107 protein-coding genes, 3 tRNA genes, 1 pseudogene and 1 riboswitch (2 of these 112 running past the window's edge) are annotated in these 115343 nt (G+C 57.3%); of the genes and pseudogenes, 62 read left to right on the top strand and 49 right to left on the bottom strand.

Annotated elements, in window-relative coordinates:
* Positions 1-337 carry the 3' end of a DUF3095 domain-containing protein gene (locus tag GOV89_RS07640; RefSeq protein ID WP_171237909.1) on the top strand. 806 nt of this gene lie to the left of the window's left edge, so only the last 337 of its 1143 coding nucleotides appear in the window; its start codon lies off the left edge, out of view; its stop codon occupies positions 335-337.
* Positions 338-341: 4 nt separating this feature from the next.
* Here GOV89_RS07640 and GOV89_RS07645 read toward each other — a convergent pair whose 3' ends face one another.
* Positions 342-1112, bottom strand: coding sequence for an HpcH/HpaI aldolase/citrate lyase family protein (locus tag GOV89_RS07645; protein WP_171178499.1), 771 nt, complete (start codon positions 1110-1112; stop codon positions 342-344).
* A gap of 222 nt (positions 1113-1334) precedes the next feature.
* On the opposite strand from GOV89_RS07645, the gene hpaR reads away from it, so the two are divergent.
* Both hpaR and GOV89_RS07655 read left to right on the top strand, forming a co-directional pair.
* Entirely contained in the window at positions 1335-1769 is a 435-nt protein-coding gene (gene hpaR / locus GOV89_RS07650) for a homoprotocatechuate degradation operon regulator HpaR (RefSeq protein ID WP_171178497.1), read from the top strand.
* A gap of 589 nt (positions 1770-2358) precedes the next feature.
* Positions 2359-3057 (top strand): fumarylacetoacetate hydrolase family protein, encoded by a 699-nt coding sequence (locus GOV89_RS07655; protein ID WP_171237910.1) that lies wholly within the window; start codon positions 2359-2361, stop codon positions 3055-3057.
* A gap of 3 nt (positions 3058-3060) precedes the next feature.
* Here GOV89_RS07655 and GOV89_RS07660 read toward each other — a convergent pair whose 3' ends face one another.
* A complete protein-coding gene (locus tag GOV89_RS07660; RefSeq protein ID WP_171237911.1) occupies positions 3061-4281 on the bottom strand; it encodes a winged helix-turn-helix domain-containing protein in 1221 nt (406 codons plus the stop codon).
* On the bottom strand, positions 4278-5303 hold the full coding sequence (locus GOV89_RS07665) for a LacI family DNA-binding transcriptional regulator (protein ID WP_171092978.1): 1026 nt from the start codon (positions 5301-5303) through the stop codon (positions 4278-4280). The genes GOV89_RS07660 and GOV89_RS07665 overlap by 4 nt, the downstream gene beginning before the upstream one ends.
* Positions 5304-5418: 115 nt before the next feature.
* On the opposite strand from GOV89_RS07665, the gene GOV89_RS07670 reads away from it, so the two are divergent.
* From GOV89_RS07670 to GOV89_RS07685, 4 genes are all read left to right on the top strand, one after another.
* Positions 5419-5495, top strand: a tRNA-Arg gene (locus GOV89_RS07670).
* A 216-nt stretch (positions 5496-5711) separates the two neighbouring features.
* Positions 5712-6515: an AraC family transcriptional regulator gene (locus GOV89_RS07675; protein WP_245222878.1), complete on the top strand. Its 804-nt coding sequence runs from the start codon at positions 5712-5714 to the stop codon at positions 6513-6515.
* A 113-nt stretch (positions 6516-6628) separates the two neighbouring features.
* Positions 6629-7582 carry an alpha/beta hydrolase gene (locus GOV89_RS07680; protein WP_171237912.1) on the top strand — a complete coding sequence of 318 codons (954 nt, stop codon included), beginning with the start codon at positions 6629-6631 and terminating at the stop codon, positions 7580-7582.
* Positions 7583-7641: 59 nt separating this feature from the next.
* The gene (locus tag GOV89_RS07685) at positions 7642-8151 is read left to right on the top strand and encodes a nuclear transport factor 2 family protein (protein WP_171178487.1); all 510 of its coding nucleotides are present in this window, start codon (positions 7642-7644) and stop codon (positions 8149-8151) included.
* A gap of 28 nt (positions 8152-8179) precedes the next feature.
* On the opposite strand, the gene arsB is transcribed toward GOV89_RS07685, so the two are convergent.
* The 4 genes from arsB to GOV89_RS07705 are packed head-to-tail and all read right to left on the bottom strand — an operon-like array spanning position 8180 to position 12289.
* Entirely contained in the window at positions 8180-9202 is a 1023-nt protein-coding gene (gene arsB / locus GOV89_RS07690) for an ACR3 family arsenite efflux transporter (RefSeq protein WP_171178485.1), read from the bottom strand.
* Entirely contained in the window at positions 9199-10464 is a 1266-nt protein-coding gene (arsJ, locus tag GOV89_RS07695) for an organoarsenical effux MFS transporter ArsJ (protein WP_171178483.1), read from the bottom strand. The genes arsB and arsJ overlap by 4 nt, the downstream gene beginning before the upstream one ends.
* Positions 10461-11459: an ArsJ-associated glyceraldehyde-3-phosphate dehydrogenase gene (locus tag GOV89_RS07700; protein ID WP_171178481.1), complete on the bottom strand. Its 999-nt coding sequence runs from the start codon at positions 11457-11459 to the stop codon at positions 10461-10463. The genes arsJ and GOV89_RS07700 overlap by 4 nt, the downstream gene beginning before the upstream one ends.
* Positions 11456-12289 carry a MarR family transcriptional regulator gene (locus GOV89_RS07705; protein ID WP_171178479.1) on the bottom strand — a complete coding sequence of 278 codons (834 nt, stop codon included), beginning with the start codon at positions 12287-12289 and terminating at the stop codon, positions 11456-11458. The genes GOV89_RS07700 and GOV89_RS07705 overlap by 4 nt, the downstream gene beginning before the upstream one ends.
* A 226-nt stretch (positions 12290-12515) precedes the next feature.
* Between GOV89_RS07705 and GOV89_RS07710 the strand changes: the two genes are divergently transcribed.
* The 4 genes from GOV89_RS07710 (at position 12516) to GOV89_RS07725 (ending at position 16537) form a co-directional block, all read left to right on the top strand.
* Positions 12516-12591, top strand: a tRNA-Thr gene (locus tag GOV89_RS07710).
* Between the two features lie 1090 nt (positions 12592-13681).
* The gene (locus tag GOV89_RS07715; protein WP_171237913.1) at positions 13682-14605 is read left to right on the top strand and encodes an N-acyl homoserine lactonase family protein; all 924 of its coding nucleotides are present in this window, start codon (positions 13682-13684) and stop codon (positions 14603-14605) included.
* Positions 14602-14997, top strand: a complete 396-nt coding sequence (locus tag GOV89_RS07720) for a nuclear transport factor 2 family protein (protein ID WP_171237914.1) — start codon at positions 14602-14604, stop codon at positions 14995-14997. Before GOV89_RS07715 ends, GOV89_RS07720 begins: the two co-directional genes overlap by 4 nt.
* Positions 14984-16537: an NAD(P)/FAD-dependent oxidoreductase gene (locus GOV89_RS07725; protein WP_171237915.1), complete on the top strand. Its 1554-nt coding sequence runs from the start codon at positions 14984-14986 to the stop codon at positions 16535-16537. The genes GOV89_RS07720 and GOV89_RS07725 overlap by 14 nt, the downstream gene beginning before the upstream one ends.
* Before the next feature lie 256 nt (positions 16538-16793).
* Here the strand turns inward: GOV89_RS07725 and GOV89_RS07730 are convergent, their stop codons facing one another.
* Genes GOV89_RS07730 through GOV89_RS07750 form a run of 5 tightly spaced genes read right to left on the bottom strand, consistent with a single transcriptional unit; the run spans position 16794 to position 21587 of the window.
* The gene (locus tag GOV89_RS07730; RefSeq protein WP_171236888.1) at positions 16794-17552 is read right to left on the bottom strand and encodes an SDR family NAD(P)-dependent oxidoreductase; all 759 of its coding nucleotides are present in this window, start codon (positions 17550-17552) and stop codon (positions 16794-16796) included.
* 18 nt (positions 17553-17570) lie between these two features.
* Entirely contained in the window at positions 17571-18392 is an 822-nt protein-coding gene (locus tag GOV89_RS07735; RefSeq protein WP_171236887.1) for an ABC transporter permease, read from the bottom strand.
* A gap of 7 nt (positions 18393-18399) precedes the next feature.
* The gene (locus GOV89_RS07740; RefSeq protein WP_171236886.1) at positions 18400-19251 is read right to left on the bottom strand and encodes an ABC transporter permease; all 852 of its coding nucleotides are present in this window, start codon (positions 19249-19251) and stop codon (positions 18400-18402) included.
* 37 nt (positions 19252-19288) lie between these two features.
* Positions 19289-20452: a PotD/PotF family extracellular solute-binding protein gene (locus tag GOV89_RS07745; RefSeq protein WP_171176818.1), complete on the bottom strand. Its 1164-nt coding sequence runs from the start codon at positions 20450-20452 to the stop codon at positions 19289-19291.
* Positions 20453-20486: 34 nt separating this feature from the next.
* The gene (locus GOV89_RS07750; RefSeq protein ID WP_253284522.1) at positions 20487-21587 is read right to left on the bottom strand and encodes an ABC transporter ATP-binding protein; all 1101 of its coding nucleotides are present in this window, start codon (positions 21585-21587) and stop codon (positions 20487-20489) included.
* A gap of 153 nt (positions 21588-21740) precedes the next feature.
* On the opposite strand from GOV89_RS07750, the gene GOV89_RS07755 reads away from it, so the two are divergent.
* Entirely contained in the window at positions 21741-22508 is a 768-nt protein-coding gene (locus tag GOV89_RS07755; protein ID WP_348540160.1) for a helix-turn-helix transcriptional regulator, read from the top strand.
* 663 nt (positions 22509-23171) lie between these two features.
* On the opposite strand, the pseudogene GOV89_RS07760 reads toward GOV89_RS07755, so the two are convergent.
* Positions 23172-23547, bottom strand: a pseudogene (locus GOV89_RS07760) (transposase); the annotation flags it as partial.
* A gap of 327 nt (positions 23548-23874) precedes the next feature.
* Between GOV89_RS07760 and GOV89_RS07765 the strand changes: the two are divergent.
* The 12 genes from GOV89_RS07765 (at position 23875) to GOV89_RS07820 (ending at position 35472) form a co-directional block, all read left to right on the top strand.
* Positions 23875-24048, top strand: a complete 174-nt coding sequence (locus GOV89_RS07765) for a Flp family type IVb pilin (RefSeq protein WP_171180515.1) — start codon at positions 23875-23877, stop codon at positions 24046-24048.
* Positions 24049-24182: 134 nt separating this feature from the next.
* Positions 24183-24998, top strand: a complete 816-nt coding sequence (gene cpaB / locus GOV89_RS07770) for a Flp pilus assembly protein CpaB (RefSeq protein ID WP_171180513.1) — start codon at positions 24183-24185, stop codon at positions 24996-24998.
* A gap of 23 nt (positions 24999-25021) precedes the next feature.
* Positions 25022-26590 (top strand): Tad domain-containing protein, encoded by a 1569-nt coding sequence (locus GOV89_RS07775; RefSeq protein WP_171180511.1) that lies wholly within the window; start codon positions 25022-25024, stop codon positions 26588-26590.
* 5 nt (positions 26591-26595) lie between these two features.
* Positions 26596-27102: a TadE/TadG family type IV pilus assembly protein gene (locus GOV89_RS07780; RefSeq protein ID WP_171180509.1), complete on the top strand. Its 507-nt coding sequence runs from the start codon at positions 26596-26598 to the stop codon at positions 27100-27102.
* Positions 27103-27131: 29 nt separating this feature from the next.
* On the top strand, positions 27132-27794 hold the full coding sequence (locus tag GOV89_RS07785) for a TadE/TadG family type IV pilus assembly protein (RefSeq protein WP_171180507.1): 663 nt from the start codon (positions 27132-27134) through the stop codon (positions 27792-27794).
* A 24-nt stretch (positions 27795-27818) separates the two neighbouring features.
* Positions 27819-29027, top strand: a complete 1209-nt coding sequence (locus tag GOV89_RS07790) for an AAA family ATPase (protein ID WP_171180505.1) — start codon at positions 27819-27821, stop codon at positions 29025-29027.
* A 14-nt stretch (positions 29028-29041) separates the two neighbouring features.
* On the top strand, positions 29042-30430 hold the full coding sequence (locus GOV89_RS07795) for a CpaF family protein (protein ID WP_171180503.1): 1389 nt from the start codon (positions 29042-29044) through the stop codon (positions 30428-30430).
* Positions 30431-30433: 3 nt separating this feature from the next.
* Complete coding sequence (locus tag GOV89_RS07800) at positions 30434-31405, top strand: type II secretion system F family protein (protein ID WP_171180501.1); 972 nt, start codon at positions 30434-30436, stop codon at positions 31403-31405.
* Between the two features lie 10 nt (positions 31406-31415).
* Positions 31416-32417, top strand: a complete 1002-nt coding sequence (locus GOV89_RS07805; RefSeq protein ID WP_171180493.1) for a type II secretion system F family protein — start codon at positions 31416-31418, stop codon at positions 32415-32417.
* A 225-nt stretch (positions 32418-32642) separates the two neighbouring features.
* A complete protein-coding gene (locus GOV89_RS07810; protein ID WP_171180491.1) occupies positions 32643-33497 on the top strand; it encodes a LuxR family transcriptional regulator in 855 nt (284 codons plus the stop codon).
* Positions 33487-33972: a prepilin peptidase gene (locus GOV89_RS07815; RefSeq protein WP_171180488.1), complete on the top strand. Its 486-nt coding sequence runs from the start codon at positions 33487-33489 to the stop codon at positions 33970-33972. The genes GOV89_RS07810 and GOV89_RS07815 overlap by 11 nt, the downstream gene beginning before the upstream one ends.
* Before the next feature lie 681 nt (positions 33973-34653).
* Complete coding sequence (locus GOV89_RS07820; protein WP_171237917.1) at positions 34654-35472, top strand: DUF2189 domain-containing protein; 819 nt, start codon at positions 34654-34656, stop codon at positions 35470-35472.
* Positions 35473-35729: 257 nt separating this feature from the next.
* On the opposite strand, the gene dxs is transcribed toward GOV89_RS07820, so the two are convergent.
* From dxs to GOV89_RS07850, 6 genes are all read right to left on the bottom strand, one after another.
* The gene (dxs, locus tag GOV89_RS07825; RefSeq protein WP_171237918.1) at positions 35730-37658 is read right to left on the bottom strand and encodes a 1-deoxy-D-xylulose-5-phosphate synthase; all 1929 of its coding nucleotides are present in this window, start codon (positions 37656-37658) and stop codon (positions 35730-35732) included.
* Between the two features lie 13 nt (positions 37659-37671).
* On the bottom strand, positions 37672-38538 hold the full coding sequence (locus GOV89_RS07830) for a polyprenyl synthetase family protein (RefSeq protein WP_171178472.1): 867 nt from the start codon (positions 38536-38538) through the stop codon (positions 37672-37674).
* Complete coding sequence (locus GOV89_RS07835; RefSeq protein WP_171178469.1) at positions 38539-38781, bottom strand: exodeoxyribonuclease VII small subunit; 243 nt, start codon at positions 38779-38781, stop codon at positions 38539-38541.
* Positions 38778-39704, bottom strand: a complete 927-nt coding sequence (locus GOV89_RS07840) for a histone deacetylase family protein (protein WP_171237919.1) — start codon at positions 39702-39704, stop codon at positions 38778-38780. Before GOV89_RS07840 ends, GOV89_RS07835 begins: the two co-directional genes overlap by 4 nt.
* A 69-nt stretch (positions 39705-39773) precedes the next feature.
* Positions 39774-40475 (bottom strand): response regulator, encoded by a 702-nt coding sequence (locus tag GOV89_RS07845; protein ID WP_171178465.1) that lies wholly within the window; start codon positions 40473-40475, stop codon positions 39774-39776.
* Complete coding sequence (locus GOV89_RS07850) at positions 40472-40984, bottom strand: MarR family winged helix-turn-helix transcriptional regulator (RefSeq protein ID WP_171178463.1); 513 nt, start codon at positions 40982-40984, stop codon at positions 40472-40474. Before GOV89_RS07850 ends, GOV89_RS07845 begins: the two co-directional genes overlap by 4 nt.
* A 158-nt stretch (positions 40985-41142) precedes the next feature.
* On the opposite strand from GOV89_RS07850, the gene GOV89_RS07855 reads away from it, so the two are divergent.
* The 5 genes from GOV89_RS07855 to GOV89_RS07875 all read left to right on the top strand — a co-directional run bounded on the left by GOV89_RS07855 (position 41143) and on the right by GOV89_RS07875 (position 45678).
* Positions 41143-42009, top strand: a complete 867-nt coding sequence (locus GOV89_RS07855; RefSeq protein WP_171178461.1) for a branched-chain amino acid aminotransferase — start codon at positions 41143-41145, stop codon at positions 42007-42009.
* 108 nt (positions 42010-42117) lie between these two features.
* Positions 42118-43068 carry an AraC family transcriptional regulator gene (locus GOV89_RS07860; protein WP_171178460.1) on the top strand — a complete coding sequence of 317 codons (951 nt, stop codon included), beginning with the start codon at positions 42118-42120 and terminating at the stop codon, positions 43066-43068.
* 111 nt (positions 43069-43179) lie between these two features.
* The gene (locus GOV89_RS07865; protein ID WP_171237920.1) at positions 43180-43545 is read left to right on the top strand and encodes a hypothetical protein; all 366 of its coding nucleotides are present in this window, start codon (positions 43180-43182) and stop codon (positions 43543-43545) included.
* Between the two features lie 137 nt (positions 43546-43682).
* On the top strand, positions 43683-45251 hold the full coding sequence (locus GOV89_RS07870; protein WP_171237921.1) for an alkaline phosphatase: 1569 nt from the start codon (positions 43683-43685) through the stop codon (positions 45249-45251).
* 208 nt (positions 45252-45459) lie between these two features.
* Positions 45460-45678, top strand: a complete 219-nt coding sequence (locus tag GOV89_RS07875) for a hypothetical protein (protein ID WP_171178454.1) — start codon at positions 45460-45462, stop codon at positions 45676-45678.
* A 35-nt stretch (positions 45679-45713) separates the two neighbouring features.
* Here GOV89_RS07875 and cobO read toward each other — a convergent pair whose 3' ends face one another.
* The 5 genes from cobO to GOV89_RS07900 form a co-directional block, all read right to left on the bottom strand.
* Positions 45714-46313, bottom strand: a complete 600-nt coding sequence (gene cobO / locus GOV89_RS07880; RefSeq protein WP_171178452.1) for a cob(I)yrinic acid a,c-diamide adenosyltransferase — start codon at positions 46311-46313, stop codon at positions 45714-45716.
* 56 nt (positions 46314-46369) lie between these two features.
* The gene (locus GOV89_RS07885; protein ID WP_171178450.1) at positions 46370-47305 is read right to left on the bottom strand and encodes a DMT family transporter; all 936 of its coding nucleotides are present in this window, start codon (positions 47303-47305) and stop codon (positions 46370-46372) included.
* Positions 47306-47350: 45 nt separating this feature from the next.
* Complete coding sequence (locus tag GOV89_RS07890; protein ID WP_171178448.1) at positions 47351-48013, bottom strand: HD domain-containing protein; 663 nt, start codon at positions 48011-48013, stop codon at positions 47351-47353.
* Positions 47997-49097, bottom strand: a complete 1101-nt coding sequence (gene aroC / locus GOV89_RS07895) for a chorismate synthase (RefSeq protein ID WP_171178446.1) — start codon at positions 49095-49097, stop codon at positions 47997-47999. The genes GOV89_RS07890 and aroC overlap by 17 nt, the downstream gene beginning before the upstream one ends.
* A 148-nt stretch (positions 49098-49245) precedes the next feature.
* Positions 49246-49686: a 6,7-dimethyl-8-ribityllumazine synthase gene (locus GOV89_RS07900; RefSeq protein WP_171178444.1), complete on the bottom strand. Its 441-nt coding sequence runs from the start codon at positions 49684-49686 to the stop codon at positions 49246-49248.
* A gap of 71 nt (positions 49687-49757) precedes the next feature.
* A riboswitch (FMN riboswitch) is annotated at positions 49758-49958 on the bottom strand.
* A 54-nt stretch (positions 49959-50012) separates the two neighbouring features.
* On the opposite strand from GOV89_RS07900, the gene GOV89_RS07905 reads away from it, so the two are divergent.
* Positions 50013-50624 (top strand): FMN-binding negative transcriptional regulator, encoded by a 612-nt coding sequence (locus tag GOV89_RS07905; protein ID WP_171237922.1) that lies wholly within the window; start codon positions 50013-50015, stop codon positions 50622-50624.
* A gap of 70 nt (positions 50625-50694) precedes the next feature.
* On the top strand, positions 50695-51303 hold the full coding sequence (locus GOV89_RS07910) for a glutathione S-transferase (protein WP_171178441.1): 609 nt from the start codon (positions 50695-50697) through the stop codon (positions 51301-51303).
* A 22-nt stretch (positions 51304-51325) separates the two neighbouring features.
* Here the strand turns inward: GOV89_RS07910 and GOV89_RS07915 are convergent, their stop codons facing one another.
* Positions 51326-51769 carry a cytochrome c family protein gene (locus tag GOV89_RS07915; RefSeq protein WP_171178439.1) on the bottom strand — a complete coding sequence of 148 codons (444 nt, stop codon included), beginning with the start codon at positions 51767-51769 and terminating at the stop codon, positions 51326-51328.
* 464 nt (positions 51770-52233) lie between these two features.
* On the opposite strand from GOV89_RS07915, the gene petA reads away from it, so the two are divergent.
* From petA to GOV89_RS07930, 3 genes are read left to right on the top strand one after another with little or no spacing between them, the layout of a single operon-like run.
* Positions 52234-52818, top strand: a complete 585-nt coding sequence (gene petA / locus GOV89_RS07920; protein WP_171178437.1) for a ubiquinol-cytochrome c reductase iron-sulfur subunit — start codon at positions 52234-52236, stop codon at positions 52816-52818.
* Between the two features lie 14 nt (positions 52819-52832).
* Positions 52833-54164, top strand: a complete 1332-nt coding sequence (gene petB, locus GOV89_RS07925) for a cytochrome b (RefSeq protein ID WP_171093028.1) — start codon at positions 52833-52835, stop codon at positions 54162-54164.
* A gap of 18 nt (positions 54165-54182) precedes the next feature.
* Entirely contained in the window at positions 54183-54974 is a 792-nt protein-coding gene (locus GOV89_RS07930; RefSeq protein WP_171178435.1) for a cytochrome c1, read from the top strand.
* Positions 54975-55118: 144 nt separating this feature from the next.
* Here the strand turns inward: GOV89_RS07930 and mtaB are convergent, their stop codons facing one another.
* Both mtaB and dapF read right to left on the bottom strand, forming a co-directional pair.
* Positions 55119-56375, bottom strand: coding sequence for a tRNA (N(6)-L-threonylcarbamoyladenosine(37)-C(2))-methylthiotransferase MtaB (mtaB, locus tag GOV89_RS07935; protein WP_171178433.1), 1257 nt, complete (start codon positions 56373-56375; stop codon positions 55119-55121).
* The gene (gene dapF / locus GOV89_RS07940) at positions 56372-57205 is read right to left on the bottom strand and encodes a diaminopimelate epimerase (protein ID WP_171178431.1); all 834 of its coding nucleotides are present in this window, start codon (positions 57203-57205) and stop codon (positions 56372-56374) included. Before dapF ends, mtaB begins: the two co-directional genes overlap by 4 nt.
* Positions 57206-57425: 220 nt before the next feature.
* On the opposite strand from dapF, the gene GOV89_RS07945 reads away from it, so the two are divergent.
* Positions 57426-57501, top strand: a tRNA-Lys gene (locus GOV89_RS07945).
* Between the two features lie 672 nt (positions 57502-58173).
* On the opposite strand, the gene GOV89_RS07950 is transcribed toward GOV89_RS07945, so the two are convergent.
* Genes GOV89_RS07950 through GOV89_RS07970 form a run of 5 tightly spaced genes read right to left on the bottom strand, consistent with a single transcriptional unit; the run spans position 58174 to position 62380 of the window.
* Positions 58174-58716, bottom strand: a complete 543-nt coding sequence (locus GOV89_RS07950; protein ID WP_171178419.1) for a DUF3833 family protein — start codon at positions 58714-58716, stop codon at positions 58174-58176.
* The gene (locus GOV89_RS07955) at positions 58713-59330 is read right to left on the bottom strand and encodes a DUF3833 domain-containing protein (protein WP_171178416.1); all 618 of its coding nucleotides are present in this window, start codon (positions 59328-59330) and stop codon (positions 58713-58715) included. Before GOV89_RS07955 ends, GOV89_RS07950 begins: the two co-directional genes overlap by 4 nt.
* The gene (locus GOV89_RS07960; RefSeq protein WP_171237923.1) at positions 59327-60550 is read right to left on the bottom strand and encodes an MFS transporter; all 1224 of its coding nucleotides are present in this window, start codon (positions 60548-60550) and stop codon (positions 59327-59329) included. Before GOV89_RS07960 ends, GOV89_RS07955 begins: the two co-directional genes overlap by 4 nt.
* The gene (locus GOV89_RS07965) at positions 60550-61095 is read right to left on the bottom strand and encodes a hypothetical protein (protein ID WP_171178412.1); all 546 of its coding nucleotides are present in this window, start codon (positions 61093-61095) and stop codon (positions 60550-60552) included. The genes GOV89_RS07960 and GOV89_RS07965 overlap by 1 nt, the downstream gene beginning before the upstream one ends.
* Positions 61049-62380 carry an NAD(P)/FAD-dependent oxidoreductase gene (locus tag GOV89_RS07970; protein WP_171237924.1) on the bottom strand — a complete coding sequence of 444 codons (1332 nt, stop codon included), beginning with the start codon at positions 62378-62380 and terminating at the stop codon, positions 61049-61051. The genes GOV89_RS07965 and GOV89_RS07970 overlap by 47 nt, the downstream gene beginning before the upstream one ends.
* A gap of 192 nt (positions 62381-62572) precedes the next feature.
* Between GOV89_RS07970 and GOV89_RS07975 the strand changes: the two genes are divergently transcribed.
* Positions 62573-63298 carry an SDR family oxidoreductase gene (locus GOV89_RS07975; protein WP_171178408.1) on the top strand — a complete coding sequence of 242 codons (726 nt, stop codon included), beginning with the start codon at positions 62573-62575 and terminating at the stop codon, positions 63296-63298.
* A gap of 3 nt (positions 63299-63301) precedes the next feature.
* Here GOV89_RS07975 and GOV89_RS07980 read toward each other — a convergent pair whose 3' ends face one another.
* Together GOV89_RS07980 and GOV89_RS07985 are read right to left on the bottom strand one after the other, a co-directional pair.
* The gene (locus tag GOV89_RS07980; protein WP_171178405.1) at positions 63302-64954 is read right to left on the bottom strand and encodes a DUF6504 family protein; all 1653 of its coding nucleotides are present in this window, start codon (positions 64952-64954) and stop codon (positions 63302-63304) included.
* 61 nt (positions 64955-65015) lie between these two features.
* Positions 65016-65303, bottom strand: a complete 288-nt coding sequence (locus GOV89_RS07985) for an I78 family peptidase inhibitor (RefSeq protein WP_171178403.1) — start codon at positions 65301-65303, stop codon at positions 65016-65018.
* 129 nt (positions 65304-65432) lie between these two features.
* Here GOV89_RS07985 and GOV89_RS07990 point away from each other — a divergent pair, with 129 nt between their 5' ends.
* Positions 65433-66545, top strand: a complete 1113-nt coding sequence (locus GOV89_RS07990; protein WP_171178401.1) for an S-(hydroxymethyl)glutathione dehydrogenase/class III alcohol dehydrogenase — start codon at positions 65433-65435, stop codon at positions 66543-66545.
* A gap of 109 nt (positions 66546-66654) precedes the next feature.
* Positions 66655-67368 (top strand): NYN domain-containing protein, encoded by a 714-nt coding sequence (locus GOV89_RS07995; RefSeq protein ID WP_171178853.1) that lies wholly within the window; start codon positions 66655-66657, stop codon positions 67366-67368.
* A 9-nt stretch (positions 67369-67377) separates the two neighbouring features.
* On the opposite strand, the gene GOV89_RS08000 is transcribed toward GOV89_RS07995, so the two are convergent.
* From GOV89_RS08000 to GOV89_RS08010, 3 genes are all read right to left on the bottom strand, one after another.
* A complete protein-coding gene (locus GOV89_RS08000; RefSeq protein ID WP_171178398.1) occupies positions 67378-68316 on the bottom strand; it encodes a DMT family transporter in 939 nt (312 codons plus the stop codon).
* Between the two features lie 144 nt (positions 68317-68460).
* Positions 68461-68874 (bottom strand): group III truncated hemoglobin, encoded by a 414-nt coding sequence (locus tag GOV89_RS08005; RefSeq protein WP_171178396.1) that lies wholly within the window; start codon positions 68872-68874, stop codon positions 68461-68463.
* Positions 68875-68922: 48 nt separating this feature from the next.
* Positions 68923-71841, bottom strand: coding sequence for an error-prone DNA polymerase (locus tag GOV89_RS08010; RefSeq protein WP_171178394.1), 2919 nt, complete (start codon positions 71839-71841; stop codon positions 68923-68925).
* Positions 71842-71951: 110 nt separating this feature from the next.
* Between GOV89_RS08010 and GOV89_RS08015 the strand changes: the two genes are divergently transcribed.
* Positions 71952-72416 (top strand): DUF1203 domain-containing protein, encoded by a 465-nt coding sequence (locus tag GOV89_RS08015; protein WP_171237925.1) that lies wholly within the window; start codon positions 71952-71954, stop codon positions 72414-72416.
* Here GOV89_RS08015 and GOV89_RS08020 read toward each other — a convergent pair.
* Positions 72413-73402, bottom strand: a complete 990-nt coding sequence (locus tag GOV89_RS08020) for an ABC transporter ATP-binding protein (RefSeq protein WP_171178852.1) — start codon at positions 73400-73402, stop codon at positions 72413-72415. The genes GOV89_RS08015 and GOV89_RS08020 overlap by 4 nt on opposite strands.
* A gap of 87 nt (positions 73403-73489) precedes the next feature.
* Here GOV89_RS08020 and GOV89_RS08025 point away from each other — a divergent pair, with 87 nt between their 5' ends.
* The 3 genes from GOV89_RS08025 to polA all read left to right on the top strand — a co-directional run bounded on the left by GOV89_RS08025 (position 73490) and on the right by polA (position 77088).
* Positions 73490-73666, top strand: a complete 177-nt coding sequence (locus tag GOV89_RS08025; protein WP_170533977.1) for a zinc-finger domain-containing protein — start codon at positions 73490-73492, stop codon at positions 73664-73666.
* Positions 73667-73748: 82 nt separating this feature from the next.
* Positions 73749-74219 carry a hypothetical protein gene (locus GOV89_RS08030; protein WP_171178392.1) on the top strand — a complete coding sequence of 157 codons (471 nt, stop codon included), beginning with the start codon at positions 73749-73751 and terminating at the stop codon, positions 74217-74219.
* A gap of 70 nt (positions 74220-74289) precedes the next feature.
* Entirely contained in the window at positions 74290-77088 is a 2799-nt protein-coding gene (gene polA / locus GOV89_RS08035) for a DNA polymerase I (RefSeq protein WP_171178390.1), read from the top strand.
* Positions 77089-77130: 42 nt separating this feature from the next.
* On the opposite strand, the gene GOV89_RS08040 is transcribed toward polA, so the two are convergent.
* Positions 77131-77361 carry a DUF2798 domain-containing protein gene (locus tag GOV89_RS08040; RefSeq protein WP_171237926.1) on the bottom strand — a complete coding sequence of 77 codons (231 nt, stop codon included), beginning with the start codon at positions 77359-77361 and terminating at the stop codon, positions 77131-77133.
* A gap of 62 nt (positions 77362-77423) precedes the next feature.
* Positions 77424-78179 carry a hydroxypyruvate isomerase family protein gene (locus tag GOV89_RS08045; RefSeq protein WP_171178388.1) on the bottom strand — a complete coding sequence of 252 codons (756 nt, stop codon included), beginning with the start codon at positions 78177-78179 and terminating at the stop codon, positions 77424-77426.
* A gap of 172 nt (positions 78180-78351) precedes the next feature.
* Between GOV89_RS08045 and GOV89_RS08050 the strand changes: the two genes are divergently transcribed.
* Positions 78352-79314 carry an EamA family transporter gene (locus GOV89_RS08050; protein ID WP_171237927.1) on the top strand — a complete coding sequence of 321 codons (963 nt, stop codon included), beginning with the start codon at positions 78352-78354 and terminating at the stop codon, positions 79312-79314.
* On the opposite strand, the gene GOV89_RS08055 is transcribed toward GOV89_RS08050, so the two are convergent.
* Complete coding sequence (locus GOV89_RS08055) at positions 79297-79872, bottom strand: DUF1285 domain-containing protein (protein ID WP_254451504.1); 576 nt, start codon at positions 79870-79872, stop codon at positions 79297-79299. The two genes, GOV89_RS08050 and GOV89_RS08055, sit on opposite strands and share 18 nt — an antisense overlap.
* A gap of 64 nt (positions 79873-79936) precedes the next feature.
* Between GOV89_RS08055 and GOV89_RS08060 the strand changes: the two genes are divergently transcribed.
* Genes GOV89_RS08060 through GOV89_RS08075 form a run of 4 tightly spaced genes read left to right on the top strand, consistent with a single transcriptional unit; the run spans position 79937 to position 86614 of the window.
* Entirely contained in the window at positions 79937-80944 is a 1008-nt protein-coding gene (locus GOV89_RS08060) for a MoxR family ATPase (protein WP_171237929.1), read from the top strand.
* Entirely contained in the window at positions 80941-81816 is an 876-nt protein-coding gene (locus GOV89_RS08065; RefSeq protein ID WP_171178380.1) for a DUF58 domain-containing protein, read from the top strand. The genes GOV89_RS08060 and GOV89_RS08065 overlap by 4 nt, the downstream gene beginning before the upstream one ends.
* Complete coding sequence (locus tag GOV89_RS08070; protein ID WP_171178378.1) at positions 81813-84575, top strand: DUF4159 domain-containing protein; 2763 nt, start codon at positions 81813-81815, stop codon at positions 84573-84575. Before GOV89_RS08065 ends, GOV89_RS08070 begins: the two co-directional genes overlap by 4 nt.
* Positions 84572-86614, top strand: coding sequence for a hypothetical protein (locus tag GOV89_RS08075; protein WP_171178375.1), 2043 nt, complete (start codon positions 84572-84574; stop codon positions 86612-86614). Before GOV89_RS08070 ends, GOV89_RS08075 begins: the two co-directional genes overlap by 4 nt.
* Here GOV89_RS08075 and pbpC read toward each other — a convergent pair.
* Together pbpC and GOV89_RS08085 are read right to left on the bottom strand one after the other, a co-directional pair.
* Positions 86611-88647: a penicillin-binding protein 1C gene (gene pbpC / locus GOV89_RS08080; protein ID WP_371810616.1), complete on the bottom strand. Its 2037-nt coding sequence runs from the start codon at positions 88645-88647 to the stop codon at positions 86611-86613. The genes GOV89_RS08075 and pbpC overlap by 4 nt on opposite strands.
* A 36-nt stretch (positions 88648-88683) precedes the next feature.
* Positions 88684-94110 (bottom strand): alpha-2-macroglobulin family protein, encoded by a 5427-nt coding sequence (locus GOV89_RS08085; RefSeq protein ID WP_171237930.1) that lies wholly within the window; start codon positions 94108-94110, stop codon positions 88684-88686.
* 116 nt (positions 94111-94226) lie between these two features.
* Here GOV89_RS08085 and GOV89_RS08090 point away from each other — a divergent pair, with 116 nt between their 5' ends.
* The gene (locus GOV89_RS08090; protein WP_171237931.1) at positions 94227-96485 is read left to right on the top strand and encodes a response regulator; all 2259 of its coding nucleotides are present in this window, start codon (positions 94227-94229) and stop codon (positions 96483-96485) included.
* 79 nt (positions 96486-96564) lie between these two features.
* On the opposite strand, the gene yaaA is transcribed toward GOV89_RS08090, so the two are convergent.
* From yaaA to GOV89_RS08105, 3 genes are all read right to left on the bottom strand, one after another.
* A complete protein-coding gene (gene yaaA, locus GOV89_RS08095; protein WP_171178369.1) occupies positions 96565-97335 on the bottom strand; it encodes a peroxide stress protein YaaA in 771 nt (256 codons plus the stop codon).
* 133 nt (positions 97336-97468) lie between these two features.
* Entirely contained in the window at positions 97469-99508 is a 2040-nt protein-coding gene (recQ, locus tag GOV89_RS08100; protein ID WP_171178367.1) for a DNA helicase RecQ, read from the bottom strand.
* Between the two features lie 78 nt (positions 99509-99586).
* Complete coding sequence (locus tag GOV89_RS08105) at positions 99587-99874, bottom strand: YggT family protein (protein WP_171178365.1); 288 nt, start codon at positions 99872-99874, stop codon at positions 99587-99589.
* A 127-nt stretch (positions 99875-100001) separates the two neighbouring features.
* Between GOV89_RS08105 and GOV89_RS08110 the strand changes: the two genes are divergently transcribed.
* From GOV89_RS08110 to smpB, 10 genes are all read left to right on the top strand, one after another.
* Positions 100002-101369 carry an MFS transporter gene (locus GOV89_RS08110; protein WP_171178363.1) on the top strand — a complete coding sequence of 456 codons (1368 nt, stop codon included), beginning with the start codon at positions 100002-100004 and terminating at the stop codon, positions 101367-101369.
* On the top strand, positions 101366-102229 hold the full coding sequence (gene mepA, locus GOV89_RS08115) for a penicillin-insensitive murein endopeptidase (RefSeq protein ID WP_171178361.1): 864 nt from the start codon (positions 101366-101368) through the stop codon (positions 102227-102229). The genes GOV89_RS08110 and mepA overlap by 4 nt, the downstream gene beginning before the upstream one ends.
* Positions 102202-103086, top strand: coding sequence for an esterase-like activity of phytase family protein (locus tag GOV89_RS08120; protein ID WP_171178359.1), 885 nt, complete (start codon positions 102202-102204; stop codon positions 103084-103086). The genes mepA and GOV89_RS08120 overlap by 28 nt, the downstream gene beginning before the upstream one ends.
* Before the next feature lie 91 nt (positions 103087-103177).
* The gene (locus tag GOV89_RS08125; protein WP_171178357.1) at positions 103178-103825 is read left to right on the top strand and encodes a queuosine precursor transporter; all 648 of its coding nucleotides are present in this window, start codon (positions 103178-103180) and stop codon (positions 103823-103825) included.
* A gap of 263 nt (positions 103826-104088) precedes the next feature.
* Entirely contained in the window at positions 104089-104508 is a 420-nt protein-coding gene (gene arfB / locus GOV89_RS08130) for an alternative ribosome rescue aminoacyl-tRNA hydrolase ArfB (protein WP_171178355.1), read from the top strand.
* A 57-nt stretch (positions 104509-104565) separates the two neighbouring features.
* On the top strand, positions 104566-105312 hold the full coding sequence (locus GOV89_RS08135) for an SDR family oxidoreductase (RefSeq protein ID WP_171178353.1): 747 nt from the start codon (positions 104566-104568) through the stop codon (positions 105310-105312).
* An 81-nt stretch (positions 105313-105393) separates the two neighbouring features.
* Complete coding sequence (locus GOV89_RS08140; protein WP_171237932.1) at positions 105394-106410, top strand: P1 family peptidase; 1017 nt, start codon at positions 105394-105396, stop codon at positions 106408-106410.
* Between the two features lie 113 nt (positions 106411-106523).
* Positions 106524-106937: a cytochrome c family protein gene (locus GOV89_RS08145; protein WP_171093120.1), complete on the top strand. Its 414-nt coding sequence runs from the start codon at positions 106524-106526 to the stop codon at positions 106935-106937.
* A 198-nt stretch (positions 106938-107135) separates the two neighbouring features.
* The gene (idi, locus tag GOV89_RS08150; RefSeq protein WP_171234754.1) at positions 107136-107678 is read left to right on the top strand and encodes an isopentenyl-diphosphate Delta-isomerase; all 543 of its coding nucleotides are present in this window, start codon (positions 107136-107138) and stop codon (positions 107676-107678) included.
* Between the two features lie 58 nt (positions 107679-107736).
* The gene (gene smpB, locus GOV89_RS08155) at positions 107737-108213 is read left to right on the top strand and encodes an SsrA-binding protein SmpB (protein ID WP_171178347.1); all 477 of its coding nucleotides are present in this window, start codon (positions 107737-107739) and stop codon (positions 108211-108213) included.
* Here the strand turns inward: smpB and glpK are convergent.
* The 3 genes from glpK to panB all read right to left on the bottom strand — a co-directional run bounded on the left by glpK (position 108210) and on the right by panB (position 111445).
* Positions 108210-109688, bottom strand: coding sequence for a glycerol kinase GlpK (glpK, locus tag GOV89_RS08160; protein ID WP_171178345.1), 1479 nt, complete (start codon positions 109686-109688; stop codon positions 108210-108212). The genes smpB and glpK overlap by 4 nt on opposite strands.
* Positions 109689-109757: 69 nt before the next feature.
* On the bottom strand, positions 109758-110609 hold the full coding sequence (gene panC, locus GOV89_RS08165; protein ID WP_171178343.1) for a pantoate--beta-alanine ligase: 852 nt from the start codon (positions 110607-110609) through the stop codon (positions 109758-109760).
* Positions 110606-111445 carry a 3-methyl-2-oxobutanoate hydroxymethyltransferase gene (gene panB, locus GOV89_RS08170; RefSeq protein WP_171237933.1) on the bottom strand — a complete coding sequence of 280 codons (840 nt, stop codon included), beginning with the start codon at positions 111443-111445 and terminating at the stop codon, positions 110606-110608. The genes panC and panB overlap by 4 nt, the downstream gene beginning before the upstream one ends.
* Before the next feature lie 170 nt (positions 111446-111615).
* On the opposite strand from panB, the gene GOV89_RS08175 reads away from it, so the two are divergent.
* The 4 genes from GOV89_RS08175 to GOV89_RS08190 form a co-directional block, all read left to right on the top strand.
* Positions 111616-113103: an ABC transporter substrate-binding protein gene (locus tag GOV89_RS08175; protein ID WP_171178340.1), complete on the top strand. Its 1488-nt coding sequence runs from the start codon at positions 111616-111618 to the stop codon at positions 113101-113103.
* A gap of 62 nt (positions 113104-113165) precedes the next feature.
* On the top strand, positions 113166-114236 hold the full coding sequence (locus GOV89_RS08180) for a hypothetical protein (protein WP_171093137.1): 1071 nt from the start codon (positions 113166-113168) through the stop codon (positions 114234-114236).
* A 40-nt stretch (positions 114237-114276) separates the two neighbouring features.
* Positions 114277-115224, top strand: a complete 948-nt coding sequence (locus GOV89_RS08185) for an ABC transporter permease (protein ID WP_171237934.1) — start codon at positions 114277-114279, stop codon at positions 115222-115224.
* Positions 115221-115343: the 5' portion of an ABC transporter permease gene (locus GOV89_RS08190; RefSeq protein WP_171178336.1), read on the top strand. The gene runs 693 nt beyond the window's last position; 123 of the gene's 816 nt are visible here — the first part of the coding sequence; its start codon is at positions 115221-115223; the stop codon falls past the right edge of the window. Before GOV89_RS08185 ends, GOV89_RS08190 begins: the two co-directional genes overlap by 4 nt.

Raw genomic sequence — 115343 nt, forward strand, 5'->3', positions numbered from 1 at the left:
CCAGAATCTGTTGATCGCAGCCCTGTTTAAACTGGGCAAACGCCTGGGTCAGTTCGAGCCGGACCACTACAAGAAGATGGTCAGCGGCAACGCGGACTTTCGCAAGTTTGATGACGGTTTGAAGATGACGCTTGATTGTGATGCGTCCACGTTGAAACGGATCGAACACATGCTGGAGCAAGCGCGGTCGCGTGGAAAGATACGCTATGGTTTGCACGCACAAAACGAAGCGATGATGACATGCATTGTCCCGTCGGCCACCCGGGATGATCATGTGCATTTTGTTGATGGCGCGTCGGGCGGGTATGCTCAGGCCGCTGCGGCCATGCGCGCGTGAAAGGTCAAGACACCTTCCACTGCTCCGAAAGCGAACGGGCCGTCTGCGCCAATAGCATCACGTCGATACCTACGGCCAAAAACTGCGCGCCCATGTCTTTATAGGCTTGCCGGGCCTCGTCATTGGTCGCAAGGATGCCCGGCGCTTTGCCAGACGCCTTGATCCGCGCCAGCGCGTCTGCGATCACCTCGCGCATCTCAGGGGCGGCGCTGTTGCCCTGATAGCCCATGTCGGTCGACAGGTCGGCGGGGCCGATGAAAACTCCATCAACGCCCTCGACCTGTAAAATATCATCCAGGGCATCCAATCCAGCGCGGGTTTCAACTTGCAGCAACAGGCAGATTTCCTGATCCGCTGTTTGAATATACGCGTCGACAGCCCCATACATAGTCGCCCGTGCCGCCATAGCACCCACGCCGCGCGCTCCGGTCGGAGGATAGCGACACGCACGAACCAGTTCGCGCGCTTGCTCGGCGCTTTCGACGATTGGGACCAGCACGGTCTGCGCCCCTGCATCCAGAACCATTTTGATCAACCAGGTTTCGCCAATTGGAACGCGCACCACCGGATGCGATGGGCTGGCGGCCAAAGCCATGAGTTGATCCCGGATCGAACGGATGTCATTTGGGGCGTGTTCCCCGTCAATTACCAACCAATCGAAACCCGCTGTGCCCATGACCTCGGCGGTGACAGATTCAGCAAAGCTCATCCAGCACCCAATCTGGGTTTTTCCCTCATTTAGAGCCTTTTTGAAGGGGTTTTCCGGGGCAGCCATCAGATCTCTCTTGCTTTTGCAAACCATGATTATCAAAGACCCGGTGCCGGGTCCTTTCTGCATCTTCTCTTATGACAGTGAATTGTCCAGTCTGAATGCAGCCTTTCTGACGGGGCATAATCGACGCTGGCGGCGCCTTGCCTCCGCATGATGATAACTAGCGCCTTGCCAGAACTGGGAGGATTGCTTGCGAAAAAGCTGAAATTCGGTGATAATTTTCCTATGACTGACGACCTGCCTCTGACGTCGCGATCTTTGCCCATAGCGCTGTTGCGGGCGCGGGAAAAGGTTATGGGACCCATCCGTGCAATGCTGGCTGACGCTGGTGTCACCGAACAGCAGTGGCGGGTTTTGCGGGTTTTGAACGAAGAAGGCCCACAGGAACCGACACACATCGCTGATCGCGCCTGCCTGTTGTTGCCCAGCCTGACGCGGATTTTGCAGAAGCTGGAACAAAGCGGTTTGATCTCGCGGCGCTCTCATCCGGCAGATCGCCGTCGCCAGATCATTGAGATCACCACAAACGGTACCCAGATCATTCGCGCCAATTTGCCCGTAAGTATCGCCCAAGCAGAACGCATTCGGTCTCAGCTGGGGCAGGAAAAGCACGAGTTGTTGCTGGATCTTCTCAATGACCTGAAAAATCTCGAAGCCTGACAAGTGGCTAAAGCGAAGACGCTTCTTAGAAACCCCGCCGGAGAGTTTAGGGGGTATTCTCCAGCGGGGCGGCCAGACTCGTACTGGATCATTGCCTGGCCCGAGGCCGGTTGCGTCATGTGTAGTCTGACGGTCCGACCTGCAATTCGGAGTGTGCGCCGAGTCAAAACAGACTCTAATTAAAGCGTTGCTCCCGGGGACGGGCACATGCCTTTGCTCTCCGAAATAGATGTTGGTAACTGCCAACCGATGGATTGTCTTGCAAATGGGACCTCTGAAGTCGCATCGGCTAGGTAATTTGCCAAGTGTGTGCATCTGGCTTCAGTTCGGCCATATTGTCGGCTGCAACATCTGTAATTGAGGACATAACTCAACTTAAGCCCGAGCCAAGTCACGTTTGTTCTTCTTTTGACAAGGTCATAAAGGCGGAAGTGACATTGCTGTGAAACGGTCATTGCACTGCATACCGGAATTGGGCGGGTTTGCGCTGAAACACCAACAAAGCTTTGGCGAAATTCGGCGTGTTTTCTTGTATTGCTGATCGGACTGGCGGTCGTAAGATGAACCAGCACAATAGTCCGAGAGCACCATGTCAAATAGTCTGTTTTCCCTTCCCGACCCGGTTACTATCCCTGTTGTTGGGGCCTCAGCAGAGTATCCTGTGGGGCGTATTTTCTGCGTCGGTCGGAATTACGCGGCCCATGCGGCCGAAATGGGGAATGAGGTCGATCGCGAAGCACCGTTCTATTTCACCAAATCTGCAGCCAACGCGGTTCTGTCCGGGGCTATGGTTCCGTACCCGGCAGGGACCGAGAATTATCATCATGAAATGGAGTTGGTGCTGGCGATCGGAAAACCTGTATTCCGTGCCACCTCTGCGCAGGCTTGGGATGCAGTTTATGCTTATGGCTGCGCCCTCGACATGACCCGTCGCGACCTGCAGATTCGCGAACGAAACAAGCAACGGCCCTGGGATCTGGGCAAGGATGTCGAAAACGGTGCGGTATTTGCCCCGCTGACACCGGCAGGCAAATGGTCGCCGGACGCAGACAAGCATATCCGTCTGCGCGTCAATGATGAACTGCGACAAGACGCGACGCTTGAGGAGCTGATCTGGAAAATCGACGAAATCATCTGCCACTTGTCCGGCTTCTATCACCTGCGTCCCGGGGATCTGATTCTGACCGGCACACCAGCGGGTGTTGGACCGGTTGTGGCAGGTGATGTTCTGAGCGGTGAGATAGACGGGCTCGCGCCGATTGAATTGACCCTGACGGATGCAAAGTAGACCCTATTTAGGGTCTTTTAGCCAATCGTTGGCAAATTCGATTTGTGTGACTCCCGCCAGTCGTCGCACGCGATCCAGCTCGGCGTTCAGGCGTCGGGTGCGGGCGTCAGACCAGCGCACTCCGCGCTCGGGCCAAAGGGCTTTGACGCGTAACATGTCGCGGTCGCGATGCGCTTTCATGTCAATCCGGCCAACTAAACGGTTACCTTCCAGCAGTGGAAACACGTAGTAACCATAATTGCGCTTGGGTTCCGGCACGAAGACCTCGATCCGATAGTGAAAGCCGAACAACCGTTCTGCGCGATTGCGGTCACGCAGCATTGGATCAAACGGGCTGAGCACGCGGATGCGCCCGGGTGGCTGGGGCAGGTCCAAACTCTGGTCCGCCAGGTTTGAGCGGGCAAAGACCTTGCGGTGCCGCCCATCAGCGCAGGTGATCTCGATCTCTTCTATATCGCCTTTGGCCAGCGCCCTTGCGCACCAGCTTTTGGCTTCTGCTGCGCTGACCGTGTCCCAGAACGCAGCCAATTCGCCCGATGTTGCAAATCCAAGTCGGTCCAGTGCTGCGTTGCACAGCCAATCCACAGTCGCTTCTGCATCGCAATGCATGTTTCCCGGACAAAGTTGGGTTTCAATAACTCGCTCTGTCAGGTCATAGCGTTTCTGAAACCCCTCGCGGCCAACAACTGTAAGCGCGCCAGACCGCCACAAAAACTCCAAGGCGGTTTTTGACGGGTGCCAATCCCACCATCCGCCCGAGCCTTTCTTTTCGTCCTTGCCCACGTCCGAGGACGACACCGGCCCATGGTCACGGATGTGCTTCAACACCGTTTCAAACTGTTGTTCGAACCCATCCCGTCGCCAGTTCTTCCACCGCGCTTTCAGCAAATCAGCGTCGCGCTGAAAGCGCAGATGCCAGTGGGGGTAGAACTCCATCGGGATCACGGCCGCATCATGCGTCCAATGTTCGAACAGCTCTTTTTCCCTTTCATAGAGCCTTTTCAGGTGCGCGCCGCGATAACTGGGCCTGCGCGAAAACAGGATTAAGTCATGGGCGCGTGCAACTGTGTTGATACTGTCGAGCTGCACAAACCCCAACCGCTGGATCAGATTCAGAAGCGCACCGCCCTTGGCCTCACCCGATGGCAGTTCCGCCAGCGCGTGGCGATCGATGAAAACGGCCCGCGCTGTTTGGTTGTCGAGCCGTTTGAGGGGTGCCGTCATCGCCGCTTCAGGGTGTCGCCAAAGCTGATCTTGGGAGTCAGTGTCGCGCGCGTTTCAATCTCGGAGTCGGGATCTTTCAAACGCTCGGCGATGATTTGGGCGGCATGACGACCAATCTCAAGCCGACAGGCATCCATCGTCGCAAGTTTGCGCGGCAGACCCTGCAACAGTTCGACATTGTTGAAGCCGGCCAACCCGATTTGCCCTGGAATGTCGATGCCTTGCTCCAGCAGGTACAACAAGCCACCCGCACCGATCATGTCATTGGAGTAATACAGAAAATCCAGATCGGGAGAACGTTCCAGCATCGCCTGCGTCATCTCGCGCCCCTTCGCAAGGGCCGAGCCGCCGGAATAAAACTCGCGGTCTTCGATTTCGATCCCGTGCTTGCCCAATACCTCGGTGAAGCCTTCGAAACGCTTCCGGGCGCGGTGATCCAGAGGCATCTTGGTGCCCATGAAGCCAATATGCTGATACCCGGCCTTCAGGATCGCCTGCGCCATCTCGCGCCCGGCGCGGCGGTGCGAGATGCCGACCATCGCATCCACAGGCTTGCCGTCGGTATCCATGATCTCGACCACAGGAATGCCCGCTGAATCCAGCATGGCGCGTGCGGCTTCAGTATGTTCCAGCCCTGCAATGATCACGCCTGAAGGCCGCCACGAGAGCATCTCGTACAGCACCTTTTCTTCTTTTTCGGGCAGGTAGTCGGTCACGCCCACAACTGGCTGCAATTCCGTGTCTTCCAGCACCTGATTGATACCTGTCAGAACCTCAGGAAAAACCATGTTCGATAGCGACGGGATAATGACCGCGACCAGATTGACCCGGCTGGACGCCAGAGCGCCCGCGATCTTGTTGGGCACATAGCCAAGCTCTTTTGCGGCGGCCAGAACGCGGGTGCGGGTGGCGTCTGACACGTCCCCCCGGTTCCGCAAAACCCGGCTTACCGTCATCTCGGATACTCCAGAAGCCTCGGACACATCGCGAAGGGTAAGCGGGCGTTTGGATTCACTGTTCACGGGAGGCACCTGTGTTGTTGTTTTGCCCGATGGTAGCGTGAACAAGTCTGCGTGTACAACAATTGTGCAAAGCCGATGACAACCCGGAAAATCCCGGTTACAGAAGGCCACACACGGCCCCGTGGCTCAACTGGATAGAGCAGCCCCCTCCTAAGGGGCAGGTTGCAGGTTCGAATCCTGCCGGGGTCGCCAATTTCTCATGGTCTTCCGTCAATCGACGCGCGCTGAAACGCGGCAAGATTGGTCCCTGAATGCGCATCAAATACGTTGTTCGATCCACATTTACCTGCAAAAATTGGGCAAACTTTCCATGGGACCATCCGAGTGCCGCTCAGATACGCAGACATTTACCCCTCTGAACCACTGCTCAACAGCGACTCGATGGAGCGTCCTTCGGCAGCGGCACTGATGTCTGTACGATATTTTCAGGCGGAACCGGACGAAATGCCCGAGGACGTGTTCGCGGAACACCACGTATTGCTAAATTTGCAGGACAGTCCGCATCGCGTTCAAAATTGGCGTGACGGCACATTGCGGGATTTCACCTTCTGCAAGGACGAGGTCATTGTAACGCCCGCTGGCGTGCGGTCAGGTTGGCGGTGGTTCGCGCCGTCTGACGTGATCGTCATTACCCTAGAACCGCACAAGGTGGACCGTTTCGCGCAGTCTGAGCTTGGGATGTTACTCGATCCCCAACAATTTAAGGACTTGCCGCAGTTTTCCGACCCTGACCTTTGCGCGGCCGGTGTCATCTTGCGGGATGCGCTGGAGACTGAAGACATGTCCTCGGCCGTTATGTTCGAGGCCATGAGTCGGGTTTTTCTGGTCAAGCTGCTGCAGAAATACGGAAAGCGGCGCGCCGAAGATGCTGAATTGTCATCGCGGTTCACCTCTCGCCATTACCAACGTGTCCTGGCCTATGTACAAAAGCGCCTGGATCGCACGATCACCGTTGACCAACTGGCGTCCGAGGCTGGAATGAGCGCGTCGCATTTTGCCCGTGTCTTCAAGGAAACGCTTGGTTCAACGCCTATGCAATATGTCATGTCGTTTCGGATCGAGCAGGCGATGAAGATGATCGAAGATCCAAGGCGGCCCTTAGGGGACATTGCTTTGGCTTGCGGGTTTTCCGATCAGGCGCATTTCACCCGCAGCTTCAAGCAAGTGACCGGTCAGACCCCACGTGCTTTTCGCGTTGCGCTGAACGGTTGAAGCAGAATCTTTCAAAAACCGGGCAGCATGGTGCAATTTTCACAGGCGCTGACGTCGTATCTTTCATGTCATCGGGCCTGTGCCCAACCTGACAGATTTTGGGAGATACCTCCATGAAAACCCTCGCTTTGAACACCGCCGCTGCGCTAATGGCATCGACTGCCGCGATAGCTCAGGTCGAAACCCGCACCGTGACCTTTGAAAATGAAGGCACCATCATGTCCGGCACGCTGTATTTGCCGGAAAAACGCGGTGACGCGCCTTTGCCCACGGTTGTTGTCACCGGTGCCTGGACCTCGGTGCAGGAACAGATGCCCGCTAACTATGCACATGAAATGGCGGCACGCGGATTTGCTGCATTCACCTTCGATTTTCGCGGTTGGGGCAAGTCGGGCGATTTGCCTGACAATGTACGTTTTGTCGAAAGCCCAAAGGCCAAGACGTCGGACATCAAAGCCGCGTTCGAATATGTCGCAACCCTGCCTGAAGTGGATGCCGACCACATCAACGGGCTGGGTATCTGCGCTTCGGCCGGTTACATGGTCGACGCTGTTTCCGGAAATCCGCTGGTGCAACGTGTTGGGCTTGTCGCCCCCTGGCTTCAAAATGAAGAGATCGTCGAGGCCGTTTATGGCGGCAAGGATGGCGTTGCCGGGCTGATCGAAGTGTCCCATGCTGCCGAAGCCGTGGGTGGGCAAATCATCCCTGCGGCAGGGCCGGAAGGTGCCGAAGGCGTTCTGATGCCGATCGGTGGGTACTATTACGAGGCCGACCGTGGCGCGATCCCCGAGTATGACGACAAGTGGAACAATGCGGGCTGGGAAGGCTGGCTGACCTATCACCCTGCGGACAACCCGCAGCGTTTGGACAAGCCGCTCGCCATTGTTCACTCGGAAAGCGCGGCCATACCTCAGGGTGTGCAGGCCTTTCTCGCAGGGTTTGCAGGCGAAGCGACAGCCCAATGGCTGGAAGATGTCACGCAGTTCGATTTCTACGACAATCCCGAAGACGTGACCCGAGCAGCGGATACCGTGGCCGACCATTTCAGTGCTGGCCTAGACAGCTGAATTCTCGATCAGGCGTCGAAGTTGTCTTCAGCGCCTGCCCCTTACCCTGGAGTAAACCGATGCCCAAGAACCTTACCGCCACACTTGCAGCTGTCACAATGATTGGCAGCGCGGCGTTTGCCGAGCAACACACCAATATCTCGACAGCAATCACCGATATCGCAGCGGGAGCTGACCGCCATGACTGGACTCGTGTGCGCGGCGCTTTTGCCGATACGGTGACAACCGATTACACCAGCCTTTGGGGCGGTGACCCAGTCACGCAACCGGCTGACGACCTTATAGCAGGTTGGTCCGCATTCCTGCCTGGGTTTGAAAGCACACATCACATGGTCACCAACCATACCGTCAGATCGCTGTCCGAAACCCAGGCCACAGCGCAGGCTGATTTCACTGCTACCCACCGTATCGCGGATGGCTTGTGGGTGCTGGGCGGCCGATATGACTATATCCTTGAGAAATCCGAGGATAGTTGGGTTGTAACATCACTGACCATGACAGCGCTTTGGGAAACCGGTGATCGTGGTCTTGTGGCAATCGCGGCCGAGCGCGCGCAACAGTCCAATTGAACCAAGTGGTGAGCCGAGGTCGCCAAGTCTACCTTGTTCCTGGTTCTGGAAAACGCGTGCGTGTGCGGTTGGCGAAAGCAACAAGGGACAGCATCACTGGGACTTCGACCAGAACGCCTACAACGGTCGCCAACGCCGCGCCGGAGTTCAGACCAAACAAGCTGATAGCAACGGCCACAGCCAGTTCGAAGAAGTTTGATGTTCCGATCATGGCACACGGGGCTGCGATCCGATGGGGTACTTTCAGTGCATAGGCAGCGCCATACGCTATAGCAAAAATTCCGTAGCTTTGGATGAGGATAGGCACCGCGATCAGCACGATAACCATTGGCTTGGACAAAATGGTCTGACCCTGCAGTCCGAACAGAATAACCACAGTTGAAATCAACCCCATAACCGACCAAGGTTTTACGCGGGTAGAAAACGCCTCAACTGCCTGTTTAGAGCCTAGTTTGTTACGGGTGATCAACCCGGCAATCAGCGGCAACACCACGTAAAGAACCGTGGCCAGAACCAGCGTCTGCCAGGGCACTTCAATATCGGTGACACCCAGCAAAAAGGCGACGATCGGGGCAAATGCCACGACCATGATCAGATCGTTGACCGAGACTTGAACTAGCGTATAGGTCGCGTCGCCTTTGGTGAGTTGCGACCACACAAACACCATGGCGGTGCAGGGGGCTGCCCCCAACAAAATTAGCCCAGCTGTGTATTGGGCAGCGTCTTCGGGTGCAATCCAGGGTGCAAAGATATAGTCAAAGAATAATACGGCGAGCAGCGCCATGGTGAAGGGCTTGATCAACCAATTCACCACCAGCGTCACGATCAGACCGCGTGGCTGGCGGGCAACCCCGGCGACTGCGCGGAAATCGACGTTGACCATCATCGGATAGACCATCGCCCAGATCAGTACGGCTACAACCAGATTGACGCTGGCGATTTCGGCCCCTGCAACCAGTTGAACCAGTCCTGGCGCGGCTTGTCCGATCAGAACACCGCCAATCATGGCGAGCGCGATCCAAATTGTGAGATATCGTTCGAAAATGCTCATGAAAGCGCCTCGGAAGTCTGATCTGTGAGTTTACCAGAGGTCAGTGCGGCGAGGGCAACCATAGCGGACGCGGTACCGAGGACCATCGGCAATCCCCCGACCTGATAGGTGAGGCCAGACAAAACGGTGCCGACCAGCCGACCTGCTGCATTCGCCATGTAGTAAAACCCGACATCCATCGTCACACGCTCGGACTTGGTGAAGGCCAGGATAAGATAGGAATGCAGTGCCGAATTGACGGCAAAGACCGCTCCAAAGACCAGCAAGCCAGCAACGAGTGTCGTGGTCAGCCAGGTCTCAGGCTCGTTTGACAGCCAAGTGGCCAATGTTAGAGCCGCAGGAATGCAGAAAAGGATCACTGCCCAGCTGCGCGCAGCACGGATCAGATCACCTTCGGTTCGATCCGAGGCGCGAAGTATCCTTGGCGCGTTGGCTTGCACCACACCATAGAGGATGATCCACACCGCCATGAAAGTTCCTATCATGAAGAACGCAGATCGGTTGCCCGCCTCGGTACCGTCTGAGAGCACGGCGTAGAAATAGATTGGGATGCCGACCACAAACCAGACATCACGGGCGCCGAACAGAAAGACACGCGCTGCTGACAGCCAGTTTACATTGGCGGACTTCGAAAAAACTTCGGAGAACTTCGCCCCTTTGCGTCCCTTCGGCAAGCCTGCTGGCATGAACAGGATAACTGCAAACAGGATCACCGCCAGTACGGCTGCCATGACCAGAATTGCTGTCATAAAGCCCATTGTGGCCAGCATGGTCGCGCCCAGCAAAAAGCCCAGACCTTTGACTGCGTTTTTCGACCCCGTTAGCAGGGCCACCCAACGAAACAACCCGCCGCCCTCGGCAGGGGCCAGAAGTTTGACCGACGATTTCGAAGACATTTTGGCCAGATCCTTGGCCACTCCGCTGGCGCCTTGCACCATCATCACGAATGTGACCGACGCTGCGACGGTCCAGTTCGGGTCAAGCTGCGTCATGGCAAGCAACGCAATAACTTGCAGCCCCAGCCCTGCATAAAGGGTCGAGGTCAATCCGAACCGCGCTGCGATCCAGCCTGCGGTCAGGTTGGTGACAATCCCGGCGATCTCATAGAGCACAAAAAGATAAGCTAACTGAACCGGCGAGAAGCCCATGGTGTGAAAGTGCAACAGCACCAACATCCTGAGCGCCCCGTCGGTCAGCATGAAGGCCCAATAGGCCGCCGTAACCGCGATATAGGCCGACAATCCTTCGGGCCGTTGGGTCACAGCGACGATCCGACCATCAAAGCCACATCCACCAACCGATGCGCATAGCCCATCTCGTTATCATACCAGGCATAGATTTTAACCTGCGTCCCGTTCACCACCATGGTCGACGGCGCATCGACAATCGAAGAGCGTTCGTCATTGGTGTAATCGGTCGAAACCAGCGGGCGCGTCTCATAGCCAAGAATGCCCTTCAACTCACCCTCGGCAGCAGCTTTGAAAAAGCCGTTGACCTCTTCGGCGGAGGTTTCGCGCTGAACCTCGAATACGCAGTCAGTCAGCGATGCGTTCAGCAGAGGCACCCGCACCGCATGACCATTCAGACGTCCCTTAAGTTCGGGATAGATCAAAGTGATCGCCGTAGCCGAGCCAGTGGTGGTCGGGATCAAGGAATTCAGGGCCGAACGCGCGCGGCGCAGATCCTTGGCGGGGCGGTCCACGATGGTCTGGGTGTTGGTCACATCATGGATTGTGGTCATCGACCCGTGGCGAATGCCCAGATTTTCGTGAATGACTTTGACAACCGGTGCCAGACAGTTGGTGGTGCAGGAGGCCGCTGTCACGATGTTATGGGTCGCAGGGTCATAAGTATCATCGTTCACACCCACAACAATGTTGGCTGTCGGGCCGTCTTTGACGGGGGCGGAGACAACAACCTTTTTCACGCCTGCATCGAAATAGGGTGCCAGCTTGGCTTCGGTCTTGAAGACGCCAGTACAGTCGATCACTACATCGACACCGTCCAACGGCAGAGCTGAAAGGTCTTTTGTCCCAACAAAGGGGAGGCGCGTGCCACTCACAGTGATGCTGTCGGCATCGTGGCTGAACTTTGCATCCCAACGTCCGTGCACTGTGTCAAATTCCAGCAGATGCGCGTGCATTTCGGGATTACCAACAGCGTCGTTGATCCATGCAATTTTTGCGCCCCGTTCCAGCAAGGGTTTCAGCGCAAGTTTTCCCATCCGGCCAAGGCCGTTCAGAGCGTAGGTCGTCATTTCGTGTCCTCAAAAGATGCTCGCCCGATGTCATCGACAGCGGATTGCAGTGCGATCCGGTCAAGACTTTCGACCGGCAGCGACGTAAAGGCTTGGATCCGACGCTTCAGCGCGCCGTAAGCGTTTTGAAACGCAAGGCTTTTTTCTGCGTCGGTGCCTTCTGTCTTGACCGGGTCAACCATACCCCAGTGACCACTGATCGGTTGACCTTCCCAGGCCGGGCATTCTTCGTTCGCAGCCTGGTTGCAGACCGTAAAAACAAAATCCAGGTCAGGCGCATCCGGCCCCGAAAACTCGGACACATTCTTTGACCGCAGGACTGACGTGTCATGGCCCTTGTCTTGCAAAACCTGCATCGCAAACGGGTTCAGTTCGGAAAACGGCCATGTTCCTGCCGAATAGACATTGAACCGATCGCCGCCTATCTCGCGCAGCAGAGATTCAGCAAAGATCGAGCGGGCGGAATTGCCCACGCAAATGAACAACACATTGAACTTCCGGTCAGTCATGGTGTCACTTCCTTTGGTTGAAGGCATACAAAGATCAGGTCGGCCACGGCAGCAGTCCACAATAAGGAAATCGAGCATTTGCTGCACGTTTTTCATTTCAATCGAATAGAGAAGAGACGTCCCGGATCGCTCCTGCTTGACCAGCCCTGACCGCTGCAACGCATTCAGATAGTTCGACATTGTGCTGGGTTTGATACCTAACTCTGCCGCCAGCTCGCCTGCGGGAACAGTGTCAGGAAACCGTCGCATTAACATGCGAAACACGGTGATGCGTTGCGGGTGACCCAGAATGGCCAGCTGGTCGATTACTTCTTCTATCATATTTCATGAAATATTGAATTAATGACCGGGAGTCAATTTCAACCCGTTGGCGTTACAAAAAATTCACATACGGAAGCTGCCGCAGGCAGAGTCGGTTGCCGGCTCAAAAGAAGACCCCATTCAGGCAGGTCGGCCGCAAAAAGCTCAACTGGGCTTGCAGGCAACAGACCGACAGTTTAAACGATCCATCGCACCCAGATAGAACCAGTTCTGGCTGCCATAAGTTGCCTCAATAGCTCAGCTGGTAGAGCAGGTCCTTCGTAAGGACAAGGTCGGGGGTTCGAGTCCCTCTTGAGGCACCAATAAAAATCAAAAACATCAATTTTATCAGCGTGATGAAGTATATTTTGTTTTTCTATACACCCCAATGTCAACCCTTTAGTAGTTGATTGGTGCCTCTTGAAGTCGTAGGCACAAAGATCGCTGTTGCATTGGAAAGCATGGATGATGGTGGCGCACCGATGGTCCATAGGCTGATTGCGTGACCCGGTGGTTAAAAGGAAATCACGCATACGTGGTCGATACACCCGATATTCGCGCCAAGATCGAAGAAGCTGCGCAGCCATGGCGCGTTGTACTTTAGTGTACGTTGCATACGGTGTGAAATTTACTGTTCAACCTACCTTTGGCTCGACCGATAGCCCGCGTCCGCGTACCCCATTTAAGAGGCTTGCCTCCGTTCGGTGCGCCGTTCAGATTTGTACTGTCGATCAAAGTAGTTTCGTCGTCCGCTCCGGGCGGAGCCAATTCTCTGAAGGTGTGCACAAAGACGCCGAGGCGGGACCATTTTAAGAACCGATTGTATAGGGTCTCGTGCGGTCTATAAACAGACGGCGTATCCCGCCAGCGCAGGCCATCGCTGCTTAACGTGGATAACACCACTGAGAACCGTACGGTCGTCTAGCCTCAAGAGCCCACGTGGCTTCGGGAACAGGTGCTTGATGTGGCCGAGGAGCTCTTAGCCGCGTCAGAACCATGCAACGTGGGCAATCCTTCTGCCGCTTTTGAATCACTGAGCAGATACAAATGGAGTCCGTAATAGCAATGTCCGCTAATCAGGTAGAACGCGTCATCCGACAAAAACTGTAAGCTGACGGCTTCGAGCCCATATCGGCTTTTTGTTGCGTATCGCACCAATGTCGGCTTCTAAGTTTCCCTCGTCGGAAAAACACAGATCTGACGATCCCGGCATCGCGAAACCGACCACGAGGTGACAGAATGCTCGTTACCCAGGCGGGTCAATGACGTAGTGGATTTGCGTGAGCTTTGAGAGAGATCAATTCTGCCAATCCCTAAATGTGCCAAAGTCGTCCCTGATATCGGATCTCCACACTCATTTAGCTTTCGAACACATCGAGATGTGTCCGCGCGATCCAATGAAGGGAGCAAGCTATGGAAACCACACAAACGGATAAAGAACGAACCGATCACAGCTCTGACGCACTCATCAGGTCCGTGCAGGTTCTCGATTGCGGGCGCGCGGAACAGCACTGGGAACACCGGCACGGCAGTCCCCTCCCCAAACTCTGGTGGGTGTTCTTTGGAAGGCGTTGGGTCGACCTTCCGTTACAGGCTTTTCTGATTACCCATCGTGATGGGCTGGTCCTTTTCGACACGGGCATCGACCCTGCTGTCCAACTTGACCAGGGCTACATCAAACAGGCTATAGGGCGCTTCTTGCTGCCGCGCATCTTTCGGCTGCACCTTACTGCGGAGGACCGGATCGATCGCGTCCTCCATAAATCCGACGTCGCGCCCGAGGAGATTAGGACCGCGGTCATCTCGCATCTGCATTTTGACCACGTCGGCGGAATTCGTCACATCCCGCAGGCTGACTTGCTGGTGAGCGCGGTGGAATGGTCGATCCTGTCGGAGCCACACCCAGAGCAGGATTGGATCCTGCGTGAGCATATCGAAATCCCGTCCGCAAAGTGGCAGCAGATTTCGTTTGTGCCCACGGATGACCCACTGTTCGAGGGTTTTGAAGGCATCCATGACGTTGCCGGTGACGGCTCCATGATTTTGATCCCGACGCCCGGTCATACAAGGGGCTCGATGTCTATGTTGATCCGGCAGGAGGGTTGGGATCCGATCCTGCTTGTTGCTGACCTCACTTACGAAGCATCGTTGATTGAGAAAGATGTGGTCCCCGGTGTTGGCGACGGTCCAACACTGCTGGCGTCCTATGCCAAGGTTCGGAAGCTACAAGAGCGCCTGCCTAATCTCGCGATCGTTCCTTCGCATGATTTCGGCGCGTCAGAGTTCATTGATCAAACGACAGGTGTTGCACACGAACCTGAAAGTCTGCAGACATGACTGAAGATCATCCCGCTTTGGCTGTTCTGCAGCAGCTTGATACCAGAAACATAGCATCCTCTGCGCATCTCTTCGCCGAAGATGCCGTCTGGCACTACTCCAACCCCAATCTGCCGGACTTGAACGGCGACTATGTGGGACCGGCAGGCATAAGCACCTTTTTTGCCAATCTCGCAGAGAAATCCCAAGGGACTTTCCAGATAGAGCCCGTATCGGCCACGCCCGTGGGGCCGGAACTGGTCGTTGTCCAGTCTCGCAACACGCTGACCCTCGAAGCTCAGATCATCACCGTGGACGTCGTTGTCGTCTGGCGCGTTGTCGAGGGGCGAATTCAAGAGGTCTGGGACATCGTTCCTAGTCAACCAACGGAGATTAAGCATGTCGGAGACTGAGAACACTGATTGGGACGCGATCGTCATAGGCTCGGGAATGGGTGGAATGGCAGCGGCAGCGGCCCTAAGCCAGGTCGGTCACAAGGTCTTGATGCTGGAGAAGCACTGGACGCTCGGAGGGCTCACACACAGCTTCTCTCGCAATGGGTTCACATGGGATGTCGGCGTTCATTACCTGAGTGAAATGGCGCCGGGTGACCGCGCCCGGGCACTTCTGGACTGGCTGTCCGACACCCCCATCGAATTTGCTCCCATGGGATCAATCTACGATACCCTCCATATCGGGTCGGCGGAACCTTTGTCCCTCTCGCGTCCCTACGAAGCGCAAGAGCGGGATCTCAAGGACCGGTACCCGGACGAAACTGAAGCCATTGAGGCTTGGACCCACGCAATGCGGTCGGGCTACAATGCGATGTACAAGATCTTTCCGACCCGGGCGATGCCGGAGCTCGCAGGTGACATGCTTGATTGGTGGAACAGGGCCACAATCTCGAAGTGGATTGCTCGTACGACGCAAGAGGTCATAGATGACCTGACCAGCAACAAAGAGCTAGCGGCCGTCATGTCAGCCCAATGGGGAGACCACGGCGGACGCCCCAGCAAAGCAAGCTTTGCCATGCATGCCCTGATTGCCGGCGCGTACCTGCCCAGCGGGGCATGGTATCCCGTGGGTGGGGCCAAGGCCTATGCCGAACACATCCTTCCAACCATCAAAAAGCGCGGCGGCGAAGCACGCGGAGGTGTCCCCGTCACAGAGTTGCTGTTTGACGGCGACACCGTGGTTGGGGTGCGGGCAGATGACGGCACGGAGTTTCGCGCAAAGGTCGTGATTTCGGATATCGGCGCACGTGAGACCATCGACAGACTCTTGCCCGAGAATTGCGGCCATGAAGACTGGATTGAAGAAATTCGCGCGTTGCCTTCCAGCATTGCACACTTCAATCTCTTCTTTGGCTTCGAAGGAGACATAGAGGCAGCCGGTGCCACGCGGGCAAACCACTGGTTTTACCCAACAGGGGAAACTGATGTTGTCTGGACGGATGCGCCTGACGGACCGCCGCCTCACATGGCTGTGTCCTTTGGCTCGCTCAAGAACATCGCGCATGATCCGGGGCCACGCAAGACACACGTGGGCCAAGCCATCTTCTGGGCGGATTGGTCCACTGTTGAGGAATGGGCAGACCGTCCAGCCGGTGCGCGAGGCGATGATTATGAGGCCTTCAAAAAGCGCGCGGAAGACACTTTGGTGGCGCACTTCAAAGCTCAGTTTCCCGATCTGGCTAAAATGATTGTCTACCAAGAACTGGCGACGCCGCTGTCGACCGTCAGCTTCACTGGGCACCGCAAAGGTGCATTCTACGGTCTGGATGTGACACCAGAGCGGGTGATGTGCGATGGATTGCGGGCGAAAACGCCTATCCAGGGCTTGTTTCTGGCAGGACAGGATGTTGCAAGCCCCGGTATCCCAGGGGCACTCTGGGGTGGGTTGCTCGCCGCCGCCAGCGTTGACCCGAGGGTGTTCAAACACTTCCAGAAATGAGAATGGAAAGGCACAAGGATGTCTGACTACACAACCAAGAGTGTTCCTGAACAGCACTACCTCTAGGTAGAATGCGATTGTTACTTGGCCACAAAACAGCCGTTCGAGTTCGGCGCTTGAAGGATTGCTCGGTTCGCACAACGGCCATTGATGCGCTGCGTAGCGAACGACCGCTCCGAGCCCAAAGCGGACTGAAATGTGCTCGCCAAAAATGAAGTGCGGCGATAGACATTCTCTTGAGCGGTCTAACCCATCACTAAATGCATTCACCGCCATCGATAACCAAGGCTTGCCCCGTCATAAAAGCGGATTCATCTGAAGCTAAATAGACGATCCCATGGCCAATCTCTTCAACTGTCGCCCACCGACTCATAGGGATCGCCTGCTCGATGTAGCTTTCCAGTTTGGCACGGCCACCCATCTGCTTTTCGAAGCCTGCATTGAAGGGGGTGTCTACAAATCCTGGACAAAGGGCATTGAAACGGATTGCATGGACAGCGTAGTCGGCTGCCATCTGCCGAACCATCGCAACAGCTGCGTGCTTTGTAGTCGCATAGGCGATCATCCCCCGGTCGTATTGAACCCCAGAATTGGAGGCCGTGACGATCACGCTGCCTCCACCTTGTGATTTCATATGGGGGACGGCTGCGCGCGCGGCAATGAAGTGAGCGCGGACATTCAATGCCCAAGATGCATCCATTCCATCTGGTTCCACTTCTTCCAGCGTTCCTTCGATCTGCAACCCAGCATGAGAGTGCAACACGTCAAGCCGACCGAAGTTTTTTACTGCTTCGTCTATGGCTTTGGTAAGGGCATCGTCATCAGTCACGTCAAGCTGTAGGGCAGATGCTTGATTCCCCTGCGCAACGATCGCGGCCACAGTGTCTTCAGCAAGAGTTGCATCGCGATCCGTTACCACAACATGCGCACCCTCTTGTGCCATTGCCATTGAACCCGCCCGACCAATTCCTGATCCCGCGCCCGTCACGAGCGCGACTTTACCTGCAAGCCGCATTTCACTTGGCTCCTTTATTTAACTATTCGATTTTGAGGCGCCTCGGCGCAAAAGCAGTTGCGCTGCAACGAGCAACAAGAGCGACGCGCCCATAACCATAGTGCCGATGGCATTGATCTCGGGCGTTACGCCGCGTCGGATGGATGAGAATATGTAGATAGGCAGGGTTGTTTCTGAGCCAGCTACGAAGAACGCTATGATGAAATCATCAAATGAGAAAGTGAAGCTGAGCAGGAAGCCCGCCAAAATTGCCGGTGCTATCAACGGCAGGGTCACCTGCCGAAAGGTGCCCCAGGGCGTCGCAAAGAGGTCAGCTGAGGCTTCCATGAGGGCACGGTCCATACCCGAAAGCCTTGCACGTACGATGATTATGACCAGCGCCATTGTGAACATGGTGTGTGCGGCGACAAGAGTGGGCATCCCCATGGAAAGTTGTGGGGGATTTGCTCCATCGGGCCATAGGCTCACAAGAAGCGGGTTTAGCCAGCCGAATACGGTGACCAGGGCAATGAGTGTCGCGATACCGATGACGATACCTGGTATCATTATCGCAATATAAATCATCGCATCGAACAAAGTTCGGAGCCATCCCTTAACCCCTTGTAAAGCGATGGCGGCCATGGTTCCGAGTGTGGATGCGAGGCAAGCAGTTATGAATGCCGCAAGCAGACTGGTCTCGAGCGCGTCCATAACAAATGGGTTGTTGAGCGCTTTGCCATACCATTGGGTCGAGAACCCCATGAACTGGCTTGCGTGTCGTCCGGCATTGAAGCTGAAAAGCGCGATGATGCCGATTGGAATATAGAGAAAAAGGTAGACGCAAGTCGCGTAAAAACGCATCGGACCCTCACATCAGCGAGACATCTTCGCGCTGGCCACCCAGGCGCGAGATGAATTTCATGTAAATTGAGACAGTGACAAGCATTACGACAACCAGCGTCATTGCGACCGCCGAACCGTACGCCCAGTTTCGAGACTGCAAGAACAGGTCCACCAGCGCATTTCCGACGAAAAACACTTTTCCGCCACCTAAGATCGCTGGGATCAGAAATTCGCCCATGAGTAGGATGAAGACCAGCATGCAGCCAGTTGCGATACCTGGTACCGACAGAGGAAGTGTTACCTGACGGAACGTACGCCACGGAGTGGAGCCGAGATCCGCTGAGGCTTCCAGAAGGCGTTTATCCAGTTTGTCCAAGCTTACAAAAATTGGGAAAACCATCAAAGGTAGATACCCATAGACAATCCCCACAAGCACAGCGAACGGCGTATTTATCAGGCGGACATCATCGATGCCGATCGACTCCAGTAAAGCGGGCAAGCCACGCCCCCCAAGGATGAAAATCCATGCGTATGACCGGATCAGGATCGATGTCCAGAACGGCACGATCACCAGGATCAACAGCGAAGTTTTCCACTTTGGTGAACAACGCACCGCAAGAAAGTAGGCGAGCGGGTAGGCAATTACCAACGCAGCGATAGTCCCCAGAGGTGCAAGGATCAAGGTGTTCTTAAACGCCGTCCATCGCGCAGGAAGGTTGGCATATTGTTCCAAAGTGAACGCTGGAACATAGCCTCCGGCGGCACCCCGTTCGCCAAAGGAAAAGACGAAGACGACCAGTAGTGGAAGGGCAAGCATTACCAAAAGCCATATTCCTGCCGGTGCCAGCAACAGTGCTTTTCTGCCTCGTTTGGTCATATTGTCCTCGTCTTTTCCGATATTGCGGCCTTGCCGCTTAGGCCGACTTGAAGCGGGCGAGCAACTCGGCACGGTTTGGATCGGTTAGCGTAGCCGCCGCGCCAAACTCGAGCGCATTCAGAAGGTCAGCTGCCGGATAAAGGATCGGATCTTCCAGCAATTCCTTCGGCAGCAACGCATTGGTGCGAGCATCAGCCGATGGATAGCCATGAGCGAGGACTTCTTTCGCATTAACTTCCGGGTTCAGCAGGAAGTCGATCAAGGCATAAGCGGCATCCATATGGGGTGCGCCCTTAGGAATAGCGTAGTAGTCGGACCAGAGTTCACCGCCCTCGGCTCCCAGAACGTAGGCGATTTCAGGCATGTCGACATTCATCTGCTTGCCGTCACCTGTCCAGCACATCGTCATCCACGCGTCACCGTTACGCATCGGTGGCTGATAATCCGACGAGATTGCAAACAGATGCGGTTTAGCATCCAGCAACAATTTCTCGGCATCCGCCAGTTCCTTCTCATCGACCGAGTTGAAGGAGTAGCCGAAGTATTTCAGGGCATTACCGATGGTGGTGAGTTGGTAATCATGCACCATTGTCCGACCTGAGTAACCTTCCATAGTAAGGTCCCAGAACTCTTTCCATGTGGTTGGAGTCGGAGCGCCGTCAAGCTTACTAGTATTCACTGCAAAGCCGGTCGTGCCCCAGTTTTTCGGCACCGCGTAAAGCTGGCCATCGACAGAGCCGGCATCTGAAAAGCGCTGTTCGAATGAACCTGCGTCGTAGTTTGGCAGTTTGGACGTATCGAGCGGGATGATCAGATCTTCGCCCACATACGTAGTGATCGTGTAATTGGTTGGAACGAACACGTCCCAGCCAGACCCTCCGGCTTGCAGTTTTGCCAACATCTCTTCGTTCGAGCCAAAAACATTGACCTGAACGTGAGCGCCAGTGGCTTCCGTGAAGGCTTCGAAGTTCATCTCGTCATGGTAGTTCGGCCACGTGGCGAGGATCACTCGGTCGCCAATGTCTCCGGCAGCAAATGCCGGGCGTGGACGCAACCCAGGCATAGCCGTGCCCAGAACGGCCGTTGCCATCCCAAGACCTGTCACGCCCAAAAAATGTCGCCGTGTGACCGAACCCTTTTGGTACCGGCGAAGCTCTTCCATGAACTTTTGCTTGGAAATAGTCCCATTATCCTTGGTCATTGTGAACCTCTCTGTTGTTGGACTGCGGGATTTGTTAATTTTCCAGGATCAGCAGTGCGCCTTCGCCCCATGAAACAAAGGCCTGTTCTCCTGCATTGAACGTCCCCTCGTTCAATTCCGCTTGCCTTGGCACAAGTACGTGGAAATCACCCAGTGCTTCGTTGCGCGCAAGGTATTCTGTGTGCTCCCCAAGGAAGATCCGATTTTGAATGGTAACTGGCAGAGCAATTTCAGCTGCGGGCAGCGCGCGGGTCAGCGCTATCTGTTCAGGACGGATGCTGACGCACACTTCCTGCCCTGCATCTATTGGAATCTCCGGAGTTCCGTGCACCTTTTGGCCACTCGCTAAACGCACAGTGATTTGGTCGGCTACTGCGTCAGTCACAGTTGCATCAAAGAAATTCGAGGTGCCAACAAATCCAGCCACGTAACGGCTGCGGGGCATGTCATAGAGTTCGCGTGGGCTGCCTACTTGCACAATACTGCCGCCTTCCATCACACAAATTCGGTCGGACATTGAAAGCGCTTCTTCTTGGTCGTGCGTGACGAGGACAAAAGTTATTCCCAGTTGTCGTTGCAGGTTCTGCAGTTCAAACTGCATTTCTTTTCGAAGCTTTCGATCCAGAGCAGCCATTGGTTCATCGAGCAGCAAAAGCTTGGGCTCGTTTACGATCGCACGCGCCAAAGCGACGCGTTGCTGCTGACCACCAGACATCTCCCAGATTCGACGTGGGCCAAACCCACCCAGACGGACAGTTTCCAGCGCCTGCTTAACCTTTGTCGCGATTGTTTGTTTGTCTACGCGTGGTCGTTGTTGGCGCAGGCCGTACGCGATGTTGTCGAACACGCTCAGGTGAGGAAAAAGAGCGTAGTGCTGAAACACCATGTTGACTGGGCGATGGTGCGCATCCAAGTCGTTGACGACTTCGCCATCGAGCAACACCTGACCTTCGGTTGGTTTCTCGAAACCCGCCAGCATCCTAAGTGCAGTGGTTTTGCCGCAACCAGATGGGCCTAAGAACGACAGGAACTCTCCTTTCCCAATGGAAAGATTCAGGTCTTTGGCAGCGACCACATTCCCGAAGGTCTTAGTCACTCCGCGGAGTTCCGCAATCGTCTGCATGGTGACGCTCATGTCAAAGCTCATATACTGCCTTTTTCCTTTTGCTTGATTTTTTGGCATTTATTGGCATACCACTCAAACAGGGAAAAAGTAACAATAACTCCGATTAGCTGTATATACCACAATTGGGGTATAGAGCTGCTTTTCGAAAATCTGGAGCAGCGTGTGTACGATTGGATGGAAGAGGCCGGCAGGGTCGTGGAGAAGATCGGAACCCCAGAATTTCCATGTGCTTTGGCAGATGGCTTGCGGCAGGTCGCACCATTCGATTTTACAGTGGTGTTTGGCCATGTCGGAACCGAAGCACCTATAGACCTTCACGACGATTTTCCCAAAAGCAAACGGCGTATTTTTGTTGAGGATTACCAAGCAGGGCCCTACGTACTCGATCCATTTTTTTTGGCCGCGACAAAACCGATAACACCGGGTCTGTACCGCATGCGCGATATCGCACCGGACAGGTTCTATCAGGGCGAATACTATCGCAGCTATTACAAAAGGACTGGGTTAGCAGAGGAGATTGGCTACTTTATCGATATCCCAAGCACTGGGATGGTTGTGGTCTCGCTCATGCGATCAGTGAAGCCTTTTTCAGCCAAGGAAATTCGTCATTTGCACGCTCTATGGCCGCTCGTTCGGGCAGCCTGTTGCAAACATTGGAGTGACTTTCCAACGATGACCCGCGGCGCCGCAGCGAATGGCGTTAGTCGTCGCGTCGATCTTGCTTTCCAGGCATTTGGCGATGGCGTTCTGACGCCACGAGAAAGAGAAGTCGTTGAGTTCACGTTGAAGGGCCATTCGGCAGAAGCTGTCGGCACAATTCTCGGCATCTCTCCAGGCACAGTCCGCATCCACAGACGCAACATTTACGCGAAACTTAGGATCAATTCGCAGGGTGAGCTTTTTTCAAAGTTCATTGAAAAGGCACTTTAAAAGGTTCCTTGAACACCCACTTTGTCCGTATTGCCGACCTTGCTACCGTGTGATCCGGAACGCCCCAACCATTGGGACGACACCGTCTGATAGCCAAGGAAGCCAACGGGAGAGGGTCGGGACGCCCGGGACCCATGTCGGGACTCTATTAATACCCGAAAACGCTTTCGGAAGTGAAGACAAGTATCCTTCCCACTCTACACAACTGTGTACTGTAAACCCAAGGATGGCCGATTTGTTTGGAGAACCATAGACCGCTTTGTCCGCAGAGCGGTCACTAAGACGGAACGCAGCGAACGGCTGCTCTGAGCCCATTTTGGCCAATGCTGCGCGATGCCCCAATGACCGCAACGCAGGAGCAAGCAGTCTTTGGAAAAACCGACTGCAGACCCAATGCGTCCGTATAGAAAGAGTCATGAATCCGCGTCAGCTCCAGCGATTAATGACATTCGCATCTCGCGTGGCTTTAGAAGCTTGAAACTCCCGTAGGCTCGAGAGATGAAACCTGCTTCTTGGAGTTGACCCAGATGCTATGCGACCGTAGACCGCGCAAGATTCCCGAGGTGAGCGAGATCGGACCGTGTCGCATCAACTTCGGGCTGCCGATCAAAAGGATTGTCGTTCATACGCACATCTGCGAGCCGCACGAGAAGAATAGTGAAGCGTCGAGTCGATCAGAAGATGCAGCGGGCCGCTTCCCGCCGCGATACGGAAGACTCACCTTCAGCGTTCTTTGACGGCGGCACAGGGTACTGAAATCAGGCACTGCACAGTCCGCCAGTCAGCCGCAGGCAACTACCCACGAAGCCCGTGGCTTGCCTCAGCTGCAGCCCGACAAAACCTTCAGGGTCAGAGACGCTTGGAATGCGGATTCGCTGAAACTGTGGTGACGACCGCGCTTGCCTTAAGGTAGCGGTGTCCAATCTATCTCAGGATCAAACCAGATCGAAAGCGATCCTCGTTCTTTCAATGCGTGATTGTACGAAGGCCAGTTCCCGGTCTTGTACTTCGTTCGGGCCCAACTGGTCGTATCTCTCAGCTATCATGCTGGATTTATGAGGTGAATCCTTCAACCCATTTGGCAGCAAAGCAGCTTGGCTCCAGAATTGGCGACCCGTCAGTTGGGAAAGAATCACGAATCTAGCCATTCGGATTCCGGTAAGGGATCAGGCAATTTTCCGACACAGAATCGACCAAAATGCCAAATCTTACAATCTTGGCGTGTATTTCTCCGTGGTTTGGAGGATGCGGCGCCCTGACGGCGGGACCTAACCTTGTGGAAGGCTCCGTCGATATGGAGGGGGTTAGAACGCCGCGAATTTGGGCGGCATCCATCAGTAACTAGTGAGTTAACTAGGAGAGTAAAATGTTGAAGCTTTACGTAACGATGAAAACCATGGCACGCGACGAAAGCGGCGCGACCATCGTGGAATATGGTGTTGCTCTGACAATCGTCACGGCGATTGCAGTTGCCACTCTGACAGCTTTGGGCGCTGACGTTAACGGTCAGTTCACCAGCGCGGAAACCCTGATTCCTTAAGGAATACAAAGCACGCGGTGCGCTCAGCCCCGCGTGCTTATCGCCCCGGAAAATTTTCTTGATCCATTGGCAAAGTGCAACCGTTCCGATCGGTTCATTCAATAAACGCCAGGAAATAGCTGAAGGAGCACCAGATGAGACTCTCTGCCATTTTCACTGCATTGACGGGCCTAGTCGTAGCCGGAGGGTCGGTTTACGTCGCTCGGGATTACATTCAATTCGATACTCAGTCCGCAAATGTCGGGGCCGAGAGCGAGATGGTGAGCGTGGTCGTTGCATCGCGCGATATTTCGTTCGGCGAAGAAATCGAGCCCGGCGCGCTGACAACCATTGACTGGCCCCGTGGTGCCGTACCCGTGGGCGTCTTTACAGATTACGACGACCTGATTGCGGCGGCCAACATGCCGTCCCGGCGCGCCCGTCGCGCAATTACTCAGGGTGAACTGATACTGAACAGCAAGGTTTCCGACTTTGGTGAGAAGGTCACCATCGTTCAGACGTTGGGCGCAGATCATCGCGCCATGGCCATCGAGGTTGACGCCGAAACCGCCGTGGGGGGCTTTGTAACCCCGGGCGATCGGGTCGATGTGGTGATGACCACTGGTGAAAAAAGAGACATGCACGCCGTCACCATTTTGCAAAACATCAGGGTCATCGGTGTCGATCAGGAATCTGACGAACAGACCGACCAACCCGTTGTTGCGCGCACGGTTACTGTTGCCGTTACGCCTGATCAGGTCCAGCGCCTTGCCCTGGCGCAGCGTGCCGGTCGGCTGAGCCTGACCTTGCGGTCCATTGATGACACCGAGGACAAGACGCTGACTATGACGCGGTTGAACGATCTGCTGATTGATGAACCGGTTATTGCGCAGGACATCAAAGAACCGGTGCGCAAAACGATAATCCGGGTCCGCCGCGGCACCGAAGTGACTGAATCCATCATTAACTGAATCGACCAAGGAAGGTTTCGACCGTGTCCCTCGCTCAATTCATACGTCAATTCCGCAGCTCCGAAGACGGCGCGATCCTGGTCTTTGTTGCGGTGGCCCTGTCGGTCATGGTCGGTATGGCCGCCCTTGCATTCGACATTGGCCGCGTGACCACCACCCAGTCGGAATTGCAGAGCTTTGCGGACAATGTCGCCCTTGCGGCTGCGGGGGAACTGGATGGGCGCCCGGATTCAATCACGCGTGCCACCAATGCGGCTGCAAACATGATCCGCGACCGTCAAAGCTTTGGCGTGCGCAACAAGGATCAGCTGTTGTCCGGTGCAACGGATTACCAGCTACGGTTTTACGAAAACCCGCCGACAACTGCGACCGATCCCGCTCAACCCGCGCAACTGCTGGATTCGACCGATCCAGCCAGCGGACCGATTGCTGCATTTGTTCGGGTGACCGTCGACACGCACGAGGTTGCCACTCCGCTGGCGGCGGCAGCGGCGGCTCTTTTGGGCAATGCGCAGCCTTTCTCCAGCGTCAACGCCGAAGCCGTAGCAGGGTTCACCCTGATGGCCTGCGACATCACCCCGATGTTCATCTGCCTGCCGCAGCCCAGCCTCGATCTGACCGAAGGCCAGTTGATTAGAATGGTTAGCCAAGGCGGCAATGGACAATGGGGGCCCGGCAACTTCGGTTTTCTGTCTTCTAATCAGAATCTGGCCATCGATGCCTCCGGTGCCTGCGATCCTGCACCAAACGGTCAGGAAGATTCATGTGCTCTGGCGGCATCGCGCGCTGTTTCCATGTGCTTCAGCCAAAGAGGCGTTGAAACCAGACCGGGTCTGAGCGTGGGCAACATGGTGGCTGGCTTCAACACGCGTTTCGACCGGTTTGAATCTAGCGCCAAGCAGTTCAGCAACGGCTCGCGCTACGACGTCGACAATTTCGCCTCTTCTCCGCATGTCCTGGACGGCTGGATCACTGCAGGTAACGGAAACAGCTGCACCAGCCAGCTGTCGCCCACCTATGAAGCGAACGGGGTCCTTGATCCGGCCGCGACCGTGGGTCTGCCGCTTGACGACTGTTTTGCCAGCGGCACTTGCCCATCGCCTCGTATCGGCAATGGCGTCTTTACCACTGGCCTAACCGAGTATCTGACTATCAACTATGGCGCTGATTTCAGCGGCCCTCTCCCGACCGGTATTCCGCCTTGGTTCCCGACTGGTGGCACCCGCTATGACATCTACAATGCAGAGGTCACCAACCAGGCCGCTTTGGAGGCTATCCTGACCGCCGGTGGCAAAGCTGAAAGCAGCATGCCTTCGTGCCAACCCCCGTCAGCTGGTCGCGCCGATCCTACGCGCCGTGTCATCACCGTTGCCGGTATCGATTGTGCGACGTTTGAGGACGAGCTTAACGGTGGGTCGGGCACCATTCCGGTCACCAGTTTCATCGAGATGTTCCTGATCCGCCCTTCGGAATCCGGCAGCACCGGTGCCAACGCGGTCATCTATGGTGAGGTCATTCAGACCGTATCGGATGGCATCGGCGGCGCCGGAGTTGGCGGCATCGTTCACGATCTGGTTCAGCTTTACGAGTAATGATCATGTTTGGTGCATCCCGTCATATCAGCAAAACCCTTGGCCGGTTCCGCAATGACCAGTCTGGCGCGGCGTTGGTCGAGTTTGCGATCCTTTTGCCAATCCTGTTGGTGACATTTGCCCTGATCGTCGAGGGGGGCCGGATATTCTGGTCTTATCAAAATGCAATCACGGGGGTTCGGGACACTGCCCGTTATGTTGGCCGGATCGCCCCGTCCGATATGTGCACTGCCTCGCCAAGCGCTGCAATCGGCGATTTCCAGGCCGCTGTCTCAAACACTCTGACATCGCTTTCGACCACTGACATTGCCGTCGGCCTGGATTCTCTGTCCCTCGAATGCGTCGGGCTTACAGGTGAATACCGTGTTTCGCCCACGCCAGTCGCCGTCCTGACCGCGTCACTGACAATTTCTAATCTGCCGTTCACGCCCCTGTTCCAACTGGTAGGAGGCTCGGCAACGGCGCAGATCCAAACCACGATCACAGATCGCAGCCGGGTGTTTGGACCATGACCCACTGCATTCGCAAAATAACCCGCGGAATGTCGCGATTTGTCCGTCAGGAAGATGGGTCGACGGTCACCGAGCTTGCCTTTGTCCTGCCGTTGTTCCTTTTGATTTTCCTGGGTCTGATTGATTTCGGCAGATTGGCCTTCCACTATGTGGCGGCTGAAAAAACAGCACAGGTCGCCGCTCGGATGGCGGCCGTGATGCCACCCGCATGTGGCGGTGTGCCGACAACCAACGCCCGGGGAACCTATACCGATATCACCGGCCCGCGGTTCGGAACCAATTGCAGTTTCGCCGCTGGCGTCTGCGTCGAACCGGCAGCCACCGTATGCACCGGTGCGGCCCCCGCGAATGCAGCTGCCCAGACCACCGTGACCGACATCTGGAACATGCTTCAGTTTGCCGTTCCCAACGATCCCACCGCAACTTTCGACGAAAGCAACATCACGTTCACCTACGATTTCGACCCGGAAATGAATTTTCTGGGTGGCCCTTATGTGCCGATGGTCACAGTGACGATCGAAGAACTTCCGTTCCGGTTCGTCTCTCCGTTGGGTTCGATCGCAGCGCTGGTTTTGGGCGGCTCAACGCCAGAAACCGATGCGCTGACCACCGCGACAACGGGTTTCAAAATATTTTCCGACTTTAGCGCAACCCTTCCTGGCGAAGACCTCGCCAGCGGAGTCAACGGTTAAATTTCTAATCATGGGAGCTGAAGAATGACGCAAAAATCATTAGCCCTAATCTCTGACAATGAGGCGATTAAGAATTCAGTCGCCCAGGCCGTCGACCGGTTCGATGATCTTTCGCTAGAGACACATTCCGGGACCTTGTCTTCGGTAAATGGTCGCGCCTGTGATCTGATGGGTAAAAATGACCTGCTGGTGTTCAGCTTTTCAGGCGAATTGGAACTGGAAACTGTCAGCGATCTTCGTCGTGGCGCCGGTTCGCGCGGCACCTTGCTGGCACTTAGCGACCGTGACATCTCATTGACCGAAGCGCGTGCGCTGAGCAAATCGGGTGTGGATGAGATTCTGCCCTATCCCATCGGGCAGGACGAACTGGCCGACCAGATTCAACGTCTGACGGTTGACAAGTCCTTGCTGCCGACAATTTACTCGCCGCAACCGCAGCGGCTGGGACAGATCATTAGCGTATGCCCGGCCCGTGGTGGCATAGGCGCGTCGACGCTGTCCATCAACCTGGCCGACCAGTTGCAGGGTTATTCCGGCATCTTCCGGAAAAAGACGCAAAACAAGGTCGCCGTCGTAGATCTAGATTTGCAATTCGGCACGGTCGCGACGTCCTTGGACTTGCAGCCTTCTTCCGGGCTTTTGAGAATGGCCCAGGATGGGGTCATGCCGGACCGGACGTTCCTTCAGCAATCTCTGGTGCAACATGCGTCCGGTTTAGAAGTCCTGAGCGCGCCCGAGGAATTCATTCCTCTGGATGTTCTGACACGCGAACAGGTCAGCGCGTTGATCGAGACTCTGCGACTGGAATTCGACTTTGTCGTCATTGATCTGCCACGTGTACTGGTCGATTGGCTGGGCGCAGTTGTGACCGCGTCCGACCGGATGCTGATGGTGGGCGACAGCTCGGTCTCTTCGGTGCGTCAAGCCTGCCGTTTGATCGAATTCTTCACAAAAGAGCGGCTCGAACCTCCGGTTGAGATCGTCATCAGCCAGGAAACGAAACCGACATTCCGGTCAAGCCAACATGTCGAAGCCCAAAAGGCGCTGGAACGCGAATTGCGCTTTTGGCTGCCTAGCGACGCGCGCCACGCAAAGCAGGCGCTGGATCGGGGTCAGCTCTTGTCGCAGGCCTCAGGCAACTGTGCCTTGTCCAAGGCAATCCGCACAATGGGCCGGAAAATCATGAATGAAACCATGGTCGGCAAAACCGACCTGAGAAACAACGCAGCCTAATTGGAGTCAAAGGGATGTTTGAAAAGTTTACACGCGCCGGGCGAACCAATGAGGCCGAAGTTATCCATCTGAACCAGCATGCTGATCGACTGGCCGAGGACATTCAGCCAGACACCACAGAAGAAGATACCGAACTCGCGGACTGGCTTGAGCTAAAAAGCACTTTGCACGAGGCTTTGCTGGAACGGCTGAACCTTTCGGTGATCGAAAAGGTTGAAAAGGACGTGCTGCGGCGCGAAGTCGCCGGGGTTGTTGGTGGCGCTCTGTCCCAAACCGGCAGGCCGCTGAATACCGAAGACTTCAACCGCATCGTCGAAGAACTCTTGGACGAAATTCTGGGTTTTGGCCCATTGGAGCCATTGCTGGCCGATCCAACGATCAACGACATTCTGGTTAATGGTTATCAGACGGTCTATGTCGAACGCTCTGGTCTGCTGGAGCGCGTGCCGGTGCGGTTCCGCGATGAAAAGCACCTGCTGCGGGTTATCGACAAGATCGTCAGCAAGATCGGGCGGCGCGTCGATGAACGCCAACCTTGGGTGGATGCCCGGCTGGAAGATGGCAGCCGTGTCAACGCAATCATCCGCCCCTGTTCTATTGATGGCCCCAGCGTTTCAATCCGTAAATTCGCGCAGTCGAAGCTGACGATGGAAAAGCTGGTCGCAAATGGCGCTCTGAATGATGCCGCCGCGCGGTTCCTGCAATCGCTGGTCTATGCGCGCCTGAACGTTCTGATCGCCGGCGGGACGGGGTCGGGTAAGACAACGATGTTGAACGCCCTGTCTTCGTATATCGACCATGGCGAACGTGTCGTCACCATCGAAGACGCCGCAGAACTGCAACTCCAGCAGGAGCATGTCGTCCGCCTGGAAACACGCCCGCCGTCCCCGTCCGGCGACGGCCAGGTTATTCAGCGTGATCTGGTGCGCAACGCGCTGCGTATGCGTCCTGACAGGATCATTGTCGGCGAGGTTCGCGGAGCGGAAACATTCGACATGCTTCAGGCCATGAATACGGGCCATGATGGCTCGATGACAACTGTACATGCGAACTCGGCGCGCGATTCATTGGGTCGCCTAGAACAGATGGTCACGATGACGGGTATCGAATTTCCCGCCGCAGCCATTCGATCCCAGATTGCGTCGGGGCTGCACTTCATTGTGCATCTGTCGCGGTTGGCGGATGGTTCGCGCCGCGTCACCAGCATCTCGGAAATTACCGGGATGGAAGGTGAGATCATCACCATGCAGGACATCTTCGTATTCCAGAAAAAGGGGCGCGCGGAAAACGGCGAAGTGCTTGGTCAGTTTGTTCCCACCGGGATTCGCCCGAAATGCTATGATTTGCTGACAGCTGCTGGTGTCGATCTCGAACCCGAGATTTTCCGAGTATCAGGAGGCTGAGGCATGACCAGTATCAACACCGCAGAACTTCTTAACTATCTGACGCTGGCTTGCGTCTTCGTCGGAATTTTCATGCTGATTACCGGGGTGTTCCACTTTGCCCGTCGCGGTGAAAACCATGCAGAGGCCCGCAATCGCCGGATGCGCATGGTCCGGCAAGGCGTGTCCGATGAAGAACGGCTGGCCTTGCTGCTTCCTGAGACCCAGACAGGCTTTTTTGCGAAAATTCCGTTTTTTGGGAATTTGCCGGATACATTGATTCAGGCGGGACTGCATGTTTCAGCAAAGAATTTCGTGCTGCTTTGCCTGTTTGGTACTCTGGCGATCGCTACCGCCGGTATGATTTTCCTACCGCCTTGGCAAGCGGCTCCGATTGCGCTCATCCTGGGTGTAGTTTTGCCTGCTTTGATCGTGAAATCTCGGCAGGCTGAACGCCAAAAAGCTTTGACTAGTCAGTTGCCCGATGCGCTAGAGCTGATGGCGCGCGGCCTGAGAATTGGCCATCCGGTCAACACCTCGATCAAAGCCGTCGCGGACGAGATGCAAGATCCGATAGGGTCCGAGTTTGGTATCATCTTCGACCAGATCAGCTTTGGTGATGAGCTTCCCGACGCGGTTCAGGACTTTGCAGACCGGGTCGGCTCGGAAGATGCACAATACCTGGCGGCGAGCATGGCGATCCAACACGGTACCGGTGGCGATCTGGAGCGGATCGTGTCCGTTCTGGCCACTGTTGTCAGACGGCGCATCGCGTTGCGCGCGCGGATCAAGGCCATTTCCGCAGAAGGACGGCTGTCCGGGTTTCTTCTGTCGATCATTCCGCTGGTGATCATGGGGTTAATGTCGATCAACGCGCCGGGATATTACACCGATGTCAGCGACGATCCCGCATTCATTAAACTTGCAGTGCTGGTTGTCGTTCTGATGGTCTCGAACGTCATCATCCTGCACAAACTCGTTAATTTCCGTATCTGAGGACAGTTTCATGGAAAATATTCTGGAAATCATTTCGCTTCGTTTCGGTTGGCCAGCCGAAACAATTCTGCTGACCGTCTTTGGCCTTGGCGTTTTGCTGGTGTTTGTTGCCGTAACCTCGGCGTTGAGCCGCCGCCATCCAGCGGCCGTCCGCATCGCCAATCTGCGCGCCCAAAGGTATGAAGCCCGCAATGACCGTGGACTGTTGCGGGAGACTCTCGTCACCCCTAAAGGTCTTTTTAAGGCCGCACTGCCCAGTAGGGAGGCTGAGCGGCGCAAGATCGAGGATCAGCTGATTCAGGCCGGGCTGACTGGTCGGAATGCCTTGCGTATCTACACACTAACGCGGGTTTGGCTTGGAATTTTCGTGCCTATGATTTTGGGTCTGCTCATCGTTGCCTCAAGAACGCCTGGCATCCCCGTTCCCAGCGCGATTACTGGCATTTTTGAATCCATCAGCAAAGCCAACGCTATTCAGCTTATTGGTTTGCTGACGGCGGTCGGATATTTTGTTCCCGCAGCCTGGTTGAAGCATCGCCGCAAAGAGCGTCAGCAACGTATCCGTGACGCATTTCCGAACGCCCTCGACCTGTTGCAGATATCACTTCATGCCGGTCTGGGCTTTGATGCCGCCATGACCCGGGTCGGGAACGAGCTGGCGCTGGCCTCCCCTGATCTGGCGTTTGAGTTTCTGAACACCCAGCACGAGATTCAGGCCGGGCGTCCCCGCGCAACTGCGCTGTCTGACATGGCGCGGCGTACAGGGGTTGATGAAATCCAGTCTTTTGCCACTGTTGTCCAGCAATCCATACGCTACGGGACCAGTATGTCCGAAGCTCTGACCACCTATGCGTCTGAAATGCGGGACTCACGCGAAACACGGGCACAGGAACTGGCAAACCAGCTACCAGTAAAGATGTCCGCTGTTCTGGCCGCGCTGATGCTGCCGACGCTGATCATCATTACCGCCGCACCTTCGATGATTCGATACTTCCGGGGCTTTGGGGCGTAGAATTCCCGGCCGTATCCGCCGTAATCGCGTGTTCGGGCAGTTCATGTTTCCAAAACGAGGACAAAACGGGCGTCTAGTTTCGGCAGATTTTGCCCAGTTTAGAGAGAAAAGAGTAAGCTTTTAGGTAGTTAAGTGGAGTCCGGCCACACAAAAAATCGCGACGCAATCGACGGGTGGGGGTGTTTGTCGAAAGGAGTGATCGGGTTTCGGTCAATGTTAAACGGTATGAATAGTTTGTTTTCGGCGCATCGTTTCGCGCCCGGTGCAATGGCACCAACGTCAGAACTTCTTAAAGTCGTAGCTGTCCTTTGCCAGGCGACTCAGGGGAAAGTCCCACTGCTAAATGCACTGCGCGAAACAGCTCGCGCAATTGATGCGGAAGTCGTTTCAATCAGCCGGGTGGACCTGCAAGGCAATCAGAATTCGGCAAAAGTGCTGAGCTACGACGCCAATCACAAGACGCCGGACAGTTTCAGCGGTTTCGACTTCTGCATCGCGCCTGCCATCTACGGCAACAACATGAGCCGGGCCAAACTGGGGTCGGCTTGGTTCGGCAAGCTCGATGACCTTTCTGAATACGAACATCTATCAGAGTTCTATGAGTTCCGCAGATTTTACGAGTCCGTATCCATTTTGCTGGAAAGGCAAAATGGTGTCGCCGACTTTCTGGAATTGCATTTTAGCCACCCCATCTCTTCGGCTGTGGTTGATATACTGAGCGTTCTGGGCCCTGTTCTGTCGGATTGCTGGAAGAAAAGATCTCTTGGTCGGTTTTCCGAAGCGAAGCAGAAAAACACGCGCCGAAAGCTTATCAAGAAAGAACCAAAAAGCATTTTGTCTATGGACAACCCTTGTCGGCTGAGCCGCTCGGAATATCGGGTTTGCGTTTTATTGGCGCGGGGATTGAACAACAACGCCTTGTTGTCCGAGTTGTCGATTTCAATTTCGACACTGCGTACGCATCTTCGCAATATCTACGTCAAAACAGAAACGTCCTCTCAACCCGAATTGATCCATGATTTGTTGACCCCGATGGTCAAGCGCCAATCGCTGACTGCGAGTAGCGAAAATGTCGCCTGAAGTCGCGCAGTTCGTCCCCTTGATCGTCATTACTCCGCTTTTGGCTGCAATGGCATGGAATGACCTGAAGAACCTCAGGATATCCAATAGGCTGGTGCTGATTATGCTCGCCGCTTTTGTCCTCTCCACGCCCGTGTTTCTATCCTTCCACGAGACGTTATACCGCGCGATCTTCGGCGTCGGCGTATTTGTCGTTGGTTTTCTTGGTTTCATGCTGCGCCTGTGGGGTGGAGGGGACGTAAAGGCAATCGCCGCGCTGACAATGTTTGTGCCCAGCTACTTTCTTTTGCTGTTCTTCTACACTTTCACCCTGTCCATGGTCGTGGGCATGCTGTTTGTGATCACAACCCGCTCGATAATTGGATTTCCGGAATGCCGCTGGCTCGCAATGCGACCAAAAGCCAGCTATCCGATGGGTGTATCGATAGCCATGTCGGGTGTGTTATTGCCCTTGGTTGCGATGGGTTTGGGGTAGAAATTTTAGGGTGGTCTTAGGCCTCGTAGCAAACAAAAATCGGTTGCTGGACTGCTATGGCAGAAAGGAAGCCCTTAAGGTTTTTGTCGTAGCAGGTGGCAACGCGTCTTCAGTCTTTCAACCAGCCAAACATGATCTGGTGTGGTGAGCACTACATCGCCTTATGAGCTGTGAGGAAAGTTCAATTTTTGCGGTTTTCAGGTTTTTGGCGACAACGCTTAGGCCAAATGGGTTTTGGGGTAAAACCGACAAACAGCACCGCGTTGGAGCCGAATGATCGCTTAGCAATTGGAAGGCTCTCCAATTTGCGTCTGCAAAGAATGTCCGGTTGACGCCATTGCTCCGGATGCTGGGCATCGATTCAATGGCTGCAAAGAGGCTAAATGTCGTAATTAGGTGCTTGAGTGCGAACAGCTGCTTAGTCCCGCATCTCGGAATTTGCAAAGCTCAGTTGTGAATGTCCGCTTCGGGCTGTGTCCGGTCCTACGGTGAAAGTGGGCCAATGGCGGCTCTGTCCCGCAGTGCAGACGTTCCAGCAAGTTGCAACGAACGACCGCTATCCCGACCTTGCCCCAATGCCTTGCCTGAGGCATGCTTGCTTCCGCAGGAAGAGTATCTGTTCACCGTCGGGTTTGTCGGTCAACGGATCAGCGCGGCGCCATGCTTTGGGAGGAGTTTGTCATGACATCCAAGACCGCAGGTTCCACACCACCAGACAACCTGACACCGCCACAACAGGCCGTGCCCGAGGTCAACAAAGTGACAGCGGATGATATCACCGCCGCACTAAAGGCTGGGTTTTCCGATTTTCTGGCGCGCCCCGTCATGAGCGGTTTTTTCGGCCTGTTCTATGCGGTTTTCGGAATACTGTTGGTTTGGGCCTTGGTTTGGCTCGGCAAGATCTGGATGATCATTCCTGCAATTGTAGGATTTCCGCTGGTCGCGCCTTTTGCCGCCGCCGGGCTTTATGAAATGTCGCGTCGCTTGCAAAAAGGGGAGAGTTTTGGGTGGTCCGAGATCCTCACCGTCATGGCCAACCAACGCAAGCGGGAAATGGGCTGGATGGCCTTTGTGACCTTGTTCATTTTCTGGGTGTGGGTTTATCAGGTGCGGCTTTGGCTGGCGATCATCCTGCAGAATGCATCCTTTTCCGATTTCGACGGGTTCTTGAACACCGTGCTATTTACGCCCCAAGGCTGGACGTTCCTGGCTATTGGCACGTGCGTCGGCGCTTTTCTGTCAGCAGCCCTGTTCACAGTAACCGTTGTCGCCATGCCTATGTTGCTGGACCGGGAAACCAATTTCGTTTCCGCGATGCTCACCTCTGTCCACGTTGTCAGGGAAAGCCCTGTGGTCATGCTCACTTGGGCGGCAATCATCTCGTTTACCATGCTGATATCGCTGGTTCCCGCATTTTTGGGCCTGATCTTTACTCTACCGATCCTTAGTCACACCACGTGGCATCTTTACCAGCGGGCGGTGCCGCCGGACGAGGTGTGATTTAACGGTAAGGCGTCTGCGATAGTCGAACGGCGGCACACATTTTTTGTACTGACAACGAAGAGGATAAAGCTGCTTTTCTAGCGCCTGTATCCGATATGGTACGGCTTAGGTTTGTTTTTGTGCAGCAAAGCAATTTCGGCTGCCGAAACGGGAACGCCCATACTCCTTCCACTAAGAACATTTAAAGCGAACAAAATCCTCATCACAGGCATCCCAAGTGCGCCGGAGGAAGTCACCAGACCGATGCGCGCAGCTCAGGCGCGCTTTTCCCCTATTGATGCAACGCCCAGAACGTCCAAAACTTTGGCTTCGATCTGTTCGGCGTTCATGCCGGCCACGGCATACATGTCCGTTGGGCTGGCCTGATCGATGAACGTATCGGGCAAGACCATCGAACGGTATTTCAGCCCTTGATCAAAAACGCCTTCCTCGGCCAAAAACTGTGCGACATGGCTGCCAAAACCGCCAATCGCGCCTTCTTCGATGGTGATCAGAGCCTCGTGGTTTGCTGCCAGGTCCAGGATCAGGTCGCGGTCCAAAGGTTTGGCAAAGCGGGCGTCGGCAATGGTTGGATTGATGCCTTTGCCCGCAAGGGATTCGGCGGCTTTCTGCACCTCAGACAATCGGGTACCGAACGAAAGTAGTGCCACGCGCGCGCCCTTCTGGATCACGCGGCCTTTGCCGATCTCAAGCACCTCACCGCGTTCCGGCAAGTCGACGCCAACGCCTTCACCACGCGGGTAGCGGAATGCAATAGGCCCTTCGTCATGCGCAACAGCGGTTGCCACCATGTGCATCAGTTCAGCTTCGTCTGCGGCGGCCATGACAACCATGCCTGGCAGGTTGGCCAAATACGCAATGTCGAATGATCCGGCGTGGGTGGCACCATCGGCACCCACCAAACCTGCGCGGTCAATGGCAAATCGCACGGGCAAACGCTGGATAGCCACGTCGTGAACGACCTGATCATAGCCACGTTGCAAAAAGGTCGAATAAATGGCGCAGAATGGCTTCATCCCGCCCGCAGCAAGCGCGGCAGAAAATGTCACCCCGTGCTGCTCGGCGATCGCAACATCGAAACAGCGCGACGGGTAGCGTTCGGCAAACAGGTTTAGGCCGGTACCGTCCGGCATGGCGGCGGTCACGGCAACGATCTTGTCGTCTCGCGCGGCTTCGTCGACCAGCGTTTTGCCAAAGACCGAGGTGTAAGAAGGCGCGTTGGAAGGTGCTTTCTTCTGTTCGCCTGTCACGACGTCGAACTTGGCTGTTGCGTGTCCTTTGTCTCGGGCTTGCTCTGCGGGTGCATAGCCTTTGCCCTTCTTGGTCAGAACGTGAATCAGGATCGGGCCGGTCGCTCGTGCCTTGACGGTCCGCAACACCGGCAGCAACTGGTCCAGATCATGTCCGTCTATGGGGCCTAGGTAAGAAAAACCAAGCTCTTCGAACAGCGTGCCGCCGACGGCCATACCTTTCAGCATTTCCTTGGCGCGTTTGGCCCCTTCGCGGAAGGGCTCGGGCAGCAGCGAAACCGCGCCTTTTGCGGCGGCTTTCAGATCGTGGAACGGCTCTTCCGCATAGATACGGGACAGATAGTTGGACAAGGCGCCCACCGGTGGCGCAATGCTCATCTCGTTGTCGTTCAGAATGACGATCAATCGCTTGCCCAGATGGCCCGCATTGTTCATCGCTTCAAATGCCATGCCTGCAGACATTGAGCCATCGCCGATCACAGCAATCGCATCGCCCAAACCCTCGGGTGTGACACCACCCAGATCGCGCGCCACGGCAAAACCAAGTGCTGCACTGATCGAGGTGCTGGAATGTGCCGCACCGAACGGATCATAGGGGCTTTCGCTGCGTTTCGTAAAACCACTCAAACCATCCTTCATCCGCAATGTGCGAATACGATCGCGCCGCTCGGTCAGGATCTTGTGCGGATAGCACTGATGACCCACGTCCCAGATGATCTTGTCGCGTGGCGTGTCAAACACGGCATGCAGCGCCGTGGTCAGCTCGACCACACCCAGACCTGCGCCCAGATGCCCGCCGGTGACGGACACGGCCGAGATTGTCTCGGCTCGCAATTCCTGCGCCACCTGATGCAGCTGCGCGTCCGAGAACTGCTTGAGATCCGCAGGGCGGTTCACAAGGTCCAGCAGGGGCGTGTTCGGGCGGTCAGACATTGGAATTCCTGGCTTAGCTGTCCCGGGCAATAACGAAGCGGGCGGCGTCCTTCAAGGTTTCTGCTGACGCACCGTACCCGTCCAACGCAGCACAGGCCGTTTCAACCAGATCTGTCGCGCGGGTTTTGGCCGCCTCAAGACCCAAAAGCGAAACAAAGGTTGCCTTGCCCGCATCTGCGTCTTTCTGCAGCCGTTTTCCTGCCTTTTCCACATCGCCTTCTACATCCAAGATGTCATCAGCAATTTGAAAGGCAAGCCCAAGAGCCTGCGCATAATCGCGCAGAGGGGTCGGACCGGCTTGCGCCAGCCGCGCACCCGCACAAGCAGACCATTCGATCAACGCACCTGTCTTGCCCGCCTGCAACCGGGTGATTTGTTCCAGTGTCAAAGGCGTGGCCGCTGTTTCGGCTGCGATATCCAGCGCCTGACCCAGAACCATGCCTTGCGCCCCGCTGGCTTGGGCCAGAGTCAGAGCCAATTCTGCACGCGTTTGGGCATCGCCAACTTCGGGCCGAGTGCACAGTTCAAATGCTAAGGTCTGCAACGCATCACCGGCCAACACCCCGGTCCCTTCGTTCCATTTCACATGAACAGTGGGCCGCCCTCGGCGCAAATCATCATCATCCATGCAGGGCAGGTCATCATGGACCAAAGAATAAGCGTGCAGCGCTTCGATCCCCGTTGCGGGCCAGATCGAGCGGGCCTCATCCACGTCATGCAAGCGCGCGCTTTCCCGCACCAAAAACCCGCGCAACCGTTTACCACCTTGCGTGGCATAGGCCATGGCCCGCGTTACGTCGACATCGTCCAGTGCGCCTAGAACCAGGTCAAAATGCGCCTGAATGCGCGCTGCATCCTGCGCCAGTCTTTCGCGAAACATTTACTGACCGTCGACAGATGTGGTCCCGGTGGGTTGCCCTGTGGCATCCAGAGTGATCGCGGCCACTTTCTCTTCAGCCCGCTTCAACTCGTCCTCGCACCGTTTCTTCAGGGCCGCACCGCGTTCATACAGCGCGATCGATTGATCCAATGCCACGTCGCCGCGTTCAAGCTGGCCCACAACGGCTTCAAGCTCTTTCATGGCCTGCTCGAATGTCATCTGCTCAACTGGGGTATCGGTCATGGTGCTGCCTTCATCAATTCTTCCACATGGGCGCGTGTGGCCGCGGCCAATGCGTTCAGATCATACCCGCCTTCCAGAGTCGAGACGATACGACCGTCACAAACCTCATCGGCGATTTTGCACAGCTCGGCTGTGATCCAGGCAAAGTCGCCAGTGGACCAGTTCAGATTGGCCAGCGGGTCGTCCTGATGGGCGTCAAACCCGGCGGAAATGATGATCAGATCGGGGTTGAACGCCCGCAGGCGCGGCAACGCCTGGGACTCGTACGCTGCGCGCATGTCAGCCCCACCGCTGCCCGGAGCCAGCGGGATATTAAGAACCGTGTCGTGAACCCCTGTCTCATCCGGGCGTCCCGAACCGGGCCAAAGGGGCATCTGCTGGCTGGTGATCACCAGGGCACGCGCTTCGTCCCACAGCAAATCCTGTGTTCCATTGCCGTGATGAACGTCAAAATCAACAACGGCAACGCGGCTAAGCCCGTGATGGTCCAGCGCATGTTTCGCCGCCAAGGCCGCATTGCCAAACAGGCAAAACCCCATTGCAGTGTCTGTTTCCGCATGATGCCCCGGCGGGCGAATGGCGCAGAACGCATTCGTTACGTCTCCGCTCAGTACCAGATCGACCGCTCGCACCACTGCGCCTGCGGCTCGATAGGCTGCGTCCACCGAGCCCGGCGACATGAACGTATCCCCGTCAATCTGCGCAAACCCATCTGACGGGCGCGTGGATCGAATATCGCGAATGTAACCTTCCGGATGCACCCGAAGCAGATCGTCATCAGCCGCCAACGGAGCGGTCATCCGTTTCAGTTCCAACCCTTCCAGGGCGTTCAGAACATGCTCCAACCGCGCCACCCGTTCGGGGTGACCCTCAGGCGTGATATGGCCCAGGCAATCAGCATGGGTCAAAAGGGCAGTTGTCATCGGGATCCCCTGTTCATCTGGCTACAAATACCTTCGCCGAAGGCACAAAACCGCCGCGCAGCGGCACGCTTAATCCGGTGCCAGCATATAGCCTGCGCCGCGGACGGTTTGCAGATATCTGGGCTGTTTCGGGTCTTGCTCGATCTTGCGCCGCAGGCGCGTGATCTGCACGTCCACTGCACGTTCCTGCGCTTGGCCTTTGTCGCGCCCAAGATCCTCTACCAGTTTTGCGCGGCTGATCGGTTCGCCGGGCTGGGCCGAGAAGATCTTCATCAACTGGCTTTCCGTTGCGGTCAGGCGCACGGGATCTTCGCCCTGCCACATCTCTCCCCGCTCGATGTCATATCGGATCGGGCCGAGGTACAGGATCTTCGCGGCTGTTTCCTCGGCTGGCGTTTCCGGCATCCTGCGTAGAATTGCGTTGATCCGCAGCAGCAGCTCTTTTGGCTCGAAGGGTTTCGCCAGATAGTCATCTGCCCCGGCCTCAAGCCCTGCAATCCGGTGTTCGGTTTCCCCTTTGGCGGTTAGAAGCAGGATGGGAGTGCTGTGCGTCTCACGCAGCGATTTTGTCAGACTGACACCATCTTCGCCCGGCATCATGACATCCATGACAATCATGTCGAAATCCAGCCCTGACAAGACCCGCCGCGCATGGGCAGCATCCCGAGCTGCAGTGACCAAGAACCCGTTTCGCATCAGGAATTTCTTGAGCAGATCGCGAATGCGTTCGTCATCGTCAACAATCAGCAGATGGGCGTCCATATCGCTCATGAGGTCGTATCCCGAAGTTTCGTATAGGCATGACGCATATCAGCATCCATCATTGCTTCAAGCACTTTGCGAAATCCGGCCACAGCTTCGGGACCGGCATCCTTGTAAGCGGCGCGCATCCTGGAGCGTTGCGCATCTGACAACGTCGTCTCCAGAGCTTGCCCCTTCTCAGTCAGAAATAGGTGGCGTTCGCGTTTGTCCACCGTGCCGACACGGCTTTCCACCAGCCCATCCTCGATCAAGGTTCGTAAAACCCTGTTTAGAGACTGTTTTGTGACACCAAGGATCGCTAACAAGTTGTTGACCGTAGTCCCAGGTGCACGGTTGATGAAATGGATTGCCCGATGGTGGGCGCGGCCATATGCCATTTCGGTTAGGATGCGATCAGGGTCCGCAGTAAAGCCGCGATAGGCGAAAAACATGGCCTCAATCCCCTGCCGTAATTGCTCATCGGTCAAAAACAACAGGCTTTCGCCCCCATAACGCGGGGCCGGGCGGATGTCGGACATGGTGCGCCTCATTCGTTACTCGGGGCCGAGTTTATGTCAGCGTTATTGACATTCCAAGGGTAGAGCGGTATCGAATCGCAGTTTTTGCGCAATAATATGTTCGTATCGGACTTAATTGGCGCAATAATCGAAAATTCACCCGGTTCAGGAGGTTTCGCATGGCGGGGTATGATGATCGTGATGGTACCATTTGGATGGATGGCAAGCTGGTGCCCTGGCGTGAGGCCAATGTCCATATTCTGACCCACGCCATGCACTATGCCTCGTCCGTGTTTGAAGGCGAGCGCGCATATAACGGCAAGATCTTCAAAAGCCGGGAGCACTCCGAGCGACTGATCGCATCGGCCGAGGCGCTGGATATGCCGATGCCCTATTCGGTCGACGAAATTGAAGCTGCGAAGGAAGAGGCGCTGAAAGCCAGCGGCCTGCAAGACGCCTATGTGCGTGCTCTGGTCTGGCGCGGCTCGGGCGAAGATATGGGCGTGGCGTCCGCCAAGAATCCGGTGCGCATGGCCGTCGCGGTCTGGCCCTGGGGTGCTTATTACGGCGACGCGAAAATGCAGGGCGCTAAGCTGGACATTGCCGAATGGAAACGCCCCAGCCCTGAAACCATCCCGGTTCACGCCAAGGCCGCAGGCCTTTACATGATCTGCACCATCTCGAAACACAAAGCCGAAGCCAAAGGCTGCTCGGATGCCTTGTTCATGGACTGGCGTGGATATGTGGCTGAAGCGACCGGCGCGAATGTCTTTTTCGTCAAAGATGGAGAGGTTCACACGCCGCTGGCCGATTGCTTTTTGAACGGCATCACGCGCCAGACGGTGATCCAGATGTTGAAAGACAAAGGCATCACCGTGCATGAGCGCCGTATTAAGCCCGAGGAAATGGCCGATTTCGAACAATGCTGGCTGACCGGTACCGCAGCTGAGGTTACTCCGGTCGGGCAGATTGGGGAGTACACATTCGAGGTGGGCGACCTGACCCGCGAGATTGCGGAAGACTACGAAAAGCTGGTCCGCTCGTAAGCTTCAGCCCCCCGCTCCGGCGGGGGTTTTTCATTGCAGAAAGTGCAAATATCCATGCAATGCGTCCAGCAATCTGGACGGCTTGTATGGAAAGCGTATTTTTGGCGCATGTTAGATCTTCTCAGCGATATTCTCACGCGCCTGTCCCTGCGTGGCACATTCTACTTTCGCACATCGTTCACACCGCCCTTCGGCATTCAGGTGCCGGGCTATGAAAACGTCGCGCGGTTTCATTTTGTGCAGCGTGGTGAGCTTAAGGTGCATGTCTCAACGACTGGCGAGACACTGAGGCTGCGACAGGGTGACTTGATCCTGATTCCCCACGGTGCGCCGCACGCGTTGCTCTGTGCCGAGGTCAAGCCTTTGGATGCGTTGCCTTTGGAAGAGGTGCTTGAGGTGGCTGGCTACACAGGCGACGGTGTGCTGGTATACGGTGGCTCTGACGAAGACCGAGATACGCAGCTGATCTGCGGTCACTTTTCTTTCACAGGTCCTGCCGGGCGGAAGGGCACTGGGCACATGCTGATCGACCGTCTGCCGCCCTACATCCTTATCGAAAACTACGGCGAAGAAGCCGGGGCCTGGATGGAATCGACTCTGCGTATGATTGGTTCCGAGGTTTCTGGCGCGAAAATTGGCGGCGACCTGATCGCGATGAAATTGTCCGAAGTTCTGTTCGCGCAGGCAATCCGGGCCTATCTGGAACGCCAGAGTCCGCAGGATTCGGCTTTGGCCGGGTTTGCCGATTTGCGCATTTCGCGGGCGCTGACCGCGTTCCATCAAGCCCCGGCTGAGGATTGGAGCGTCGCATCTTTGGCGCGAGAGGCCGGTATGTCTCGCACTGCCTTTGCTCAGCTTTTTGCCGAGAAAATGGGAACGACGCCGATGCAATACCTCACAGACTGGAGGATGCAGATCGCCTGCCATGGTCTGACCGAGGCGCGCTGGAACGTGGCGGACGCGGCAGCCGAAGTCGGATACGCCTCGGAAGCCGCGTTCTCGCGTGTATTCAAAAAACAGGTTGGCCTGTCACCGGCTGCGTACAGGGCGATGCACTGATACTCCGCTAATTTTGAACGATCTGCATTATATCGTAAACGCTCAGGAATTCAGCGTCCGGGATCACCAGATTAACTTCCTTTCATCACTGGTTGAGGAAAGGAAAACCTTATGTCCCTGCGTTTTGTAACCCGCTCTGTCCACGCCTATCTGGATTACCCGGTCGCCGTTGCCCTGATGACCTTGCCGTTCCTTCTGGGGCTGGGTCATTCCAATCCGCTGGCCCTGTGGTTGTCTGTTGCGACCGGGGTGGCCGCCTTTGTTCTGACGGTTCTGACCGATCACCATCTGGGGATCTGGCGGGTTTTGCCCTACAAGGTTCACCTGGCCGTAGACTTGTTGGACGGCATCACCTTTCTGTTTGCACCCAGCATTCTGGGGTTCTCGGGGTTGGATGCGGCGTTCTACTGGCTGAATGGCGCGGCTGTGGTGCTGGTCATCTCGCTCAGCGCGCCCGAGCAGGAAGTCGCAGCCTGACGGCGTTATCCACATCTGTCATGGTATCATCATGATACTGTCAAGAAACTGAGCCGCGGGGTTTACAAACTGGCGGCTCATATCGGCGCACCAATCGCGTGGTCGGAGAATCGATCACCAGACAGGAGAGCCTCACTATGACCAAGATCTTACGCCCAAACCGTCGTTCGTTTCTGGCAGGCAGCACTGCCTTTGCCGCTTCGCTGGCCATGCCAGCCATCAGCCGCGCCGGATCGCGCCCCGTGTTCACACATGGCGTTCAGTCCGGTGACGTCGATACGACATCGGGCATAATCTGGACGCGCACGGATCGTCCCTCTCGCGTGATGATGGAAGTATCGACCACAGAAAGCTTCGCAGACGCCCGCACACTCCCGCCGATGGATGCCATCCCCAACAGCGATTTTGCAGTGAAATGTCTGGTCGAGGGGCTGCCATCGGATCAAGACATCTTCTACCGATTCGTCGCCGCTGATCTGAGTGACATCCACACCGTATCAGAGCCTATTACTGGGCAATTTCGCACCGCACCGACCTCGCGTCGTAACATTCGGTTTGCCTGGTCAGGTGATACGGCCGGTCAGGGATGGGGTATTGATGACGAAGGTATGCGCACCTACGCGACCATGGCGCAGCACAAGCCGGACTTCTTCATACATTCCGGTGACACCGTCTATGCCGACGGTCCTATGCAGGATGAGGTCGAGAAAGACGGCCAGCTGATCTGGAAGAACACAACCCTGATCGACGAGAAACGCAAGGTGGCCGAAACGCTGGATGAATTCCGCGCCCAGTGGAAATACAACATGATGGACGAGCATGTGCGGGCCATGAACGCCGTTTGTCCCACCTTTTTCCAGTGGGATGACCATGAGGTTGTGAACAACTGGTCCGACGCAAAAGACCTGATTTCAGACGACCGGTATACCGAGAAGTCGGTGCATGTTCTTCAGTCACGCGCCGGGCGTGCTTTCCATGAGATGACACCGTTGCGCATTACGCCGGCAGAGCCAGGGCGTGTGTATCGCAAGATTTCCTATGGTCCGATGCTGGACGTCTTCTTCCTGGACCTGCGCAGTTATCGTGGACCGAACGGCCCGTCGATGGAGGATGAAATCACGGATCAATCCCGCATTCTGGGCGCGGAACAACTGGCATGGCTCAAGCAAGAGCTGGCAGGATCTCAAGCGACCTGGAAAGTGATTGCCTCGGACATGCCGATCGGATTGATCGTCTGGGACAACTGGAAGGAACAGGCCGGAGCAGAGGCAATTTCGAACGGCGACAGCGGGCCGGCCAAGGGGCGCGAGTTGGAGATCGCGGATCTGCTGCGTTTCATCAAAACGGCTGGCATCACCAACACGGTCTGGTTCACAGCAGATGTCCACTACACTGCCGCGCACTACTACGACCCTAACAAAGCACAATTCCAGGATTTTGAACCGTTTTGGGAGTTTGTTTCGGGTCCGCTGCACGCAGGGACATTTGGTCCAAACGCGTTGGATGGGACCTTTGGTCCTGAGGTCAAGTTCGTCAAAGCACCCGCCGAGGGGCAAGGGGTGAACTTGCCTCCAAGTGAAGGGCTGCAGTTCTTTGGTCTGGTGGACATTGACGGAGTGACCGAACAGATGACGGTTCGGCTGATGGATCGGGCAGATACCGAACTCTGGTCGGTTACGTTGGACCCGCAGGATCGCGCGCTCTGATTTCTTGTAACGACGTGTTTGCACCCCGAGCAATCCTCGGGGTGTTTTAGGGCTTGAAAATCCCGACTTAAATAGTCAGATTATTCGCAACGCCAGATGTTGTACCATCAAGCTCATGGTTTCGGGGCGGTTTGCAGGTTTGGCATGACTTTGGTGATAGCTTGCCGCCGCTCCGGAAACGAACCTGTCTAAACAGAACGAGGCCGAAATGAGCGAGTCGCTAGATGAAATTATGGCACGCCATGACGCGCTGGCTGTGTGTGGATGCACCTGTTGCGACAGTGACTATTGCGCCTATGTCGATTGCCAAAAGCCGCGCCGCAAACAAACCGAAGCGATGCCGCCTGTAAGATCAAAACCTGACGATCTTACCCCACGCGCCTCGCTTCGAGAGATTGTTGAAGCGACCCTGAGCCGTTTTGGCTGAGTGACGTAGGCCGTGAGGCCTACGTCAGCCAATTGTCAAAAATCCACGCCGCGCTGCGCCTTGATCCCCGCTTGGAACGGGTGCTTTTCCTCAGTCATCTCAGTAACCAAGTCGGCGTAATCACGCAGCGCTTGGGGCGCGTCGCGGCCGGTCAGGAACACGCTGGTCTTGTCCGAACGCGCGTTCAGGCCGTCGATGACCTGCTCAACAGACAGATACTCGTACCGCAGCGCGATGTTGATCTCGTCCAGCACGACCAGATCGTACTCGCCGCTGGACATCAGGGCGCGCGCCTTGTCGAAGGCGGCGTTTGCGGCAGCGATGTCGCGTTCGCGATCCTGCGTGTCCCAGGTGAAACCTTCGCCCATCGTGTGCCATGTCACCAGATCACGTTCTTCAAAAAAACGGCGCTCGCCTGTTTTCCACTTGCCCTTGATGAACTGAACCACGGCGACTTTCTGGCCCCAGCCCAGCGCGCGGATAACCACGCCAAAAGCGGCGGATGACTTGCCTTTGCCCTTGCCGGTGTTGATTAGAACCAGACCGCGACCGGGGTCCACCGCCTCGGACACTTTCTTGCGGTGCTTGGCTTGCACCTGCTGCATCTTTTCCTTGTGATCCTGCGCGTCGCTCATGGGGGAACCTCTTTGATTGTCCGGCCCAACCTAGGGGAAGATTACAAAAGGTAAAGTCACGCTTTGGGGTCTGTGACTGACCGGGCTTTGCCACGCTCGAGCCCCAACTGGTGTTCGCGCCAGATCACAACAACATTGCCTGCGATGACCAAAGCGGCCCCAATCAGGATTGCAAGCGTTGGCAGTTCGTCGAACCAGACATAGCCAATCACAATCGCAAACAGCATGGTCGCGTAATCATAAGGTGCAAGCATCGAAGCCTGACCAAAGCGATAAGAAGACGTCACCAATATCTGCGCAACCCCGCCGATCAGGCCCATCATGATCAGTATTAGAGCCTGATTCCACGTCGGCATCGTCCATCCCCAGGACGCGGTCAGCGCCGACAGTAAGGTTGCGGTCATCGAGAAATAGAAGACGATCGCAGCCGGGTGATCGACTTTGACAAGCTGCCGGATATGAATCTGCACAAAGGCGCGCGCGATGGTGGCCCCCAAAACGCACAGAGCGCCGATGGTTGCGGCGACCTCCATCTGGGTGCTGCCCAAGCGTGGCCAAATCATGATCAGGACCCCCAACAGACCAAGAGCCACCGCGCCGATACGGATCAGACGAATGCGTTCGCCCAGCATCACGGCGGCCAGAATCAGGGTGAAGATCGGTGTGGCGTAGCCAATTGCCGTCACCTCGGGCAGGGGCAGCAAGCTAAGGCCGGTAAAGGTAAGCCCCATGGCGCTGGTGCCCAGGACGCCGCGCCAGAAATGGCCCATGGGTTTTTTGACCACAAAGCCCTTGGATAATTCCCCGCGCGCGATGAGCCAAAGAATGATGACGGGAATCGCGAACAGGGACCGGAAGAAAACCAATTGGCCCGGCGGGAATTCATCCGATAAAGCTTTGACCAAGGCGGACATCGACGTGAACAGGAACAGCGCGCCCAGTTTCAGCGTCACTGCCAGCATAGGTCGATGCGATGTTAAGGGTTTTGTCATCGGCGCGAACCTGCGCCTTTGGAGGACAAAGATCAACGGGTGGGTTTAGTCATTCACCCAGGATTGAGGCAGAGAATTGCCGATTTCCTCGCCGAATTCTTCAAGAAAGCGGATCATACGCGTGGTGCGTTGTTCCGCAATCTGTCTGCCGGTCTGGGTCAGCATGTCGCCCGGCAGCCCCAGCAGTTTGACTTTCCAATGGTCGAGCGAGAAATGCAGGTCGTCCAATGGCCGGTTTTGGGCAAAGGGATCTGCCGCGTCATAAAGAGTACGCCCCAGTGCTCCGGAAACAGAAAAGTTGCGCGCAATACCAATGGCACCCAAAGCATCAAGCCGATCTGCATCGCGTAGGACACGCGCCTCGGCTGTTTTCGGAGTAATGTCGGCCGAGAAGCTATGGGCTTCGATCGCATGCTGGATGGCTCGGATCTGGTTCGAGTTATACCCCAAATCCTGCAGAATAGGCTCTGATTCCACTGCGGATTTGCGAGATGCCAGATGCCGATCAGGATCATCCTTGGGTAGATTTACCAGATCATGCAGATAACTTGCGGCCAGCAGCACGGACATATCGGTTTGATCATCTGCGATGGCCTGAGCGTTGGTCCAGACCCGATCCAGATGGGCCAGATCATGGGCTGGATCCGTTTCCATGCGATGCGCGACCACCGCACGTAGGCGCGTGCGCAGATCAGCCGATCCGTCCACGGTTCTCTCCGATCTGACCGCGATGCAGAAGCAGGTGGTCGAGGATCACGCAGGCCATCATCGCTTCGCCAACCGGAACCGCGCGGATGCCGACGCAGGGGTCGTGGCGGCCTTTGGTGATGATCTCGGTCTCTTCACCCGACTTGGTGATCGTTTTGCGTGTGGTCAAGATCGATGACGTAGGCTTCACGGCAAAGCGTACCACAATGTCCTGTCCGGTTGAGATACCGCCCAGAATGCCACCGGCGTGATTCGAGCTGTATTGCGGGCCGTTCTGGCCCATGAAGATCTCATCCGCATTGGCTTCGCCGGTCAGTTCCGCGGCCGCCATGCCTTCGCCAATTTCTACACCTTTGACGGCGTTGATCGACATCATCGCAGCGGCCAGATCAGTATCTAATTTGCCGTATACGGGCGCTCCGATTCCTGCTGGAACACCGCGCGCGACGACCTCGACCACAGCGCCGACCGAGTTGCCGGACTTGCGCAGATCGTCCAGATACGCGGCCCAGTCCTCGGCAGCTTGTGCATCGGGTGTCCAGAACGGGTTCTGTTCGATCTGGGACCAGTCGAAATTTGCACGGTCGATTTTGTGCGGTCCAATTTGCGTCATGTAGCCTGTGATCTGCACATTCGGCGCGATCTGTTTGATCGCCTCACGCGCGAGCCCTCCGGCGGCGACACGTGATGCGGTTTCCCGCGCCGAGCTGCGCCCGCCTCCGCGATAGTCGCGGATGCCGTATTTCTGCCAATAGGTGATATCGGCGTGGCCCGGACGGAACTTGTCCATGATATCGCCGTAGTCTTTTGAACGCTGATCGGTATTCTCGATCATCAATTGCACCGGAGTGCCGGTGGTCTGGCCTTCGAATACTCCCGAGAGGATTTTTACCTGGTCCGGTTCGCGCCGCTGCGTGGTGAACTTGTTCTGACCCGGTTTGCGCTTGTCCAGCCAGTGCTGGATCATGGCTTCGTCGATTTGAACACCCGGAGGGCAGCCGTCGACCGTAGCGCCCAAAGCGGGACCATGGCTTTCGCCCCAGGTGGTGACGCGGAAGAGGTGTCCAAAACTGTTCATCGACATGGGGCGTGCTCCTTTGCGGGTCGTGATTAGCGGGCGCGGGTCCTGGCCTCAAGCGGAATTGCGTTTTGGAGGTGGTGGAGGGGACGTCGTCCCCTCTTGAGCCTGCGGCTCAATTCACCCCTGCCGTATTTGGGACAAGAAGAAGCGATCAAGCTGCGCTTGCGATTTTTGTGCGGATCTGGGTGATGCCGAGCGCGGCTTGAGCGGCTTCGCGGCCCTTTTGCACGAAGTGGTCGCGGTAGATGGCGTTGTGGTGCTCGGTCTCTTGATACTGGTGCGGCGTCAGCGAGACAGACAGGACAGGAACGCCGGTATCCATTCCTGCTCGCATTAGGCCATCGACCACTGCCTGCGCGACGAAGTCGTGGCGGTAGATGCCGCCATCCACAACAAAGGCGGCGCACGCTACGACGGTGTAGTTGCCGGTTTGGGCCAGGTCGCGGGCCAACAAGGGCATTTCGAACGCGCCGGGGACGTCGAAGACATCGACCTGCTTGGCGGGGATGAGTTCGAGGAAGCCGTCAAGTGCGCGGTCGACGATATCGGAATGCCAGTTGGCTTTGACAAAAGCATAGCGGGTGTGTGTCATCGTGATCTCCTTTCGTAACAGACACGTCACCCAAGGCGATCACGAACAAGCACACCGATTGCCGGCGTGTTGCACGTTCTCTTTCATCCGGACTGTAACCGTCGGCTCTGGCTTCTCACCAGATCTGCTTGTCACCCTCTGGCGCTTCTACACTTTGTCCGAAAACCGGTTCCCACTTTTCGGATCGTGGACACTTTTGGGCCGCTCGCGGGCTTACGGGTCGTCGCCCGCATACCGCCGGTGGGGAATTTCGCCCCGCCCTGAGAACAAGACGGTCCTTGCATATCTTGGGCCTCGTCTGCAAGAGATTTGGCAGGAGGATCACCATGCACCCGAACCCCGCCTTTTGCGCCGAGGAGCGCGCGCGCCATATTGAGTTCGCCCGTGACCGAGGATTCGGTGTATTGGTCTTGTCGACAGATGGTGCCCCGCTGTTGAGCCATGTGCCGATTCTTCTGTCGGACGACGGCAGGGTGGCTGAACTGCATCTTGTCCGCTCCAATCCCATCGTGCGCGCCTTGGAAAAGCCGAAAGCGGCGAAGATCGCGGTACAGGGGCCGGATGGGTATATCTCTCCGGATTGGTATGAGGTTGAGGATCAGGTTCCAACCTGGAACTACGTGGCTGTGCATCTGACCGGGGAGCTGGAGTTGCGCCCGCAGGAAGAGCTGTTGGATCTGTTGAACCGGCAGTCGGCCTTCTATGAAGAGCGCCTGCAACCTAAACCTCCATGGGCCACAGGAAAGATGTCAGATGAGGCTCTGACCAAAATGATGCGGATGATCGTGCCGTGTCGAATGCAGGTCGAGGATGTTCAGGGCACATGGAAGTTGAGCCAGAACAAGCCTGATGATGTGCGCTTGCGGGCGTCTGAACAGATTGCGTCAGGGATCGGGTCCGAATTGAATTTTCTGCAAGAGCTAATGCGCAACGCCTAGCCCTCGGCAAAGTGTGGGCTTTTGTTTTTGCAGGCCTTCTGTAAGGTCGGCTCAAACAGGGAGCCCGCCGATGAAACTCTACCACAGTCTGACCTCGCCTTATGTACGCAAAGTCATGGTATTGCTGCATGAAACAGAACAGCTTGAAGATGTTGAGCTGGAGACCGTGGCCGGAACACCGATCTCACCGGCTGAGCCACTGGTTAGCAAAGCACCGTTAACAAAAGTTCCGGCGCTGGAGCGCCCGGATGGGCCTACCTTGTTCGACAGTCGGGTAATCTGTGCGTTTCTGGATGCCCGTGCCGGTGGAAAGCTTTATCCCGAGGGCGCAGGTCGCTGGGATGTTCTGACACTCGAAGCGCTTGCTGACGGCATTCTGGATGCAGCCCTTTTGATGACTTACGAAGACCGCCTGCGTCCCGACGACAAAAAGTGGGATGCCTGGATTGAATCGCAGTGGGTCAAGATTGACCGGGCCTGTGCTGTACTGAACCAACGGTGGATGGCGCATTTGTCCGGCCCGTTGGATATGGGGCAGGTCGCCGTCGGCTGTGCGCTGGGTTATCTGGATCTGCGCCATGACGCGCGGGGGTGGCGCAAGGGTAATGACGCACTTGCCAAGTGGTTTGCGGAGTTTGGCGAGCGACCCAGCATGGTGGCCACCCGCCCTCAGGGCTAAGGCATCCTCAGCCGCATCTGCGTTACTGGCTGAACGTCGCCAGATAAGCAGCGATATCTTCCGCACCTTTCTTGAGCTTGACGCTCATGTTCGGGCGGGCGGTGTCATCGTCGAGATAATCCTTGATGAACCCGATGGGGTCTTTGGAATAGGCGGCGATGTTTTCTTCGGTCCAGACCAGACCTTCTTCACCGGCGCGGATCATGTCGTCGGTGAACATTCCGATGGGTAGGCGCTCGCTGCCATAACGGTAATCGTTCTCGGACCCGGCGACTCGTCCGATGACACCATAAAGATTCGGTCCGGTGATTCCGCCTTTGACCAGAACTTTTCCGTCTTTGATGATCGCGTGGCATGACGAGCAGCGGTTATAGATCGCCTTTCCCTTTTCGGGGTCACCTGCGGCAAGGGTCTGAGTGGACAGCGCCAGTGTAAGTAAAGCTGTGGTCAACAGGGTTTTTGACATAGGGGGTCTCCTGACAGGAGTTCGCGCGTTTTGCCCGCTGTCCTGTATTCGCGCAAAAAGTGCAACGGGGTAAACCTGCACAATTTGCAATTTAAATCATCTATTTGGGGAATATGATTTTGCAGAAAACAATCCCGTTCCCGCCGGTTGGATTGTGAACATTCAAGGCGCAATTCAGCGTTACATGGCTGGAACGCCCCGCGCCTGCTGGGCGTCGTCTTTGGTGTCTGCTGGCAATCGAATCAAAGCAGCCTGATTCGACCTGATCAACAAAGTTGAGCGCAAGATTCACCAAAAAAACGGCCTCGTTCCCTAAATGAAGCGGCACATGCGGCGTATTGCGCGTTTATGAACGCTGGACGAACACTATTCTCCCCGATAGTAAGCGCGTTTAAGACGCCGCTTTCACGCGGTGCGCGAGCTTTTTGCCCGTCCGCGGGCGCCAGACAATCGGAGATAACCTCGTGTCCCACGCAGAAGACCACGAAGGCACCCGCAGAGATTTCCTGTATTACGTCGCTGGCGGCGCAGGTGTCGTTGCGACGGGTGCAGCCGTATGGCCCCTGATCAACCAAATGAACCCGTCAGCAGACGTGCAGGCGCTTTCGTCGATCCGCACGGATGTGAGCGGGGTCGAGCCGGGTACACAGCTGACCGTCAAGTGGCTGGGAAAACCCGTCTTTATCCGTCACCGCACTGGTGCTGAGATTGCCGAAGCGCAGCAGCAGGATGAGGAAGCCATTGGCAGCCTGCCTGATCCGTTGGCACGGAACTTCAACCTGAACGCGGATGCGCCCGCGACTGATGCAAACCGTGTTATGCCGTCGCCCGAAGGCGAGGCAGAGGGCGCGTGGATTGTTCAGATGGGCGTTTGCACCCACTTGGGCTGTGTCCCCTTGGGCGACGCTGGCGATTTCGGCGGTTGGTTCTGCCCCTGCCACGGTTCGCACTACGACCTTGCTGGCCGGATCCGCAAAGGCCCCGCTCCTGAGAACCTGCCTGTTCCACCCGCAGAGTGGGTCGACGCAACAACCATCAAACTCGGCTAAGGGAGACCCAGTTTATGTCCGGAATTCCCCACGATCATTACGAGCCGAAGTCAGACGGCGAAAAGTGGCTGAACAGCCGCCTTCCCATCGTCGGCCTGCTGTATGACACCCTGATGATCCCGACCCCCAAGAACCTGAACTGGTGGTGGATCTGGGGCATCGTCCTGGCGTTCTGCCTGGCGCTGCAAATCGTTACCGGCATCATCCTGGTGATGCACTACACCCCGCATGTCGATCTGGCCTTTGCCAGCGTCGAGCACATCATGCGTAACGTGAATGGCGGCTACTTCATCCGTTATCTGCATATGAACGGCGCATCGCTGTTCTTTGTTGCGGTCTACATTCACATGTTCCGCGGCCTGTATTACGGCTCGTACAAAGCCCCGCGTGAAATCACGTGGATCATCGGTATGCTCATCTACCTGATGATGATGGGTACCGCGTTCATGGGCTACGTTCTGCCTTGGGGCCAGATGTCCTTCTGGGGCGCGACAGTGATTACCGGCCTGTTTGGTGCGATCCCGTTTGTGGGTGAAGCGATCCAGACTTGGCTGTTGGGCGGACCCGCCGTGGACAACGCCACGCTGAACCGCTTCTTCTCGCTGCACTACCTGCTGCCGTTCATCATCGCGGCGCTGGTCATCGTGCATATCTGGGCTTTCCACACCACCGGCAACAACAACCCCACGGGCGTTGAAGTGCGCCGTGGTTCAAAAGCCGAGGCCGAGAAAGACACATTGCCGTTCTGGCCCTACTTCGTGATCAAGGACCTGTTTGCGCTGGCCGTAATCCTGGTCGTGTTCTGGGCAATCGTCGGCTTTATGCCGAACTACCTGGGCCACCCGGACAACTACATCGAAGCCAACCCGCTGGTCACACCTGCGCACATCGTTCCGGAATGGTATTTCCTACCGTTCTACGCGATCCTGCGTGCCTTCACCGGTGAGGTCTGGGTTGTTCAGTTCGCCAGCTTTATCACCGGTGGCATCATCGACGCCAAGTTCTTCGGTGTGATTGCGATGTTTGGTGCGATCCTGGCCATGGCGCTGGCGCCCTGGCTGGACACATCGAGCGTGCGTTCGGGTAAATACCGTCCGATGTTCAAATGGTGGTTCTACCTGCTGATCATCGACTTCTTTGCCCTGATGTGGCTGGGTGCGATGCCCGCGGAAGAGCCCTATGCGACCTTCTCGCTGATCGCGTCTGCCTACTGGTTCGCCTATTTCTTCGTTATCTTGCCGATCCTGGGTGTTATCGAAAAACCGCTGACCCCACCGGAGACCATCGAAGAAGACTTCAACGCGCATTATGGCAAGGCTGACGCCGAAGCCACGCCGGCCGAGTAAGAAGAGGGACCGGATACCATGTTCAAGAAACTTGCAATCGGCGCTGCGTTTGCTCTGGCCCTGACCCCTGCTGCATCTTTTGCGGCAGGTGGTGGCGATCAGCATATCGAAGATTTCGCCTTTTCGTTCGAAGGTCCGTTTGGCACCTGGGATCAAAACCAGCTGCAACGCGGTCTGCAAATCTATACCGAGGTTTGCGCAGCCTGCCACGGCCTGCAATATGTTCCCCTGCGTGATCTGGAAGCGCTGGGTTACAACGAAGAGCAGGTCATCACCTATGCGGCGGACAATTTTGAAGTTTTCGATCCTGAATTGGACGACTTCCGCCCGGCGATCCCGACCGATCACTTCCCGGCCAATACTGCCGTCGGCGCACCCGACCTGAGCCTGATGGCCAAGGCGCGTGCAGGCTTCCACGGCCCTTACGGGTTGGGCATCAACCAGCTGGTCAAGGGCATGGGTGGCGCGGAATACATCGCCTCGCTGCTGGATGGCTACACCGGCAAGGAAAAGGAAGAGGCAGGCACCATCCTGTACGAAAACACCGCTTTTCCGGGCGGCTGGATTTCGATGGGCCCGCCACTGGCAGACGAACAGGTCGAGTTTGCTGATGGTCACTCGAACTCGGTCGAGCATATGTCGGAAGACGTTGCGGCCTTCCTGATGTGGGCGGCTGAGCCCAAGCTGATGGATCGCAAGAACGCCGGTTTTGTTGGCGTAATCTTCCTGTCTATTCTGTCAGTCCTGCTGTATCTGGTGAACAAGCGCCTCTGGGCACCACATAAGGGCAAGCTCCGTCCAGAGGATTGATCCTTTTTCGGAATTAGAAATCGAAACCCCCGCGCCCACCCGGTTGCGGGGGTTTTCTTTGGGAACTAGCTAAAAAGGGGCCAGCCCCTTCTTGGCCTTTGGCCAATTCATCCCCGAGGTATTTTGGGCCAGATGAAGGGCGGATCAGACAGTGAGTTGGTTTGAAGTCTGTCCGGTGATTGCAGCCGTAACGATCTGACCTTCGGGCTGAGGTGTGGCGAAGGACACTTCGGTGAATTGCTCGGTCCGGCCCATATGGGGGTTTTCCATCAGGATATGATGGGTTTTGCCGATCTGTTCCGATAGGTGCTTTGAGACCTGAGCATCCCCGGCCGCGCGCAGTCGGGCCGCGCGGTCTTTGATCACCGTTCCATTGATTTGCTGCGGGATTCGTGCGGCAGGCGTGCCGTCACGCTTGGAGTATGGGAAGACGTGCAGCCACGTGAGATTGCAGTCTTTGACCAGCCTGAGCGAGTTTTTGAAATGCTCTTCGGATTCCGTAGGAAACCCCGCGATAATATCGGCACCAAACGTCATGTCAGGGCGCAGCTTTCGGGCGTCTTCGGTAAATCGGATCGCGTCGTCGCGCAGGTGGCGGCGTTTCATCCGTTTCAGAATCAGGTCGTCCCCGTGCTGAAGCGAGAGGTGCAGGTGTGGCATCAGGCGCGGCTCGGTCGCGATGGCTTGCATCAGGTTTTCGTCGACCTCGATCGAATCGATTGAACTGATCCGAAGGCGCGGCAGGTCTGGCACCAGTGTGAGGATGCGCATCACTAGATCGCCAAGCCTGGGTTCTGCGGGCAGGTCGGCCCCCCACGAGGTCAGATCGACCCCAGTCAGAACCACTTCGTTGTAGCCCTTGTCCACAAGCCGCTTGATCTGATCCACAACAACGCCCGCAGGGACGCTGCGAGAGTTGCCGCGGCCATAGGGGATGATGCAGAAGGTGCAGCGGTGATCACAGCCGTTTTGAACCTGCACATAGGCGCGTGAGCGTGTGCCAAAGCCGTCGATCAGGTGGCCCGCCGTTTCGGTCACGGACATGATGTCATCAACCTGAACGGCCTCGGTCTCGCCAATGAAATCGGCGGCCATGCCTTTCCAGGTTGCGGGCTGCATTTTCTCGGTATTGCCGATGACCGCATCGACCTCTTCCATTTGGGCAAAGGTCTCGGGTTCAGTTTGGGCGGCGCATCCGGTGACGATCAGACGGGCGTTGGGGTTTTCGCGCCGCAATTTGCGGATCTCTTGCCGGGCTTTGCGGACGGCCTCAGCCGTCACCGCGCATGTGTTCACCACCACAGCATCGGTCAGACCTGCCTGCTGTGACAGCTCTTTCATTGCCTCGGTCTCATAGGCGTTCAGGCGGCAGCCCAAAGTGGTGAACTTGGGCGGGTTCATCCCAAAGACCCCAAGAACTCAGGGGTGATGGTGCCCGAGAAGACATGCGCTGTCGGGCCGGTCATCCAGACTCCATCCTCGCGCCAGTCGATCCAGATCGTGCCGCCATCCAACTCGATCTGAACTTTGCGCCCCGTGAGACCGCGTCTTGCGGCTGCAACCGCCGTCGCGCAGGAGGATGAGCCAGATGCCAATGTGATCCCGACACCACGCTCCCAAACACGCATACGGATGCTGTCCGTGCCAGTCACTTGTGCGACTTGAACGTTGGTGCGCTCTGGGTAGAGTGGATGGTGTTCGTAACGCGCGCCAAACTCGTTCAGCGGAATTGCCTCGGCGTCTTCGACAAAGAAAGTGCAATGCGGATTGCCCATACCGGTTGCCGTAGGCGCACCTTCGATCGGTAACTCCAGCGTGTCCATCTCCTCCGCCAGCGGTATGTCCTGCCAGTCCAGTTGAGGCTGTCCCATATTCACCGAGGTCAGACCATTGCCGACATCTTTTGCAAAGAGGGCACCGCGTTCGGTTGTCAGGGCCAGTTCGGACTTTCCGGTCTCATCCATCAGAAACCGCGCGATGCAGCGTGTTGCATTGCCACATGCGGCCGAGGTAGATCCATCGGAATTGTAGAAGACCAGATGTGCGTCCGCCTGGCCGTTTTCGATTACAGCCAATTGGTCGAAACCCACCCCAAACTGCCGATGGCCGATTCCCTTTGCGAGAGCCGGTGTAATCTGGGAATCGCACCCGCGCGCATCCACGATGACAAAGTCATTTCCCAGCCCGTGCATCTTCATGAAGGGCAAACCGGTATCGAGTCTCTGTTGCATGGCGGCGATATAACCCCGGTCCGAACATGAATCCACCCTGTTGCGCAGAATCGTGAAAAAAGGGGTTGACCCCCCTGCGACACCTGCCTAATTAGGCCGCCTATCGGGTCGCCGGAAACATAAGATGTATCGGTGAAACGAGGCGCAAAATAAGGACTTGAACCCGATCAGGGATTTGTCTTAAAGAGCGCCACGGATCAGGAAGATCCAGCAAAAGAGTGGGCCGTTAGCTCAGTTGGTAGAGCAACTGACTTTTAATCAGTGGGTCGCAGGTTCGAATCCTGCACGGCTCACCACTTTTTTAAAATTAAGGCGTTCAGTAAGCGGGTTTGGTGCGAAGACGACCGGGCCTATATGTATGGCTCACCAAGCTGCGTGTGCGACTTGGGCGTGATTTGAGTCTCTTGAAAGCGGGTCAGGCGCGATCGTTAAGCCTTTGCGGGTCGTGCGCGAATTTCGTACAGCCACGAACCTATTACTAATGCGGTTTTGCGCCATCGGTCCATCGCTGCGTGAGGCCTCCAACCTTCGGTAGACCACGTTGGGCGCCCATGTAAGGACAAAAACAAATGGTCCTTTAAATGGTGCTTTCGTAACAGGACCACGTCGGAGAGGCCGCCGGGCGCTATTTTGCCTATGTAAAATTGCTTTTGACTAACAAACCCGATAGGTTTTTGAAAAAGGTGGTCAACACCGGGGGCAGTGAGAGCGCAAATGCGACAGGCGAAAAAACGTGTTGTGCGGGCGAGTGTGCCTGCAGGTATGGTGGGCAAACGGGATGGTCTGTTTTTCCTTTGGGGCCAGATTGAACGAGCGCGTCTAAATTTGGAGAACACAGTTCCTTCTGACGGAACCGTTCCGGATGGGTCAGGCATGAACAGGAACGGCAGTAAAAATCGAACAGTGCAAGCCCCGGTAGACGAGTTTATTTTCTACTGATTCCGGAAGACCGGTTGATCCCGCTTCGGCTATCGCTTTTCGAAGAAGAGGATCACTTCGCCCAGACGTACGCCATAGCGTGAGACGTAGGCGCGATTAAGAAGCCGATCATCATCCAACAACCACATCCAATCGTCGAATTTGACGCGCATCGTCCCGTCCTTGATCGGCAGGTCGATCTTGTACTTCCAGTTGAACGTATCACCGCGCTCAATCCCGCTGGCGGTGCCCAACACGCCGGGGGCTGTACCGGTCCAGGTATCCTCACCGGTTTTCGTCAGCGTCCAGATACGCTGTTCGGTGGCGCCATCGTCATAAACGAAATCTTCGACTAGCGTCAGGGTTTCACCATCCCATGTCCCGTCGATATCCACCGTAAATCTGCGGGGGATATTGCCCAGAATATCCTGAAACTGACCGTAGGCCACCGTTTTGCCTTCGAAGAACTCTTCGAGATTCAGTTGCCGGTCGGACAAGAAGGTCTTGGGCACCTTCGGCTTGCTGGAACAGGCCGCCAAAAGCGCAAGGCTTGCTATGGCAAGAAAGGTGAGAAGGGTACGGAAAACACTCATTGCAGTGGTTTCCCTTCGGATGTCGCATCATACCCGTTTGCACCTGGCACGTGCGTGGTTTTCAAATCGGGAGCAGGGCGCATCGTAGCGACCAGTTCAGCAACCTTGAGGCCGAACTTGCGCATCTCGGATCGGTTCATGATGACGCCGTGTTCCGTGAGATACATCCAGTCTGTGACGTCCAGAGTGTGCCCCCCCGCATCTTCGGGCAGGATGATCCGATAGGTCAGTTTGACGGTTGAGCCTGAGATGACGCCCTGACCCTCACCGACGATATCGTCCGCCGTTGCGGTGAACGTGTTGCCGGTGCCCAGTGTCAGATACCACTTTCGGTTCATCTGTTTGCCGTTGGAATAGGTGAAGTATTCCGACAGCGTGCCCGAATTTCCGCTCCATTCGCCGACCATGCGCGCGACAAAGCTGTTCGACATCTTCCCATTGGGGCCATAAATCAGCCCTTCGGACAGGATTTCTCCGTTCAGATGCTCTTTCAGTGAAAAGGCAGGTCCGGTTCCCGAGTAGTCGGATGGAGATTGCGCGCGAAAGCTCAGCAGACGGGCGCGGATGAAAACTGCGATCAAAAGGACCAGCAGGATGATGGCGATAGCGTTCATTTGCTTGTGACCTCGGTGGGCAGGGTCAAGACCATTCCAAACGCGCCGAGCTTGAGGATGCAGGGCAGCACCGCATAAGCAAGGTTGAGTGTCTCTAGCGCGACAGCAGAATTGGCTTGACCGGGGGTGAAGCCGCTGCGTTCCAGCAGTGGCAAGGTGAAAAAGGCAGCCAGGGCGAGGCCAAGCTTGCCTGCGAAAGACCAGATGCCAAACGCCGCAGAGGCGTTCAGCCCGGCCCGGGTCAAGACGACCGAGAACATAGCGGGCAGCACGACCATATCCGCACCTAAGGCAGCGCCCGAGGCAAGGCAGATCACGGCAAACCCGGTTAGATTCCCAGCGCTCAGGGTGGCGGCACCGATAAACCCTGCGATTGAGAGGGGCATGGCAATTATCAGAGTCTGTTTCGGGCCAATCCGGTTGGAGAGTTTGGCCCAAAGCGGCACGCTTGCGCCCGCGCTGAGGAAGAACAGGATCAACAGCGGGCCTGCTTTGCCCGGCAGTTGCAACCGATCTTCAACAAAAAACAAAAACAGGGTCGAGGTGATGGCTACGGGCAGGCTGTTAACCAGGGCAAGCGCCAGCAGGCGCAACCCTCCGGCCTGACCCAGCCCTGCAAAAGACAGACCGGTGCCGGTGATTGGCGTGCGCCTCCAGATCGGAATAGTCAGCAGCAGGGTCAGAACTGACAGCAGCCCCAGAAACACTCCAAAAGCAGGATAGCCTTGGGCTTGCGCGCCAAATGCAACCAAAAGCGCTGGAGCGCTGGCAGCGATGACCACGCCGGTCAGTTGCCCGCCTTCGCGAAAGGCGGCCAAGGTCATCAGTTCTTGCGGGTCTGGACGTTTCGCCAAAGTTGCGCTGCGCCCGTACAAAAGGATGGTTCCCAGGCTGTAAGCCGAGAACAGCAGGATCAAAACCGCGATCAGCGCGGCGACACTGACACCCTGCGGCAAGCTAAAGAGCAAAGGGAAACCGACCGCCAACCCCAACGCCGCTAGAGAGGCAAATACAAGCTGGCCCTTTGGCCACTTGTCGATTGCCCAGCCAATCAACGGGTCCTGAACCAAATCAACAAGGCGGATCACCAGAAGAACAGTTCCAATTACACCCAGGCCAATACCTAAATTCACCGCCGCAAAGCGCGGCAGGTGGATATAAAGCGGGATGCCCGCCGCAGCGAGCATCAGCGCATACAGGCTGACCCGAGGATAAAGCATCAGCGCCCCTGCAGTTTCTGCGTGAACGACGCCGATCGCGTGTTGTCCCCCAGAAACACGGACATGAAACTACGCTTGATGCCCGGATAGGACATAGTGCAGGTTTTTTGCCCGTTCAGCCAGAAGCTTACGTTATCCGGCCCGTTGGACACCGCGAGAAAGCTGTCCCCCTTGGTCACGGCTTTGAAACACTGGTCCAATTGGTTGCGTACCGGGGCAGAGCGTCCGATCCGGTCCATCTCGTCCAGGGTCGAGTTGACCAGCGCTTTCTTCTTGAAGTTCTTGCGGTAGGTCAGTTGCAGGCCGATGTCTTCGCTCCAACTAAACGGAGCGCCGCCGGGGGTATAGAGTTTGGCGTCATAGAGCGGCAGACCCAGATATCGAAAAGTCGCTGAGCCACGCAGTTGCGCGTCCTTCAACTCTTCGTTCACGGGCGACGCCAGCGCTGCTGATGGGGCCAGTAGCGCCACGGTCAGTAACGCTGCACGCAAAATTCCCTTATTCGGCGGCCACGGGGATGGCCGGGTCTTTCCCAGAAATGCCATTGTCAGCTCCGATGGTTTGCGGGGTGCCATTAATTTGCGCAACGACATGCATCGCGCTGGCAATCCCGTCTTCGTGAAATCCGTGCCGGTTATAAGCACCGGCAAACCAAGTTCGGTTCTGTCCCTGCATCTCGCGGATTTGCCCTTGTGCCTTCAGGGCGGCTTTGTCGAATACCGGATGGGCAAATTCGACCTGATCATAGATTTTGTCCGCGGGAATTTCTGATGAAGCATTCAGCGTCACAAACAGGGGATCGCTGTCCGGGATGTTCTGAAGCCTGTTCATCCAATATGTCACGCCCACATTTCCGGCTTGCGAGCGATAGGTCCAACTGGACCAACACGCGCGCCGCTTGGGCATTTGGCGTTGGTCGCAGTGCAGTATGGCGGTGTTGGGTTGATAGCGGATCGCGCCCAAAGCTGCGGCCTCGGCCGGGGTTGCGCCTTCGCCCAAAATGGCGAGGGACTGGTCCGAGTGGGTCGCCAGGATGATCTCGTCGAATTGATCCGTATGCCCCTGGCTGGTGACGCTGACGCCCATGTCGTCGCGATGAACGTGTTGAACCGGGGCGGCCAGTCGGATGTCGCAGCCACGTGCGCGCAGAGCGGCGTCTATGCGGCGGACGTATTCGATGCTACCGCCGCTGACTGTATACCATTGATGCTGATTGGCACGCCCACTCGCCAGCAACGCATGGTTGCGGAAGAACTGCACAAGCGAACGGGCCGGGAACTGATCTACGAACTCAACCGGCGTGGACCAGATCGCGCCGCACATGGGCATCAGATAGTTGTGCCGGAACCAGTGACCCAGACGCAGTTGATCGACCAGTTCACCAATCGTTGTGTCGTCGTCCTTGGCGGCCTCGGGCGCTTCTTTGCCGAAGCGTATGATGTCTGCAATCATCTTGTAGTAGGCAGGGCGCGCCAGATTGCGTTTCTGCGCCGTCAGCGTGCGCAGATTGTTCAACCCGTATTCGATGCGGCCATTGTCGATGGTCGCGCCAAAGCTCATTTCGCTTTTGGTGACGGGTACGTTCAGCTCGTCAAAAAGCTGCGTCAGGTAAGGGTAGGTTGCGTAGTTGAAAACGATAAAGCCGGTGTCGACCGGCTGGTCGCCGTTTTTGCCAGCCATCACCGTGCGGGCATGACCACCCAGCCTGGGTTCGGCTTCATACACCGTCACGTCGTTGTTTTCTGAAAGGTAATACGCGGCAGAGAGACCCGAAACGCCTGCACCTACAATCGCAATTTTCTTCCGTACACCCCGGGTTTCGTCGAACATTCCAGCCTCGTTATGTGACATTTTACAATGAGATACGCAGGGTATGCCGTGCTGGATCAATCCGGATAGAAGTTTTTAACAGATGCACTATCTTGTGACTTCGGGTTTCAGCGCCCGCTTCCTTGCGTCACCCTATGATCCACTGCGGGTGCAGGGCCGTAAAAAGTGTAACTTCAACGAAACGGCGCGGGTATGAGCAGCTTTGACGGAAAAACCTATTGGATCATCGGCGCAAGCGAAGGCTTGGGCCGTGCCTTGGCCGAGGCACTGAGCGGTAAGGGCGCGCATCTGATATTGTCTGCACGCAACGCCGCGCGTTTGAATGAAATCTGTTCCAAGCTTCCAAATGCACGCGCGATTCCGTGTGATGTGACCGATTTAGACTCTGTACGCAATGCCGTGGCCGAGGCAGGTCAGATCGACGGTCTGGTTTACAATGCAGGCGCTTACGAGCCCATGCGCTCGGGCGAATGGGATACCGAGGCTTCGCTCAGGATTAGCGATGTGAACTATTCGGGGGCGTTGCGGGTATTAGGTGAAACGGTTCCGGGCTTTGTTCAGGCGCGTCAAGGAGAGATCACTCTGATCGGGTCGCTGGCCGGATATCACGGTTTGCCTGCCGCTATCGGATATGGGGCCAGCAAGGCGGCGCTGATTTCGCTGGCCGAAACGATGCGGCATGATCTGGCGGGCACCGGTGTGACGGTGCGCATTGTCAATCCCGGCTTCATCAAGACCCGCCTGACCGACAAGAACAGTTTCAAGATGCCGATGCTGATGACAGCTGAGGACGCGGCAGAGCGCGTGGTCAAAGCGATGTCGCGCCGCCGGTTCCGTACCGATTTCCCGGCACCATTCTCGTGGTTTATTCGTTTGATTGACTACCTGCCGGATCTGCTGGTTTATCGCGGAAAATAGACTCTAACAAAACTGTCCCTGACAGAACCAGCCTGCAGACATGGTGCCTCCGTGCCCGTAGAACAGCCATAGGCGTTCGCCCTGTTCCGTCACCACCACCCAGTAATCGCGCACGCCGCTGCGCCAGTTGGGGTCATCCAGCCACCATTCCGGTGCGATCCGTTCCGGGCCGGTGGCCTGAGCCAGTTGCCAGTCGCGTCCGCGCCAGCGGAATGCGGTTGGGACATCTGGGGTTTCCGGTGCCATCACCGGCTCGGGCTGCCACATCTGCAAGGGCCGGGGGCGCGGCGGTGCAGGCCAGTCGCGCGCGGGTTCCGACCATGCAGCCGCCAGCGTCTGTGCCGTTTTCTCGGGGATATGAGAGGCGGCCGGGTGCCGTCTTGTGATCGCCTCCAGCCCAACACGCGCACCCAGCTTGCCGATCAGGTCATCCACGGCTGTATTGCCCTCAAGCCGGTTACGAGCCACGCGGCGTGCCTCGGCATGACCGGCGATGGTGCGGGCGTGGATGGGCTCGGTCTGGATCGCTTCAAGCCGCAGCATGTCGATGCCATAGCCTGCATCGATCTTGTCGATTTTCATCTCTAACAAAGGTCGAATACGATGTTTGTCATAGGTCGGGCGGGCCAGGCCGACCTCGATGATCTCGGCGGCTTGATCAGCACGGTGCGCCTCAAGCCGTAATGTCCGCACCCCGCGCCCTTTCTCCTCCAGCTTGGCGCAGAGCGTGGGCAGCACCCGATCAACCGCAGCCATCACATCCTCGATCAAACCGATCGGATTGGGCAGCGTCATGCGCACCGCGAACTGATGCGGCGGACGCGCGGGCGAGACCGGCTCGGGTGCGCTGCCCATGGCCTGATCCAGCCGCAGCACCAGCCCGCGCCCAAAGCGGCGCGCCAGCGACGCGCGCGGCTGGCCCAGTAGATCGCCGATCCGGCGCAGGCCCAGCCGGTTCAACTGCGTCACAACCGGGTCGTCCAGTCGCAGCGCCGCGATGGGCAGGGGGCTGAGCGCACCATAGGATTGCCCCGGCGCTGCAATACGCGCGCCACCACCCAGGGCCATCACTTGTGGTGCAGCCCCGCCTTTGGTCCAGTGTCGCCGCTTGCCTGCCCGGGCGCGGGTGGCGCGGGCCTCTTGGCTGATGGCGTCGCCATTGCGGTCGGATGTGGCCTCTTGACCTGCATAGCGTGCCAAAGCCCAGGCTGCGCCCAGCGTGTCGGCAATGCCCATTTGTACGCTGAGGCCCATATCAGCGCAGTCGGTTTCCAGCACGCTCAGCAGCGTCTCTTCCCCGCCAAACAGATGCGCGCAACCCGACAGATCAACGATCAGCCCATCCGGAGCTTCTTCGGCCACCCAAGGGCTGAACTTGCCCGCCCAGCGGCGCAGCGCGGTTAGAAACGCAGTCTCGGCCGGGGCGTTGCGGTGCCGTGTGATCAGGCTGGCGCACATGGCATGGGCATCGCGCACGGGCTGGCCCACACGCAGCCCGGCGGCCTGCGCCTCAGTATTCAATGAGGTAATGACCTGCATGTTCGACTGCTCAGTGACCACAGCCAACGGCCCGGCATGCAGCCCCCGCGCGGCGCGGATCAGCCGTTCAGCCCCAAGACGGGGAAACCACAGTGAAAGTATTCGGCGTTTTGGCATCGGCAGACATCAAAATGTTCCCACTTTGTTCTTATCTGAGAATCAACGCCCGAGTCCACGCTTACCCGCAGGTCAGGCGCTGAATAACACCGGCCCCGTTTACAAAGACGTTCAGCCTGTCGATCCGGTAATCCTGCGTTGCAATGTCATCGGGCCCCAACACGCGGGTGCGTTCCGGCAAATCGGCCTGAATGGACGAAACCGGCTGGCCTACCGAGTCGGCAAATGCTTCGCCCTGACAAAAGGCCAGATCAACCGGCGCGTTCTCGGGCGCAAGGCGTGCTTCTTCGGGGGCAGGGGTCTCGGCGCAGGCGGCCAGAAGGATCAGAATCGGGATAAATCGGTGCATTGGCGTTCCTCATTCCGGCAATGTCGTTTCTGCAATATCAAACAATTAGCAAGTCTGTCATGAAAGCACAGTTGAAAACACCCTGCAATTGACGCAGGGTCGGGTCAAAGAAGACAGGGAGACAGTGATATGCGCACCCGTGCCGCCGTCGCCGTTCAGGCGGGCAAACCTTTGGAAGTGATGGATGTGAATCTCGAAGGCCCCAAGGCGGGCGAGGTACTGGTGGAAATCAAGGCCACCGGCATTTGTCATACAGACGAATTCACCCTGTCGGGTGCCGACCCCGAGGGCCTGTTTCCGGCCATTCTGGGCCATGAAGGCGCAGGCATCGTGGTTGAGGTCGGCCCCGGCGTCACCAGCCTGAAGCCGGGTGACCACGTGATCCCTCTTTACACTCCTGAATGTCGCGAGTGTGAATACTGTCTGCATCCCAAAACCAACCTGTGCCAGGCGATCCGGGAAACCCAAGGCAAAGGCTTGATGCCCGACGGGACCTCGCGATTCTCGACTTTGGATGGTGATCCGATCCTGCATTACATGGGCTGCTCGACCTTCTCGAACCACACGGTTCTGCCCGAGATCGCGCTGGCCAAAGTGCGTGAAGACGCGCCTTTCGACAAGATCTGCTATATCGGCTGCGGCGTCACCACCGGCATCGGCGCTGTGATCAACACCGCCAAGGTCGAAATCGGCAGCCGGGCCATCGTGTTCGGCTTGGGTGGCATTGGCCTGAACGTGATTCAGGGTCTGCGTCTGGCCGGGGCGGATCAGATCGTTGGCGTTGACCTGAACCCATCGAAGGTCGAGATGGCCACGAAATTCGGCATGACCGATTTTGTGAACCCCAAAGAGGTCGAAGGCGACCTGGTTCCCTATCTGGTCAACCTGACCAAGGGCGGCGCGGATTATACCTTTGACGCCACCGGCAACGTCGGCGTGATGCGCGACGCACTGGAATCGGCGCACAAAGGCTGGGGTGAATCGATCATCATCGGCGTGGCGCCTGCTGGGGCCGAGATCTCGACCCGTCCGTTCCAGCTGGTCACCGGCCGGTCATGGCGCGGCACAGCCTTCGGCGGCGCACGTGGTCGGACCGACGTGCCCAAGATCGTCGACTGGTACATGGAAGGCAAAATCGAGATTGACCCGATGATCACCCACACCATGGGTCTGGACGACATCAACCACGGCTTCGACCTGATGCATAAGGGTGAGAGTATCCGGTCGGTTGTAGAGTACTGATAAAACTCAAATAATCTTAAAGGGCGGGCTTTTGCTCGCCCTTTTTTGTTACTACATTCCGCAATGCGAATTAGTTTTGTTTTGAGGAATTACAGTGACAACAGCAGGCATGGATCGCTTGGCGGTCCTTATTGATGCAGAGAATGTACCGGCAAAACACGCGCCGGAGATTTTTGAAGAAATCGCCACTTTGGGCGAGGCAAGCCTAAGGCGGATCTACGGAGATTTTTCGAACGGGTCGCCGCAGGGATGGAGCTCTGGATCATTGGCGGAATACGCAATTGTTCCCCAACAGCAATTTGCCAATGCGTCCAAAAAGAACTCCAGCGATATTGCCTTGGTCATTGATGCTATGGATATCTTGCACAGCAGTCGGTTCAGTGGGTTTGTGTTGGTATCATCCGATAGTGACTTTACCCGCTTGGCCAGCCGCATCCGCGAGCAGGGGTTGAAGGTATTCGGCATTGGTGAAGAACGAAAGGCTCCCAAAGCGTTCGTGAATGCTTGCAACAGGTTTATCTACATTGAAAACATCCACAAGCCGGAGTGCGGAGCAAATACTTCAAAAGAAAACAAAGACGCAAAATCGAAACATGGATTGAACCATGCGTATCAATTGATCCGGAATGTTGTGTTGAACACAAACGAGGCGGACGGGTGGGCCAGTCTTTCCTTTGTGGGTAACCAACTTGGTAAGATGTATCCGGATTTCGACTCTCGCACTTACGGCCACAAAAGGCTAGGCGATTTGGTCCGCGCCATTGGCCGCTTTGAAGAAGGTGATATCAACGGGGGTCTCAAGATCAGGTGTAAGGACAGTTGAAGCCTTGCTTCAGCCCCCCGGCCTCGTTGCTCCCGTATCCGACCGCGGAGACCGCACTCGCAATACTGGCGTGTTGACCGACGAAGTATTGGCCCGGCTCTCGCGCCACACCACGAACACACCCGATGCAATGATGACACTGGCCCCGACCGCGACCCAGCCGTCCGGGCGTTCACCAAAGAAGATCATGCCAAACAGTGTGGCCCAAATGATCTGACTGTATTGGCTGGGGGCCACGACCCCTGCAGGCGCGGCACGGTAGGCGAGGATGATCAAATGCTGGGCGATGACCGAGAACACGCCAACCAGCGCCATCATAGCCAGATGCAGCAGCGAGGGCGGCTGATAGACGGCAGGTTGCGCAAGGCTCATCACCACGATGGCTAGAAGCATCGGATAGAGGATGAGCACGGCCGAACGTTCCTCATTCCCGATCTTTCGCACCAGAACAGAGCCAAACGCGCTGCAAAACGCAGCTGTCAGGGCGGTAAGGTGACCGAGGGTGATGTCCGTCGTGCCGGGGCGCAGGACGATCAGAACGCCGATAAGACCAACGACGACGGCGGCCCAGCGTTGGGCGCGGACGACCTCCCCCAATATGGGGATCGACAGAACCGTAACGAACAGGGGGAAAGCAAACAGCAGCGAATAGACCTCGGCCAGTGGCAGCACCGAAAACGAATAGAAGGCGCAGACCATGGATGTGACCATCAGGGCCGAGCGCAGCAGCACCAGCCAGGGATGGTGCGGCAGGAAGTTGCCCGTGGTCCGGTCGGTCAGGATCGTCACCGCCATCGGTACAAAGGAAAACAGCGTGGCGAAGAAAATGATCTGCATCACCGAATACGTCCCGCCCAGCACCTTGATCAGCGCGTCGTGGCTGGCAAAGACCGCGAATCCCGCAAACGCGAAACCAAGGCCCCTGAGGGTGGTGTTTTGAGTGCTCATCGATATGGCCTCGGGCGATGTCGGTGTGGTGGCACTGTGCCGTCGCAGCGCAAAGGGGCTGTCTTGCCCCTGAGTAACCCCATTTTTGCGGTCCGCATAGTCCTTATTTTACCGCTAACATGACAAAGCCGCCATGCAGAGGGATCAACGCAGGATCGGTGGCGCGTCTTTGGGTTGACGGGCCGATTGCACGCCAGCCTTCATCCCCACGCCGATACGTCGGGCCAGCGCGACCCAAGGGACTGCGGTTTCGGGCGGCAAGGTCTGGGTTGCAACCTCTTCGAACAGGTCCAGCCAGTGGGCAAACATCTCGGGTTTCACATCGGGCCGTTCTATATGGACCCGCTGTGGATTGCCGTCGTAGCTGCGTTCAAACAAGATGGCGTTGCGCCAGAACGCGGCGATCTTGTCCTCGTGCGCGGGCCAGTCGGTGACATGGTTGGCAAAGACCGGACCCAGCACAGCGTCTTCTCGTACGCGGGCATAGAAGGCGTGAACCTGCGCATTGATCTGGTGGGGTGTCGCCGGAAAGCGCGGCGGCAGGGTGGGTCTGGACATGAGGTCACCAAATTCGACTCTGTCTCGGAGCAATATCCCCTTCAACCGTCATGCAACAGGCGTGGTTTTGTCGCGCGGCTCGGGCGTCAGGATATGCCGTAGCAAGGCCACCGGATGCGCCCGCAGGCTAAGACGGGTGGCGACGTAATCTTCGACCACCTGCTCACCCAATGTCATTTGCGGCAGATAGGCTTCGGGCTCGTCCAGCGCCTCACCTTCCAGATCTTGCGAGAACAGAGGCAAGGGCTTGGCGGTCGCAATCGCCTTGGCCTGCCACAAGGCCTCGCGTCGTGTCAGGTCGCAGGCAGCAAAGGCATCGGCCTCGGCCAGGCGTTCGATCACTGACGGCCCCAGACCCGCGCGACGCCACACATCGTCGACCTGATGGTAGCCGTTGCCGCGCGCAGCGGTCAGCCAGCTGGCGTCTTCCTCGCTGAGGCCTTTGATCTGACGGAACCCCAACCGCAGGGCCAGCCCACCATGGCCGTCAGGCTCCATCACATTGTCCCAGAAGCTGGCATTGATGCAGACCGGGCGCACCTGCACCCCATGTTCGCGCGCATCGCGTACGATCTGGGCGGGCGCATAGAACCCCATGGGCTGTGAGTTCAGCAGCGCGCAGGCGAAAATCCCGGGATGGTGGCATTTTATCCAGGCCGAGGCATAGACCAGCAAGGCAAAGCTGGCCGCATGGCTTTCAGGGAAGCCATAGGACCCAAACCCTTCGATCTGTGAAAAGCAGCGCTCGGCAAACTCGTCATCATACCCGTTGCGCTTCATTCCGCGCAGGAATAGCGCGCGAAATTCGCTGACATTGCCATGCTTTTTGAAGGTTGCAAGCGACCGTCGCAGCCGATCGGCCTGTTCCGGGGTGAAACCCGCACCCACAATGGCGATCTGCATCGCCTGTTCCTGAAACAGCGGTACGCCCAGCGTTTTACCCAGCACCTCACCCAGTTCGTCCGAGGGGAAGCTGACCTCCTCCTCTCCGTTCCGGCGGCGGATATAGGGGTGAACCATGTCGCCCTGAATGGGGCCGGGGCGGATGATGGCGACCTCGATCACCAGATCATAGAAATTGCGTGGCCGCATCCGGGGCAGGAAGTTCATCTGCGCACGTGATTCCACCTGAAACACGCCGATACTGTCGGCTTTGCACAGCATGTCATAAATCACCGGATCCTCGGGCGGCAGGGTTGCTAGTGTATAGCTGGTCTGATGGTGTTGACCGATCAGATCGAATGCCTTGCGGATGCAGGTGAGCATCCCGAGGCTGAGAACATCGACCTTGAGGATGCCAAGAGAGTCGATGTCATCCTTGTCCCAGCAGATGACCGTGCGGTCTTCCATCGTGGCGTTCTCGATGGGAACAAGTTCGTCCAAACGCCTCTCGGTGATGATAAAGCCGCCGACGTGCTGGGATAGATGACGGGGGAAGCCGTCAATCTCATACACCAGCATTAGAGTCTGTTTCAGGCGACGGTCCTCGGGGTCGAGGCCGATCTCGCGCATCCTGTGTGCTTCGAGCCCGGCGGTCGAGAAGAAACCCCAAAGCTGCGAGGACAGCGCCGAGATCGTGTCTTCGGTCAGCCCCATGACGCGGCCCACCTCGCGGATGGCGCGCTTGCCGCGGTAATGCACGACCGTGGCGCACAGCCCCGCGCGTTCGCGGCCATAACGATCATAGATGTGCTGGATCACCTCTTCGCGGCGTTCGTGTTCAAAATCCACGTCAATGTCGGGCGGTTCATCGCGCGCCTCAGAGACAAAGCGTTCGAACACCATCGTACCCATCTCGGGGCTGACTTCGGTGATGCCGAGGCAGAAACAGACCACCGAATTGGCCGCCGAGCCGCGCCCCTGGCACAGGATGCCCCGTGATCGGGCGAAATGGACGATGTCGCGGACGGTAAGGAAATAGGGTTCATATTTCAGTTTGCCGATCAGGGCGAGCTCATGGGCCAACATCTTCTGAGCTTTCTCTGACGCGCCTGCCGGATAGCGCCATTTCAACCCCTCATGTGCCAAACGGTGCAGGCGTTGGGTCGGAGTTTCCTGTTCGCTGCCCTCGCTGGGATATTCATAGCGCAGCTCGTCGAGCGAGAATGTGAGTTGCTCGCTCAGCTCATGGGCGCGGGCAACAGCGCCCTCGTGACCTTTAAAGATGCGCAACATCTCGGTCTCGGAGCGCAGGCGCTGTTCGCCATTGGCCAATGCCTCGCGGCCCAGATCATCCACCTTACGGCGCAGGCGGATGGCGGTCAGAACGTCGGCCAGCTTACGACGGGCCCCGTGATGCATCATCGGTGTGGCACTGGCGAGTGTGGGGATGCCCAGTTGCTTTGATTCAGTCTCTAACAAAGAGAAATATGCGCTGTCTGCGCCATCGTATCGAGGGTGCATCAACAGGTTTATCCGCCCGGCAAAGCGGCGCGTCAGTTGTTGCGCGTGTGTCCTCCATGCGCTCGCGCCGCCTTGGGATCGGTCCGCTTGTGGCCAGAGCAGCAGGTGGAGGCCGTCGGAAAACTCCAAAAGGTCGGACAGGTGCAGGATGCAGTCGCCTTTCTCGGCACGCAGGCGGCCAGTGGACAGGATACGGCATAGGTTGCCCCAACCCTGTCGGTTCAGCGGCAAGGCGGTGACGGTAGGTGCGTCGGTAAAGATCAGCCGCGCGGCTGGGATCAGGCGCGGCACTGCGTGAATCGGATACGAGGGCGGTTTGGGGATGTGGTCAGGGCAGGGTGGGCCGATGGAGGTGCTCTGCGCTTCCCACTCCAGCCGTTCGCGGACCTTGCGGGCAATCTCGCGCGCCTGGGTGTGGGCGCGGACAATCCCGGCGACCGAGTTGTCATCGGCAATCGCAATAGCGGGCAGGCCCAGGGTGACGGCACGCTCCATATACTCCTCGGGGTGCGAGGCCCCGGTGAGGAAGGTGAAGTTCGATGTGATCGACAGCTCGGCATACATGGCGAGTCACTATTATATTCACGTTTTGTTCTTTTTCGAGTCCTTTGCGCAGGAAACGGGTCGCTTGAGATCGATCAGATCGGCAGGGTCGGCAAAAAAGGAGGCCCGATATGTTCAAAATTACTGCATTACCCACCAACGAGGTACGCGCCCTTCAGGCCGGTGGTCCGGATGCTTATGGCGCAACGCCCGAACACGCCGTTTCGACTGGTGCAGGCAATCCATGCCGCCACTGCCTGCAGAACATTCCCGAAGGCGAAGAGATGCTGATATTGGCCCATCGCCCCTTTTTAGAGACGCATCCGTATGCGGAAACCGGCCCGATCTTTCTGTGTGCTAAACCGTGCGAGCGGCATGAGGGGGAAGAGATGCCCGAGATTCTGACCACCTCTCCTGACTATTTGATCAAGGGCTATGGTGCGGATGACAGGATCGTCTATGGCACCGGGGCGATCACGCCCATGGAGCAGATCGGCGCAGCGGTGAAGGGCATCTTTGCTACACCGGATATCGCTTATATCCATGTCCGCTCGGCCAGAAACAACTGCTATCAGGCGCGGATCGACCACGCCTAAAGCTTAACGCGGTGCATTCCCCGGCGCGGCTGGTCCTGATCGTCTGCAGGTTCCTCGGCGCGCGACGAAGTCAGTGCAAGGAACACATCCTCAAGATCGGCTTCCTCGGTACGCACGTCACGAATACGGATACCCACGGCACGGACGGCTTCCAGCACCTGCTCGGCGCTGGTTTGATTGCCCTGATATTGCAGCACAAGGCTGCCATCGTCGCGCAGCGCGGCTTCGACCCCTTCTGTTGCAGGCAGTTTCGTCACAGGGTTGTCCGGAACGATCACCATCGTCCGGCTGTCCATCCGACCCAGCAAGTTGGCGGTGCTGTCCTGTGCGATCTTTTCGCCATGGTTGATGATGGCGATCTCGTCGCACATCTCTTGCGCTTCTTCCAGATAATGCGTGGTCAGGATGATGGTCATGCCCTGTTCATTCAGTTTGCGCACATTGGTCCAGAGCATCTGACGCAGTTCAATATCCACACCTGCCGTGGGTTCATCCAACACCAGAATCTTCGGGTGATGCACCAGCGCCTTGGCCAGCAAAAGCCGCCGCCGCATCCCGCCCGACAGCGTGCGGGCATACGCCTCGGCCTTGGCGCTGAGACCCACCAGTTCCAGAATCTCATCGCTGCGGCGCTGCGCCTTTGGCACGCCATAAAGCCCGGCCTGAACCTCCAACGCTCCACGTGGGGAAAAGAACGGATCCAGGTTCAGCTCTTGCGGCATCACGCCAATGGCGGAACGCGACTGGCGCGGGTTCTGATCCTGATCGAATCCCCAAATAGATACATGGCCCGAGGATTTCACAACCAGCCCGGCGAGAATGTTGATGAGTGTCGATTTTCCTGCCCCGTTCGGCCCCAACAGCCCAAAAACCGACCCGCGCGGAACGGTCAGATCAATGCCTTTCAGCGCGTGTTTCTCGGGCTGGCCCTTGCCGCCGCGATAGGTTTTGCGCAGCCCTTTGATCCTGATTGCGGCATCGCTCATGTGGCTCTTGCCCCCGGTTTGCTCATCGCTCATAAACGCACCTAGTACATGCCCGCGAGGCCGACAACCGAAGAAGGATCGCCAGCCGTGACCATCGAAGCGCCGGAAACCAAGATCGTCGAAACCACCCGTGTTGCCTGTGATGGCGGTGAAGGTGCGTTGGGGCATCCGCGCGTGTGGCTGCAAATCCCCGAAGATACCGGCTGGGTCGAGTGCCCCTATTGCGACTGCAAATATGTTCTGAAGGGCACAGAGCAGGGCTGATTGCCCCCCTAACCGGGTTTCGCCCAAATCTCGCCGCGATTTTCATGGTAGTGCGTTGGTGCAACCATCATAGGTGAGTGTGATGACCGACATGACTGCCACTGACACGGCCAACCCGGTTTTTGGTTGGATCGGGTTTTTCCTTGCGGCAATGGCTTTGTTCGCCGCGTTGTTTGTGTTCTGGGCCGGTCCTTTCGCGCCGCAACAGTCCACCGGCGTTTCATTGGGTGAACTGGCGGCAGAGCTTGGCAAATCCACCCTGCGCGCCGCAGCCGGGCTGGAGCAGCCTGCACCCGTGGCCCAAACCCGCGACCTGGACGATTACCTTCAAATTGGCGTGGCGATGCTGGGCGGGCTGGCAATTGTCGTCTCGGTGATTGGCATTTTGCGTCATGAACGGATGCGTCCGGCTATTGCGGGTGTCGCAGTCGGCATCGGCGCAATCCTGTTCCAGTTCTTCGCCTTCGCTTTCTTCGCCTTCCTCGGAGTTCTGGTGATCATGGCGCTGCTGAACAGTTTCTCGGACGTTTTCAGCGGTCTCTTTGGTGGGTAACGCACGTTCCTGACTGGTCACCCGCCTGCCCCTGTGGCAGAACCATCACTGACCGACAGGGAGAGCGCGCATGAGCAATTTCGGAAAAGGGTGTCATCTGCATCTGATCGACGGATCGGCCTTTATTTTCAGGGCTTATCATGCGCTGCCTCCGCTGACTCGAAAATCCGACGGATTACCGATCGGGGCGGTCTCGGGCTTCTGCAACATGCTGCAGAAATATGTCGAGGGAAACGCCGGACCAGATGCTCCAACCCATGTCGCGGTGATCTTCGACAAAGGTTCGCACACGTTCCGGAATGATCTCTACGATCTGTACAAGGCCAACCGCGAGGCGATGCCCGAAGACTTGCGTCCACAGATGCCCCTGACGCGCGAGGCGACAAAGGCTTTCAACATCGCCTGCAAAGAGCTTGAAGGGTACGAGGCTGACGACATCATCGCCACGCTGGCCGTTCAGGCGCGTGAGGCCGGAGGCCGTGTGACCATCGTCAGTTCCGACAAGGACCTGATGCAATTGGTCGGCGACGGCGTTGAGATGCTGGATGCGATGAAGAACAAGCGCATCGACCGGGATGGGGTTATCGAAAAATTCGGTGTTGGCCCTGAACGGGTGGTCGATGTGCAGGCTTTGGCCGGGGATTCGGTGGACAATGTGCCGGGTGCCCCTGGGATTGGCGTGAAAACGGCGGCCCTGCTGATCAATGAATATGGCGATCTGGAAACCTTGTTGGATCGCGCGGAAGAGATCAAACAGCCAAAGCGCCGCCAGACGCTGATGGAAAAACGAGACCAGATCGAGCTGTCCAAAAAGCTGGTGCAATTGGACGAAAACACGCCGCTGGACTTCACCCTCGACGATCTTGAAGTAAAGGACCCCGATGCCGAAACCCTTCTGGGGTTCCTGGCCGAGATGGAGTTTCGCACTCTCACCAAGCGGATCGCAGATAAGCTGGGGGCCGAAGCCCCGGTGATTGTTGACGCGCCTGCCCCTGCGGCTGAAGAACCAGAGGTAGCGCTTATTCCGTTTGATGCGTCGAAATACGAGTGTGTGCGCGACGCCAAGGCCATGCAAAAGTGGATCGATCAGGCTTATGAACGCGGTTGGGTCGCTGTCGATACCGAAACCACTGGTCTGAATGAAATGATCGCCGATCTGGTCGGCGTCTCGCTATGTGTTGAGGCTGGTGAGGCTTGCTATATCCCCCTGACCCATCGGGACGGTGCGGCGGACGATTTGTTCGGCTCGGATGCATTGGCCGAGGGGCAGATGCCACTGGATCAGGCTCTAACCCAGCTGAAACCGATGCTTGAGGATCCGTCGATCCTCAAGATCGGGCAGAATATGAAATACGATGCCAAGATCTTTGCGCGCCATGGGATCAAAGTTGCGCCGATCGATGACACGATGTTGATGTCTTATGCGATGCATGGCGGCGAGCATGGGCATGGGATGGACACTCTGTCCGAGCGCTACCTGAGCCACACGCCAATCCCGATCAAGCCGCTGCTGGGTTCGGGCAAATCCGCAATCACCTTCGACAAGGTTCCAATTGATGAGGCCACGGCCTATGCCGCCGAAGATGCGGATATCACCTTGCGTCTTTGGCAGCTGTTCAAGCCTCAACTGCATCAGGTCCAAGTGACGACCGTCTATGAGACGCTGGAACGCCCCTTGGTGCCTGTCTTGGCCGAGATGGAGATGCATGGCATCAAGGTGGACCGCGATGTGCTCAGCCGCATGTCCAACGCATTCGCGCAGAAAATGGCCGGGTTAGAGGCTGAAATTCACGAGCTGGCGGGTGAGACTTTCAACGTTGGATCACCTGCGCAGTTGGGTGAGATTCTGTTCGACAAGATGGGTCTTGAGGGCGGAAAGAAGGGGAAGACCGGGAAATATTCGACCGGGGCGGACATTCTGGAAGATCTTGCGACTGAACACGAACTACCGCGCCGGGTGCTGGATTGGCGGCAGCTGTCCAAGCTGAAATCGACCTACACGGACGCGCTGCAGACCCATATCAACCCGGATACCGGGCGGGTGCACACGTCTTATTCCATCACCGGGGCGAATACCGGACGTTTGGCCTCGACCGATCCGAACCTTCAGAACATCCCGGTGCGGACCGAGGAAGGGCGACGCATTCGTGAGGCGTTTATCGCCGAGCCGGGTAATGTCATGGTCAGCCTCGACTACAGTCAGATCGAATTGCGGATTCTGGCGCATATTGCGGATATTTCGGCATTGAAACAGGCATTCTCGGACGGGCTGGACATTCACGCCATGACGGCATCCGAGATGTTCGACGTGCCGCTGGATGAGATGACCCCCGATATTCGCCGTCAGGCCAAGGCGATCAACTTTGGTGTGATCTACGGCATCTCAGGTTTTGGTCTGGCGCGGAACCTGCGCATCCCTCGGGCCGAGGCGCAGGGCTTCATCGACCGATACTTTGAGCGTTTCCCGGGCATTAGAGCCTATATGGATGACACCGTCGCCTTTGCCAAAGAACATGGCTATGTCCAGACCCTGTTCGGGCGCAAGATTCACACGCCCGAGATTAACGCCAAGGGACCTCATGCCGGGTTCTCAAAGCGGGCGGCGATCAACGCGCCCATTCAGGGTACGGCGGCAGACGTGATCCGACGGGCCATGGTGCGGATGCCGGAGGCGATCAACGGCCTGCCGGCCAAAATGCTGTTGCAGGTGCATGACGAATTGCTGTTCGAAGTGGCGGAAGATTCAGTGGATCAGGTGATCGGCGTGGCACGCGACGTGATGGAGGGTGCCTCGGATCCGGCAATCAAGCTGGACGTCAAGCTGAGTGTGGATGCCGGGCAAGGCGCGAATTGGGCCGAGGCGCACTAGCGACGCGCCTCATCCGGCCCGGCGAACCCTCTTCGTCGCGGGTCAGTCTTGTGGCCTGACCATGCGGTTCACCATGCGTTGCACGGTTGGGCCAAACAGAAGAATTACGGTGAAGGCTATCGGCCAACAAAAAGCCCAGGATGCCAACCAATCTCCGAATGTGCTGGAGCCGAAACCAATGGCTTTCACTGTTGCGATCCCTGTGACGATGCAGGACATGAGGCCGGACATAATCAGGCTGAATACGGCGCGGGCATAGCGGGCTGGAATCATGGCGGGCATCCTGAAGGTCGTATTGCCTTTGATCTGCAGCATTTGCCTGTGAAATGCCAGTGCTAGGGCTGCATCCAATCAAGGCTGTCGGAGGTTTTCGATGTCGAAGGTGTGTATTCGGCACTGACCCAACCCGTATATCCCGCGGCATGCATAGCCGAAAACAAGCTTTGGAAATCCGTGGGTCCCCGACCCGGTTCAGACCGATCCGGGGCAGCGCCGATCTGGGCATGGGCCACTCTGCGATGAAATCGATCCCAAACGGCCTGCGCGTCGCCGTGGATCATGTGAGCATGAAAGCTGTCATATTGCAGGCCGACATTCGGGCGATTAACACGATCCAGAACCTCAGCTGCCAGATCGTAGTCGTTCAGGAAGTATTCAGGCTGCGACACCGAGTTGAGCGGTTCAATCGTGAACTGCTGTTGAGGCGCAGCATCAGCGGCCCATTGCAGATTTTGAACAAAACACGACAGAGCGTCCAACCCCGAGGCGTACCCTGACATGATGTGAATGAATCCGGGGCGCAGCATGTCCGCATAACGCAGAACGCGGCGGATATCCGACTGAAACCGGGCCTCGCCCCCCGGGACCGCGGCGAAACCGGGTTGGCCGCCCGTGTAATTAGGGGGTGGGGCGTTGATCAGTATCAATTCCAACCCGTTGGCCAGCAAGGCGCGGCGGGTTTCTTTAGCGGCTATGTCATAGGGGAACAGGATTTCAACAGCAGTGAATCCCGCATCAGCAGCGGCCTGAAACCGGTCGAGATAAGGCAGTTCGGTAAAGAGCAACGACAGGTTGGCGGCAAATCTGGGCATGAGAGATCTTCGGTAGTGACAGCTCGACCCTAACCGTCGAGTGGTTTCCGGGGAAGGGACTGAAAACGACAAGTTGTCGAAAATCGGCCAGATCATGGACAAAGGATCAGGGACAGTCGGGCTGTAGCAGCGAATCATTTTTCACGCTGAACCAACAAAAAGGTCTAAACTCATGGCCATGAGCCCTGAACCCGTGCGCGGGGCGGCAGTTTCTTTGCCTGCTGGCCGTAACTCGGTCCTGTCCGGGAATGGTCTGGCAGTGGCTTCGATGATGACGTGGGCTGCGGGTTTCCCTGCCGCTGAGGTCCTGTTGCAAAGCTGGCCACCTGTCGCACTGCTGGCTGCGCGTCTGGCAATGGCCGTGGCTGTGATGTTGCCGCTTTGGTTCATTCTGGACGGGCCCAGCCGCGTACTGAGGGCCAAATGGGGTCGGGCAATGATCATCGGCGGTTTCGGTTTCGGGATCGGTATGTTCCTGTTGATCCTTGCACAGAAACTGACAGATCCCGTTACCGTTGCAATCATTGCGTCCTGCGCTCCGCTGGCGGCAACATTGCTGGAACTTGCCGCTGGCACGCGCCGTTTAAAGTGGAACTTTGCCCTTGGTGTCTTGGTGTCGATTGTAGGTGGATTGATAGCAACAAGCGCCGGTTCACCGGCACAACTGGGGCTGGGCGCGGTCTGCGCAATCGCTTCAGCCGGTCTGTATTGCTGGGCCAGCATGGCGACGGCACGGGACTTTCCCGAGCTCAGCCAGATCAGCCGCACAACGATCACGTTTACCGGCGGATTGCTGATGGCCAGTGCTCTGTGTTTTGTTTCTGCGCAAATGGGTATGGACGTGATGCCGCGTACGTCAGTTGATGCGCAGCAAGTTGGGATGCTTGTGATCTATGCACTGATTGCCATGGGGCTCAGCCAGGTTCTGTTCATCGCTTCGGTTGGTAAACTGGGCGTTGCATTGGCGTCGTTCCACATCAACATCGCACCGTTCTACGTGATGCTGATCATGCTGATGCTGGGGGATGACTGGAACTGGACCCGCGCGCTGGGCGCGGGTGTTGTTGCTGTGGCCGTTGTTTTGGCGCAGGATCGTGCGCCTCGACAGTCCCGAGGATCAGCCAAGGTCGGTTGACGGGATCAGCCCAAAGAATTCCTGGCCTGACCAAACGCCAAACCAGCCGTCATGGTGGGTGCCAATCTCGACCAGGCGGTAGAAACTTTTGCGATCTATGCGTGCTTCAAGATCGGAACGGATCATGATGTAGGGTGAAGGTTCGCTTGTCACCGGGTCAATAACGATCCGGATCGGATGATCTGAACCTGCAACAGCATGATCGCCTACATGAGTTGTAAAGGTCAGGTTTTGCTGCTCGCCTTCGCCTTCACGATCAAAATCCACGGCGACAAATGGGGCGTCTTCAACAGTGATTCCCACCTTCTCGACCGGTGTGACGAGGTAGTATTTCCCATCTTCTTTCTTAAGAATTGAGGAAAATAGCTTCACCAGCTCGAAACGGTTGATAGGCGAGCCTAAATAACTCCAGGTGCCATCTTGTGCGATATGGATGTCCAGATCGCCGCAAAACGGGGGATTCCAAAGGTGAACGGGCAGTAAACCCTTGGTTTTGGCCGCTTTGACTGATGCAGCCAGACCATCCGGCGACGGTTTCACAGGTTTTTGTCCGCTCATTGCTTTTGCCATTTCCTCGTAGCGCGATACACTTCAATCATATTAGTCCACGGAAGGGAAAGTCATGACCGAACCTGCCGACCTCGTAGCCGAGATCGAAGCGCTGGAAAACAACCTGCAAGAGGCCAAGGCCTCGATCACCCGCCGCTTCATCGGGCAGGAAAGGGTCGTGGATCTGACTCTGACCGCGCTGTTATGCGGTGGTCATGCCCTGCTGATCGGTTTGCCGGGGCTGGGAAAAACGCGGTTGGTCGAAACGCTTTCGACCGTGATGGGCTTGAACGGCAACCGCATTCAGTTCACGCCCGACCTGATGCCCGCAGATATTCTTGGGTCCGAGGTTCTGGATACTGCCGATGACGGTTCACGGCATTTCCGTTTTATCTCTGGCCCGATCTTTTGCCAGCTGCTGATGGCTGACGAAATCAACCGCGCCAGCCCGCGAACTCAGTCGGCTTTGCTGCAAGCGATGCAGGAACGCACGGTAACTGTGGCAGGCGAAGACCGCTCGCTTGGGACGCCTTTCCACGTATTGGCCACGCAAAACCCGATCGAACAGGAAGGGACCTATCCGCTGCCCGAGGCGCAGTTGGACCGTTTTCTGGTTCAAATCGACGTCGAATACCCGGATCGGCAGACCGAACGTGATATTCTGCTGGCCACGACGGGTGTGGAAGAGGAAGACGCGCACCAGATTTTCAGCAAGGAAGACCTGTTGGCGGCCCAAGTCCTGCTGCGCCGGATGCCGGTGGGTGAATCGGTGGTCGAACTGATCCTTGATCTGGTTCGCGCGTTCCGCCCCGAAGAAGCAGGCGCGTCCGAACGCGTTTCAGAAACCGTGGCTTGGGGCCCCGGTCCTCGCGCGGCGCAGGCGCTTATGATGACAGTGCGCGCGCGTGCGATGCTTCAGGGGCGGTTGGCTCCGAATGCCGAGGATGTTCTGGACATGGCGCGCCCGGTGCTGAGCCACCGGATGGCGTTGAACTTTGCGGCGCGGGCGCGCGGTGACAGCCTTGCCGAGCTGATTGACTCGACGGCTGCCGGTCTGATCCGCACCGAGGCTGCGGCGTGAATGCTGCGCTGACCCTTCGCGAAAGATCCGAGGCCGAAGCGTCCCGGCTGCCGCCGCTTTTGGCGCGGGCCGAGCATTTGGCCGGGACCGTCCTGTTGGGCGATCACGGGCGTAGGCGCTCGGGTATGGGCGATGATTTCTGGCAATACCGCCCCGCGCAAATCGGGGATAGCCGCCGGATGATCGACCACCGCCGTTCAGCGCGGGGGGATCAGCAGTTTGTGCGCGAGCGCGAATGGCAGATCGCGCAATCGGTGATGCTCTGGGTCGATCAGGGTGCTTCCATGCGGTTCGCGTCTGACAAATCGCTGCCGACAAAGGCGGATCGCGCCCGGCTGTTGGGGCTGGCAACCTCGATCCTGCTGGTACGTGGCGGTGAACGTGTCGGTCTTACAGGTACAACCTTGCCGCCCCGGCGCGGCAACGCGCAGATCATCCGTTTGGCGCAAGCCTGGTCTGAAGATGATCAAACGGATTACGCCCCGCCTGAACACCGTGCCATGATTCCTCATGCCCGCGCCGTGTTTATCTCGGATTTCCTTGGCCCCATGGACGAAGTTGAATTGGCCCTGACCAAAGCGGCTGACCGTGGCGTGCGCGGTGTGGTGCTGCAAGTACTTGATCCGGGCGAAGAGACATTTCCCTATCGCGGGCGCACCATTTTCGAAAGCGTCGGAGGATCTGTCCGGCACGAAACCCTCAAGGCGGCTGAGTTGCGGGACCGCTATTTGGCACGTCTTGCGCGCCGCAAGGATGCCCTGACGCAGTTGTGCCGTGCAACCGGCTGGCAACTGGGCCTGCATCATACGGGTGATAGTGCACAAGCGGCTCTATTGTGGCTTTATCGAGCTTTGGATGGGGGCACGCGATGACGGTTCTTGCGGGCATAGGCTTTACCGCGCCATGGGTTTTGCTGGGTCTTCTAACCCTGCCGATACTGTGGCTGATTCTGCGCGCTGTACCGCCCGCACCGATCCGCCGGATGTTCCCGGCGGTTACGCTGTTGTTGGGGCTGAAGGATGACGAAAGTGTTTCCGACCGTACGCCATGGTGGCTGTTGCTGCTTCGGATGCTTGCGGCGGCAGCCATCATCATCGGCCTGGCCGGGCCAGTTCTGAACCCCTCGCGTGATGAGACTGGCACAGGGCCGCTTCTACTGGTGCTGGATGCCAGTTGGGCCGGTGCCACGCGCTGGTCGGCCACGCTGGATCAGCTTGACACGCAACTGACCGAGGCCGGACGCGCGGGTCGCACGGTTGCCATAATACGTTTGACCGAGCCGGAAACACCTGTTTTTCAAGCGGCGGAAGCATGGCGTGGGCGTCTTCCTGGTCTGACTCCGAACCCTTGGCAACCGACTGCAGATCAGATTTCGCAAGCCATTGCCGCTTTGGATGCAGTTGATGGCGGCTTTGACACTCACTGGTTTAGCGACCGTTTGGACTATACCCAGCATACCAGTTTGGTTTCTGCCGTGCAGGCACGTGGTGATGTGACGGTGTATCAGGCGGCATCCAGGCCCATTGCGATCCAGCCCGCGGCCTACCAAGACGGTCTTATCCAACTGACCGTGCAACGCGCGGGACCCGGCCCGGAAGAGCGGGTGACGGTTCTGGCGCAGGGGCGTGATCCGGCAGGCACGGCGCGGGTGCTGCATTCGGTAGACCTGACCTTAGATGCCGGGGAAACCACGGCGCAGATCGAACTGGCACTGCCGTCGGAATTGCGCGCGCGCATCACGCGTTTCGAAATTCAGGGCCAAAGATCCGCCGGGACTGTGACTCTGACCGATGACAGCTTGCGTCGTCGCGAGGTTGCGCTGATTGCCGGAACCCTGAACCGTGAAGGGCTGGAGCTGTTGTCGCCCCTACATTATCTGACACAGGTTCTGATCCCCACGGCGGATTTTGTCGATGGGGGTCTGCTTGAGGTTCTGCCTGCGAACCCAGATGTGATCGTTCTGTCGGATGTCGCGCAGATGTCGGATGCGGAAGAGACCGGTCTGATCGAATGGGTCGAACAGGGCGGCCTGCTGCTGCGGTTTGCCGGTCCGCGCATGGCAGCCAGCGATCTGGGGCGGGATACCGAAGACACCCTGTTGCCCGCGCGGCTGCGCAGCGGCGGGCGATCTGTCGGTGGAGCGATGAGCTGGGGTGAGGCCAAGACCTTGGCTCCGTTCCCCGAGAATTCACCGTTCTATGGTTTGGACATCCCAGGCGATGTGGTTGTTTCGACTCAGGTAATGGCCCAACCAGACCCTAATCTTGCGGATCGCGTGATTGCTTCGCTGTCAGATGGAACACCTTTGGTGACGCGCAAAGCGCTGGGATTGGGGCAGGTGGTGCTGTTCCACGTGACCGCCGATGCGGAATGGTCCAGCCTGCCGCTTTCGGGTCTGTTTGTCGAAATGCTGGATCGTCTGGCCGTGGCCTCTGCTGCGAAGTCTCGGCAAGAGGCGCAGTTGCAAGGCACCACGTGGGAGCCAGTGCAGATCATGGACGGGTTTGGCACATTGTCAGACGCTGGCACTTTGGCTGGTGTGGACGGTGTGCAGTTGATTTCGGGACAGATCGGGCCGGATTTGCGTCCGGGTCTATATGAAAGTGGCAAACAGAAACTGGCGCTGAACGTTGTTTCCGAGGATACTGAACTTCGTCCGGTGGTCTGGCCTGCCAATGTGCCGATCAAGGGGCAAGAGGCCAGCACTGAAACGCCGCTGTCGGGTCTGCTGCTTAGCCTTGCTTTGATCTTGCTCACAATCGACGTGGTTGCGTCGCTGGCTTTGTCTGGCCGATTGGGCTTGGCGCGTGCTGCTGCTGGGGTTCTGGCGGCGTTTCTGCTGGTGCCCGAGGTTCAGGCGCAGACGCCGGAGGACACTGAGTTCGCCTTGGCAGCGACGCATGAACTTGTCTTAGCCCATGTGCTGACTGGCGACGCGCAGGTGGACGAGATTGCGCAGGCCGGTCTGCGAGGATTGGCGCAAACCTTGTTTTATCGCACCTCCGTCGAACCGGCCGACCCCATAGGTGTGGACCTTGAACGTGATGAGCTCGCATTCTTCCCGCTGCTCTACTGGCCGATTTCCCCGAGCCAGCCTCAACCTTCCGCCGAAGCCTATGCGAAACTGAACGCCTATTTGCGCTCGGGTGGGATGATCCTGTTCGACACACGTGACGCGGATATCGCTGGCTTCGGCGCGTCCAGCCCGAATGGCCGCAAGTTGCAGCAACTGGCTGCACCGCTGAATATCCCTGCGTTAGAGCCGATTCCACGTGATCACGTCCTGACCAGAACGTTCTATCTGTTGCAGGATTTCCCGGGCCGTTATTCTGGCACGGAAGTCTGGGTGGAAGCTGCGCCACTGGACGCGGAACAGATCGAAGGGATGCCGTTCCGCAACCTGAACGACAATGTGACTCCGGTGGTTATCGGCGGTAATGATTGGGCTGGGGCCTGGGCTGTGGATCGCAATGGGCAGGCCCTGCTGCCTGTCGGGCGCGGCTATGCCGGGGAACGTCAGCGCGAGTTGGCCAATCGTTTTGGTGTCAATTTGGTAATGCATGTGCTGACCGGGAATTACAAATCCGATCAGGTCCACGTGCCCGCCCTTCTGGACAGGTTAGGACAATGACCGGAACCGTCATATTCGACCCACTGATCCCTTGGCCTATTTTGGCCGCTGTGGGTGCGATTGCCGTGGCTGGGGTTGTGTTGGCCCTGTGGCGTGGCTTGTCGGGTTGGGCGCTGCGGGGTTTGGCGGCTTTGGTGGTTCTGGCGGCTCTGTCCGGCCCGGTCTATCAGATCGAAGATCGCGCACCGCTGACAGATATCGTCCTGATGATCGAGGATGAAAGCGCCAGCCAGACGCTTACGGACAGGGCTGAACAAACTGCACAGGCAGCCGAGGCACTTGCTGCTGAGATTGAGGCGCGCAACAACACGGAACTGCGCCGCATTCAGGTTGGCGACGGGGATGGGGATGAGGGCACGCAGATCATGGCGGCTCTGAATGAGGCATTGGCCGAAGAACCCCGCGCTCGGATCGCTGGCATTCTGGTGGTGTCGGACGGGATTGTGCACGATGTCGATCAGGCCCCGGACCTGCCTGCACCGATGCACCTTCTGCAAACCGGGCGCGAAAGTGATTGGGATCGCAGGCTTATCGTCCGCAATGCGCCGGCCTTTGCCATTATTGGCGAGCCGGTCACATTGACCCTTCGGGTGGAAGACAGTGGTGCGGCACCAGCGGGCGCGGCGACTGCGCCACTAGAGATTTCGGTCGATGGCGGCGCGCCGGAGCAGTTCAGTGTTCCCATTGGTCGTGATGTAGAACTGCCCATCACGCTGCCCCATGGCGGGCGCAACGTTATCCAGTTCTCTGTTCCGCAGGCCGAGGGTGAATTAACTGATCGCAACAACACTGCGCTGATCCAGATGAATGGCGTTCGGGATCGTCTGCGTGTTTTGCTGGTCTCGGGCGAACCGCACCCCGGTGGGCGCACATGGCGTAACCTGTTGAAATCCGACAGTTCGGTCGATTTGGTGCATTTCACCATTCTGCGCCCGCCTGAGAAACAGGATGGCGTGCCTGTCGATGAGCTGTCCTTGATCGCCTTTCCAACGCGTGAACTGTTTCTGGAAAAGATCAACGATTTCGATCTGATCATCTTCGACCGCTACAAGCGGCGTGGCATCTTACCTGCGATCTATCTGGACAATGTCACAAGTTACATCAATGACGGGGGCGCGGTTCTGATCGCCGCTGGTCCCGATTTCGCCAGTGCCGACAGTATCTTCCGATCTCCTTTAGCACCGATCTTGCCGGCGCAGCCTTCGGCACGGGTGTTCGAGGAACGTTATGTGCCGATGGTCAGCGACTTGGGGCAACGGCATCCGGTAACAACCAATCTGGGCGATTCCGAGGATTGGGGGGCTTGGTTGCGCCAGATCGACGTGAACCACCGCTCGGGCGAGGTTCTGATGACTGGCATCGAAGAACGGCCACTGCTGGTTCTGGACCGTGTTGGCGAGGGGCGCGTTGCGATGCTGGCATCCGACCACGCTTGGTTGTGGAGTCGCGGCTTTGAAGGTGGCGGTCCGCAGCTGGAGCTGCTGCGCAGGTTGGCTCATTGGATGATGAAGGAACCCGAACTGGAGGAAGAAGCGTTATGGGCCGAGGCGAACGGTCAATCCATGCGCATCATTCGCCAGACGCTGGAAGACGAGGTCGGGCCGGTTACGGTAACGCGTCCAAACGGTGAGACACTAGAGATCACTTTGCAAGAGGTCTCTCCGGGCCGGTTCGAAGCACAATACTATGGGCCTGAGATCGGTCTGTACCGGTTGCAGGAAGGCGACCATATGGCCGTGATTGGCCTTGGCCCCGCCGCACCGAAAGAGTTTGAACGCACCATCGCAACCGATGATGTTTTGGAACCGACCTTGGCTAGTATGCGGGGTGGCGTGATCCGTTTGGAAGACGGTTTGCCATCAATCCGCAACGTACGCGCAGGGCGTCCTGCGGCTGGTCGGGGCTGGATCGGTCTGACCCCGCGCGATGCCTACGAGACGCGGGATGTTACGCAGGCCGGTCTGCTGCCCCCTTGGCTGGTTTTGCTACTGGCAGGAGGGTTCCTGCTGGGCGGTTGGCTGCGCGAGGGGCGGCGCTAATCAATCCTGATTGCGGCCCGGTCCGATTGGCCCTGCGAATCCACCACAACAAGCGAGGTGAAACCGGCCCCCGGATTGGGGATTTCGAACTCTCGTTGCCGCTGTCCGGTCAGCACGGGCACGCCATCCGCCAGCACTGAAAATGGCGCGACACCCCCGCGTAGTTTGACCGTTAGGGGTGCTCCAAGTGTCTCTAACACGGCGCTTTCAGGCGGAAATAGCAGATTCGGAGCGGAGTGATCATTTTGGAAAGCCGCCGTGCGAGGTCGGAAACGTTGCAAGGGTTGGGGCAATTGCGCAGCGCCCACCAACAAGGTCGAGGGCGGCGGCGGGCGCAGCGGGGTAAGCGCGGGTTTCAGCAGGCTGAAGGCTTCGGCCAGAAGCGGCGCGGCAAGATCGCCTCCGAACGCGCCGGGAACGGGCGTTCCATCTGCACGACCTAACCAGACCCCAATGACGTGCTGACCGTCAAAGCCGATGGCCCAGGCATCTCGGTGACCATAAGATGTGCCGGTTTTGTAGGCCAGCGCCCCTGTCGCGCCGCCTGCGGGTGGTGAAAGCCCGGCCAGAATGTCGGCAACCTGCCAGGCAGAGGTTTCTGACATAACGCGCGGGGTTTGCAGCGTATCCCCCAAGGCATCGTGGTGCAGAATCGGGCCTTGTCCACCGCCTGCCAGAGCGGCGTAGATTTGTACAAGGTCGTGCAGACTTAACCCCACACCGCCCAATGAGATCGCCAAGCCGGGCGTGCCACCGTTCAGGCGCGGTTCTGATCCGGCCAAGCGTAATGCCACCATGATACGCGCTGGCCCCAGCGCGTTTGTCAGACGCACGACCGGAATGTTGAGCGACAATTGCAGGGCGTCCCGTACCCGGACATCGCCACGGAATGCCCCATCAAAATTGCGCGGGGCGTAGCGGCCATACATTACGGGGCTGTCGCTGATCAGAGTTTCGGGATGGGCCAGTCCCTGATCGAAGGCCAGCCCGTAAACCAGAGGTTTCAGGGTCGATCCAGGCGACCGCAGTGCTTGTGTCATATCCACAAACCCCTGTCGGGCATCCTGATACCCGGCGGACCCGACTGAGGCCAGAACCTCGCCACTGCGATGATCGGCCACGATCAGAGCGCCAGACACGCGTGGTCCGGCGCGCGTGGCGGCCTGCATGACTATAGCTTCCAACCGGGCCTGTAACCCGGCATCAAGGGTTAGATCAAAGGCGCTTGTTTCGGGTGTTTGCCGCTTTACACGATCGGTCAGATGCGGTGCCAGGCGCGGAAATGGTTTCATCCGATCCGGCAGGGGCTCCGTCAGAGCTGCGCGTGTTTCAGCGGCTGTCAGGACGCCATGACGTTCAAGCCTGCGCAGAACCCGGTCACGTGCTTCTCGGGCTGCGTGTAGCTGGCGATCCGGGCGTCGAGCCTCTGGAGATTGCGGCAGAGCAACCAACAGCGCTGCTTGCGCCGGGGTCAACCGGGCTGCCTCTTTGCCAAACCACGCACGGGTGCCGGCGCGGATACCTTCCAGATTACCGCCGTAAGGCGCATGTGTCAGATAGAGGCTTAGGATTTGCTGTTTGGTCAGTTGCCGCTCCAACGCCAATGCGACCCTAACCTGACGGATTTTACCGCTCCAACGTCCCGTCGGCCCGTCCTCAATCAGCCGCGCGACCTGCATGGTCAGCGTAGACCCACCCGATACCTTACGCCCATTCCACAGGCTTTGCCCTGCTGCCCGCAGCATCGCTATCAGGTCCACACCGTGGTGACTCCGAAACCGCTTATCCTCGTACCGGATCAGCATGGAGGTGAAATTTGGATCGACTGTGCCTGGCTGCAGTCTCCAGATGCCATCCTCAACCGGGAACGCACGCAGGAGGTCTCCGTTCCGATCTCGTATCTCAACCGAGGTTTCGGCCAGAACAGGTGGTAAAACGGTGGCGCCGACCCATTGGTCAACGCCATCCCGTGCCAGCGCCGTCAAATAGAGGGCACCGACCAGTGCAAGCAGCAGACGCGACGGCCTAGGCACGACAGCCACCCGGGCATTGATATGTTGCAAAGCTGATCAATGAACCTCAACCCGACCGGTCGCTGTGCGTGCCCGATTCTGCGGGCGATACATATCCTCAACTGAGGCCGCAGGATGATGGAAGATACCCGGCGTAACAGCGCGCGCCACGTAGGCCAGCGTTACCGTTTCACCGCCGGACAGATCAACCGCAGCAAGGAAACGGTCAGAACGGAACTCGGTATGAGTTGCCTCAGACAGGTCCAGCCAGTCCAGCGACCGTACATCGCCTGAACGCAGCAGACTGGGGTTGTCGATTTCGATCCCGGCGGCAAGTGGATCATCGACCATCAGCCGCCCCCCGCCGCTTTCGAACGGGGTCACTGTCAGAACCGTGACAAACCTTTCGCCGGTTTCAAAGCTGTTGGCGTCAATCGGATCGCCATCCATCGAGTAATATTGTCGTTCGATCGAATAACTGGTGCCGCCCGCTTCGGGCGGAACCTCAGGGATCCCGGTGACTGTCAGGGTGATGTCCGTGGCTTGGCCGTCACTTGCCGTGATGTTGACCTCATCCGCCTGACCAGACTGCAGCACCTGCACAAACGGACCAGACACCTGAGAGCCGTTGACGGTCAAGCCCGATCCAGTCGGATCAGACACCAGCGCATGGGCGGCTAAAAGCGACCACGTTGCCTCTTGCGTGGACAACGGGGCGCGACTGGCGCTGACACGTTGGATCAGTGCGTCGCGATTGACGGCCTCACTGCCCGCGCCCACGGCAAGAGTCAACAGACCTGCCGCATCCCGCAGGTGCGTGCCAAAATCCGCGCGCCAGTAATTTTCCTGCTCATCCGGAACTTGTTCCAACATGCGAGCGGCGCGGTTGAACATCGCGTCCGCCCGGGTCTGATCGCCGTAAGATGCAAGTGCTGCGCCCAATTGTGCGGCCGCCAATGGGGTGTCGAACGCATCCCCTTTGACATCTGCATAGTAGCGCAGATCACCCATCGATGCCGCGCCTTCTCGTGCCAAAACCATCAGGGCATAGGCAATATCCTGACCGCCTTCGTCGAAATCTGGCGCGTAATTGACCCTATTTCGTAGGTTATCCATGGCCTGGGCAAAGGCGCGATCCGGCACAGGGTATCCCTGTGCGCGCGCACGGGACAGGAAGTCCGTCACGTAAGCGTCCAGCCAGAAATCCCCACTGTCTGCACGCCAAAGGCCAAAGGCACCATTGGCTGCCTGACGGGTCAGGATGCTGCGAATGGACTCTGCGATGCGCTGATCCACCACCGGACCGTCCCCCAGCCCCGAGGCCTGCGCGACGGATGACAGATAAAGCAGCGGCAGGGCTTTGCTGGTGATCTGTTCCGTGCAGCCATAGGGGTAACGGTTCAACTGATCCAACAGACCGGGCGTGTCGAACTTTGCCAAAGCTCCGGCGGATAAGATGGCCTTGGCCGAACCGGGCTGGAACCCGTCAAATACGTCCTGTGAAAACAGGAAGCTGTCCCCGGCCCCTAACGCGAAACGTCTTGTCTGTGCAATCACCGGATCATTGGCACGTATGGGCATGCGCAGGGTTTGCGACAAGTCGCGCCCGTCCGGTGTGGTGATCGAGACACTGATTTCGGGATCGCCAACAACGCTGGCTGTGACGGGGATGTCAAAGATCGCCTTGCCACCGTTCTCCAACACAAAGTTGGTCGGTGCCTCACCCAGTTTCAATCCACCGGAAGCCGTCAGACCAAGTACCATGTCCCCGGGTGTGCCATCGGCATGAACGATCTCAAGCCGCATTCGGCTTTGATCGCCGGGGGCAAGGAAACGGGGCAGGCTGGCGGTGACGACCACCGGATCGCGGACGATCATATCGGCTTCGGCCTGCCCGACCGCTTTGGGTGACCACGCGACAGCCATCAATCGGACAGTGCCGTTGAAGGCGGGTAGGGGAATGTCCACCTCAACCTCTCCGTCCGGGCCGACTTGAACCGGGCCGCTGAACACAGCCATCAAGTCTTGCGTCGGAGGCGGGGATTGGCGGCGCATGCCGTTGTCGGCGTCACCACCGGAACGGACGGTACCCATCGCTCCGGTCATGCCGTCGATCAGGCGCCCGTAAACGTCGCGCAGATCCACGCCAAGACGACGTTGCCCAAAGTAATATTCCTGCGGATCCGGGCTTTCGAATCCAGTCAGGTTCAGAATGCCCACATCCACTGCAGCCAGTGTTAGCCAGACAGGATCATTCTCCGAGGCATTTTCGACCCTAACACGGGCTTTTTGCGTTTGCCGTGGAGATGTGACCTCGGGCACATCAATAACGACTTCCAGCTTGCGATCTGCTGGATCAATGGTGGCATGTGCCACGCCCATCGCACGCGCCGGGTTTTGACCTGCTGCGACGTTCATCGGGCGGATGACCGTGGCGGTGACATAAGCCCCCGCGCCCCAATCTTCGGTCACTTCGATCGGGATTACGGTTTCACCTTCCGGCACGTCCACCATTTGGCGATGGATCAGCCGGTTCGACAGGATTTCGATCTGGGCGACGCCCGCCATGCGCGGGACGATCCGTAACTGCGCGGTATCGCCTGCGCGAAAGCTGTCACGGTCCAGCGACATCTCAAGCCGGTCTGGTGTGGTTGACGCATCCGCGGCCTGATACCAGCCCGCATAGAAATCGACAGCGGTTTCGGCATATGTGCCGTCGATGCGCTGGACGACCAGTTCATAACGGCCCCAATCCACGGGCTGCGCCAGTGTCAAAGGATCTGTCGAGATGTCAACTTCGCCGGTGGCAATGCGTGTGCGGCGGGTTGTCGGTTCCCAATTCCAGTTGCCGTACAGCTGATACCACTGATACCGCGTCTCGACCCGGTTCAGAGTCCAACGCAGACGCATCGGACTCGGGCTCAGATCAGGGGCGAGCGCGACGATCTGAAACGCCGCTTCGGTACTTTCGGGAACAACCTGTTCGAACAAAGGTTTGACACCGATCACCGGCTGCGGTGGCAGAACCGGAGCAGACAGGCGACGTTCAACCGGACGGCCAGAGCCATCGGTCAATCGTGCGATGATTTCAGCCTCAATGGGCTTTCCTTCAGTCTCTAACACTGGAATTTCGACGGCCACGGTGGCCTGTCCCGCCGCATCCGTGCGCGTGTTTCCGAAATAAGTGCTTTTGATCACGGCCTCAGCATCGTAGCGGCCAAAGCGGTAACCTTCGTACCCCGGAACGGTGTCCGCGGCGCGCGCGATGACCTGTCCGTCAATGCTCAGGTCAGATCCCGGCGCACCAAACAGATAGCGCGAATCTATGGAAAGCGGTGGGCTATCGCCGGGCCGCAAGGGCGCGTCGGGTAGGGTCAGATCGAAATCGATACGTTCAGGCAGAAAATCCTCGACCAGTACCGTCTGACGCGCCAGTGCCTCGCCTTTGGGATCAGATTTAATCTCAATCTTCCATGCTCCACGCGGTACGTCGATGGCGACAGGCAAAGCAAAGACATGCCCCCCGGCAATGCCCCCGTCCGAGACAGACCGACGGTATTCCACCCCGTCCGGACGATACAGGATCGCGGTCAGTGGCAACGCTTCAATGGCCTGTGCTTCACCATCTCGGGACAGCGCGGTGACATGGATGACCTCTCCGGCACGATAGGCACCCCGATCCGTGGTCAGGAAGACATCAACCGGCCCCGCAGGCGCGCGCCCTTCAACGCCGCGATCCGACAGATCAAAGGCGGGATCGGTGAGGGACAAAAAGCTGAAATCGCTGTCTCCGGCAGAGGCCATCACCAAGGCAGGCGCACTGGCCCCTTTTCCGCGGATCAGGCCTGGATCGAATCTGGCATAGCCCGTTTCATCGGTCCGCGCGGTTGCAATGACCGCGTTCGCATTTGTGACCAGCGAAACCTCGACGTCCTGACGCGGTGCCGCATCGCTGAGGCCGCGCACCGTTACGTGCAGCCCATCGGTGCCAAGCGCGGTGCTGATCCCCAGATCAGACAACACAAACCACTGCGTCGCGCCGGGGTCGTCATAAGGATCAGCCCCCGGAACACGGGCTGTCAGCGCATAGATGCCTGCAGACTGACCAGCGATGGCCTCTGCCATAGGAAGGCGCGCCGTCATGGTTTGGTTCAACTGATTGGATACCTCGGCAGTGCCGGTCCAGATATCCTCGGCAATCTGGTCCGAGAATTCCTCTTCCTGCCATTCGCTGAGCGGACGGCCAAAGAAGTCCTGTTGCACGGCTCGCAACAGGTTCCGGTCGCTGATCCGCCGCAGGATCAGATCCAGCTCGGTGACGTTGACCGTTTCGACCGGCAAAGCCGCATCCGCAGATTTCGGGAGGACATAGCTGCGCCCGGGAAAGCGAACCGAAGGCGTTCGGTCGCGCACGTAATGGGTCAGTTCAACGTTTCGGTTCAGTACTTCACCCGAGGCAGCTGGCAACCCTTGCCGCAGTGTCACGCGATATCGCTGGCCATGCGCGACCCCGTCGACGCAAAGCTGTTTATCCTCAGCCTGTACGACCAACCCGACATCGCCACGCTGCACAAACGGATCATAGTCCACGCCGGCCTTGACCAGGGGTTCGGAAAACTCAACACAGATCCGGGGGGCGGCAGCATCGCTTTCGACCGAGCTATCGACAACGCGGAAGCCATATTTTGCAATGGCATCGTCGAGTGCGGCCAACACATCCTCGCGCGGTTGCACTTGCTCGGCCAGGCGCAGCACTGGAACCATGTCACGCCCGCGCTCAACTTCTTCCAGCGCGTTTGCCATAGTCATCAGAGCCATAATCTGGGTGCCCGGGGTCTCGGCGCGCAGATAGCCATTGATCGCAGCGTTCAATGCACGATTGCGCAAATCCCGTCGTTCGCTCCAGCCCGAGGGGTTCATAATCAGCAATAGTCGCGCGTATTCCACCCACAGGTCCGGCGCATCGCTGAGAGACACGGCAACGCCGGTCCATTGCATCGCTTGCGTCGCACTGCCCGCGCTACGCGCTGCGTCCAACACAGCTTTCAGGTCGTAACCGCCGGCAGGATGCAGGAATCCCAGGTTGCGCGCCTGATCTGTCGCCCGCTTCAAATCAGCAGAACCCAGAACGCTCAACGCTGCCGCACGGGTTTTGCCCAATTTCAGAGCCTGTTCTGAGGTCGTTACCTTTTGCGCGGAAAGCGCCCCTTGATACGCCTCCTGCCGGGTCACCCCGTCCTTGGGAAAGCAGGCATCGGATCGCGTGTTATAGGTGAAAGCAGTGCAGCGATCATTGGCCGAGCATGCCCGAATGCATGATTTCAGATCTGTGTCGAACAGAGCATCCAGATCTGACCCATAAAAGTCCGTGTCCCGGGTGGTTATGTAGCGGAAGTCAGGCACGGCGTTCTGCGCCAGAGCGGTGACGGGCAGGATCAAGAGTGAAAAGATATAAGTTATTGAAATAAAAACAAAGCGGTGCATGTTGCCCTCCTCTTTGTGCTCAACCTTGCATGGCGCGTACCTGTCACGCAACGGCTTAAACAGTTTTTCATTCTCTGCCGCGATGGTGGGACCGGAACGTCCCGGAATCGATTACCATGAGTCTTGCACACAAACTGGCACAGGAACGGCGCGCACGTCTGGCGGCCGAACGTATGCTGGCCTTGAAACAGGCCGAGCTTTCGGCGGCCAACCGTAAACTGGGCCAGCATGCGATGGCATTGACCAAACGCATTGGTGAGACTCAGGCCGAGGTTGAAACCGTCCGCGACGAGAATGAGAAGGTCAAATCCGACCTGACCGTCGCGAATGCCAAGATCGAGGTGGCTGAACGCCGTTTGTGGCATTCTATCCAAACCATTCAGGACGGGTTTGCCTTTTTCGACGGCGATGGCAGATTGATCGGAGCCAACACCGCTTATCTAAGTGTTTTTGACGGTTTGGATGAGGTGGTGCCTGGGATAACATATCCCCGCATTCTAGAATTGTTGACAACCGAAGGCATTGTCGACATCGGCGATGACACGGCTGATGCGTGGCGCGCCAGGATGCAGGCACGCTGGAAACGCGCTAATCCTCCACCCATCGTACTGCAACTGTGGAACGGGCAATACATCCGCCTGATTGACCAGCGGGGAAATGGTGGTGACGTGGTTAGTCTTGCGCTCAACATCACGGCGTCGGTTCGGCATGAGACCGAACTGACAGCCGCGCGCGAGCGTGCCGAGGCGGCCAACCGCGCAAAGTCAGCATTTCTGGCCAACATGAGTCATGAAATCCGCACGCCGATGAATGGTATCGTCGGGATGAGTGAGCTGTTGGACGAAACCCCTTTGAACGAAGAACAGCGTCTGTACGTCAACACCATCCGCAATTCGGGTGAAGCCTTGCTGGTCATCATCAATGACGTGTTGGACTACTCGAAGATCGAAGCGGACAAGCTTGTTCTTCATCCCGAACATTTCGATCTGGAACGCTGCATTCTCGAGGTTGCGATGCTCTTGCAACCCAGTGTGCGCGACAAGGGCCTGACACTACTGGTGGATTACGACCTGTTCCTGCCCACTCTGTTTGTTGGTGATCCCGGACGGATACGACAGGTTCTGACCAATTTGGTTGGCAACGCGGTCAAATTCACGTCCGAAGGGCATGTTCTAATCCGGGTCACGGGTGTGCCCCACCCGGATAAACAGACCTGCGACATCCATGTTGCCATCGAAGATACAGGCATCGGTATCGAGGCTGAAAAAATCAGTCACATCTTTGGCGAGTTCAATCAAGTTGAAGACGAGCGCAACCGCCAATTCGAAGGTACAGGGCTGGGCTTGGCTATCACAAAACGGCTGATTTCAATGATGGGCGGCACTGTTTGGGTGGAAAGCGAACTGGAGCTTGGGTCCTGTTTCGGGTTTCGCATCTCTCTGCCCACCGCCGAAGGCAAGCAACCCGAGCCGCCGAATCTGGCAGATTGCGTCAAACACGTGATGGTGGTCGAAGATCTGGCCGTAAACCGGGCAATTCTGGCGAAACAGCTAGGCCAGCTGGGTGCTGAAGTGACTGTCTGCGCGTCGGGCAGAGAGGCGCTGTCCTTGATGAATGATCAGATAGAATTGGTGCTGAGTGACCATGATCTGCCTGACATGGATGGGCTGGACCTTGCGACCTCACTCAAGGATCGGGGATGGGGTGACTTGCCGATCATTGTGATGTCCGCAAATCCCGCATTGATCCACGCCCATCCGGCGCGCGACCTCGTAAGTGGCGTTCTTCAGAAACCCATTCCCCGATCAGAGCTGTATGCCAGGTTGATGACTCTGAAAGCCTCACCGCAATCTGATCGAGCGCCGCAGCAGACAAAGTCAGAGTCTAATAAAAAGGATTCCGGATCAAAAACGCTCCGGCGAATGAAGATTCTTGCAGCCGAAGTCAACCGCACTAATCAATTGATCCTGAAAAAGATGCTCAAGACTTTGAACATTGACCTACGATTTGCATCTCATGGGTTTGAGGCGGTTGATATCTATCAGAAGTTCGAGCCTGACTTGATTTTCATGGATATTTCAATGCCCAAGATGGACGGCAAACAAGCCACTGCCGAAATCCGTAGGCTCGAAGTTGAAACCGGCCGACACGTCCCGATCGTTGCCCTGACCGCGCACGCGATGGCTGGGGACGATGAGGGGATATTATCGGCAGGACTCGACCACTATTTGACCAAACCGCTGCACAAAACCCTCATTCATCAGATGATCTTGAACCACCAACCCAGTAACGTGAGACCTGTTGATAAATCCGAACCCGAAGAGTTCATCACAAACCGCTGCGATCAAAAACAGGATCCTGCTTCATCTGGCTAAAAATACCTCGGGGAGCGCGAGGGGCTGGCCCCTCGCTTCCTTCCGTGGCCGCAACCGCGACCAGGTGTTTCAATGATGTTCAGGCTGTATAGGGCCTGACAAAGACCGGTTTGTCCTCTTCAGACAGGTCAGGACGGTATTCATACCCACCAGTGTCAAATTCCAGCAGGGCCTTTGGGTCGGTCAGACGGTGCTGAACGATATATCGCGCCATGGCACCGCGAGCCTTTTTGGCAAAGAAACTTACGATCTTCGGGGTCCCGTTCTTGTCTTCCATAAACACCGGTGTGATGACCCGCAGTTTCAGCGCTTTCAAGTCAACCGCGCCAAAATACTCCTGACTGGCGCAGTTGATCAGAAAGTCACTTCCAATCTCTGCACCTTGGGTATTCAGCGTTTTGCTGAGTTGGTTGCCCCAGTATTCATACAGGTTCTTGCCGCGCCGAGTTTTCAGCTTGCCGCCCATCTCCAGCCGGTACGGCTGAATCGCATCCAATGGGCGCAGCACACCGTACAGCCCTGACAGAATGCGCAAGTGGTCCTGGGCCCACGCCAGTTCCTCGGCATCCAGAGAACTGGCCTCAAGCCCTTGGTAAGTGTCGCCAGCAAAAGCAAGCGCGGCAGGGCGCGTGGCCTCGGCCTCGGGCGTATCCGAAAAGGTGCGATAGCGGTCGCGGTTCAGGCGTGCCAGATCGTCGCTCAGGTTCATCAACTTTTTCAGATCGCCAAGTGTCAGGTTGCGGGCTGTTTTAGATAACCGGATCGCGTCATCCTGAAAGTCGGGTTGTGTGACCGCGACATCCCGCTCTGCCCAGTCCAGCCGCTTGGCCGGGGAAATCACTACCAGCATATCCGCCCTCTTTCCTTACCTGCTTTGGTGTATCTAGGTCGTTTTGCGTGTTACCAAAAGAGCATTTGTCGAAAGGCGCGGTCGACCATAGGGAGAGGCAGTGTCTTTTGACACGATTGAAACGTAAAACGAACTAGCCCGCCTCACGCAGCACGTCCAGAAAGGCAGCGCCAAACCTTTCGTGACGTCGATCACCCAGCACCGTCTCGATCCCGCGTGGGTCATCGGGGCGCATTTGCGCCACCTTTGCCAGTTGCGAGGCAGAACAGGTCAGTGGCTTATCAATCCCCTCGGGACCACGCGACAACTGAGATTGCACTTCGAGTAAACGGTCATAGATCTCACCCTGATCGCGCCCGGCCAGTTTGCGCCGCGCAGGGTGAACGGCCTCGACCGCGCCTACAATGACTTCAAGGAAAGTGTCGCCATAGCGTTCCAACTTCTTGGCACCAACGCCGCCAATTCGAGCCATGTCATCCAGTGTTGTGGGTCGGTTTTCAGCCATTTCGATCAAAGTGCGGTCTGGGAAGATGACATAGGCCGGCACGCGCGCAGACTCAGCCAGTGCTCGGCGTTTCGCTTTAAGTGCCGACAGCAGCGGAGCGTCTTCTTCGGATACCATGGCTTTCACTGCGGGTCGGCGCGTGGCTTTTCGGATCGTATCTTTGCGCAGATTAATCTGCGCCTCGCCTTTCAGGATCGGCTTGGCAGCTTCGGTCATGCGCAATGCACCGTGGCGCTCTGGATCTGGGCGGACCAGATCATGCCCCATCATCTGCCGGAAAATCGCCTGCCACTGAGGGCGCGACCAGTCTTTGCCGATGCCCCAAGTGGACAGATCGTCGTGACGACGCGCGCGGATTTTGTCGGTCTCGTTCCCCAGCAGAATATCGATCAGATGGCCCGCGCCAAACCATTCCTCGGTGCGCAGGATACAGGAAAGGGCCATACGGACGGGGGTGGTGCCGTCGAAGACCTCGGGCGGGGTGTCGCACAGGTCGCATTTGCCACAGGGCGCAGCCTGTTCACCAAAATAGTCCAGTAAGGTTTGACGACGGCATTCCAGCGCTTCGGCCAAGCCCAACAAAGCATTCAGCCTGGCATGATCTGCCATGCGACGCTCGGGCGGGGCCAGCCCCTCGTCGATCTGCGATCGCCGAAGGCGGATATCGTCAGGGCCGAACAGGGTAAGCGTTTCGGCAGGGCCTCCGTCACGGCCCGCGCGCCCTATTTCCTGATAATAGGCCTCGATGGATTTGGGCAGGTCAGCATGGGCCACCCAACGGATATCGGGTTTGTCGATGCCCATGCCAAAGGCCACGGTGGCCACAACTATAAGACCGTCCTCGCGGGCGAAGCGGGTTTCGACGATGCGACGATCCTCGGGGTCCATGCCACCGTGATAGTGGCAGGCTGTGTGCCCTTCGTCGCGCAGAGCCTTAGCCAACACTTCGGTCTTGTTGCGGGTGCCGCAATAGACGATGCCGGATTGGGTTTTGCGTGCGGCTGCAAAATCGAGGATCTGTTTGCGCGGCCCGTCCTTGGCAGCAAAGGCCAGATGGATGTTAGGCCGATCAAAACCCCGCAGAAACTTGCGCGGTTCGATGCCGTCGAACAATTTCTCGACAATCTCATCCTGCGTTTCCGCATCCGCCGTGGCGGTGAAAGCGGCGAGGGGGACATCCAGCGCGCGCCGAAGTTCACCGATCCGCAGGTAATCTGGACGAAAATCGTGACCCCATTGGCTGACGCAATGCGCCTCGTCCACGGCGATCAGGCTGACATTGATCCGGCGCAGCATGCCCAACGCCGACCCGGCGGCCAGACGTTCAGGCGCCATGTAAAGCAGTTTAAGCCGCCCAGCCTCCAAGGCTTCCCACACCGCGTCGGTCTCTTCGGGTGTGTTGCCCGAGGTCAGTGCCCCGGCTTCAACCCCGGCTTCCTGCAGTCCGCGCACCTGATCACGCATCAAGGCGATCAGTGGTGAAATCACCACCGTCACCCCGTCGCGCAGCAAGGCAGGAAGTTGATAACACAGGGATTTCCCGCCCCCGGTCGGCATGATCGCAAGCACGTTTTCGCCGGCGGTCACGGAATCGACAATCTCTTCCTGTCCGGGGCGGAAGTCATCGAATCCAAAGACATCTCGCAGCAGGGGTGCGGAGTCGAACATCTGCGGGGTTGCCCTGTTTTAAGGTTTGTCTGCTCTTAAGACAGGACAATCACATACTAAGATTTGGTGAACAAGAGGTCAGTAGAAATAGGGTGCATTGTTGATCAGGATGATCCGCAGCGCATAGACCCCGATCAGGACCACCAAAGGTGTTAGATCCAGCCCGCCCATATTGGGCAGGATGCGACGGATGGGGCCGTAAATAGGCTCTAATATGCGGTTCAACCCGTACCAGATTTGCGCAACCAGTTGCTGGTGCAAGTTGAGCACCTGAAAGTTTATCAGCCAGCTCATGATCACATGGGCCAGAATGATGAACCAGACAACGTCCAGGATCAGCAGCAGGATTTGGATCAGCGACAGCATGGGTTCTCCGTTTTCTTGTTCGCCGAGACCTAAGCACCACAGCGGCAAAGAGCAAGTGCCTGACACTCAACGCTTGCGAATTGAACCAAACCCCCGTCTTATAAACACAACAATAACAGAGGCAGAAATGGCAGAGATTTCCAAACGCAAGCGCATCTGGGGCTGGTGGTTCTTTGACTGGGCCAGCCAGCCGTATCACACGCTGTTGGTCACCTTTGTCTTTGGCCCATATTTTGCCGGGGTGGCAGCCGGGTATTACGCGAACAGTGGGCTGAATGCCGAAGCCGCAGCCGCGCAGGCACAGACGGTCTGGGCGAACTGTTTGACGATCACAGGGTTGATCATTGCCTTTGGCGCGCCTTTGCTGGGGGCGATGGCGGATGTGTCAGGACGGCGCATTCCGTGGATCTTTGCGTTTTCGGTTATGTACGCGGTTGGATCCGGTGCGTTGTGGTACACGATGCCCGATGGCTCGAACATGTGGCTGATGCTGTCGGCCTTTGGGCTGGGTTTCGTGGGCGCGGAATATGCGCTGATCTTTATCAATTCCCAGCTACCTGATTTGGGCGACGACAGTGAAGTGGGCGAGATTTCGGGCTCGGGCTTTGCATTTGGCTATTTCGGCGGCCTGATCTCACTGGCGATCATGTTGGCGCTGTTTGTGGAACAGGCGAACGGCAAAACACTGATCGGGATGGAGCCTGCCTTGGGTCTAGATGCGGCGACCCGGGAAGGCACACGTTTTGTCGGCCCGTTTACGGCTGCTTGGTTCATTCTGTTTATGGTGCCCTACTTCCTGTGGGTGCGCGATGACGCACCAAGTGAAAAAACGGGCAGTGTGGGTGAAGCGCTGCGGCTACTGGCGAAATCAGTGTCTAACCTGCGTCATCGCGTCAGTCTGGCCAGCTACCTCGGTTCGTCGATGTTCTACCGCGATGCGCTGAACGGGCTTTACAGTTTTGGCGGTGTTTATGCGCGGCTCGTGCTTGAGTGGGATTTGATCAAGATCGGCGTCTTCGGGATTGTCAGCGTTTTGGCAGCGGCGGCATTTTCCTGGTTCGGCGGCAAGCTGGACAAGAAATACGGCCCCAAACCCGTGATCATCGTTGCGATCTGGGTTCTGATATTCGTATGCGCCACTGTGGTCATGATGGATCGGACGCAAATCTACGGCATCCAGCTCGAAGAAGGGTCAAGCTTGCCGGATATCGTTTTCTTCGGCTGCGGTGTGTTGATCGGTGGTATGGGCGGTATTCTGCAATCGGCCAGTCGCTCGATGATGGTACGCCACACAGATCCGGAGACGCCGGTCGAAAGCTTTGGTCTCTATGGCCTGTCAGGGCGCGCGACTGCTTTTGCTGCACCGTTGATGATCGGGATTGCAACAACCGCAACCGGCAGTGCGCGTCTGGGGGTGTCACCGATCATTCTGTTGTTTATTCTAGGGCTATTCCTGATGCGCTGGGTCAGACCGGAAGGGGATCAGAGCAGATGATTATACAGCGTTTTTTGATAATTTTGGCCGCGCTTACTATTGCGAGCACAGCGGCGGCAGAGCCTCTGGCAAAGCAGTTGTTTGGGGCACAAAAGGTCAGTTCACAACAAAAAGCAGCAGCCTTCGGCAGTTATTCGCGCGGATGCGCTGCCGGTTCGGTGCAATTGCCGGAAACCGGACCAACGTGGCAGGCCATGCGCCTGTCTCGGAACCGCAATTGGGGGCACCCAGAGGCGATTGATTACGTGAAGGACCTCAGCAAGTTTGCGGCGCGACAGCCGGGTTGGAATGGTCTCTATATCGGGGATATCAGCCAGCCACGGGGTGGTCCGATGACGTCGGGCCATCGGTCTCATCAGTTGGGTCTGGATATCGATATCTGGATGCTGCCGGGCAACAACATGCGCCTCAGCCGCAAAGCGCGCGAGAATATCTCGTCCATTTCGTTGCGACGCGCGAACGGTGCCTTTGTAAACGGGAATTGGACGAAACAGCACCATGCAGTTTTGCGCGAGGCCGCAAAAGACAAGCGCGTTGCGCGCATCTTCGTGTTTCCCGGTGCCAAGGTGCAGATGTGCAACGACGAAAAAGGCAACCGTGCCTACCTGCGCAAGATCAGACCATGGTGGGGGCATCATTATCATTTTCACGTCCGTCTGAAATGCCCCCGAGGGTCGAAAGGCTGCGTCAACCAGGACCCGCCACCCAAGGGCGATGGCTGCGCACAGGCGCAGGAATGGGTAAACAACATCCTCAATCCGCCGCCACCTGATCCAAACGCCCCAGCCCCCAAGAAACGCCGGGAGTATGTTCTGGCCGATTTACCACAACAATGCGCAGCTGTTTTGCAATCCAACTAACCGCCTTTCTGTTTGTGGCTACGGCAGTCGCCGCGGTCGAGATCAAGGCAGCCACTTATCTGCACAGCTTCGAGTGGCGTGATCCGGCAACCTGGTTCGGGGGGTTCTCGGCATTGCAGGTTTCGGATGATGGTCAGCAAATTCTGGTGCTGAGCGACCGGGCCAGGATGGCGACCGCGCAAATAGAACGGGACAGTGATCGGATCACCAACATTCGTGTTTTGGATCAGTGGCGGATCTTATCCAGCCAAGGGCACATCATGAAGGGTGGTGTCGGCGACTCCGAAGGGCTCGCATTGGCGCCAAGTGGTGGAGTTTACATCTCGTTCGAAGGGGTGCACCGGGTCGCGTATTATGCAGCACGGGGGGCAAGGTCGCGAGTTTTGCCTCGGTTGCCCGAGTTTGACGACCTCGCCGACAACGGGTCGTTCGAAGGTCTTGCCATTGATGCACGCGGCTGGCTTTACACGATCCCGGAAAAAGACCGTACCGCTGACGGGGACATCCCGGTTTACCGATGGAATGGCGATGCATGGTCGATCCCATTTGTATTGCCACAACGCGCGGGTTTCAAACCAGTCGGCGCTGATTTCGGCCCGGACGGGAAGTTTTACCTGCTGGAGCGTAAGCTTGGATTCATCGGGTTCCGCTCTCGGCTGCGTCGATGGGAGGTGACGGATGACGTTCTCAGCGCCGAAGAAACCCTGTTCGAAACCGCAGCAGGCATACATGACAATCTCGAAGGGGTGTCAGTCTGGCGCGACGGTCAAGGCCGTTTGCGGGCTACGATGATCTCGGATGACAACTTTTTGGCCCTGCAGCGGACCGAATTGGTGGAATATCTGCTGCCCGATTGACTCGGGGCCTCCAAGGGTCTAAACGCACGGCTTGCCTTGGGACGGTCCCTTGGCCAAGTCGCCGCTACCTTGTCAAAACGGGCATCAAAACATGCAACGCGCTTACATTCCCGGCATCATTGCCATGGCCACCATTGTTGTGGCCTCAAACATCCTGGTCCAGTTTCTGATCCTTGACGGTCTGTTGACCTGGGGTGCTTTCACCTATCCGCTGGCTTTTCTGGTCACGGACATCATGAACCGCGTCTATGGCGTGGGACCAGCCCGCAAAGTCGTGTTCGCCGGGTTTGTCACCGGCATCATTTGTTCGCTGATCGGCAGCCAGATCATGCTGCAAGGCGACGGGTTTGAATACGCCGCCGTTCCACTGCGGATCGCAGTCGCCTCGGGCACAGCCTTCCTGATCGCGCAACTGACCGACGTCACAGTGTTCAACGCCATGCGCGGTGGCCGCTGGTGGCGCGCGCCTTTGGTATCGACACTGGTGGGCTCGGCGCTCGATACCGCCATCTTCTTCACTATCGCATTCTCGGCCTCTGTCACCTTCTTCGGAGCCAACGCCGACGCCGCAATCAACTGGGCGTGGGAGCCTGTGCCGTTCATGTTGTCCGGCCCGATGGCCCCGTTATGGGTGACGTTGGCTTTTGCGGACTGGCTGGTGAAGCTGTCGCTGGCGCTGATTGCTTTGATCCCGTTCAAAGTCATTGTTGCCCGGCTGACCGCCGCACAGCCTGCGTAAAAAAGTGCTTTGAGAATGGCGCATATTGTGTCAGGCTCAAAGTTAACCGCAACAGATAGAAAAGGAGGTGATCCAGTGTCAAGAAAGAGATTGGAGAGAGGTGTCGGAACAACCGGGGGGAAAGCCTGCTAGGGCAGCCCTTGGCGGAGCGCTCGCTCCGGCTGGTCGATTGATCTAACCGACCCGACCTCCTGAACTTTCGAAGGGCCGTCCCAAAGGGGCGGCCCTTTCTGTTTCCATCCGTGCCCTGTAAGGTCCGGCCCATGTTGCGCATCACCGACGATATCATCCTGCAAGACTGGGAAATGACCGAAAGCTTCGTACGCTCTTCCGGTCCCGGTGGGCAGAACGTCAACAAAGTCTCGACCGCAGTTGAACTGCGGTTCGAAGCCGCGCGCTCTCCCTCTTTGCCGGATCCGGTCAAGAGCCGCTTGAAACGACTGGCCGGGCGGCGCTGGACCAAAGAGGGCGCAATCATCATCCAATGTGAAGAAACCCGTTCTCAGGCGCGTAACCGTGACATTGCACGCGCACGGCTGGCCGAACTGATCACCCGTGCGCTCGTTAAACCCAAACGGCGCATCGCAACCAAGCCGACCTATGGGTCGGTCAAGCGCAGGTTGGCGGCCAAGAAGGCGCGCGGCGACGTTAAAACACTGCGGGGCAAGGTCTCGGAAGAATGATCTGGCATCTTTTCGATGCGTTGTTACTCTGCCCCTGACAGGCAGGAGGGTAATGCCATGAGGCTGGAGGGAAAAACCGCAATCGTAACCGGTGGCGCATCCGGGTTCGGCGCAGGGATCGTGCAAAAATTCCTCGAAGAAGGTGCGCGCGTCATGATTGCGGATATCAATGGCGAAGCGGCGCTGGATCTTGCAAACACCCTGGGTGAACAGGCAATCGGACACCAGGTTGACGTTGCAGACGGCGCGTCGGTTCAAGCCATGGCAGATACCGCAAGGCGTCAGTTCGAAAATCTGGACATTCTGGTGAACAATGCAGGTGTCACGCATTTGCCGACCCCGCTCGAAGATGTCGCCGAAGACGATTTCGACCGACTGTTCAATGTAAACATGAAATCGGTCTATCTGACCGCCCGCGCATTTGTCCCGGCGATGAAAGCGCGCGGGGCAGGTGCGATCCTGAACGTGGCCTCAACAGCTGGGTTATCCCCGCGTCCCAACCTGAACTGGTACAACGCCTCAAAAGGCTGGATGATCACGGCAACCAAGACCATGGCTGTTGAACTCGCCCCGACCGGTGTACGTGTAAACGCGATCTGTCCTGTGGCCGGAGAAACACCGCTGCTGAAATCCTTCATGGGCGAAGACACGCCCGAGATTCGCGCCAAATTCCTGTCGACCATCCCGCTGGGCCGCTTCTCCACACCGGAAGACATGGCCAATGCTGCCTGTTTCCTCTGCTCGGACGAGGCCAGCATGATCACGGGTACAGCGCTTGAGGTTGACGGTGGCCGCTGCATCTGATCCGCTCTTCATCTGGCCAAAAATACCTCCGCCGGAGGCAGCGCGCTTGCGCGCTTTTCGGCCTGAACATCGAAGCAAAAAATGACCCCCGGACCCAAAAACTTGATCACCGATATCCCCGGCCTGATGGTCGGCAACGCGCAGGACGACACGCTGAAATCCGGCGCGACAGTCTTGACGGCGCAGGCTCCGTTTGTGGCTTCGGTCCATGTGATGGGGGGCGCACCCGGGACGCGCGAAACCGATCTTCTTGCACCAGACAAAGCCGTGACACATGTGGATGCGATTGTATTGTCTGGCGGCTCTGCCTTTGGCTTGGATGCCTGTTCCGGCGTCTCAGACGGGCTGCGCAAAAGGGGGCGGGGTTATCCGGTCGGCGACGTCACTGTGCCCATAGTTCCGGGCGCGATCCTGTTTGACCTGCTCAACGGTGGTGACAAAAACTGGGAGGACAACCCCTATCGTGCCCTGGGTCGCACAGCGTTCGAGGTGGCTTCGGACCGCTTCGATCTCGGTTCAGTAGGTGCGGGAACCGGAGCTTTGGCTGCGATGCAAAAGGGCGGGCTGGGCTCTGCTTCGTTAATTCTGGACAGTGGCATCACTGTTGGCGCGCTGGTTGCAGCCAATCCGTTGGGCAGTTTGACCACACCGGGTGATCAACATTTCTGGGCGGCACCTTTTGAAATCGGCAACGAATTTGGCGGTTTAGGGCCTGATACCAATGCCGCTCTTGGTACTCCGCAAGCAAGCCTCAAGGCGCAGGCGATGAAATCTGCAGACCCGGCTAAGACAAATACGACCATTGCCATCGTCGCAACCGATGCAGCCTTGACCAAGCCCCAATGTCAGAGGATGGCCGTTGCCGCCCATGACGGCATTGCGCGTGCGATTGTGCCCGCCCACACACCGGGCGACGGCGATCTGGTTTTTGCCGCCAGCACCGGTGTTCGACCCTTATCAACCGAAGCTGAACTGGGGCGCATCGGTCATGCAGGTTCGGTTTGTCTGGCGCGGGCTATTGCGCGGGCGGTGTACCTGGCGACTCCGGCAGCGGGCGACCTTTTGCCGTGCTGGTCCGAGGTACATGACATAAGTTAAGGACATCCCTTTTGTCGCAGTGGCACAGTAAGCCCGCGCGGCAATCTGCGCGTTGACTCTTTTTTGCGCCGAAGGTCCATTCGGTGCAGCCATTTTGTATCGGAGCACAAGCTATGAATCGCATCCTCGCTACCGCAATTGTCGGCCTTCTGGCACTGCCCGCCTATGCTGAAGGCGATGCCGAAGCCGGCAAGAAAGCCTTCAACAAATGCAAGTCCTGCCACCTGATCGCTGACCCGGAAGGTGAAGTGATTGTCAAAGGCGGTAAGACTGGGCCCAACCTGTATGGAATCGCGGGCCGCACGGCTGGGACATATGAAGGCTTCAAATACGGTGACAGCATCGTTGCCGCAGGGGAAAAAGGCCTGGTTTGGGACGAGACGACCTTTGTCGAATACTCGCAAGATCCCAAAGCATTCCTGAAATCTTATCTGGATGACACTGCTGCCAAGTCGAAAATGACCTTCAAGCTGAAAAAAGGTGCTGAAGACGTCTATGCCTATATCGTCAGCGTTTCAGGCGAATAAGCCTTAACGCACGGTGCTAAAGCACATGGACTAAAGGCCGCAGCCCCTGCGGCCTTTGGTGCGATTGATACCCAAGTGAATAGAAGCCACTTTGGTACTGACGGGAGATGTCAAATCGCGTCGTACAGCCAGCCTGTTCAGATGGCAGCTAAATTCAAACCAGCGCCGGGCAGACGGATTGGCAACGGGAGAGGACAGATGGGAATTATGATCCCGGCCTGGGTCGATGGCCAATTGACCCCTGTGGACAAGCTCGAAGCGCACGAAAAAGGGCTCAAGCACAAGGCTGTGTCCGTGTTTGTTGTTCGCGGAACGGAAATTCTGCTGCAACGTCGCGCAATGGGCAAATACCACACGCCCGGCCTTTGGGCGAACACCTGCTGCACGCATCCGGATTGGGATGAAAGCTCGTCAACCTGTGCCGTGCGACGTCTGCGCGAAGAACTTGGGATAACGGGTCTTTATCCAGAATACCGGCACCGTCTGGAGTACCATGCAGATGTGGGCAACAACATGGTCGAGAACGAAGTTGTCGACGTCTTTCTGGCCCATGTTCGCGGCCCACTGAAAATCGAGCCTAACCCGGACGAAGTCATGGACATTCGCTGGATCGATTATCACGATCTTCTGGCCGAAGTGGCCCGCCATCCGGATCGTTTCACGCCATGGCTCAAGATCTATCTGCACAAATATGCTGACACGATTTTTGGCCCTGATCTGATCATTTCTGCCAAATCGTGACGCAGTTGGGAAAACCCTGCCTTGCAAGGTCGGCGCAAGCCGCCTAAATCAACGCGTCATGGCCAAACAGAAGACAGACCCGAATTATAAGATAATCGCCGAAAACCGGCGCGCTCGCTTCGATTACGCGATCGAAGAGGATATCGAGTGCGGTATCGTCCTGGAAGGGTCCGAGGTCAAATCCCTGCGCGCAGGCGGGTCGAACATCGCCGAAAGCTACGCTTCGGTCGATGATGGAGAACTGTGGCTGATCAACAGCTACATCGCGCCCTACGAACAGGCCAAAGTGTTTAAGCACGAAGAACGCCGACGCCGCAAGCTGCTGGTGTCACGCAAGGAATTGTCGAACCTGTGGAATGCGACCCAGCGCAAAGGAATGACGCTGGTGCCGCTGGTTCTGTACTTCAACCACAAGGGCCGGGCCAAGCTGAAGATCGGGATCGCCAAGGGCAAGAAGATTCACGACAAGCGGGAAACTCAGGCCAAGCGGGATTGGTCACGTCAGAAACAGCGCTTGTTGAAAGACCACAGCTAGAACGCCATTGCGGCCTGTACGGCACGTTGCCAGCGGCCGTAAGTTGCGTCGCGTTCGTCTTGCGCTTGCGTCGGTTCAAAGCGACGGTCCAGCGCCCATGTTTCGGCAAAACCGGCCTGATCCGGAAAAATTCCGGCTTTCATCCCGGCCAGCCATGCAGCACCCAGCGCAGTTGTTTCCTGCATCACCGGACGGTCCACTGGTGCGCCAAGGCAGTTGGACAAACCTTGCATGGTCCAGTCAGAAGCGCTCATCCCGCCATCGACACGCAGAGTCACGTTGGTTTCGGCACCCCAGTCGCCTTGCATTGCATGCCACAAATCTCGTGTTTGAAAGGCAATGCTTTCCAGCGTGGCGCGAGCGATCTCGGCCCGACCCGAGTTGCGGGTCAGACCAAACATCGCACCACGGCAATCGGGTTTCCAATAGGGTGCACCCAGCCCAGTGAAGGCAGGCACCAGAATTACGTGTTGGTTCGGGTCCGCCCGCGTTGCCAGATCCCCGCTTTGAGGGGCCGACTCGATGATCTGTAGCGCGTCACGCAACCACTGCACCGCCGCCCCCGCGATAAAGATCGACCCTTCCAGCGCATAGGTGCGCTGACCGTCCAACTGATAGGCAATTGTCGTCAGCAGGCGATTTTTCGATTCAACTGGCTGTGCACCCGTGTTCAGAAGCGCAAAGCAGCCCGTGCCATAGGTCGATTTCATCATGCCGGGTTGGAAACATGCCTGCCCGATGGTGGCGGCTTGCTGGTCACCCGCAACGCCCAGAATGGGTATTTCGCCACCGAACTCCGCAGTGGAGCCAAAGTCCGAGGCGCAATCCCGCACTTCGGGCAAAAGGTTCAGCGGCACATCCAGCAGATCGCAGATCTCGGTACTCCATGTGCCTTTATGAATGTCAAACAACAGGGTGCGCGCGGCGTTGGTGGCGTCGGTGGCATGAACACGGCCCTGGGTCAGCCGCCAGATCAGGAAACTGTCGACAGTGCCGAACAGCAACTCTCCGGCTTCGGCCTTGTCGCGGGCGCCAGAGACGTTATCCAGCAACCATTTGACCTTCGTCCCCGAGAAATAGGGGTCCAGCAACAAGCCGGTTTGGGCCGTGACGTCATCCTCGCATCCGGCTTGTTTGTAGCGGGCGCAGATGTCGGCGGTGCGGCGGTCCTGCCAGACGATGGCGTTGTGGATCGCTTTGCCGGTGTGTTTGTCCCAGACGACGGTCGTCTCACGCTGGTTGGTGATCCCGATCCCGGCGATCTGTTTGGCGGAAATGCCGGTGGTCTCCATCACCTCGCGGCACACATGCAAAACGCTGGACCAGATATCCTCGGGGTCATGTTCAACCCAACCTTCCTGTGGGAAGTGCTGGGGAAACTCTTGTTGTGCGGTGCCTACCGGCTGCATTTGTGCGTCAAAAAGAATGGCGCGCGAGGATGTCGTGCCCTGATCGATTGCCAGAATATAGGTCATGTCCGCTCTCCCCCGGTCTCGTTTCGCGGGACTTTAGCGCAAACAACGGCGTAGGGGCCAGAGCAGAAATCAGGCTGAATCGACCGGGATATTGTCAATCAGACGGACGCCATCCGCCCATGCAGTGACGAACAGGCGGGCTGGCCTGTTGGCATTGGGCAGGCTTTCCAGCGTCTCGGCGCAGCGGAGATCAATGTATTCAACCTCGGAAAATCCGGCGGCCAGCAAGCGCGCTTTGGCATCTTGCGCCAAGGTTGCGAAATCACCGCCCTCCGCCAGGTTTTGGGCGACTTGTCGCATGACCTTGTGCATATGTTCCGCGATCTTCAACCCGTCAGATGAGAGCAGAAGGTTACGGGAAGACATTGCCAACCCTGAGGGTTCGCGCACGGTCGGGCAGCCAAAAACCTCAACGGGGATGTCCAAATCGCGCGCCATGCGGCGGACAACTAAAAGCTGCTGGTAGTCTTTTTCCCCGAAATAGGCTCGATCCGCTTGGGTTTGCAGAAACAGCTTGGCAACAACCGTGGCCACGCCCTCAAAGTGCCCCGGTCGGAAGGGGCCTTCCATCATGTCGGTCAGGCCAGAGACAGAAACCGTGGTGGAAAAGCCTTCAGGATAGACTTCCTGCGGGTCCGGCACATAGATCGCGTCCACCTCGTAGGGAGCCAGTTTTTTGGCGTCTTCATGTTCAGTGCGGGGGTAATTTGCCAGATCCTCGGGTTTGTTGAACTGCTTGGGGTTCACAAAGATCGTCACGATGACCCGGTCGCAGCCTTCTTTCGCGGCCTGTGCCAGCGATAAATGCCCCTCGTGCAGCGCACCCATGGTGGGAACCACGCCGATCATTTCGTCATCGCGGTGCCATTCGGTGGTTTTGGCGCGCAGTTCGGCCAGAGACCGCAAAATCGGTGCTGTCATGCCTTAGGTCCTTTGGTCGGAGCCTGGTCGGAAAAGACATGTTCGTCTGCCGGGAAGGTCCTTGCACGCACGTCGGCGGCGTATTCTGCTATGGCAGCTTCGGCCAGTGGGCCGAGCTCGGCATAGCGTTTGACGAACTTGGGTTTGAAGGCGGTGAAAAAGCCAACCATGTCGTCCACGACCAGAATTTGCCCGTCACATCCAGCCGAGGCACCGATGCCGATGGTCGGAATCGCAACCTCTTCGGTGATTTGGTCGGCCAACTTTTGTGGAACTTTCTCTAGAACGACTGAAAACGCACCAGCCGAGGCCACGGCATGGGCATCGGCCATGACTGCTTCTGCCTGTCCGTCACGGCCCTGTACCTTGTAGCCACCCAGCGTGTTGATCGATTGCGGGGTCAGACCGATATGGGCCATCACCGGAATACCACGCTTGACCAGAAATCGGATGGTTTCTGCCATTTCAACACCACCTTCCAGCTTCACGGCCCCAGCACCTGTTTCTGCCATAAGGCGCGCGGCATTGCGGAAGGCATCGGCTGGAGAATGCTCATAGCTGCCAAAGGGCATGTCTATGACCATCATGGCCTTGTCCAGACCGCGCGCGACGGCCTGCCCATGCAGGATCATCATCTCCATCGTGACGCCAAGGGTAGATTCCAGGCCGTGCAGCACCATGCCAACGCTGTCACCCACCAGAACAAAGTCGCAATGCGCATCCATCAGACGTGCCATGGGCGTGGTATAGGCGGTCAGCGAGACCAGAGGCGCGCCACCTTTTCGGGCGCGAATATCCTCGGCATTCGGGGCTTTCTTGCGGGCGGTGGCGCTCATGTGTCGCTCCTGCAGGTATTATGTTGCAGTGCGGCATAGCAGACCGGATAGGTCCAAAGAAACCCCGGTTGCGCGAACATTCCCTTGATTGACCTCAGGTTTACAGGAAAACTGTTGATAAAACGGCCCTGAAATCAAGGGCACAACCAGTTTCAGTAGGGAGAGTTCACATGACAAAATTCATGTTCAGGACGTTTGCGTCGACCCTGGCGGTGGGCGTTGGTCTGCTTGCCACGCAGGCTTTTGCCAAATCGGACATCACCATCGCGATGCAGCTTGAACCCCCGCATCTGGACCCCACCAGCGCGGCGGCGCAGGCCATTGACTCGGTGGTCTATACAAACATTTTCGAAGGACTGACCCGGTTCATGGGCGATGGCTCGGTCGTGCCCGGCCTAGCTGAAAGCTGGGAGATTTCTGACGATGGTATGGTTTATACCTTCAGACTGCGCGATGGTGTGACCTTCCATGACGGCACAACTATGGACGCCGAGGACGTCAAGTTCACCCTTGATCGCGCCACCGCCGAAGACAGCGCGAACGCCCAGAAGGCATTGTTTGCTGGGATTGAAAGCGTTGAGGTTGTCGATCCGCTGACTGTCAAAGTCACTCTTTCGGAACCGAACGGAAATTTCCTGTTCAACCTGGCTTGGGGGGATGCGGTCATTGTCGCGCCCGACAGCATCGAAAACATCAAGACCAACCCAGTTGGCACCGGGGCATACACCTTTGGCAACTGGGTTCAGGGCGACAGCATCACGCTGAACCGCAACCGCGACTATTGGGGCGATCAGCCCACGTTAGAGACTGCTACATTCAAGTTTATCTCGGATCCAACCGCCGCTTTTGCGGCCATGATGGCCGAGGATGTGGACGTATTTGACAACTTCCCTGCGCCGGAAAACCTGCCGCAATTCGACGCCGATCCGCGCTTTCAGGTTCTGGTTGGTACAACCGAGGGTGAGACGATCCTGTCCACCAACAACAAACAGCCGCCGTTTGACGACATTCTTGTCCGGCAGGCCATGGCTCATGCCATCGACCGGCAGGCGATTATCGATGGTGCGATGTTCGGCTATGGCACGCCGATTGGAACCCATTTTGCACCGCATCATCCGGCCTATGTCGATTTGACTGGTGAGTCTGCCTATGACCCGGAACAGGCAAAGGCGCTGCTTGCCGAGGCCGGTTTTGAGAATGGGTTCGAAACTACGCTTCACCTGCCGCCGCCGTCTTATGCACGCCGGGGCGGTGAGATCGTTGCCGCGCAACTGGCCGAGGTCGGCATTACGGCCGAGATCATCAATGTCGAATGGGCGCAATGGCTGGAATCGGTGTTCCGGGGCAAGGATTTTGGCCTGACGATTGTCAGCCACACCGAACCCATGGATATCGGAATTTATGCGCGGCCAGATTATTACTTTCAGTATGAAAGCACTGATTTTCAGGCGCTGATGGATACTTTGAACGCCACCACTGATCCCGATGAACGCACACGACTGCTGGGTGAGGCCCAGCGTCTGATCTCCACCGATTATGTAAACGGCTATCTGTTCCAATTGGCCAAGCTGGGCGTCGCAAAGGCCGGTGTGCAAGGATTGTGGGCAAACGCACCCACTGCGGCGATCGACCTGACACAGATCAGTTGGTCTGAATGATACCTATGCCGGGGCTGTCTAGCGCGGCCCCGGTGTTACGCTCTTTTCGGGTGTCTCTTGTTATGTTCGTGTTTCGTAGTTTTTACCTTCTGTTGCTAGCCATTGGCCTTGTGTCGAATGCGCCGAACATCGCTGCGGCGCAAAACGCGTTGGGTGGGCGGTTGGATGCCTTGACTGGCACACCGGAGAACCCGCTTGAGGTGGGCATAGGCATCCGCATCGACCAGATCACCAGCGTCGACCAAAAGGCGGAAAACTATGGCGCTGTCGTGGTTTTACGGGTCGAATGGACGGATCCCGCGATGGTTTTTGATCAAGCCGAGATCGGGCGCGAGATCCGAGTATTCAGCCCGCCGGATCTGGCGGATCATGCCGCCGACATCGGTACCGTTTTGCCCGCCTTCGTCATCCACAACCAGCAGTCCAACAAGTGGATACACGAATCTGCGGCATCCCTGCGGTATGACGGGCATGTGGTTTATGTCGAGAAATCCTCGCTGACATTACAGGCACCGCATTTTGATTTCCGTAAATACCCGTTCGATACGCAGGAGTTTCACTTCGAAGTCGTATCAATCTTTCCCTCTGACTACGTGAAATACCGCCCGCTCGAGGACTATTCGGGACTTGGCGATCTGTTGGGCGAAGAAGAGTGGATTTTGGACAATGCACGTCTGGAAGCAACCAAGGTCACAGGTTTGTCCGGCAGAGAAAGCGATCAGGTCGCGCTTGTCTTCGAAGGCAACCGGCACCTGACCTACTACGTCATTCGGGTATTCTTGCCGATGCTGGTTCTGATTTCGGTCGGCTGGGCGCTGTTCTTCCTTGATGAATACCGCCGCAGGATCGAGATTGCGGGCGGCAATCTGCTGGTCTTTGTTGCATTCAACTGGGCGATCTCGGCAGATTTGCCAAAGCTTGGATATCTAACCTTTCTGGATTTTGTTCTGCAATGCATGTTCCTGATGACCGGGGCCTTGATTGTGTTCAATGTGGCGTTGCGGAAACTCAAAGTGTCCGGGAAAGAAGGCGCGGCGCGGACGCTGGACAATTACGCGATCAAGTGGATCTATCCTTTGGGCTATGCCGCAATCGTGGCCTACGCGGTTTTCGCCTACCTTCTGGTGCCTTAGATGCTGGACCCGTGCCTGATGTGACCCTAACGTGGTGCCAATGCTCCGCTATGCCCTTAAACGCCTGATTTCGCTGTTGATCAGCCTGGCTGTCGCCTCGGTCGTCATCTTTGCGGTGATCGAGGTCGCGCCGGGCGATCCGGCCTCGTTCATGCTGGGCGTGAACGCGCAAGAGGATACACTTGCCGCGTTGCGGGCTGAACTGGGCCTGGACGGGTCAAAAGTGCACCGGTATCTCAACTGGGTCGGCGGAATGCTGGTGGGGGATTTTGGCACGTCCTACACGTACCGCACGCCGGTGTCCCAGATGATCGCAGACCGGCTATGGGTATCGCTGCCGCTGGCACTTTACGCGCTGACACTGTCAACTTTGATCGCGTTTCCCGCCGGAATCTACGCCGCCGCCCGCCGGGGCAAGCCGGGGGATCTGGCGGTAATGGGCGCCACTCAGTTGGGCATTGCCGTGCCCAATTTCTGGTTTGCGATGATGCTTGTGCTGATCTTCGCCATCAACCTGCGCTGGTTCAACGCGGGCGGGTTTGTCGGTTGGGGCAACGGCGTATGGGCCGGATTGCATTCGCTGACCCTGCCCGCAATCGCACTGGCCTTGCCACAGGCGGCTATCCTCGCTCGCGTTATGCGGTCAGCCTTGCTGGATATTTTGGGTGAGGACTTTATGCGCACTGCCCGGGCCAAGGGGTTGTCCCGCCGTCAGGCGCTTTGGCGGCACGGGGTGCGAAATGCGCTGATCCCGGTGCTCACCATCATCGGCCTGCAGTTCTCCTTTCTGCTGGCCGGGTCGATCATTATCGAACAGGTATTCTACCTGCCGGGCCTTGGTCGTTTGGTGTTTCAGGCCATCTCGGCCCGTGATCTCATCGTGGTTGAATCGGTGGTCATGTTGCTGGTCTTTGCCGTGATCACCGTGAATTTTCTGGTCGATCTGGCTTATGCCGCCGTCGATCCGAGGCTGAGGAGCAGGACATGAGCCGCAACCTGTTCCTGGGCACTTTTTTGTCTTCACTGGTGGTTTTGGCCGCGCTGATTTCGTTTGTCTGGACCCCCTATGATTATTCAGCACTGAGCATTCCAGAGAAGCTGCAGCCC

It is taken from the genome of Ruegeria sp. HKCCA5763, from assembly GCF_013034545.1.
In the GTDB taxonomy this organism is placed as follows: Bacteria; Pseudomonadota; Alphaproteobacteria; order Rhodobacterales; family Rhodobacteraceae; genus Ruegeria.

Bases quoted from the DNA above. Each gene is read 5' to 3' on its own strand.
- GOV89_RS07910 (WP_171178441.1), top strand. From the start codon at position 50,695: ATGAAACTCTACCACAGTCTGACCTCGCCTTATGTACGCAAAGTCATG.
- dxs (WP_171237918.1), bottom strand. From the start codon at position 37,658: ATGTCTGACCGCCCGAACACGCCCCTGCTGGACCTTGTGAACCGCCCT.
- GOV89_RS07705 (WP_171178479.1), bottom strand. From the start codon at position 12,289: ATGATAGAAGAAGTAATCGACCAGCTGGCCATTCTGGGTCACCCGCAA.
- GOV89_RS08105 (WP_171178365.1), bottom strand. From the start codon at position 99,874: ATGCTGTCGCTGATCCAAATCCTGCTGCTGATCCTGGACGTTGTCTGG.
- GOV89_RS08125 (WP_171178357.1), top strand. From the start codon at position 103,178: ATGCAACGCGCTTACATTCCCGGCATCATTGCCATGGCCACCATTGTT.
- idi (WP_171234754.1), top strand. From the start codon at position 107,136: ATGGGAATTATGATCCCGGCCTGGGTCGATGGCCAATTGACCCCTGTG.
- GOV89_RS07980 (WP_171178405.1), bottom strand. From the start codon at position 64,954: ATGCCAAAACGCCGAATACTTTCACTGTGGTTTCCCCGTCTTGGGGCT.
- GOV89_RS07730 (WP_171236888.1), bottom strand. From the start codon at position 17,552: ATGCGGCTTGCAGGTAAAGTCGCGCTCGTGACGGGCGCGGGATCAGGA.
- GOV89_RS07975 (WP_171178408.1), top strand. From the start codon at position 62,573: ATGAGCAGCTTTGACGGAAAAACCTATTGGATCATCGGCGCAAGCGAA.
- GOV89_RS07855 (WP_171178461.1), top strand. From the start codon at position 41,143: ATGGCGGGGTATGATGATCGTGATGGTACCATTTGGATGGATGGCAAG.
- GOV89_RS07675 (WP_245222878.1), top strand. From the start codon at position 5,712: ATGTCTGTACGATATTTTCAGGCGGAACCGGACGAAATGCCCGAGGAC.
- mtaB (WP_171178433.1), bottom strand. From the start codon at position 56,375: ATGAACCCGCCCAAGTTCACCACTTTGGGCTGCCGCCTGAACGCCTAT.
- GOV89_RS08015 (WP_171237925.1), top strand. From the start codon at position 71,952: ATGTTCAAAATTACTGCATTACCCACCAACGAGGTACGCGCCCTTCAG.
- GOV89_RS07885 (WP_171178450.1), bottom strand. From the start codon at position 47,305: ATGACAAAACCCTTAACATCGCATCGACCTATGCTGGCAGTGACGCTG.
- GOV89_RS08020 (WP_171178852.1), bottom strand. From the start codon at position 73,402: ATGAGCGATGCCGCAATCAGGATCAAAGGGCTGCGCAAAACCTATCGC.
- GOV89_RS07795 (WP_171180503.1), top strand. From the start codon at position 29,042: ATGTTTGAAAAGTTTACACGCGCCGGGCGAACCAATGAGGCCGAAGTT.
- GOV89_RS07815 (WP_171180488.1), top strand. From the start codon at position 33,487: ATGTCGCCTGAAGTCGCGCAGTTCGTCCCCTTGATCGTCATTACTCCG.
- GOV89_RS07850 (WP_171178463.1), bottom strand. From the start codon at position 40,984: ATGTCCGACATCCGCCCGGCCCCGCGTTATGGGGGCGAAAGCCTGTTG.
- GOV89_RS08120 (WP_171178359.1), top strand. From the start codon at position 102,202: ATGCGCAGCTGTTTTGCAATCCAACTAACCGCCTTTCTGTTTGTGGCT.
- GOV89_RS07985 (WP_171178403.1), bottom strand. From the start codon at position 65,303: ATGCACCGATTTATCCCGATTCTGATCCTTCTGGCCGCCTGCGCCGAG.
- GOV89_RS07765 (WP_171180515.1), top strand. From the start codon at position 23,875: ATGTTGAAGCTTTACGTAACGATGAAAACCATGGCACGCGACGAAAGC.
- GOV89_RS08000 (WP_171178398.1), bottom strand. From the start codon at position 68,316: ATGAGCACTCAAAACACCACCCTCAGGGGCCTTGGTTTCGCGTTTGCG.
- smpB (WP_171178347.1), top strand. From the start codon at position 107,737: ATGGCCAAACAGAAGACAGACCCGAATTATAAGATAATCGCCGAAAAC.
- GOV89_RS07810 (WP_171180491.1), top strand. From the start codon at position 32,643: ATGAATAGTTTGTTTTCGGCGCATCGTTTCGCGCCCGGTGCAATGGCA.
- GOV89_RS08140 (WP_171237932.1), top strand. From the start codon at position 105,394: ATGACCCCCGGACCCAAAAACTTGATCACCGATATCCCCGGCCTGATG.
- GOV89_RS07930 (WP_171178435.1), top strand. From the start codon at position 54,183: ATGTTCAAGAAACTTGCAATCGGCGCTGCGTTTGCTCTGGCCCTGACC.
- GOV89_RS07960 (WP_171237923.1), bottom strand. From the start codon at position 60,550: ATGCTTTATCCTCGGGTCAGCCTGTATGCGCTGATGCTCGCTGCGGCG.
- GOV89_RS08180 (WP_171093137.1), top strand. From the start codon at position 113,166: ATGTTCGTGTTTCGTAGTTTTTACCTTCTGTTGCTAGCCATTGGCCTT.
- GOV89_RS08010 (WP_171178394.1), bottom strand. From the start codon at position 71,841: ATGTATGCCGAGCTGTCGATCACATCGAACTTCACCTTCCTCACCGGG.
- GOV89_RS07990 (WP_171178401.1), top strand. From the start codon at position 65,433: ATGCGCACCCGTGCCGCCGTCGCCGTTCAGGCGGGCAAACCTTTGGAA.
- cobO (WP_171178452.1), bottom strand. From the start codon at position 46,313: ATGAGCGACGCGCAGGATCACAAGGAAAAGATGCAGCAGGTGCAAGCC.
- GOV89_RS08070 (WP_171178378.1), top strand. From the start codon at position 81,813: ATGACGGTTCTTGCGGGCATAGGCTTTACCGCGCCATGGGTTTTGCTG.
- GOV89_RS07735 (WP_171236887.1), bottom strand. From the start codon at position 18,392: ATGCGTTTTTACGCGACTTGCGTCTACCTTTTTCTCTATATTCCAATC.
- panB (WP_171237933.1), bottom strand. From the start codon at position 111,445: ATGAGCGCCACCGCCCGCAAGAAAGCCCCGAATGCCGAGGATATTCGC.
- GOV89_RS07750 (WP_253284522.1), bottom strand. From the start codon at position 21,587: ATGAGCGTCACCATGCAGACGATTGCGGAACTCCGCGGAGTGACTAAG.
- GOV89_RS07790 (WP_171180505.1), top strand. From the start codon at position 27,819: ATGACGCAAAAATCATTAGCCCTAATCTCTGACAATGAGGCGATTAAG.
- GOV89_RS08055 (WP_254451504.1), bottom strand. From the start codon at position 79,872: ATGAGCGGACAAAAACCTGTGAAACCGTCGCCGGATGGTCTGGCTGCA.
- GOV89_RS07905 (WP_171237922.1), top strand. From the start codon at position 50,013: ATGCACCCGAACCCCGCCTTTTGCGCCGAGGAGCGCGCGCGCCATATT.
- GOV89_RS08175 (WP_171178340.1), top strand. From the start codon at position 111,616: ATGACAAAATTCATGTTCAGGACGTTTGCGTCGACCCTGGCGGTGGGC.
- GOV89_RS07700 (WP_171178481.1), bottom strand. From the start codon at position 11,459: ATGACGACCTACGCTCTGAACGGCCTTGGCCGGATGGGAAAACTTGCG.
- GOV89_RS07660 (WP_171237911.1), bottom strand. From the start codon at position 4,281: ATGACGGCACCCCTCAAACGGCTCGACAACCAAACAGCGCGGGCCGTT.
- mepA (WP_171178361.1), top strand. From the start codon at position 101,366: ATGATTATACAGCGTTTTTTGATAATTTTGGCCGCGCTTACTATTGCG.
- GOV89_RS07965 (WP_171178412.1), bottom strand. From the start codon at position 61,095: ATGGCATTTCTGGGAAAGACCCGGCCATCCCCGTGGCCGCCGAATAAG.
- GOV89_RS07785 (WP_171180507.1), top strand. From the start codon at position 27,132: ATGTCGCGATTTGTCCGTCAGGAAGATGGGTCGACGGTCACCGAGCTT.
- GOV89_RS08090 (WP_171237931.1), top strand. From the start codon at position 94,227: ATGAGTCTTGCACACAAACTGGCACAGGAACGGCGCGCACGTCTGGCG.
- GOV89_RS08050 (WP_171237927.1), top strand. From the start codon at position 78,352: ATGGCCATGAGCCCTGAACCCGTGCGCGGGGCGGCAGTTTCTTTGCCT.
- GOV89_RS07685 (WP_171178487.1), top strand. From the start codon at position 7,642: ATGCCCAAGAACCTTACCGCCACACTTGCAGCTGTCACAATGATTGGC.
- hpaR (WP_171178497.1), top strand. From the start codon at position 1,335: ATGACTGACGACCTGCCTCTGACGTCGCGATCTTTGCCCATAGCGCTG.
- petB (WP_171093028.1), top strand. From the start codon at position 52,833: ATGTCCGGAATTCCCCACGATCATTACGAGCCGAAGTCAGACGGCGAA.
- GOV89_RS08185 (WP_171237934.1), top strand. From the start codon at position 114,277: ATGCTCCGCTATGCCCTTAAACGCCTGATTTCGCTGTTGATCAGCCTG.
- glpK (WP_171178345.1), bottom strand. From the start codon at position 109,688: ATGACCTATATTCTGGCAATCGATCAGGGCACGACATCCTCGCGCGCC.
- arfB (WP_171178355.1), top strand. From the start codon at position 104,089: ATGTTGCGCATCACCGACGATATCATCCTGCAAGACTGGGAAATGACC.
- GOV89_RS07950 (WP_171178419.1), bottom strand. From the start codon at position 58,716: ATGAGTGTTTTCCGTACCCTTCTCACCTTTCTTGCCATAGCAAGCCTT.
- panC (WP_171178343.1), bottom strand. From the start codon at position 110,609: ATGACAGCACCGATTTTGCGGTCTCTGGCCGAACTGCGCGCCAAAACC.
- GOV89_RS08110 (WP_171178363.1), top strand. From the start codon at position 100,002: ATGGCAGAGATTTCCAAACGCAAGCGCATCTGGGGCTGGTGGTTCTTT.
- polA (WP_171178390.1), top strand. From the start codon at position 74,290: ATGAGCAATTTCGGAAAAGGGTGTCATCTGCATCTGATCGACGGATCG.
- cpaB (WP_171180513.1), top strand. From the start codon at position 24,183: ATGAGACTCTCTGCCATTTTCACTGCATTGACGGGCCTAGTCGTAGCC.
- GOV89_RS07860 (WP_171178460.1), top strand. From the start codon at position 42,118: ATGTTAGATCTTCTCAGCGATATTCTCACGCGCCTGTCCCTGCGTGGC.
- GOV89_RS08040 (WP_171237926.1), bottom strand. From the start codon at position 77,361: ATGATTCCAGCCCGCTATGCCCGCGCCGTATTCAGCCTGATTATGTCC.
- GOV89_RS08045 (WP_171178388.1), bottom strand. From the start codon at position 78,179: ATGCCCAGATTTGCCGCCAACCTGTCGTTGCTCTTTACCGAACTGCCT.
- GOV89_RS08135 (WP_171178353.1), top strand. From the start codon at position 104,566: ATGAGGCTGGAGGGAAAAACCGCAATCGTAACCGGTGGCGCATCCGGG.
- GOV89_RS07740 (WP_171236886.1), bottom strand. From the start codon at position 19,251: ATGACCAAACGAGGCAGAAAAGCACTGTTGCTGGCACCGGCAGGAATA.
- GOV89_RS07835 (WP_171178469.1), bottom strand. From the start codon at position 38,781: ATGACCGATACCCCAGTTGAGCAGATGACATTCGAGCAGGCCATGAAA.
- GOV89_RS07820 (WP_171237917.1), top strand. From the start codon at position 34,654: ATGACATCCAAGACCGCAGGTTCCACACCACCAGACAACCTGACACCG.
- GOV89_RS07720 (WP_171237914.1), top strand. From the start codon at position 14,602: ATGACTGAAGATCATCCCGCTTTGGCTGTTCTGCAGCAGCTTGATACC.
- recQ (WP_171178367.1), bottom strand. From the start codon at position 99,508: ATGTTCGACTCCGCACCCCTGCTGCGAGATGTCTTTGGATTCGATGAC.
- GOV89_RS07745 (WP_171176818.1), bottom strand. From the start codon at position 20,452: ATGACCAAGGATAATGGGACTATTTCCAAGCAAAAGTTCATGGAAGAG.
- GOV89_RS07780 (WP_171180509.1), top strand. From the start codon at position 26,596: ATGTTTGGTGCATCCCGTCATATCAGCAAAACCCTTGGCCGGTTCCGC.
- GOV89_RS08145 (WP_171093120.1), top strand. From the start codon at position 106,524: ATGAATCGCATCCTCGCTACCGCAATTGTCGGCCTTCTGGCACTGCCC.
- GOV89_RS07865 (WP_171237920.1), top strand. From the start codon at position 43,180: ATGTCCCTGCGTTTTGTAACCCGCTCTGTCCACGCCTATCTGGATTAC.
- arsB (WP_171178485.1), bottom strand. From the start codon at position 9,202: ATGAGCATTTTCGAACGATATCTCACAATTTGGATCGCGCTCGCCATG.
- GOV89_RS07900 (WP_171178444.1), bottom strand. From the start codon at position 49,686: ATGACACACACCCGCTATGCTTTTGTCAAAGCCAACTGGCATTCCGAT.
- dapF (WP_171178431.1), bottom strand. From the start codon at position 57,205: ATGCAACAGAGACTCGATACCGGTTTGCCCTTCATGAAGATGCACGGG.
- GOV89_RS07725 (WP_171237915.1), top strand. From the start codon at position 14,984: ATGTCGGAGACTGAGAACACTGATTGGGACGCGATCGTCATAGGCTCG.
- GOV89_RS07875 (WP_171178454.1), top strand. From the start codon at position 45,460: ATGAGCGAGTCGCTAGATGAAATTATGGCACGCCATGACGCGCTGGCT.
- GOV89_RS08075 (WP_171178375.1), top strand. From the start codon at position 84,572: ATGACCGGAACCGTCATATTCGACCCACTGATCCCTTGGCCTATTTTG.
- GOV89_RS07970 (WP_171237924.1), bottom strand. From the start codon at position 62,380: ATGTTCGACGAAACCCGGGGTGTACGGAAGAAAATTGCGATTGTAGGT.
- GOV89_RS07870 (WP_171237921.1), top strand. From the start codon at position 43,683: ATGACCAAGATCTTACGCCCAAACCGTCGTTCGTTTCTGGCAGGCAGC.
- yaaA (WP_171178369.1), bottom strand. From the start codon at position 97,335: ATGCTGGTAGTGATTTCCCCGGCCAAGCGGCTGGACTGGGCAGAGCGG.
- GOV89_RS07680 (WP_171237912.1), top strand. From the start codon at position 6,629: ATGAAAACCCTCGCTTTGAACACCGCCGCTGCGCTAATGGCATCGACT.
- GOV89_RS07845 (WP_171178465.1), bottom strand. From the start codon at position 40,475: ATGAGCGATATGGACGCCCATCTGCTGATTGTTGACGATGACGAACGC.
- GOV89_RS07955 (WP_171178416.1), bottom strand. From the start codon at position 59,330: ATGAACGCTATCGCCATCATCCTGCTGGTCCTTTTGATCGCAGTTTTC.
- GOV89_RS07800 (WP_171180501.1), top strand. From the start codon at position 30,434: ATGACCAGTATCAACACCGCAGAACTTCTTAACTATCTGACGCTGGCT.
- GOV89_RS08005 (WP_171178396.1), bottom strand. From the start codon at position 68,874: ATGTCCAGACCCACCCTGCCGCCGCGCTTTCCGGCGACACCCCACCAG.
- aroC (WP_171178446.1), bottom strand. From the start codon at position 49,097: ATGTCGATGAACAGTTTTGGACACCTCTTCCGCGTCACCACCTGGGGC.
- GOV89_RS08060 (WP_171237929.1), top strand. From the start codon at position 79,937: ATGACCGAACCTGCCGACCTCGTAGCCGAGATCGAAGCGCTGGAAAAC.
- GOV89_RS07840 (WP_171237919.1), bottom strand. From the start codon at position 39,704: ATGACAACTGCCCTTTTGACCCATGCTGATTGCCTGGGCCATATCACG.
- GOV89_RS07645 (WP_171178499.1), bottom strand. From the start codon at position 1,112: ATGGCTGCCCCGGAAAACCCCTTCAAAAAGGCTCTAAATGAGGGAAAA.
- GOV89_RS08085 (WP_171237930.1), bottom strand. From the start codon at position 94,110: ATGCACCGCTTTGTTTTTATTTCAATAACTTATATCTTTTCACTCTTG.
- GOV89_RS07830 (WP_171178472.1), bottom strand. From the start codon at position 38,538: ATGTTTCGCGAAAGACTGGCGCAGGATGCAGCGCGCATTCAGGCGCAT.
- GOV89_RS07995 (WP_171178853.1), top strand. From the start codon at position 66,655: ATGGATCGCTTGGCGGTCCTTATTGATGCAGAGAATGTACCGGCAAAA.
- GOV89_RS07655 (WP_171237910.1), top strand. From the start codon at position 2,359: ATGTCAAATAGTCTGTTTTCCCTTCCCGACCCGGTTACTATCCCTGTT.
- GOV89_RS08030 (WP_171178392.1), top strand. From the start codon at position 73,749: ATGACCGACATGACTGCCACTGACACGGCCAACCCGGTTTTTGGTTGG.
- GOV89_RS07715 (WP_171237913.1), top strand. From the start codon at position 13,682: ATGGAAACCACACAAACGGATAAAGAACGAACCGATCACAGCTCTGAC.
- GOV89_RS07805 (WP_171180493.1), top strand. From the start codon at position 31,416: ATGGAAAATATTCTGGAAATCATTTCGCTTCGTTTCGGTTGGCCAGCC.
- GOV89_RS07915 (WP_171178439.1), bottom strand. From the start codon at position 51,769: ATGTCAAAAACCCTGTTGACCACAGCTTTACTTACACTGGCGCTGTCC.